This is a genomic window from Ralstonia pickettii, from assembly GCF_030582395.1.
GTDB lineage: Bacteria > Pseudomonadota > Gammaproteobacteria > Burkholderiales > Burkholderiaceae > Ralstonia > Ralstonia pickettii_D.
This window is the reverse complement of record NZ_CP104381.1, coordinates 57,672-171,057: the sequence shown is the minus strand read 5'-3', so window position 1 is coordinate 171,057 and position 113,386 is coordinate 57,672. Positions and strand designations below refer to the sequence as shown.

The 113,386-nt window shown below is 64.7% G+C and carries 106 protein-coding genes and 3 pseudogenes (2 of these 109 only partly in view); 51 read left to right on the top strand and 58 right to left on the bottom strand.

Annotation, left to right across the window (positions count from 1 at the left end):
- The 6 genes from N5B55_RS00735 to N5B55_RS00710 all read left to right on the top strand — a co-directional run.
- Positions 1-756: the 3' portion of a 2-hydroxyacid dehydrogenase gene (locus N5B55_RS00735; RefSeq protein ID WP_304538844.1), read on the top strand. It extends 186 nt beyond the left edge of the window; only the last 756 of its 942 coding nucleotides appear in the window; the start codon falls outside the window, past its left edge; the stop codon is at positions 754-756.
- A 1-nt stretch (position 757) separates the two neighbouring features.
- Positions 758-1,687: a hydroxymethylglutaryl-CoA lyase gene (locus N5B55_RS00730; RefSeq protein ID WP_304538843.1), complete on the top strand. Its 930-nt coding sequence runs from the start codon at positions 758-760 to the stop codon at positions 1,685-1,687.
- Between the two features lie 21 nt (positions 1,688-1,708).
- Positions 1,709-2,209, top strand: coding sequence for a YbaK/EbsC family protein (locus N5B55_RS00725; RefSeq protein WP_304538842.1), 501 nt, complete (start codon positions 1,709-1,711; stop codon positions 2,207-2,209).
- Between the two features lie 10 nt (positions 2,210-2,219).
- Positions 2,220-2,486: a DUF1289 domain-containing protein gene (locus N5B55_RS00720; RefSeq protein WP_116576744.1), complete on the top strand. Its 267-nt coding sequence runs from the start codon at positions 2,220-2,222 to the stop codon at positions 2,484-2,486.
- A 12-nt stretch (positions 2,487-2,498) separates the two neighbouring features.
- Complete coding sequence (locus tag N5B55_RS00715) at positions 2,499-3,452, top strand: MBL fold metallo-hydrolase (protein WP_304538841.1); 954 nt, start codon at positions 2,499-2,501, stop codon at positions 3,450-3,452.
- Between the two features lie 61 nt (positions 3,453-3,513).
- A complete protein-coding gene (locus N5B55_RS00710) occupies positions 3,514-4,203 on the top strand; it encodes a TetR/AcrR family transcriptional regulator (protein WP_154206211.1) in 690 nt (229 codons plus the stop codon).
- Between the two features lie 6 nt (positions 4,204-4,209).
- Here N5B55_RS00710 and N5B55_RS00705 read toward each other — a convergent pair whose 3' ends face one another.
- The 8 genes from N5B55_RS00705 to N5B55_RS00670 all read right to left on the bottom strand — a co-directional run bounded on the left by N5B55_RS00705 (position 4,210) and on the right by N5B55_RS00670 (position 15,350).
- Positions 4,210-5,796 carry an AMP-binding protein gene (locus tag N5B55_RS00705; protein ID WP_304538840.1) on the bottom strand — a complete coding sequence of 529 codons (1,587 nt, stop codon included), beginning with the start codon at positions 5,794-5,796 and terminating at the stop codon, positions 4,210-4,212.
- Positions 5,797-5,880: 84 nt separating this feature from the next.
- The gene (locus N5B55_RS00700) at positions 5,881-7,875 is read right to left on the bottom strand and encodes an acetyl/propionyl/methylcrotonyl-CoA carboxylase subunit alpha (RefSeq protein ID WP_304538839.1); all 1,995 of its coding nucleotides are present in this window, start codon (positions 7,873-7,875) and stop codon (positions 5,881-5,883) included.
- A 3-nt stretch (positions 7,876-7,878) separates the two neighbouring features.
- Positions 7,879-9,036 carry an acyl-CoA dehydrogenase family protein gene (locus tag N5B55_RS00695; protein WP_304538838.1) on the bottom strand — a complete coding sequence of 386 codons (1,158 nt, stop codon included), beginning with the start codon at positions 9,034-9,036 and terminating at the stop codon, positions 7,879-7,881.
- Positions 9,037-9,093: 57 nt separating this feature from the next.
- Entirely contained in the window at positions 9,094-10,713 is a 1,620-nt protein-coding gene (locus N5B55_RS00690; protein ID WP_304538837.1) for an acyl-CoA carboxylase subunit beta, read from the bottom strand.
- Positions 10,700-11,587 carry an SDR family oxidoreductase gene (locus N5B55_RS00685; RefSeq protein ID WP_304538836.1) on the bottom strand — a complete coding sequence of 296 codons (888 nt, stop codon included), beginning with the start codon at positions 11,585-11,587 and terminating at the stop codon, positions 10,700-10,702. The genes N5B55_RS00690 and N5B55_RS00685 overlap by 14 nt, the downstream gene beginning before the upstream one ends.
- 40 nt (positions 11,588-11,627) lie before the next feature.
- Positions 11,628-12,782, bottom strand: coding sequence for an acyl-CoA dehydrogenase family protein (locus N5B55_RS00680; protein ID WP_304538835.1), 1,155 nt, complete (start codon positions 12,780-12,782; stop codon positions 11,628-11,630).
- 14 nt (positions 12,783-12,796) lie between these two features.
- Positions 12,797-14,569, bottom strand: coding sequence for an acyclic terpene utilization AtuA family protein (locus N5B55_RS00675; RefSeq protein ID WP_304538834.1), 1,773 nt, complete (start codon positions 14,567-14,569; stop codon positions 12,797-12,799).
- A 1-nt stretch (position 14,570) separates the two neighbouring features.
- Positions 14,571-15,350, bottom strand: coding sequence for an enoyl-CoA hydratase/isomerase family protein (locus N5B55_RS00670; RefSeq protein WP_304538833.1), 780 nt, complete (start codon positions 15,348-15,350; stop codon positions 14,571-14,573).
- Positions 15,351-15,623: 273 nt separating this feature from the next.
- On the opposite strand from N5B55_RS00670, the gene N5B55_RS00665 reads away from it, so the two are divergent.
- The 3 genes from N5B55_RS00665 to N5B55_RS00655 are packed head-to-tail and all read left to right on the top strand — an operon-like array spanning position 15,624 to position 19,338.
- On the top strand, positions 15,624-17,903 hold the full coding sequence (locus tag N5B55_RS00665; RefSeq protein ID WP_304538832.1) for a TonB-dependent receptor: 2,280 nt from the start codon (positions 15,624-15,626) through the stop codon (positions 17,901-17,903).
- Entirely contained in the window at positions 17,903-18,664 is a 762-nt protein-coding gene (locus tag N5B55_RS00660) for a tetratricopeptide repeat protein (RefSeq protein WP_154206202.1), read from the top strand. The genes N5B55_RS00665 and N5B55_RS00660 overlap by 1 nt, the downstream gene beginning before the upstream one ends.
- Entirely contained in the window at positions 18,655-19,338 is a 684-nt protein-coding gene (locus N5B55_RS00655; protein WP_304538831.1) for a Fe2+-dependent dioxygenase, read from the top strand. Before N5B55_RS00660 ends, N5B55_RS00655 begins: the two co-directional genes overlap by 10 nt.
- 624 nt (positions 19,339-19,962) lie before the next feature.
- On the opposite strand, the gene N5B55_RS00650 is transcribed toward N5B55_RS00655, so the two are convergent.
- Positions 19,963-21,117 (bottom strand): AAA family ATPase, encoded by a 1,155-nt coding sequence (locus tag N5B55_RS00650; RefSeq protein ID WP_304538830.1) that lies wholly within the window; start codon positions 21,115-21,117, stop codon positions 19,963-19,965.
- Positions 21,118-21,209: 92 nt separating this feature from the next.
- Complete coding sequence (locus tag N5B55_RS00645) at positions 21,210-22,136, bottom strand: alpha/beta fold hydrolase (RefSeq protein WP_012760934.1); 927 nt, start codon at positions 22,134-22,136, stop codon at positions 21,210-21,212.
- Positions 22,137-22,272: 136 nt separating this feature from the next.
- On the opposite strand from N5B55_RS00645, the gene N5B55_RS00640 reads away from it, so the two are divergent.
- From N5B55_RS00640 to N5B55_RS00630, 3 genes are all read left to right on the top strand, one after another.
- A complete protein-coding gene (locus N5B55_RS00640) occupies positions 22,273-22,821 on the top strand; it encodes a type 1 glutamine amidotransferase domain-containing protein (RefSeq protein WP_012760933.1) in 549 nt (182 codons plus the stop codon).
- Positions 22,822-22,921: 100 nt separating this feature from the next.
- A complete protein-coding gene (locus N5B55_RS00635) occupies positions 22,922-23,905 on the top strand; it encodes an NAD(P)H-dependent flavin oxidoreductase (protein WP_065860209.1) in 984 nt (327 codons plus the stop codon).
- A gap of 211 nt (positions 23,906-24,116) precedes the next feature.
- A complete protein-coding gene (locus tag N5B55_RS00630; RefSeq protein ID WP_304538829.1) occupies positions 24,117-25,580 on the top strand; it encodes a DUF1254 domain-containing protein in 1,464 nt (487 codons plus the stop codon).
- A gap of 69 nt (positions 25,581-25,649) precedes the next feature.
- On the opposite strand, the gene N5B55_RS00625 is transcribed toward N5B55_RS00630, so the two are convergent.
- Positions 25,650-26,129, bottom strand: a complete 480-nt coding sequence (locus N5B55_RS00625) for a hypothetical protein (protein WP_254659174.1) — start codon at positions 26,127-26,129, stop codon at positions 25,650-25,652.
- A 322-nt stretch (positions 26,130-26,451) separates the two neighbouring features.
- On the opposite strand from N5B55_RS00625, the gene N5B55_RS00620 reads away from it, so the two are divergent.
- The 3 genes from N5B55_RS00620 to N5B55_RS00610 all read left to right on the top strand — a co-directional run bounded on the left by N5B55_RS00620 (position 26,452) and on the right by N5B55_RS00610 (position 28,627).
- Entirely contained in the window at positions 26,452-27,327 is an 876-nt protein-coding gene (locus tag N5B55_RS00620) for a LysR substrate-binding domain-containing protein (RefSeq protein WP_304538828.1), read from the top strand.
- Positions 27,328-27,494: 167 nt separating this feature from the next.
- Complete coding sequence (locus N5B55_RS00615) at positions 27,495-28,079, top strand: helix-turn-helix domain-containing protein (RefSeq protein ID WP_304538827.1); 585 nt, start codon at positions 27,495-27,497, stop codon at positions 28,077-28,079.
- Complete coding sequence (locus N5B55_RS00610) at positions 28,079-28,627, top strand: GNAT family N-acetyltransferase (RefSeq protein ID WP_304538826.1); 549 nt, start codon at positions 28,079-28,081, stop codon at positions 28,625-28,627. The genes N5B55_RS00615 and N5B55_RS00610 overlap by 1 nt, the downstream gene beginning before the upstream one ends.
- 8 nt (positions 28,628-28,635) lie before the next feature.
- Here N5B55_RS00610 and N5B55_RS00605 read toward each other — a convergent pair whose 3' ends face one another.
- The 3 genes from N5B55_RS00605 to N5B55_RS00595 all read right to left on the bottom strand — a co-directional run bounded on the left by N5B55_RS00605 (position 28,636) and on the right by N5B55_RS00595 (position 30,948).
- On the bottom strand, positions 28,636-29,493 hold the full coding sequence (locus N5B55_RS00605) for a PhzF family phenazine biosynthesis protein (protein ID WP_304538825.1): 858 nt from the start codon (positions 29,491-29,493) through the stop codon (positions 28,636-28,638).
- Positions 29,494-29,626: 133 nt separating this feature from the next.
- Complete coding sequence (locus tag N5B55_RS00600) at positions 29,627-30,055, bottom strand: acyl-CoA thioesterase (protein WP_304538824.1); 429 nt, start codon at positions 30,053-30,055, stop codon at positions 29,627-29,629.
- 38 nt (positions 30,056-30,093) lie between these two features.
- Positions 30,094-30,948: a 3-hydroxybutyryl-CoA dehydrogenase gene (locus tag N5B55_RS00595; RefSeq protein ID WP_304538823.1), complete on the bottom strand. Its 855-nt coding sequence runs from the start codon at positions 30,946-30,948 to the stop codon at positions 30,094-30,096.
- A gap of 176 nt (positions 30,949-31,124) precedes the next feature.
- On the opposite strand from N5B55_RS00595, the gene N5B55_RS00590 reads away from it, so the two are divergent.
- The 7 genes from N5B55_RS00590 (at position 31,125) to N5B55_RS00560 (ending at position 37,248) form a co-directional block, all read left to right on the top strand.
- On the top strand, positions 31,125-32,057 hold the full coding sequence (locus N5B55_RS00590) for a LysR family transcriptional regulator (protein WP_065860203.1): 933 nt from the start codon (positions 31,125-31,127) through the stop codon (positions 32,055-32,057).
- Positions 32,058-32,290: 233 nt separating this feature from the next.
- Positions 32,291-32,974 carry a hydrolase gene (locus N5B55_RS00585; RefSeq protein ID WP_304538822.1) on the top strand — a complete coding sequence of 228 codons (684 nt, stop codon included), beginning with the start codon at positions 32,291-32,293 and terminating at the stop codon, positions 32,972-32,974.
- A gap of 111 nt (positions 32,975-33,085) precedes the next feature.
- Positions 33,086-33,907 carry an alpha/beta fold hydrolase gene (locus N5B55_RS00580; RefSeq protein WP_304538821.1) on the top strand — a complete coding sequence of 274 codons (822 nt, stop codon included), beginning with the start codon at positions 33,086-33,088 and terminating at the stop codon, positions 33,905-33,907.
- A 56-nt stretch (positions 33,908-33,963) separates the two neighbouring features.
- Positions 33,964-34,272, top strand: coding sequence for a XapX domain-containing protein (locus tag N5B55_RS00575; protein WP_065860200.1), 309 nt, complete (start codon positions 33,964-33,966; stop codon positions 34,270-34,272).
- Between the two features lie 4 nt (positions 34,273-34,276).
- Entirely contained in the window at positions 34,277-34,708 is a 432-nt protein-coding gene (locus N5B55_RS00570; protein WP_304538820.1) for a DoxX family protein, read from the top strand.
- A 4-nt stretch (positions 34,709-34,712) separates the two neighbouring features.
- Complete coding sequence (locus N5B55_RS00565) at positions 34,713-36,551, top strand: amidohydrolase (protein ID WP_304538819.1); 1,839 nt, start codon at positions 34,713-34,715, stop codon at positions 36,549-36,551.
- On the top strand, positions 36,541-37,248 hold the full coding sequence (locus N5B55_RS00560) for a YoaK family protein (protein WP_304538818.1): 708 nt from the start codon (positions 36,541-36,543) through the stop codon (positions 37,246-37,248). Before N5B55_RS00565 ends, N5B55_RS00560 begins: the two co-directional genes overlap by 11 nt.
- 599 nt (positions 37,249-37,847) lie before the next feature.
- Here the strand turns inward: N5B55_RS00560 and icmF are convergent.
- A complete protein-coding gene (icmF, locus tag N5B55_RS00555; protein ID WP_304538817.1) occupies positions 37,848-41,135 on the bottom strand; it encodes a fused isobutyryl-CoA mutase/GTPase IcmF in 3,288 nt (1,095 codons plus the stop codon).
- Positions 41,136-41,475: 340 nt separating this feature from the next.
- Here icmF and N5B55_RS00550 point away from each other — a divergent pair, with 340 nt between their 5' ends.
- The 9 genes from N5B55_RS00550 (at position 41,476) to N5B55_RS00510 (ending at position 50,945) form a co-directional block, all read left to right on the top strand.
- Complete coding sequence (locus tag N5B55_RS00550) at positions 41,476-42,501, top strand: hypothetical protein (RefSeq protein WP_304538816.1); 1,026 nt, start codon at positions 41,476-41,478, stop codon at positions 42,499-42,501.
- Between the two features lie 257 nt (positions 42,502-42,758).
- Positions 42,759-43,961, top strand: a complete 1,203-nt coding sequence (locus tag N5B55_RS00545) for an ammonium transporter (RefSeq protein ID WP_065860194.1) — start codon at positions 42,759-42,761, stop codon at positions 43,959-43,961.
- Between the two features lie 79 nt (positions 43,962-44,040).
- Entirely contained in the window at positions 44,041-44,397 is a 357-nt protein-coding gene (locus N5B55_RS00540; RefSeq protein ID WP_012760922.1) for a DUF427 domain-containing protein, read from the top strand.
- Positions 44,398-44,560: 163 nt separating this feature from the next.
- Positions 44,561-45,283, top strand: a complete 723-nt coding sequence (locus N5B55_RS00535) for an AraC family transcriptional regulator (RefSeq protein WP_304538815.1) — start codon at positions 44,561-44,563, stop codon at positions 45,281-45,283.
- A gap of 106 nt (positions 45,284-45,389) precedes the next feature.
- Complete coding sequence (locus N5B55_RS00530) at positions 45,390-46,370, top strand: DMT family transporter (protein WP_304538814.1); 981 nt, start codon at positions 45,390-45,392, stop codon at positions 46,368-46,370.
- A gap of 642 nt (positions 46,371-47,012) precedes the next feature.
- Positions 47,013-47,660 (top strand): LysE family translocator, encoded by a 648-nt coding sequence (locus N5B55_RS00525; protein ID WP_154206180.1) that lies wholly within the window; start codon positions 47,013-47,015, stop codon positions 47,658-47,660.
- Positions 47,661-47,691: 31 nt separating this feature from the next.
- Positions 47,692-48,885: a low temperature requirement protein A gene (locus N5B55_RS00520; RefSeq protein ID WP_154206179.1), complete on the top strand. Its 1,194-nt coding sequence runs from the start codon at positions 47,692-47,694 to the stop codon at positions 48,883-48,885.
- A gap of 94 nt (positions 48,886-48,979) precedes the next feature.
- A complete protein-coding gene (locus tag N5B55_RS00515; RefSeq protein ID WP_304538813.1) occupies positions 48,980-49,687 on the top strand; it encodes a glutathione binding-like protein in 708 nt (235 codons plus the stop codon).
- A 61-nt stretch (positions 49,688-49,748) separates the two neighbouring features.
- Positions 49,749-50,945 carry an MFS transporter gene (locus N5B55_RS00510; protein WP_304538812.1) on the top strand — a complete coding sequence of 399 codons (1,197 nt, stop codon included), beginning with the start codon at positions 49,749-49,751 and terminating at the stop codon, positions 50,943-50,945.
- Positions 50,946-51,454: 509 nt separating this feature from the next.
- Here the strand turns inward: N5B55_RS00510 and N5B55_RS00505 are convergent.
- From N5B55_RS00505 to N5B55_RS00495, 3 genes are read right to left on the bottom strand one after another with little or no spacing between them, the layout of a single operon-like run.
- Positions 51,455-51,871, bottom strand: a complete 417-nt coding sequence (locus tag N5B55_RS00505; protein WP_004633594.1) for a VOC family protein — start codon at positions 51,869-51,871, stop codon at positions 51,455-51,457.
- A complete protein-coding gene (locus N5B55_RS00500; protein WP_065860185.1) occupies positions 51,871-52,377 on the bottom strand; it encodes a helix-turn-helix domain-containing protein in 507 nt (168 codons plus the stop codon). The genes N5B55_RS00505 and N5B55_RS00500 overlap by 1 nt, the downstream gene beginning before the upstream one ends.
- 20 nt (positions 52,378-52,397) lie before the next feature.
- On the bottom strand, positions 52,398-53,618 hold the full coding sequence (locus N5B55_RS00495) for an aminotransferase-like domain-containing protein (protein ID WP_304538811.1): 1,221 nt from the start codon (positions 53,616-53,618) through the stop codon (positions 52,398-52,400).
- A gap of 126 nt (positions 53,619-53,744) precedes the next feature.
- Between N5B55_RS00495 and N5B55_RS00490 the strand changes: the two genes are divergently transcribed.
- On the top strand, positions 53,745-54,098 hold the full coding sequence (locus N5B55_RS00490) for a glyoxalase superfamily protein (protein WP_304538810.1): 354 nt from the start codon (positions 53,745-53,747) through the stop codon (positions 54,096-54,098).
- Between the two features lie 71 nt (positions 54,099-54,169).
- Here N5B55_RS00490 and N5B55_RS00485 read toward each other — a convergent pair whose 3' ends face one another.
- The gene (locus tag N5B55_RS00485) at positions 54,170-54,358 is read right to left on the bottom strand and encodes a hypothetical protein (protein ID WP_304538809.1); all 189 of its coding nucleotides are present in this window, start codon (positions 54,356-54,358) and stop codon (positions 54,170-54,172) included.
- A 61-nt stretch (positions 54,359-54,419) separates the two neighbouring features.
- On the bottom strand, positions 54,420-54,890 hold the full coding sequence (locus N5B55_RS00480) for a PRC-barrel domain-containing protein (RefSeq protein ID WP_304538808.1): 471 nt from the start codon (positions 54,888-54,890) through the stop codon (positions 54,420-54,422).
- Between the two features lie 198 nt (positions 54,891-55,088).
- On the opposite strand from N5B55_RS00480, the gene N5B55_RS00475 reads away from it, so the two are divergent.
- Both N5B55_RS00475 and N5B55_RS00470 read left to right on the top strand, forming a co-directional pair.
- Positions 55,089-55,565 (top strand): hemerythrin domain-containing protein, encoded by a 477-nt coding sequence (locus N5B55_RS00475; RefSeq protein WP_065860181.1) that lies wholly within the window; start codon positions 55,089-55,091, stop codon positions 55,563-55,565.
- Positions 55,566-55,599: 34 nt separating this feature from the next.
- Positions 55,600-57,396: a thiamine pyrophosphate-requiring protein gene (locus N5B55_RS00470; protein WP_065860180.1), complete on the top strand. Its 1,797-nt coding sequence runs from the start codon at positions 55,600-55,602 to the stop codon at positions 57,394-57,396.
- 124 nt (positions 57,397-57,520) lie between these two features.
- Here N5B55_RS00470 and N5B55_RS00465 read toward each other — a convergent pair whose 3' ends face one another.
- The 5 genes and pseudogenes from N5B55_RS00465 to N5B55_RS00445 all read right to left on the bottom strand — a co-directional run bounded on the left by N5B55_RS00465 (position 57,521) and on the right by N5B55_RS00445 (position 61,524).
- Positions 57,521-58,441 (bottom strand): patatin-like phospholipase family protein, encoded by a 921-nt coding sequence (locus N5B55_RS00465; protein WP_154206167.1) that lies wholly within the window; start codon positions 58,439-58,441, stop codon positions 57,521-57,523.
- Between the two features lie 109 nt (positions 58,442-58,550).
- Entirely contained in the window at positions 58,551-58,823 is a 273-nt protein-coding gene (locus N5B55_RS00460) for a hypothetical protein (RefSeq protein WP_304538807.1), read from the bottom strand.
- Between the two features lie 127 nt (positions 58,824-58,950).
- A complete protein-coding gene (locus N5B55_RS00455) occupies positions 58,951-60,414 on the bottom strand; it encodes an FAD-dependent monooxygenase (protein ID WP_304538806.1) in 1,464 nt (487 codons plus the stop codon).
- Positions 60,415-60,942: 528 nt separating this feature from the next.
- A pseudogene (locus N5B55_RS00450) lies at positions 60,943-61,066 on the bottom strand (amino acid ABC transporter substrate-binding protein); the annotation flags it as partial.
- A gap of 17 nt (positions 61,067-61,083) precedes the next feature.
- A complete protein-coding gene (locus N5B55_RS00445; RefSeq protein WP_304538805.1) occupies positions 61,084-61,524 on the bottom strand; it encodes a universal stress protein in 441 nt (146 codons plus the stop codon).
- 426 nt (positions 61,525-61,950) lie between these two features.
- Here N5B55_RS00445 and N5B55_RS00440 point away from each other — a divergent pair, with 426 nt between their 5' ends.
- From N5B55_RS00440 to N5B55_RS00430, 3 genes are read left to right on the top strand one after another with little or no spacing between them, the layout of a single operon-like run.
- Positions 61,951-62,655 (top strand): ABC transporter ATP-binding protein, encoded by a 705-nt coding sequence (locus tag N5B55_RS00440; protein WP_304538804.1) that lies wholly within the window; start codon positions 61,951-61,953, stop codon positions 62,653-62,655.
- Positions 62,649-65,018: an ABC transporter permease gene (locus tag N5B55_RS00435; protein ID WP_304538803.1), complete on the top strand. Its 2,370-nt coding sequence runs from the start codon at positions 62,649-62,651 to the stop codon at positions 65,016-65,018. The genes N5B55_RS00440 and N5B55_RS00435 overlap by 7 nt, the downstream gene beginning before the upstream one ends.
- Positions 65,015-66,184 (top strand): efflux RND transporter periplasmic adaptor subunit, encoded by a 1,170-nt coding sequence (locus tag N5B55_RS00430; protein ID WP_304538802.1) that lies wholly within the window; start codon positions 65,015-65,017, stop codon positions 66,182-66,184. The genes N5B55_RS00435 and N5B55_RS00430 overlap by 4 nt, the downstream gene beginning before the upstream one ends.
- Positions 66,185-66,257: 73 nt before the next feature.
- Here N5B55_RS00430 and N5B55_RS00425 read toward each other — a convergent pair whose 3' ends face one another.
- The 10 genes from N5B55_RS00425 to N5B55_RS00380 form a co-directional block, all read right to left on the bottom strand.
- A complete protein-coding gene (locus N5B55_RS00425; RefSeq protein ID WP_304538801.1) occupies positions 66,258-66,725 on the bottom strand; it encodes a universal stress protein in 468 nt (155 codons plus the stop codon).
- A gap of 57 nt (positions 66,726-66,782) precedes the next feature.
- A complete protein-coding gene (locus tag N5B55_RS00420; RefSeq protein WP_065857549.1) occupies positions 66,783-67,427 on the bottom strand; it encodes a hypothetical protein in 645 nt (214 codons plus the stop codon).
- Between the two features lie 5 nt (positions 67,428-67,432).
- Positions 67,433-69,724, bottom strand: a complete 2,292-nt coding sequence (locus N5B55_RS00415; protein WP_304538800.1) for a heavy metal translocating P-type ATPase — start codon at positions 69,722-69,724, stop codon at positions 67,433-67,435.
- A 70-nt stretch (positions 69,725-69,794) separates the two neighbouring features.
- Positions 69,795-70,319 carry a cytochrome b gene (locus N5B55_RS00410; protein WP_304538799.1) on the bottom strand — a complete coding sequence of 175 codons (525 nt, stop codon included), beginning with the start codon at positions 70,317-70,319 and terminating at the stop codon, positions 69,795-69,797.
- A 124-nt stretch (positions 70,320-70,443) separates the two neighbouring features.
- Positions 70,444-71,370 carry a cation diffusion facilitator family transporter gene (locus N5B55_RS00405; RefSeq protein ID WP_304538798.1) on the bottom strand — a complete coding sequence of 309 codons (927 nt, stop codon included), beginning with the start codon at positions 71,368-71,370 and terminating at the stop codon, positions 70,444-70,446.
- A gap of 193 nt (positions 71,371-71,563) precedes the next feature.
- Positions 71,564-72,940, bottom strand: coding sequence for an ATP-binding protein (locus tag N5B55_RS00400; RefSeq protein ID WP_304538797.1), 1,377 nt, complete (start codon positions 72,938-72,940; stop codon positions 71,564-71,566).
- A complete protein-coding gene (locus N5B55_RS00395) occupies positions 72,937-73,611 on the bottom strand; it encodes a response regulator (protein WP_304538796.1) in 675 nt (224 codons plus the stop codon). Before N5B55_RS00395 ends, N5B55_RS00400 begins: the two co-directional genes overlap by 4 nt.
- Before the next feature lie 31 nt (positions 73,612-73,642).
- Positions 73,643-74,374, bottom strand: coding sequence for a cytochrome b/b6 domain-containing protein (locus N5B55_RS00390; protein WP_304538795.1), 732 nt, complete (start codon positions 74,372-74,374; stop codon positions 73,643-73,645).
- On the bottom strand, positions 74,346-74,837 hold the full coding sequence (locus N5B55_RS00385; protein WP_304538794.1) for a diheme cytochrome c: 492 nt from the start codon (positions 74,835-74,837) through the stop codon (positions 74,346-74,348). The genes N5B55_RS00390 and N5B55_RS00385 overlap by 29 nt, the downstream gene beginning before the upstream one ends.
- Before the next feature lie 48 nt (positions 74,838-74,885).
- Entirely contained in the window at positions 74,886-75,302 is a 417-nt protein-coding gene (locus N5B55_RS00380) for a DUF1924 domain-containing protein (protein ID WP_304538793.1), read from the bottom strand.
- Positions 75,303-75,380: 78 nt separating this feature from the next.
- On the opposite strand from N5B55_RS00380, the pseudogene N5B55_RS00375 reads away from it, so the two are divergent.
- A pseudogene (locus N5B55_RS00375) lies at positions 75,381-75,587 on the top strand (cytochrome C); the annotation flags it as partial.
- A 354-nt stretch (positions 75,588-75,941) separates the two neighbouring features.
- Positions 75,942-76,124: a YgaP family membrane protein gene (locus N5B55_RS00370; RefSeq protein WP_304538792.1), complete on the top strand. Its 183-nt coding sequence runs from the start codon at positions 75,942-75,944 to the stop codon at positions 76,122-76,124.
- On the opposite strand, the gene N5B55_RS00365 is transcribed toward N5B55_RS00370, so the two are convergent.
- From N5B55_RS00365 to ttcA, 5 genes and pseudogenes are all read right to left on the bottom strand, one after another.
- Positions 76,125-76,721, bottom strand: coding sequence for a DUF4010 domain-containing protein (locus N5B55_RS00365; protein WP_304539820.1), 597 nt, complete (start codon positions 76,719-76,721; stop codon positions 76,125-76,127).
- Between the two features lie 46 nt (positions 76,722-76,767).
- A pseudogene (locus N5B55_RS25300) lies at positions 76,768-77,298 on the bottom strand (TniQ family protein); the annotation flags it as partial.
- A 148-nt stretch (positions 77,299-77,446) separates the two neighbouring features.
- Positions 77,447-79,285: a glutamine--fructose-6-phosphate transaminase (isomerizing) gene (gene glmS / locus N5B55_RS00360; RefSeq protein ID WP_304538791.1), complete on the bottom strand. Its 1,839-nt coding sequence runs from the start codon at positions 79,283-79,285 to the stop codon at positions 77,447-77,449.
- 116 nt (positions 79,286-79,401) lie between these two features.
- Positions 79,402-80,769, bottom strand: a complete 1,368-nt coding sequence (gene glmU / locus N5B55_RS00355) for a bifunctional UDP-N-acetylglucosamine diphosphorylase/glucosamine-1-phosphate N-acetyltransferase GlmU (RefSeq protein ID WP_065860170.1) — start codon at positions 80,767-80,769, stop codon at positions 79,402-79,404.
- Between the two features lie 338 nt (positions 80,770-81,107).
- Complete coding sequence (ttcA, locus tag N5B55_RS00350; RefSeq protein WP_012760902.1) at positions 81,108-82,055, bottom strand: tRNA 2-thiocytidine(32) synthetase TtcA; 948 nt, start codon at positions 82,053-82,055, stop codon at positions 81,108-81,110.
- A gap of 166 nt (positions 82,056-82,221) precedes the next feature.
- On the opposite strand from ttcA, the gene panE reads away from it, so the two are divergent.
- The gene (gene panE / locus N5B55_RS00345; RefSeq protein WP_304539819.1) at positions 82,222-83,175 is read left to right on the top strand and encodes a 2-dehydropantoate 2-reductase; all 954 of its coding nucleotides are present in this window, start codon (positions 82,222-82,224) and stop codon (positions 83,173-83,175) included.
- Positions 83,176-83,456: 281 nt separating this feature from the next.
- On the opposite strand, the gene N5B55_RS00340 is transcribed toward panE, so the two are convergent.
- The 6 genes from N5B55_RS00340 to N5B55_RS00315 all read right to left on the bottom strand — a co-directional run bounded on the left by N5B55_RS00340 (position 83,457) and on the right by N5B55_RS00315 (position 90,143).
- Positions 83,457-85,208, bottom strand: a complete 1,752-nt coding sequence (locus N5B55_RS00340) for an efflux transporter outer membrane subunit (protein WP_369812415.1) — start codon at positions 85,206-85,208, stop codon at positions 83,457-83,459.
- Positions 85,209-85,215: 7 nt separating this feature from the next.
- The gene (locus N5B55_RS00335) at positions 85,216-86,382 is read right to left on the bottom strand and encodes an ABC transporter permease (protein ID WP_304538790.1); all 1,167 of its coding nucleotides are present in this window, start codon (positions 86,380-86,382) and stop codon (positions 85,216-85,218) included.
- Positions 86,379-87,359 (bottom strand): ABC transporter ATP-binding protein, encoded by a 981-nt coding sequence (locus N5B55_RS00330; protein WP_304538789.1) that lies wholly within the window; start codon positions 87,357-87,359, stop codon positions 86,379-86,381. Before N5B55_RS00330 ends, N5B55_RS00335 begins: the two co-directional genes overlap by 4 nt.
- Complete coding sequence (locus N5B55_RS00325; protein ID WP_304538788.1) at positions 87,356-88,330, bottom strand: HlyD family secretion protein; 975 nt, start codon at positions 88,328-88,330, stop codon at positions 87,356-87,358. Before N5B55_RS00325 ends, N5B55_RS00330 begins: the two co-directional genes overlap by 4 nt.
- Positions 88,331-88,386: 56 nt before the next feature.
- A complete protein-coding gene (locus N5B55_RS00320) occupies positions 88,387-89,133 on the bottom strand; it encodes a TetR/AcrR family transcriptional regulator (RefSeq protein ID WP_304538787.1) in 747 nt (248 codons plus the stop codon).
- An 86-nt stretch (positions 89,134-89,219) separates the two neighbouring features.
- Positions 89,220-90,143, bottom strand: a complete 924-nt coding sequence (locus tag N5B55_RS00315) for a LysR family transcriptional regulator (RefSeq protein WP_304538786.1) — start codon at positions 90,141-90,143, stop codon at positions 89,220-89,222.
- 129 nt (positions 90,144-90,272) lie between these two features.
- Here N5B55_RS00315 and rocD point away from each other — a divergent pair, with 129 nt between their 5' ends.
- Both rocD and N5B55_RS00305 read left to right on the top strand, forming a co-directional pair.
- Positions 90,273-91,499, top strand: a complete 1,227-nt coding sequence (gene rocD, locus N5B55_RS00310; protein WP_304538785.1) for an ornithine--oxo-acid transaminase — start codon at positions 90,273-90,275, stop codon at positions 91,497-91,499.
- Positions 91,500-91,524: 25 nt separating this feature from the next.
- Positions 91,525-92,454, top strand: coding sequence for an arginase (locus N5B55_RS00305; RefSeq protein WP_304538784.1), 930 nt, complete (start codon positions 91,525-91,527; stop codon positions 92,452-92,454).
- 291 nt (positions 92,455-92,745) lie between these two features.
- Here the strand turns inward: N5B55_RS00305 and N5B55_RS00300 are convergent, their stop codons facing one another.
- Both N5B55_RS00300 and N5B55_RS00295 read right to left on the bottom strand, forming a co-directional pair.
- Positions 92,746-93,144 carry a dihydroneopterin aldolase gene (locus N5B55_RS00300; RefSeq protein ID WP_012760881.1) on the bottom strand — a complete coding sequence of 133 codons (399 nt, stop codon included), beginning with the start codon at positions 93,142-93,144 and terminating at the stop codon, positions 92,746-92,748.
- 18 nt (positions 93,145-93,162) lie between these two features.
- Complete coding sequence (locus N5B55_RS00295) at positions 93,163-93,981, bottom strand: SDR family oxidoreductase (protein WP_178959130.1); 819 nt, start codon at positions 93,979-93,981, stop codon at positions 93,163-93,165.
- A gap of 16 nt (positions 93,982-93,997) precedes the next feature.
- On the opposite strand from N5B55_RS00295, the gene N5B55_RS00290 reads away from it, so the two are divergent.
- Positions 93,998-95,191, top strand: coding sequence for a class I SAM-dependent methyltransferase (locus tag N5B55_RS00290; RefSeq protein ID WP_304538783.1), 1,194 nt, complete (start codon positions 93,998-94,000; stop codon positions 95,189-95,191).
- A gap of 4 nt (positions 95,192-95,195) precedes the next feature.
- Here N5B55_RS00290 and N5B55_RS00285 read toward each other — a convergent pair whose 3' ends face one another.
- Positions 95,196-96,485, bottom strand: coding sequence for a muropeptide transporter (locus N5B55_RS00285; RefSeq protein ID WP_154206154.1), 1,290 nt, complete (start codon positions 96,483-96,485; stop codon positions 95,196-95,198).
- A gap of 97 nt (positions 96,486-96,582) precedes the next feature.
- Between N5B55_RS00285 and N5B55_RS00280 the strand changes: the two genes are divergently transcribed.
- Positions 96,583-97,527, top strand: coding sequence for a M48 family metallopeptidase (locus tag N5B55_RS00280; protein ID WP_037027961.1), 945 nt, complete (start codon positions 96,583-96,585; stop codon positions 97,525-97,527).
- Positions 97,528-97,535: 8 nt separating this feature from the next.
- Here N5B55_RS00280 and N5B55_RS00275 read toward each other — a convergent pair whose 3' ends face one another.
- On the bottom strand, positions 97,536-98,444 hold the full coding sequence (locus N5B55_RS00275; RefSeq protein WP_304538782.1) for a DMT family transporter: 909 nt from the start codon (positions 98,442-98,444) through the stop codon (positions 97,536-97,538).
- Between the two features lie 216 nt (positions 98,445-98,660).
- Here N5B55_RS00275 and N5B55_RS00270 point away from each other — a divergent pair, with 216 nt between their 5' ends.
- From N5B55_RS00270 to N5B55_RS00255, 4 genes are all read left to right on the top strand, one after another.
- Positions 98,661-99,173, top strand: a complete 513-nt coding sequence (locus N5B55_RS00270) for a MarR family winged helix-turn-helix transcriptional regulator (RefSeq protein WP_012760875.1) — start codon at positions 98,661-98,663, stop codon at positions 99,171-99,173.
- A 25-nt stretch (positions 99,174-99,198) separates the two neighbouring features.
- Positions 99,199-99,804 (top strand): DUF6630 family protein, encoded by a 606-nt coding sequence (locus N5B55_RS00265; RefSeq protein ID WP_304538781.1) that lies wholly within the window; start codon positions 99,199-99,201, stop codon positions 99,802-99,804.
- 121 nt (positions 99,805-99,925) lie between these two features.
- Complete coding sequence (locus N5B55_RS00260; RefSeq protein WP_304538780.1) at positions 99,926-100,681, top strand: YdcF family protein; 756 nt, start codon at positions 99,926-99,928, stop codon at positions 100,679-100,681.
- A 308-nt stretch (positions 100,682-100,989) separates the two neighbouring features.
- Complete coding sequence (locus tag N5B55_RS00255) at positions 100,990-101,898, top strand: prohibitin family protein (protein WP_304538779.1); 909 nt, start codon at positions 100,990-100,992, stop codon at positions 101,896-101,898.
- 72 nt (positions 101,899-101,970) lie between these two features.
- On the opposite strand, the gene argC is transcribed toward N5B55_RS00255, so the two are convergent.
- Together argC and N5B55_RS00245 are read right to left on the bottom strand one after the other, a co-directional pair.
- Positions 101,971-102,984, bottom strand: coding sequence for an N-acetyl-gamma-glutamyl-phosphate reductase (argC, locus tag N5B55_RS00250; RefSeq protein WP_065860151.1), 1,014 nt, complete (start codon positions 102,982-102,984; stop codon positions 101,971-101,973).
- Positions 102,985-103,099: 115 nt separating this feature from the next.
- A complete protein-coding gene (locus N5B55_RS00245) occupies positions 103,100-103,885 on the bottom strand; it encodes an exodeoxyribonuclease III (RefSeq protein WP_065860150.1) in 786 nt (261 codons plus the stop codon).
- Positions 103,886-103,917: 32 nt separating this feature from the next.
- Between N5B55_RS00245 and pyrE the strand changes: the two genes are divergently transcribed.
- On the top strand, positions 103,918-104,595 hold the full coding sequence (gene pyrE, locus N5B55_RS00240; protein ID WP_004635818.1) for an orotate phosphoribosyltransferase: 678 nt from the start codon (positions 103,918-103,920) through the stop codon (positions 104,593-104,595).
- Positions 104,596-105,192: 597 nt separating this feature from the next.
- Here pyrE and N5B55_RS00235 read toward each other — a convergent pair.
- The 4 genes from N5B55_RS00235 to N5B55_RS00220 form a co-directional block, all read right to left on the bottom strand.
- Positions 105,193-106,020, bottom strand: a complete 828-nt coding sequence (locus N5B55_RS00235) for a polyphosphate kinase 2 family protein (RefSeq protein ID WP_304538778.1) — start codon at positions 106,018-106,020, stop codon at positions 105,193-105,195.
- A gap of 46 nt (positions 106,021-106,066) precedes the next feature.
- Complete coding sequence (dapF, locus tag N5B55_RS00230) at positions 106,067-106,948, bottom strand: diaminopimelate epimerase (protein WP_304538777.1); 882 nt, start codon at positions 106,946-106,948, stop codon at positions 106,067-106,069.
- An 89-nt stretch (positions 106,949-107,037) separates the two neighbouring features.
- Positions 107,038-107,931 carry a lipid A biosynthesis lauroyl acyltransferase gene (locus N5B55_RS00225; protein WP_065860147.1) on the bottom strand — a complete coding sequence of 298 codons (894 nt, stop codon included), beginning with the start codon at positions 107,929-107,931 and terminating at the stop codon, positions 107,038-107,040.
- Between the two features lie 13 nt (positions 107,932-107,944).
- On the bottom strand, positions 107,945-108,793 hold the full coding sequence (locus tag N5B55_RS00220; RefSeq protein ID WP_304538776.1) for a lysophospholipid acyltransferase family protein: 849 nt from the start codon (positions 108,791-108,793) through the stop codon (positions 107,945-107,947).
- A 246-nt stretch (positions 108,794-109,039) separates the two neighbouring features.
- Here N5B55_RS00220 and metK point away from each other — a divergent pair, with 246 nt between their 5' ends.
- A complete protein-coding gene (gene metK, locus N5B55_RS00215; protein WP_065860304.1) occupies positions 109,040-110,230 on the top strand; it encodes a methionine adenosyltransferase in 1,191 nt (396 codons plus the stop codon).
- Positions 110,231-110,300: 70 nt separating this feature from the next.
- On the opposite strand, the gene N5B55_RS00210 is transcribed toward metK, so the two are convergent.
- A complete protein-coding gene (locus N5B55_RS00210; protein WP_065860145.1) occupies positions 110,301-110,813 on the bottom strand; it encodes a hypothetical protein in 513 nt (170 codons plus the stop codon).
- A 241-nt stretch (positions 110,814-111,054) separates the two neighbouring features.
- Here N5B55_RS00210 and N5B55_RS00205 point away from each other — a divergent pair, with 241 nt between their 5' ends.
- The gene (locus N5B55_RS00205; RefSeq protein ID WP_304538775.1) at positions 111,055-111,936 is read left to right on the top strand and encodes an AraC family transcriptional regulator; all 882 of its coding nucleotides are present in this window, start codon (positions 111,055-111,057) and stop codon (positions 111,934-111,936) included.
- 28 nt (positions 111,937-111,964) lie between these two features.
- Here the strand turns inward: N5B55_RS00205 and N5B55_RS00200 are convergent, their stop codons facing one another.
- Positions 111,965-113,386: the 3' portion of an acid phosphatase gene (locus N5B55_RS00200; protein ID WP_304538774.1), read on the bottom strand. It continues 567 nt past the right edge of the window; only the last 1,422 of its 1,989 coding nucleotides appear in the window; its start codon lies beyond the right edge, outside the window — the gene reads right to left on this strand; its stop codon occupies positions 111,965-111,967.

Here is a 113,386-nt window from a genome sequence, read left to right as displayed (position 1 = left end):
AACCTCGGTGCGGGCGTCGATGCGATCCTGGGCCTGCGTGCGCAAGCGCCCGATGCCATCCCCGAAGGCCTGCCGATCGTGCGGCTGGACGACGCCGGCATGGCCGCGCAGATGGGGGAATACGTCACACACGCCGTCCTGCGATTCTTCCGCCGGCTCGATGAATACGAGCGCCAGCAGCAAGCGAAGATGTGGCGCTTCCTCAAGCCGTTCAACCGCGATGAGTTTGTCGTCGGCGTGCTGGGCCTGGGCGTGCTGGGTACGCACATCGCCAGGACGCTGGCAGGCTTCGGCTTTCCGGTGCGCGGCTGGAGCCGCTCCGCCAAGCACGTCGACGGCGTCGATTGCCGGGCCGGCATCGATGCGCTGTCAGGCTTTCTCGCCGGCACGCGCGTGCTTGTCAACGTGCTGCCGCTGACGGCCGACACTGAAAACGTGATCGACGCAAAGCTGCTCGCTCAACTCGCGCCGGGCGCGTTCGTCGTCAACGTGGCGCGCGGTAAGCATGTCGTGGAAGACGACCTGCTGGCCGCCGTGCGCAGCGGTCACATTGCCGGCGCCGCGCTCGACGTATTCCGCACCGAGCCGCTGCCCGCCGACCACCCGTTCTGGACCGAACCGCGCATCCACATCACGCCGCACATTTCGGCGCTGACGCTGCGCGAGGTCAGCATTGCCCAGATCGCGCGCAAGATCCGTGCGCTGGAAGCAGGCGAGCCGATTGCCGGCATCGTCGATCTGCAACGAGGTTATTGAGATGAGCTACCCGCAATATGTGAAGGTGGTCGAGGTCGGCCCGCGCGACGGTCTTCAGAACGAGAAGGCACCGGTCTCCACCGACACCAAGGTCGAGCTGGTGAACCGTTTGTCGGACGCAGGTTTCGTCAACGTGGAAGCCGCGTCGTTCGTGTCGCCCAAGTGGGTACCGGCGATGGCCGACGGCGCTGACGTCATGGCGCGCATCCAGCGCCGGCCGGGCACGCTGTACTCCGTGCTCACGCCCAACATGAAAGGTTTCGAAGGCGCTGCTGCAGCGGGTGCGGACGAGATCGTGATCTTCAGCGCCGCCAGCGAGGCCTTTGCGCAGAAGAACATCAACTGCACGATCGCCGAATCGATCGAACGCTTTGTGCCGGTGGCCAAGGCCGCCAAGGATGCGGGCATTCGCGTGCGCGGGTCGATCTCGTGTTCGCTGGGCTGCCCGTATCAGGGCGAGGTGCCGGTGTCGTCGGTGGTGGACGTCATCAAGCGCATGGCCGACCTCGGCTGCGACGAGATCGACATTGCCGACACCATCGGCGTGGGCACCGCCGGGCAGGTGAAAACCGTGATGGAAGCTGCCGCGGCGACGTTCCCGATCGACCGCCTCTCAGGCCATTTCCATGACACGTACGGCCAGGCACTGGCCAACATCCACGCCAGCCTGGAAGTCGGCATCGCCATCTTCCACGCGTCGGTGGCAGGGCTGGGCGGCTGCCCGTATGCCAAGGGCGCGACCGGCAACGTCGCCACCGAAGACGTGCTGTACCTGCTGCACGGCCTGGGTATCCGCACCGGCATCGACCTGGACAAAGTGGTGCTGGCGGGTGACTTCATCTCGCAAGCCATCGGCCGCCCGACTGCCTCGCGTGCGGGCCGCGCGCTGCTGCTCAAGCTGCAGGACCAGATAGCCCAGGCCTGCATCTGAACCCCATCAAGAACAACGACGATGACCGCGACCGATACGAACACCCCGCTGCCTGAATCCGCCCAACGCGTGGCCGACCACCTCCGTACGCTCGGCTACGAAAAAGCCATCGTGATGCTGCCGGCCACCGGCAAGACCTCCGCTGAAGCGGCTGCTGGGCTCGGCTGTTCGGTGGCGGAGATCGCCAAGTCGATCATCTTCCGCCGTGCGGAAGACGACGTGCCGGTGCTGGTGATCGCCAGCGGCACTAATCGTGTCGACGAGGCAAAGGTTTCAGCGCACGTGGGCGCGCTGGCCAAGGCCGATGCGAAGTTCGTACGCGAGAAGACCGGTTACGCCATCGGCGGCGTGTGTCCGGTCGGCCATGCGGTCAAGCCTGTGATGCTGCTCGATCAAGACCTGTTCCAATACGACAGCGTGTGGGCCGCGGCCGGCCACCCGCATGCCGTGTTCAACCTGACGCCTGCCGAGCTGGAAGCGATGACCGGCGCGCCCGTGGCCGACATCGCCCAGCGCGACTGATCGCCCAAGCATGGACGCCTGCACCCGCGCGCAATTGAAGCGCTCGCTCGGCAAGCTGCGCAATAGCCGCGCGCAGGCCGAGCGCGCCCAGCCAGTGGCATCGCCGTGCATCAGCGTGTGCAAGATGGACGACGCGCGCGGCTTGTGTATCGGCTGCATGCGCACCATCGACGAAATTGCCGCGTGGTCGACCATGGACGACACCGCCCGCCTGACCGTGTGGAAAACCTTGCCAGAGCGCGCCTGCGCCTGGCTCAACGACGCGTCCTGCGCGTGAGCACCCATCACCATGGCCGAACACGACATCGTCACCTTGCCTGATTCGATGCGCGTGTTCGAGCGCGGCTGGCTGTCGTCCAGCAACATCCTGTTCTTCGATGAGGAAGCGCATGGCGGCTGCGCGCTGGTGGACACCGGCTACCTCACGCACGCCCCGCAAACCGTCGCGCTGGTGCAGCACGCGCTGCAAGACAAGCCGCTGCGCCGTCTGCTGAACACGCATCTGCATTCCGACCACTGCGGCGGCAATGCAGCGCTGCAGGCCCTCTACGGCAGTCACACGCGCGTACCCGCCGCGCAGATCGACGACGTGCGCCGCTGGGATACCGATGCCCTCAGCTACGGCCCCACTGGCCAGCAATGCGCACGCTTCGCGTTGCCTGACAGCGATGCCGACGCGGGCCTGGCCGACGGCATGACCGCGCGACTGGGCGGCTTCGACTGGCAGGTCATCAGCGCACCCGGGCACGACCCGCACGCGGTCATCCTGTTCAGCGCGGACACGCGCGTGCTGATCTCTGCCGATGCGTTGTGGGAACGCGGCTTTGGCGTGATCTTTCCCGAGCTGGAAGGCGAGAGCGGCTTTGCCGAACAGCAGGCCATTCTTGAGCGCATCGCGCAGCTTGATGCGCGCGTGGTCATTCCCGGACACGGCCGGCCGTTCACCAACGTCAACGCCGCGATTGACGCTTCGTTGGGGCGGCTGGCCTATCTGCGTGCAGACCCCGAGCGCAACGCGCTGCACGCCATCCGCGTGCTGGTGAAGTTCAAGCTGCTGGAGCAGCAGGCGCTGTCGCGCGACGCGCTGTTCGCGTGGTTCACGCAGACGACGTTGATGCCGCGCTTGCAAGCCCGCTTCTTCGCGAGCCAATCGATGGAGGCATTGCTGGATGCTGCGATTGCGGCGCTGGTCAAGGCCGGTGCCGCCACCGTCGAACACGGCCGCATCCTGAACCGCGATTGACGTGCCGCGCGGTGGCGATGCCCCGCTACAATGCAGCGACGTTTCTTCTCTCCGCCTGGGCATGCCGAAAGCCGCCACATCCGCTCCGCCGGAATCCGCCACCGAAGCCGCCACTGAAGCCGCCACTGAAGCCAAAGCACCGCGCCGCAAGCGCGGCCGCCCCGCGCAGGATGCCAACGAGGGCTTGCGCCGCGCGCTGATCGAGCAATCGGCCCGACTGTTCCGCGAGAAGGGCTACGGCAACACCACGGTGCGCGACATTGCGGCGGCCACGGGCGTGCATGCGGGCAGCTGGTTCTACTACTTCAAGACCAAGCAGGACATCCTGCAAGCCGTGATCGAGCATGGCCTGACCGTCGCGCTGGCGGATATCGAAGCCATCGATATCGAAGACCTGCCGCCGCGCGAGGCGATGCGCCAGCTCGTGCGCGCACACCTCCATACGCTGCTCGCACCGAACCAGGATTTCATTCCGGTGATGCTGTACGAGTGGCGCTCGCTCGACGCACAAGCGCAGGAACGCATCATCGCGCTCAAGGACCGGTATGAAGGCATCTGGACGCGCGTGATCGACCGTCTGCACGCCTCCGGCGAGTGGGCACAACCAACACCTGTTGACCGCCTGCTGATGTTCGGCGCACTCAACTGGACGGCGCAGTGGTATCAGGCGGGCGCTGGCATCAGCATCGACGCACTGGCCGATCAGGCGGTGCTGTTCATCCTGCGTACGCCGCCCCAGCCGGTGGCTTAGTCCACGTTAGCGCGCATCGCCCTCGAACAGCGTCTGGTTGGCGCTGCGCAGCACGTGCTTCTGGATCTTGCCGGTCGCAGTCATGGGCAGCTTGTCGACCACGGCGATGTGCTTGGGCACCTCAAAGCTGCCGAGATGCGCCCGACAATGCGCCTGCAGCGCGGCGGCATCGGCCTGTGCATCGGGCTTGAGGCAGACAAACGCCGCCACCGCTTCCACCCAGTGCGCGTGCGGCAAGCCGACCACTGCCGCATTCGCCACGGCCGGGTGCCGTAGCAACACTTCTTCCACTTTGACCGACGGGACGTTCTCGCCGCCGGTCTTGATCATGTCCTTGATGCGGTCTTTGAACTGAAGCTGGCCGTCGGCATCCCACATGCCGAGGTCACCTGTGTGGTGCCAGCCGAAGCGGCGCGCGTTGGCCGTGGCCTGCGGGTCCTTGTAGTAGCCGAGCATGACGTTGGGGCCACGGTGCACGATCTCGCCCAACTGGTTCGGGCCGAGCAGATTTCCTTGATCGTCCATCACCGCTGCTTCGTTCACCATGCACGGCTGTCCCCAATAGTTGCCGGTGCGCTGCAGTTGCTGGTCAGGCGCGAAGTACATCGTCATCGGAAAAATTTCGGTCTGCCCGGAGCCGAGGGCAAAGTTGGGGCACACCTCGGCAATCAGGCGTTCGAGCAGCGGCCTGGCCATCGGCGCCATCGCATAGAGGCACAGGCGCAGGCTTGAGAGATCGCGCTGCGCACGCAGCGGATGCTGCAGCAGCGCGGCGTACATGAGCGGCAAGCCGAACAGTTGCGTGATGCGTTCGTTGGCAATCGCGTCGAGCAGCGCCGCCGGGTCAAAGCCGCGCTGTATGACAAGCGTTGCACCCACCATGATCGCGGATGCAGCCGTCGCAAACTGCGCGCAGTGGAACATCGGCAGCAGGCACGAGAACACGTCGGTCTCATTCAGATTCAGGCCGGCGACGTTGGACATCAGCGCGGCATGCACCGAGCGGTGCGAGTGCATTGCGCCCTTTGGCCGCCCGGTCGTGCCGCTGGTGTACATGATGAGCGCGAGATCGCGATCGTCGATCACCACGGCGGGCAGCGTATCGGCGTGGCCTTGCAGCGCTTGCTCCACGGTTTGCGGGCCATCGGCAACCGGTGCGCCGAAGCATTGATGCGCTGGGAGCCCGAGCGCCGCCAGCGTGTCGCGCAGCGCCGGGTACAGCGCCGCGTCGATCACCACGTGTCGCGCCTCGGCATGTTCAAGGATGTAGCGCACGTCTTCCGGCCCGAGCATCGCATTGATCGGCACCCAAACCAGCCCCGCCTTGAGAATGCCGTACGCAGCCACCAGGAACTGCGCGGAATTCCCACACACCATCGCGACCTTGTCGCCGGGCCTGAGGCCGCTTGCAAGCAACGCGTGCGCATAGCGGTTGCTGTCTGCATTGAGTTCGCCATGCGTCATGCGGTGCGGGCCGTCCACCAGCGCGACCTTCGCGCCGAACTTGCGCGCACTGCGATGCAACGTATCGCCCAGCGTCACCCGGTTCAGCAGGTTGGCTTCAAGCGTGGTGTCTGGCGTGGCTTCGGACATGGGACGTCTCCTATGGACTGCATTGACTGCATTGACCGCATGAACTGCACGACAAAACGATGGATCAGACCGGCAATGCAGCCGTCAGGCCGCGGCAATCTCCATCAACAACCCACCAGGCGCAACCTGGGCCCCGACCTGGGTGAACAGCCCCTTCACCTCGCCAGCGAGCGGCGCGGCAATGCTGTGCTCCATCTTCATCGCCTCGACCACCAGCAGCACCTGACCGGCGCTGACTGCCTCGCCTTCGGCCACGTGTACGGCAACCACGCGACCGTTCATCGGTGCACTGATGCGGCCGCTGCCGGTTTGCGCGCCGCTGCGCTCGGCCTTGGCGTAGGTGGTGTCGATGGCGGTGTGTTCGATGCCATTCAGCACGAAGTGGCAAGCGCCGGCCGTGACGGCGTAATCCACCGCGTCAAACGTGTCGCCGAGCGCCAGCGTGATGCGACCGTCGCCCTCTGACACAAGCGCCCCCTGCGTGGCACCGCCGTCCCAGGTCACCTCCCATTGCTGCGCACCGAGCGCACGCACGCGCATGTCGATGACTTCACCGTCGAGCGTGAAGCGGCACAGCGTGGGATACGTGCGGCTGCTGGCCCAGCCATGCAGCTCTGCGGGATAGCGGCGTGCGGCGTCCTGGCGCAGGTACGTGAGCAGCACGGCAGCGGCCTGGCAGACCGCGGCGTCGGGTACGGGCGCCTGCCGCGTCGCCGCCGGGAAATGGCGGTCGATGAACGCCGTCGACACATCGCCGGCAAGAAACGCCGGATGCGCCAAGCAGTCGCGCAGAAACGCCCGGTTGGTCGGCAAGCCAAGCAGCAGGCAATCGTCCAAGGCGTGCGCAAGACGCCGGCAGGCATCGGCGCGGTCGGTGCCGTGCGCGACGATCTTGGCGAGCATCGAGTCGTAATAGGGCGAAACGACGAGCCCGTCGGCCAACGCGTGGTCCGTGCGCACGTTTCCGGGCGCACGCCAGCGGGCGACGGTGCCGCTTTGCGGCAGGAAATTCTGCTGCGGGTCTTCTGCGCAGAGCCGCACTTCGATGGCGTGCCCACCTTGCGCGCGGCGTGCATCGATGGAGTCTTGCGCAAGCGGCAGCGGCTCGCCCAGCGCTACGCGCAACTGCCACTCGACCAGATCGACGCCGACGATCGCTTCGGTCACCGCATGCTCGACCTGCAGGCGCGTGTTCATCTCCATGAAGTAGAACGCGCCGTCTGGGGCGAGCAGAAACTCCAGCGTGCCCGCTCCCACGTAGCCGATGGCGCGTGCCGCCGCCACCGACACCGCGCCCATGCGCGCGCGTAGTTCGTGCGATATGGCCGGTGACGGCGATTCTTCAATCACCTTCTGATGCCGGCGCTGCACCGAGCAATCGCGCTCCCCGAGGTGGACCACATTGCCGTGCGTATCGGCAAAGACTTGAATCTCGATGTGGCGCGGCTCGACGATGGCTTTTTCGAGGATCAACTCGCCCGAGCCGAACGCGTTCTCCGCTTCGGAGCGGGCAGACTGCAGCGCCGCCGCAAAGTCCTCCGCCCGGTCTACGCGCCGCATGCCGCGCCCACCGCCACCAGCGGCCGCCTTGATCATCACCGGGTAGCCAATCCGAGCGGCTTCCTCCGTCATGCGCTCGGCGGATTGATCTGCGCCTTGATAGCCCGGCACGCACGGTACGCCGGCGGCTTCCATGAGGCGCTTGGCGCCGGCCTTGTTGCCCATTGCGCGGATCGCATCTGCGGGTGGGCCGATGAAGACGAGGCCGGCATCCGCGCATGCGCCGGCAAAGGCATCGCTCTCGGCCAGAAAGCCATAGCCTGGATGGACCGCCTGTGCGCCCGATTTGCGCGCGGCCTCCAGCAACGCCGCAATGTTCAGGTACGAAGCCTGCGGTTGCGATGCGCCAATCGGCAATGCCAGATCAGCCGCGCGGCAATGCGGCGCATCGCGGTCAGCGTCGGAATACACGGCAACGGTGCGCATGCCAAGGCGACGCGCCGTGCGCATGATGCGCAAGGCGATCTCGCCCCGGTTGGCGATGAGGACCGAGCGGAAGGCGGCATGCGGGGCGGCCATCGTTCAGCCCTTCTTGCCCGGCAGCGTGTTCATGTATTTGCAGATGATGCCGAGCATCACCTCGTCCGCGCCGCCGCCAATGGAGCCCAGGCGCCCGTCGCGGTAATAGCGCGAGACCGGGTTGTCCCACGTGAAGCCCATGCCGCCCCAGAACTGCAGGCAGGCATCGGGCACGATGCGCGCGAGGCGCCCGGCCTTGAGCTTGGCCATCGATGCCAGCTCCGTCACGTCCTGCCCGTTGATGTACAGGTCGCAGGCGCGATACGTGAGCGCGCGCAGCGCTTCCACCTCCGTCTTCAGCTCGGCCAGCTTGAAGTGCACCCACTGGTTGTCGAGCAGGCTGGCGCCGAAGAGCTTGCGCTCGCGCGCGTACTCGGCGGTGGTCTCGATGCACATCGTCATCGTCGCCAGGCTGCTGGCCGCGGCCCACAGGCGCTCTTCCTGGAACTGCAGCATCTGGTACGTGAAGCCCTTGCCTTCCTCGCCGATGCGGTAGCGCTGCGGCACGCGTACGTCGTCAAGGTAGATGAGGCCCGTGTCCGACGAGTTCATGCCGATCTTGCGGATCTTCTTGCCGACCGACACGCCCTTCGTGTTCATCGGCACGATGATGAGCGACTTGTTGCGGTGGGCAGGGTCGTCCGACGTGTTGGCCAGCAGGCACATCCAGTCAGCTTGCAGGCTGTTGGTAATCCACATCTTGCTGCCGTTGATGATGTAGTCGTCGCCGTCCTTGCGCGCGGTGGTCTTGATGCTCGCCACGTCGGAGCCGGCGCTCGGCTCCGATACGCCAACGCAGGCCACCGCATCGCCGCTGATGGCGGGGGCGAGAAACTGTGCGCGCAGTTCGTCCGAACCGAAGCGCGCGAGCGCGGGCGTCGCCATGTCGGTCTGCACGCCAATCGCCATCGGCACGCCGCCGCAGTGGATGTGGCCAAGCGTTTCGGCCATTGCCATCGCATACGAATAGTCGAGGCCCAGGCCGCCGAATTCGGTCGGCTTGGCAATGCCGAGAAAACCCAGCTCGCCCATCTTCTTGAAGAGCTGCTTGGCGGGAAACATCTCGGCCGCTTCCCATTCATCCACGTATGGGTTGATGTCGCTGTCGATGAAGCGTTTCAGGTTGCGCTGCAGTTCCTGGTGCTCGTGGGTGAAGTGCATGGTGTCTCGCTCCGTTGTCCTGGTGTGCTGGGCTGTTCGTGTATGGGTTCGGGGTAGCTACGGGCGCGCAACGCCAAACTGGATCGGATGCAGCGTTCGCCTGCGCGCTTCGTCGCACACGCCAAGCACGCAGGCGAGCACCTTGCGCGTATCGCGCGGGTCGATCACGCCGTCGTCCAGCAGCCGCCCCGAAATGGTGAACGCGTCGGACTGCCGCTCGAACGTGTCGATCACCTTGGCGCGCATCGCTTCAATGGCGTCATGGTCGACGGTCTGCGTCTTGCGTTGCATGCTCGCGGCCATCACCGTCGCCATCGTGCCGGCGGCCTGCTCGGCGCCCATCACGGCCGTCTTGGCGTTGGGCCAGCTGAAGCAGAAATCCGGAAAGAAGCCGCGCCCCGACATGCCGTAGTTGCCCGCCCCGAACGACGCACCGCAATGCACGGTGATGCGCGGCACGGTGGCGTTGGCCATGGCCTGGATCATCTTCGAGCCATGCTTGATCATGCCGGCCTGCTCCGACGCCTTGCCGACGATGAAACCGGTGGTGTTTTGCAGATACAGCAGCGGCGTATCGGACTGGCAGCAGGCCTGGATAAAGTGCACCACCTTGGTGGCGCCCGCCGGGTCCAGCGGCCCGTTGTTCGTGATGACGCCGACGCGCATACCGCAGATGGCCGCGTGCCCGGTGACGGTGCCGGGGCCGTAGTCGGGCTTGAACTCCAGGAAATCCGACCCGTCGGCAATGCGCGCAATCACCTCGCGCATGTCGAGCGGTTTGCGATGATCGGTGAGCGCAATCCCAAGCAGTTCTTCCGCATCAAAGCGCGGCGGCGCGTATGGCCTGTCCGGTGTCGGCACATCGCGGTTCCAGTCGAGCGCGGCAACAACTTCGCGCGCGATGCGCAGCGCATCGGCGTCGTCTTCGGCCAGGTATTCGGCCAGGCCCGAGGTGGTGGCGTGCATCTCGGCCCCGCCCAGCTCTTCTTCGGTGGCGATCTCGCCCGTGGCGGCTTTCAGCAACGGTGGGCCGGCGAGGAAGGCGCGCGCCCGGTCGCGCACCATCACCACGTAGTCCGACAGGCCCGGCATGTAGGCGCCGCCCGCCGTGCTCGAACCATGCACCACGCTGATCACCGGAATGCCCGCCGCCGACAGCCGCGCGAGCCAATAGAAGCCGCTGCCGCCGTGGATGAACGTCTCCACGCGATAGGTCAGCAGGTTGGCGCCGGCCGATTCGACAAGGTGGATGAACGGCAGCTTCTGCTCCAGCGCAATGGCCTGCGCGCGCTGGAACTTCTCGATGCCCATCGGCTGCACGGCCCCTGCGTCGATGCCCGCGTCGTCGACGATGATCATCGCGCGCACACCGCTCACCCAGCCGATGCCCGCGATGAAGCCTCCACCGGGAATCGAGCGCGTCGGGTCTGCGTGGTCGAGGCAAAAGCCCGCCAGCGTCGACAGCTCAAGAAACGGCGCGCCGGCATCGAGCAGGCGGCCCAGCCGGTCGCGCGGCAGCAGTTGCCCGCGCTGCGCGAAGCGCGCGCGCGAGGCTTCGGACTTGTCGCGCGTGCGGTCTTCCAGCGCGCGCAACCGGCCGACGAGTTCCGTGAGCGCAGCATGGTTCTGCCGATACGCGTCGCTCTGCGGCACGATGCGCGATTCAAGTGCCGGCATGGCGGTCCTCCTCGCCTTGCAGCACCTTGGGCGTCACGGCCAGGTGGAAGCCGTTGAACGGCTCGGCACCATGGCGCGGAGCCGGCATCGGCGAACCGGGCCGCACGTTCGGGCGGCCGCCGTCCACGCGCAACGTCGTGCCGGTAATGAACGCAGCGGCTTCCGAGAGCAGATACACGATGGCCGAAGACACTTCCGCCTCGGTGGCAAAGCGACCAAGCGGCACGGTCGAAGGCATGCTGCGGATGGTCTCGGCCATCCACGGCGGATACGCATCCATGCCCGACGACGCCACGTAGCCCGGCGCCACCGCGTTCACGCGCACGCCGTACTGCGCCCACTCGAACGCGGCCGTCTCCGTGAAGTTGACCATGCCCGCACGCGCCGCACCGGAGTGGCCCATGTTCGGCATGCCGCCCCACATGTCGGCCACGATGTTGACGATGGCGCCGCCGCGCTGCTGCATCGCCTGGTTCAGGCACTCGCGCGCCATCAGGAAGCCGCCCGTCAGGTTCGTCTGCACGACGGCTTCCCAGCCCTTGGCGGAAATGTCCTTGAGCGGGGCCGGAAACTGCCCGCCCGCGTTGTTGACCAGCGCGTCGATGCGGCCGTGTTCGCCGTAGATGTGCGCGACGGTCGCTTGCACAGCGGCCTCGTCGCGGATGTTGCAGACGTAGGCGTGCGCGGTGCCGCCGGCTTCGACGATCTCCGTGCGCACGGCGGCGAGCTTCTCTGCATTGCGCCCCACCAACGCGACCGCCGCGCCCAGCGACGCCAGCTCATGCGCGGTGCACCGGCCGATGCCGCTGCCGCCACCCGTCACCACGGCCACTTGGCCCTGGAACAGCCCCGGTCGAAAGACTGAGCGATACATGGTGTTCTCCCCTGAATGCGCGCGTTACGTCCTTAGGCCCTTAGACCCAGCCGAGTTGGCGCGCGGCAAGGTCGCTGAGGACTTCCTCCGCCCCGCCGCCGATCATGTAGACCTTCACTTCACGATAGATGCGCTCCGACTTCGTGCCGCGCATGAAGCCCATGCCGCCGAGCAGTTGCACGGCAGTGTCGGCGCAGAATTGCAGGCCTTGCGTGGCGAAGTTCTTCAACATGCATAGTTGCGCGACCGGCGCATCGCCGGCCTGCATGCGCCGCATCAGGTCTTCAAGCAAGGCGCGCGTGGCTTCGATGCGCGTGGCCATCGCCACCAGCTTCTGGCGCGCCACCTGGTGCTGCACGAGACGCTTGCCGAAGGTTTCGCGCTCGGTGGCCCATTCCACGGCTTCGGTCAGACACGTGCGCGCCAGGCCGTAGGCCTGCATCGCCAGCGCCAGGCGTTCGTGGTTGAAGTTGCGCATGACCAGCTCGAAGCCGCGGTTTTCTGCGCCGAGCAGGTTGCCGACCGGCACGCGGCAATCATCGAAATGCAGTTGAGCGGTGTCGGAGCACCACCAGCCCATCTTCTTGAGCGGCGTGCGCGTCAGGCCCGGCGTATTGCCCTCCACCAGCAGCACGGAGATGCCACCTGCCCCCGCCCCGCCGGTACGCACCGCCACGGTGATGTAATCGGCGCGCATGCCGGAGGTGATGAAGATCTTGCTGCCGTTGACGACGTAGTGATCGCCGTCGCGCACCGCGCGCGTGGCGAGGTTGGCGACGTCCGAGCCGCCCGAGGGCTCGGTGATGGCGAGCGCGCTGATCTTCTCGCCCGCCAGGATTTGCGGCAGCACACGCGCCTTCAGTTCTGCCGATCCGCCCGCCACGATGGGCGGTGCACCGATCGTGTGGCTGAACAGCGATGCGAGCAAGCCGCCGCTGGCCGCCCGCGTCAGCTCTTCGATCATTGCCAGTTCAAGAAACAGGTCGCCCGGCGTGCCGCCGTATTCCTCGGGGAAACCGATGCCAAGCAAGCCCAGGTCGGCCGCCTCCCGATACAGCGCACGCGGAAACGTCTCGGCCTCTTCCCACGCCTCGATGTGCGGCAGCACGGCGTTGTCGACGAAGCGGCGCACGGTCTCGCGAAACGTTTCGTGCTCGGCATCGAAGCAGTCGGACGGGAGCAAGCCTGGGTACATGATCGCCTCGTCAATCAAGGGTGGTCGACCGGGACGCGCACCGGCATCGTCAGCAGCACCTGCGCCATGCCCTTGCCGAGCGGGTCGTTTCGCAGCGATGCCATGCCGCCACCGCCCAACGCCTGTTCGCACACGAAGTTGAGGGCGTGGATGCCGGGCAAGTCGTACCGCGTCACACGCCCCTTCACGACGTGCGCGAGATACGCGGCGACGGCCTCTGCGGTCAGTTGCGCGCGCAGCAGCGGCAGGTCTTCGGGCCGACGCGCGATGACGCCGATATTGGAGGTGTCGCCCTTGTCGCCGCTGCGCGCATAGGCGAGTTCGATGAGAGCCACCCCGCGCGTCGGGCCGGGAGGCAATGCAACGGAGGCCTGCACCGCAGTTGATGGTTCAAGCGCGGCGCCACCCGTTGGCACGGCGATGTCGAAGCTTTCCTCGCCCAGCAACGTCACGCGCGGCTGCACGCGCGCCTTGTCGATCAGGAAGGCGTATTGCTTGATGGCAGGCACCACGCTCGGCCGCCCACCTGCGCCCGTCGTGCCGGGCGCCCACGACGTGCCGGCCGGGGCGATTTCGCGCGCGAACAGTTCCAGCGCCTGCTTGTTCGGATGCATCACCGCCAGCCACATCACCGATTCGAAACGGGGCACGCAGGGCTGATGCGGCCCGAACAGATATGCCGAACCCAGCGTCTCGATGTGCGTTGCGCTGTAGCCCGGCAGGCCGAGCTGGCGGAACAGGCCACGGGTGCGCTCCAGAATCGCCTCGGCGGTGCGGCGCGCCTTCCGATCGGCGTCGATACCGACGATGGTAAGTTGGCCCGTCGCGCGATAGCCATCGGCATACGTTGCGCTCACCTTGTAATCGGGCGTGGGCGCGAGGCCGTGTGCACCGCGCACTTCGACGCGATGCTCGCCGGCCTGCGTCATCGTCACCTGCGTGAAGTCGCACACCACATCCGGCAGCACGTAGCGCGCTGGGTCTCCGATTTCGTAGAGCAGCTGTTCGCCCACGGTCGCGGGCGTCACCAGCCCGCCCGTGCCGTGGGGCTTGGTGACGATGAAGCTGCCGTCGGCCCGGCATTCGACGATCGGATAGCCGCTGTGCGCCCAGTCGGGCACGGCTTCCCAATCGGTGTGCAGGCCGCCCGCGCCTTGGCAGCCGCATTCAAGGATGTGCCCGGCGAGGCTGCCGGCGGCGAGTCGATCGTAGTCGTCGATCGCCCATCCGAAGTGGTGCATCAACGCGCCGAGCGTGACGGCGCTGTCGACGCATCGCCCCGTGATGACAACCTGCGCGCCCGCATCCAGCGCTGCCTTGATCGGCAATGCGCCGAGATACGCATTCGCGCTGACCACCTTATCGGGCAAGGGGCGGCCGCTTTGCAATTCGCGCACGCCTTCATCGCGCAAGGTGGGCAGCAGCGGCATGACGTCGTCGCCTTCAACCACCGCAATGCGCACGCTCACGCCCAGCTCATCGGCCAACGCCTGCAGCGCCGCAGCGCATCCGCGCGGATTCACGCCGCCCGCGTTGGCGATGATGCGGATGTTCTGCGCCAGCGCATCCTTGAGCACCGCGCGCATCGCCACGCTTACGAAGTCGGTGGCATAGCCCGACTCGGGGTTTTTCATGCGCGCGCTGGCCAGCAGCGACATGGTCAGCTCGGCCAGGTAATCGAAGACGAGGAAGTCGATGCGGCCGGAGGCCACCAGCTGCAGCGGCCCGGTCACGCTGTCGCCCCAGAAGCCGCTGGCCCCGCCGACGGAAATGGTGTCTTTGCGCATGTCAGCGGCCCGTCCAGTTGGGCGCGCGCTTTTCCCGAAAGGCGGCTTGGCCCTCCTGCGCGTCTTCGGTCAGGGCGAACAGGCCGATCTGGCTTTCGGTAAATGCAATGGCCTGCTCGAAGCTGAGCGATTCAACCTGCTTGAGCGTGTACAGCCCGCGCCGGATGGCCGACGGCGATTTGTCGACCAGCCGCGCGAGCAATGCGTCGACTGCTGCATCCAGCGCTTCAGGCTCCGCGACTTCGTTGACGAGGCCGACTGCGAGCGCGCGGTCTGCGTTCATCGGTTCGCCCGTCAGGCACAACTCGTTCAGCACGCTGCGCGGCAAGTGGTGCTGCAGCACGGCCAGCACCTGCGCCGGAAACACGCCGACCTTCACTTCCGGGAGCCCGAACGTGGCGCGGCGGCTGGCCACCGCCAGATCGCACATCGCCAGCAAGCCCATGCCGCCCGCCATGCACGCGCCGTTCACGCGGGCGATGAGCGGCACGGTGCAGCGGCGCGCCTGGCGAAACAGATCCGCCAGGGCCTGATGCGGCTGGGAATAGTCGAAGCGAAAGGACTGTCCGGTCTGCAGATCCGCGCCGGCACAGAAGGCACGCATGCCGGTGCCGGTCAGCACCACGGCGCGCACAGAAGTGTTGCGGCTGGCGTCAGCCAATGCAGCTGTGAGCGCTTCAAGCACGGCGGCGCTGATCGCATTGCGGCGATCTTCGCGCTGAATGGTCAACCACAGCGCCTGGCCGCGCCGCTCGATGAGGAGTTCCGGGTCCGTGCTCACGCGATGCTCGCCTGGAAAAGGGATTCGGTTGGAGAACCTGCCCGGCAATACTAAATCATTTGATTGAAAAAATGAAAGCGTTCGCGTGCCATTGCCCTCAACAATTTTCTACAGCGGCACGGGGGCCTTCTAACCCCATGATTTATATGACGATCCTGCTGCAGCCGTAAGCAATTTGCCAGCCGGCGCATTGACTCGTTCACATGTAAACGATAACAATTCTCATTTACAACAAACATGTGACGAAAACTTTCAGGGGAGTGGCACCACGTCATGTCTGCAGCACAGATCGAACGCAAGCGCACCGAACTTTCGGTGGTGGGTTATCTGACCGGCGCGATGAGCTTCGCCGTGGTTTCAGCGCCGGCACTGGCCGACACGAAGAAAGACGCCGTGTCCGCCACCCTGCCCGAGCAGACCGTGACCGGCACCAACGGCTTCAAGGCGGATGCGGCCTCGGGCGGCAAATTCACCGCGCCGCTGCTCGATACGCCCAAGTCCGTCACGGTGATCCCCGCTGAGGTATTGCAGGGCACCGGCTCGGTCACGCTCACCGAGGCGCTGCGCACGGTGCCGGGCATCGCGTTTGGCGCCGGCGAAGGCGGCAACCCCGTCGGCGATCGTCCGTTTATCCGCGGCTACGACGCGCAGGCCAGCACCTTCCTCGACGGGCTGCGCGACATCGGTGCGCAATCGCGCGAGATGTTCAACGTGGAATCGGTGGAAGTCATCAAGGGCCCGTCGGGTGCGTATGAAGGCCGCGGCGCGGCAGGCGGGGCGGTCAACATCGTCACCAAGACGCCGAAGCTGGAGCACTTCACCGAGGGCACGCTGTCGGTCGGCAACGCGGCGTACAAGCGGGCCACGGCCGACGGCAACTACCAGATCGGCGAGCACGCCGCGTTCCGCCTGAACGCGATGGCGCACGACGCCGCCGTTGCGGGCCGTGACGTGACGAGCTTCAGCCGCTGGGGCATTGCGCCGTCCATCGCCTTTGGGCTGGGCACGCCCACGCGGGCGACGCTGTCGTACTACCACCTCCAATCGAACGACACGCCCGACACCGGCATTCCGTACAACAACGGCACGTTCAACCGGCGCACCGACGGCCGCCCGCAGCTGTTCGGCCCCGGCGACGGCGCGCCCGTGAATGTCGACCGCAATGTCTACTACGGCCTGTCGCGTGATTTCCGCCGCGACCGCGTCGACATGGGCACCTTCACGCTGGAGCACGATGTGTCGAGCGCGCTGAAGCTGCGCAACACCATGCGCATTGCCCGCACGAGCCAAGACACGATCTGGACGCAGCCCGACGACAGCCAGGGCAACATCTACTACGGCATGGTCTGGCGCCGCGCCAATTCACGCTATTCGGTGGCCAACACTGTCGCCAACCAGACGGAAGCGACCGGCAAGTTCATCACCGGCGGCCTCAAGCACAGCTATGCGGCCGGCCTGGAGTTCTCGCGCGAGCGCAGCCGCAACGACACCTACAACGTGGCCACCGGCAGCAACCGCTGCCCCAACGGCATCGGCGCGGCGGGCGGCTACAACTGCGCGGATCTGTTCAACCCAAACCCGAACGACCCATGGGCCGGCAGCATCAAGCTCAGCAACAATCCGGCAGAGACGACGGTGCGCACGCAATCGGCGTATGTGTTCGACACGATCGAGCTGTCGCCACGGTGGCAAGTCAACGGCGGGCTGCGCTTTGATCGCTATTCGGCATCGGCCACCACGTCGGCGAATGCGCAAGGCGTGCGTTCGAGCTTCTCGCGCGATGACAACCTGCTGAACTACCAGCTGGGCCTCGTGTTCAAGCCTGCGCAGAACGGCAGCATTTATCTGGCGTACGGCACATCGTCGACACCATCGGGGTCGGTGGCGGGCCAGGGTGCCGATACCAGCGCGCTCACGCCTGACCGCTCCGGCAATCGCGGGGACGTGCTCGCCCCGGAAAAGAACCGCGCCTACGAACTCGGCACCAAGTGGAACGTGCTTGACAGCAAGCTTGCGCTGACTGCCGCCATCTTCCGCGTTGAAACGACGAATGCACGCATCGTGCTGCAGGACGGCACCGCTGCCATGGCTGGCAACAAGCGCGTCGACGGCTTCGAGCTAGGTTGGTCGGGCGCGCTGACCAACCGCTGGCAGGTGTTCGGGGGCTACACGTATCTGAAGAGCGAACTGCGCAACAACGGCGGCGCCGGCGCAGCCTTCGGCGGCACCAACGGAACGGCCTTCCCCAACACGCCAAAGAACAGCTTCAGCCTGTGGACGACCTATCAGCCGATGCCGAAGCTCACACTCGGCGGCGGCGCGTATTACGTCTCGAAGGTGTGGGGCAGCGCCAACCCCGCCAACCCGAAGTGGGTGCCGGCCTACTGGCGCTTTGACGCCATGGCAGCCTACCGCATCGACAAGCACACCACGCTGCAGCTGAATGTGCAGAACGTGTTCGACAAGGTGTACTTCAATCAGGCGTATGCATCGCATTACGCATCGCTGGCGCCGGGCCGCACGGCCATCCTGACGCTGGGCATTCGCTACTGATGCCGGCCGACGCTGCAACCGCCGCAGCCGCCGGAGCCGATCCTGCGGTGGTCGATGCCATCCACGCCGTGCTGACCGGCCCCGCTGACCGCGCCGCGCGCTGGCTGGCGGCAGCCGCCCGGCGCGGGCACGCGGAAGCGCAGGCCATCTTCGGCCAATGGCTGCTCGATGGCCGCGGCGTTGAACGCAACCCGGCCGAAGCGTTGTTCTGGTTCAAGACGGCCGCGCTGGCGGGCCATGCCATGGCCGCCAACATGCTCGGTCGCTGCTATGAGCACGGCTGGGGCGCGCCCGCCTGCGACAAGACCGCCACGCACTGGTACGCCCGCGCTGCGGACGCCGGCCTCGACTGGGGCCAGTACAACTACGCGACGCAGTTGCTACTCGGGCGCGGCATCGCGGCAGACCGCGCTCGCGCGTTCGCACGCTTCCAGGCTGCGGCCGCGCAAGGGCACGCCAAGTCGATCAACGTGCTGGGCGGCTTCTATGAAGACGGCTGGGAGGTCGATGCCGACACCGCGATGGCCCTGCGCTGCTATCTGCTTGCTGCAGAGGGCGGCGACTTCCGCGGCCAGTTCAACGCTGCGCGCCTGCTCGCACTCACCAACCGCGCAGACGACGCCCTCGCCTGGATGCAAGCCGTACCGCGCACCGCCACACCGGCCTTCCTCGCGAAGGCCCATGACTTTCTCGCCGGCCATCCCGATGCGCGTCTGCGTGCGCTGGCCTGCGTGCTGAACACCCCTTCTCCATGTTGCTGAAGATTCCCAACGTCCTGACCAAGGAACAGGTCGCGCAGTGCCGCGCCACGATCGACGCTGCCGAGTGGGTGGACGGCAAGGTCACGGCTGGCGCCCAGTCGGGCCAGGTGAAGCACAACATGCAACTACCCGAAGGCTCGCCGGCTGCGCGCGAGGCCGGCACCTTGATCCAGGATGCGCTTTCCGCCAATACGCTGTTCTTCTCCGCCGCGTTGCCGCTCAAGGTGTTTCCGCCGCTGTTCAACCGGTATGCGGGCGGCCAGACCTTCGGCAACCACGTCGACAACGCCGTGCGCCATCTGCGCGGCACCGCTTTCCGCATCCGCAGCGACCTCTCCTGCACGCTGTTCCTGACCGAGCCCGAAGACTACGACGGCGGCGAACTCGTCATCGACGATACCTTTGGCGAACACCGCGCCAAACTTGCGGCGGGCGACATGGTGCTCTACCCGAGCAGCAGCCTGCACCGCGTGACGCCGGTGACGCGCGGTGCGCGCGTTTGCTCGTTCTTCTGGTTGCAGAGCATGGTGCGCAGCGATGCGCATCGCACGCTGCTGTTCCAGATGGACACGGAACTGCAGCGGCTGATGGGGCTGCTGGGGCAGGACGACCCGTCCGTCATTGCGTTGACGGGGACGTATCACAACCTGCTGCGGGAGTGGGCTGAGTTGTAAGAACATGGTCCCTGATCCTGCGCCCGACCTCAGTTATTCAATCCAGCAGTTCTCGAAGCCGGACTCTCGCCCTCTGCAGACTAGGTGAGCGTTCCGCCGCCCGACTCGCATTCCAACTTTCGCGTACCCATGCGCAAAGTCGAGCGTTATAACCCAGACCCTGCGACGCTACAGTCCCTGCCTGTATGACAAGATCGTCTCGAACATCTCGAGGCGCTCTTCGAGCAATACGCAAGAGCTCCTGTTTGGGGTCTGCCAAGGTATCCGGGGCATCAGGCAGCTTGGGGGTTTTAGGGCCAAGCAGTCCTCGCATTGCGTGGTGATCAGCTAGAAGCCACGACTCGATTTCACGAACTGCCACCCGAAACAGAAATGCAGGTGGTTTCTCCCGCTGCCCCAGCCATTCTCGCATCAAAACTGAGGGGCACTCCATTCGGTCCAAGTCAGTGATTAAGAGAACAGGTTGGGTATGAGCCATCTGGCAAAAATTTGGAATACGGCTCCTCAGATATCCGTTGCCCCCTCGCCTTAGTTTGGAACCAACTTCCAAACCAATTTCATCGGCAAGGCACATCCCGACCTGCTCACTCAATTCGTCCTCTGTCGCGAGCACTATCCAAACCATCACCAGAGCCCCAATTGAGCTGCTGACGATGGATGCGTTTTTGGCAGAACAACCTCTGCAACGGACAATCCATGCTCAAGAGAGAATCTCTCTTTTTCATTTATCGGCCGCACCATGGTTCCATTCCCCGTCGGATCAAGTAGCAGTACTCCGCGACCATCGATCCCGGGGTTACTAAGTAACGCCTCGCTATGTGTGCTAATTAAAACTTGGCGTGATCGCTTCTTTCGGTCGCGCTGTACTCGTTGAAGTAGATTGGGAATCTCTCGTACTATCGCGTCATTCAGCGACAGCTCCGGTTCTTCGAGAAGAAGCAGAGAGTCTCCTTCGAGCAATACCCAAAGCAGTCCTAGCAGGCGCAACGTACCGTCTGAGAATTGTTCTTCTCGTTGCCACCCTGCGTTGGGTCGGTGATGGGTGTACATTGCCTCTAGGTGGGGGCGCCCGTTGACTTTATCGGGGACGAAGTGCAGCTCCTTGAATTGGGGCACAGCCAAAGCAAGTGCAGTCTGAATTTTCTTCAAACGCGAATCGCGGACCTTTGGGGCGGTTTTCGCGATGCGCTCAAGGAACCCCTGCCCAAACGGGTCTTCCTCCAGCCGCTGGCCGCCGATCTGATCACCGTATTTGAGCAACTGGGGTACCAAGTGCAGATAGGTAGCCTCACCAAAAAAAATAGCCAGGTCACGAAACTCCGTATTGACTTGAATCTGCTCCAGTGCAGTTTGTGTCAAACGCATAGCGTCCCGCTTGTCCCCCGGATCGGGGCGATTCAGTAGGCGCACTCCTTTGTGCCACACCTGCTCATCTGAGATCAATGTACGTTGCGCGCCCTTTCCCTCTGATTTAAAGCCCAATATGTACTTCCACATCGGCTCATCGTCAGAAGTTTCGGCTAGCGTTACCTCGATCCGCACCTCAGGATCCCGGCGGGCATGCAAGCAACGGAGCTTTTGGATTCCCCCGCGGTCATGAATAGCTTTCTGAAGTCCGCCGCCTTGAGGCTTGCTGATATCACGGAGAAACCGGAAAACATCCAAGAAGTTCGATTTGCCCGATGCATTCGCCCCCAGGAGATAAGTTCTCTCACGAAGGGGGACATCAACATCACGGAAATTCCGCCAGTTCTTGAGTCGGAGGTGTGTCACTACCATGTCTTTTACCTTGGGTTTCTATACAACCATATCTGGTACAGGGACAAGCGCTGCTCAAATGTCGAAGGATACCTTGGAGCACATAGCTCGGATCAGGCGAAGTACGCGCGCATCTCCTCGAGCAAGGCCTCCGGCGCTTCCTCCGGCACGTAGTGCCCGCACGGCACCGTTCCGCCGCTCACGTCGTCCGCCACCGCTTTCCACAACTCCAACGGCTTGAAGCAGCGTTGGATCACGCCATGCTCGCCCCACAGCACACGCAGCGGCACGCTCACGCGCTTGCCTGCGTCGCGGTCGGCGCGATCATGTTCGAGGTCGATGGTGGCGGCGGCGCGGTAGTCCTCGCACATGGCGTGCACGCAGGCGGGCTCGCGCATGGCAGCGGCGTAGGTCGCCATCGCCTCCGGGGCGAACGGTTCGAGCCCTGCGTGGCGCAGGCCCATCAGCTTGCCGATGTAGAAATCGGGCGTGGCGTTGATGAGCGTTTCAGGAAACGGCGACGGCTGGATCAGGAAAAACCAGTGCCAGTAGGCAGACGCAAACGCCATGTCGGTGTTTTCGTACATCGCCAGCGTGGGGGCGATGTCGAGCAGCATGGCGCGCTCGACGTGGACGGGGTGATCGACACACAGCCGATGCGCCACACGCGCCCCGCGGTCATGCGCGCACAGCCGGAAGCGGCCGAAGCCGAGCGCGCGCATCACCTCCACCTGGTCCTGCGCCATGGTGCGCTTGCTGTATTCCGCGTGCCGGGCGCTGCCGGCCGGTTTGGACGAGGCGCCATAGCCGCGCAGATCGGTCGCGACGACGGTGTAATCGTGCGCCAGTTCCTGCGCGACCTTGTGCCAGATCACATGGCTTTGCGGATGGCCGTGCAGCAATAGCAGCGGCGGACCGCTGCCGCCGATCACCCCCGCAATTTCCACCCCGTTGGCCACCTGGCGAAACGGACGGAAGCCGGGAAACAGCGCAGCATCTGCGGCAGCGGTGGCGGCATCGATGGAAAGCGGCGTGGTCATGCAAGTCTCCGGGGATCGATCGTGGTTGAAGTGATGCGTGGCGAATGCTCCGCATGCTAGCGCAGAGCGGGCACGTGCGTTGCGAAACCATCCACTGCCGCTCTCTTCTTTCGATGTCCCTGATTAGGAGTTCACCATGACCCAATTGCATGACTTGCGCATCGCCATCCTCGTCGACGACCTGTTCGAGCAGGCCGAACTGGCCAGCCCCCGGCAGGCGCTGGAAGGCGCCGGTGCCACGGTCAGCATCATTGCGCCGAAAGGCCCCAGCGTGACGGGCCTGCACCACGCCGACAAGGGCGATACGTTCAAAGTGGACCTGACGCTGGACCAGGCCAAGGCAGAAGACTTCGATGGCCTGGTACTTCCGGGCGGGGTCTTCAATGCCGATGCGCTGCGCGTCGTGCCCGCCGCACAGGCATTCGTGAAAGCGTTCGAGGATGCGCAGAAGCCCATCGCCGTGATCTGCCACGGGCCGTGGCTGATGGTGTCTGCCGGACTGGTGCGGGGCCGCACGCTGACAAGCTGGCCGACGCTGCAGGACGACATCCGCAATGCCGGCGGCACGTGGGTAGACCGTGAAGTGGTGACCGACCGCAACTGGGTCAGCAGCCGCAAACCCGACGACCTGCCTGCCTTCAACCGTACCTTCATCGAACTGCTGGCGCAGCACGCTCACGTCTGAGCCCTGCGGCGTGACCGCGCACGGCGGCGTGCGGGATCGTTCCTATAATCGGACGACAGGCTCTGCCCTGTCGTGCCGGTTCGCCAAACCAGGAGACGTCATGCCCGCCGCCAAGCATCTTCCGCCCGCGCTGCAGCACCTGACGCTGCCCGTCATCGGTTCACCGATGTTCATCGTCAGCTATCCGGAACTGGTGTTGGCGCAATGCAAGGCCGGCATCGTGGGGGCATTTCCGGCGCTCAATGCGCGCCCGGCCGAGGTGCTGGACGACTGGCTCACGCGGATGAACGAGGAACTGGCGACGTACCGCACCGCGCATCCGCACGAAGTGGTAGGGCCGATCGCCGTCAACCAAATCGTTCACCACTCGAATGCGCGGCTGGAGCAGGACGTGGCCACCTGCGTCAAGCACAAGGTGCCGATCTTCATCACCTCGCTGCGCGCGCCCGTCAAGGAGATCCTCGATGCCGTGCACAGCTACGGCGGCATCGTGCTGCACGATGTGATCAACCTGCGCCATGCCGAAAAGGCCCTGGAAGCGGGCGTCGACGGCCTCATCCTGGTGGCTGCTGGGGCGGGCGGGCATGCCGGCACGCTGTCGCCGTTTGCGCTGGTGGGCGAGGTACGGCGCATCTTTGACGGGCCGATCGCGCTGTCGGGCGCCATTGCCACGGGCGATGCCATCCTGGCCGCGCAGGCCATGGGCGCCGACCTTGCCTACATCGGCACACGTTTCATCGCCAGTCAGGAGGCCCACGCCGCCGAAAGCTACAAGCAGGCCATCTTGCGCGCGGCCGCGTCGGACATCATCTACACCAATCTCTTTACTGGCGTGCACGGCAACTACATCCGCGAAAGCATCGAACTCGCAGGCTTGGACCCAGCCGCCCTGCCCGAGGCCGACAAATCGAAGATGAACTTTGGCGACAGCAGCTCGCGCGCCAAGGCATGGAAAGACATCTGGGGTGCCGGCCAGGGCGTGGGTCAGATTGCCGATCTGCCGCCCGCCGCCGAAATCGTGGCGCGCATGAAGGCCGAGTACGACGCGGCAAAGTTGCGTCTTGCGCTGCACCTGCGCCTCTGAAACGCAGCTGCGCAAACCCACGCATGCGTGCCCCGCTGCACTTGAATTGACTTGCGCTGCCAGCGCTTCTACATTCCAAAGATTCAAGATACGACATGCGCGGCGCCGCGGGATCGGCAGTCGCGCAACCGTATGCGCAGGCATCCGTGGGGGGATGACCGACAGGCGTCTGCTTTCCTGTTGCGCGCACCGACGACAAAAGGAGAACAAGATGACGCACTGCCCTGCGCCCGCGCGCCCGCTTACCCAGCTGGCCGCCGTGGCGCTGAGCGTGGTGGCCTGGGCGATCACCCTGGGCCTGGCCGGTTGCTCTGCCCAGAACACCGCAACCACGGCTCCCATCGAACAACGTCTGCCGCAGCCGAACGAAGCGCTCGTGCGCTCGGCTTACGTCTACGCGTTTCCGTTGATGATGACCGACGCGCTGCTGCAAACCACGTCCGCGCTGGCGCCCGCCGGCACGTTCATGCATCAGCGCACGCTGGAAGACGAAACCCTGCCGACCGGCGTGCGCGCCCGGGTAGACGTGCTCGCCAGCAGCGCCTTCGTCGATTTGCGCAACGGCCCGGTCGTCCTGAGCCTGCCCGAGGCCGGGCGCCGCCACATCTGGGTGGCGCTGCACGACGGATGGAGCGACGTGTTCGAGTCACTCGGCAACCGCACCACGGGGCCGCGGGCCGCGCACTACGCCCTCACGCCGCCTGGCTGGGAAGGCACGCTGCCGGCCGGCGTCAAGCAGATTGCCGCGCCGACCAATCTCGTGTGGGTGGTCGCTCGCACGCAAGTCGCCGGCCCGCGCGACCTTGCCGCCGCGCGCCGCGTGCAGGACCGCTACCGCATCACCGCGCTGGACGCCTTCGGCAAAACGTCCCTGCGTGAGGCCGAAGCCGAGGCCAAGGTGAACACCGACAAGGCCACCGACCTCGACGTCAGCGTGGAGGCGGCCCGTCGCCGCGTCACCGCGCTCGATGCCAATAGTTACTTCACGCGCTTTGCCGAGCTGCTGAAGGACAATCCACCGCACGCGGCCGATTCGACGATGCTGCAATCGCTGCGTGATCTGGGCATCGTGCCCGGTGCGCCATTCGACGCCAAGGCAGTAAGCGCCGCCAACCTGAAGGTGATGGATGGCGGCGTGGCGGCAGCGCGGGAGACCCTCTCGCTGGCCGTGAAGCAGCCGTCCATCACGCAGAACGGCTGGTTCATCCCGCGCATGGTCGGCGCCTATGGGCTGGACTACGCGCAGCGCGCCATCGTCGCGTGGAACGGCGGCGGCACCGACCTGCCGCAGGACATGCTCGTCGCCACCGCAAAGACCGACACCAATGGCATGGCGCTGGACAGCACGCACCGCTATGTCCTGCATTTCGAGCGCAACCAGCTGCCCCCGGAGAACGCCGGCTGGGCCATCGCCGCGTTATCCGCCGGCGTGCAACCGCGCAGCGCTGCGGAGCGACCGAGCCTGCGCAACATGCTGAGCGAAGCCGACCACCCGCGCCTGAACCGCGACGGCTCGCTCGACATCCTGATCCAGCGTGCGCCGCCCAAAGGCATGCGCAACAACTGGCTGCCGCCGCCCACCGGACCGTTCCTGCTGCGCATGCAGCTTACGTGGCCGAAGGAGGCGGCGCTTGACGGCTCGTGGCTGCCGCCGACCGTGCAGCTGCGGTATTAGCAGATACCACTCGCCGACCGGGCGGGCGGGGTGCGGGTGATGCATGTGTCTGCGCACGCAGCGGGTTGCTTACGGCTGCCCCTTGCAGGCACTCGCACATAGCGCCGCATCCACAACTGTAAAAAAGCCTTCATAGACGTCCCGCTGCAGCACGGTCTTCGTACGTGCATCGCCGTTGCTGTCCCACACCGTCCTGTCAAACCTCGCGCGCACAAGCGTTGTCTGCCCGTCCGCACCAGCCTTGACAGCCACGACCGCTGATATACGTTCGTGATCGGGCTTGGCCGGAAACATGCCGCTGTAGTTTTTGAGCAGGCCGCGCATCAGTTGGCGCCACTTCGGTACCAGCGTTTCGCTATGCCCTGCCTCTACCAGCCCGGTTTCGTTGTCGACCGACACGGGCGCGTACCCCATGTCCGACAAGGCTTTGCCCACCGCGTGCAGCACATCGGAAGGGTGATTCGCGTACGTCCGATCTCGCATCGTGCGCAGGCTCTGTTGCTCCGTATTGGTCAGGTCCACACTGACCTGGCGGGAGCTGTATCGCACCAGCGTGCCACCCCTCCCGGTCACACGTTCGTTCGCAGGCGGCCCTGAGCAGGCGATCAACATGAGGTGGGCAGCGGCCACTGCAAGCCATCGGGTGGCTGAACGCGGACATGGCGGCGCCCAGTCACGAGACGGAACGGGCCACCGCGCTAGGGGCTGCTCCGGTGCTTTACGTAGGCTGGGTAATGCAATCATCATCTTCCGGTCCTGTGTGGCGCCTATGATAGAAAGCCTGTTTCTTCACCACAAACGAGTTTTTTTACCAGACGCTTTAGCTGTTCTTTGACATCGCGCCATGCGCCGACTCCCTCCTCTCAATGCTTTGCGCAGCTTTGAAGCTGCTGGACGCCTGAAAAGCCTGACCCTTGCCGCCCGAGAGTTGAACGTGACGCAAAGCGCGATCGCACAGCAGATTCGCGTGCTTGAAACGTTCTTTGGGCAGAAGCTCTTCGAGCGTGATGGACGATCGCTGCGCCTCACGCTGCGGGCGCGGCACTACTTGGTCGACGTCGCCAGTTGCATTGGCCGCCTGACCGAGGCCACGGAACACATGTTCGAAGCGCCAGACCGGCGCCAGATCCGGGTCAACACTTCATCGTCGTTCGCTCATGGCTGGTTGCTTGGACATTTGGCTCATTTTCATGCGCAGCACCCAGGCATCGACATTGAGCTGATATCCACGCCTGACGCCGAGGTCGATCGCATCGACGAATCGAGCGACGCGGTGATTCGACGCTACACGCCGGAGTTGCGGCGTCGCGGATTCGTGTCGAAGCCGCTGGTGCCAAACGTAGCGGTACCGGTCTGCGCACCGCATCATCCTGCGCTGGCGGCCGTGCATGCGCCGTCTGACTTGCGTCATGCCCCGCTGCTGCACTACGCCGGCTTGCCGCAGGCGTGGCAGTACTGGTTTCACCAGGCAGGGATCCCGATCGGCGAGACGTTGCGCGGGCCGTTCTATGACGAATTCGCCCTGCTGGTAAAGGCTGCGATCAGTGGATTGGGGATCTGCCTGGCCCCGCGGGTCGTCATTCAGGATGACGTCAATCGCGGACGTCTCGTCATGCTGTTTCCCGAGGTCAGGCTGGAAGGGCCGCCCTTTCATTGCCTGTATCGCCAAGCCGCTGACGACCAGCCGCTTAACCTATTCATCGCCTGGCTCTTCGAGCGTGCCGGCAGCACTCACGGGTCTGCGTAGCGCGTGCGGGGCGCGCCCGGTTACAGCGGAATCCCGTGGCACCGATCGAGCGCATCGCCATTTTTTGACCACCATCCACCGCGGCACCCCAGCACGGGCCAGGCAAGATCAGTCGCTGGTCTCAAATTCCAGTTTACTAGAAAAGCATTTCCACTAAACTGGATGACATGGACATCCATCAACGTATCGCCCAGCGCCTGCGCGAACTGCGCGACGCCCAGAGCCTCTCGCTCGACGCGCTGGCCGAACGCAGCCAGGTCAGCCGATCGGCCATCTCCCTGATCGAGCGCGGTCAGAGCAGCCCGACCGCTGCGGTGCTCGATCGGCTCAGCTCCGCGCTGGGCGTGACGCTGGCCTCGCTGTTCGAAGACGGTGCGGCGCCGGCCGTGGAGCCCTCGCCCGTATCGCGCGCGGCGGAGCAGCCGGAGTGGACCGACCCCGCCTCCGGCTACGTGCGGCGCAACCTGTCGCCGGCAGCGCGTTCGCCGCTGCAGCTCGTCGAGGTCCACTTTCCGCCCGGCGAGCGCGTCGCCTATGACACCGGCGCGCGCGATGCCGAAATCCACCAGCAGGTTTGGATCATCGAAGGCACGATGGAAATGACCGTGGGCGACGCGCACTGGCGCCTCAATGCAGGCGATTGCCTGACCATGCGGCTGGACCGCCCGATCGTCTATTACAACCCCACGCGGCGGCCAGCCCGCTATCTCGTCGCGCTGACAACCGTGTCCGCTGGCCACTGGAGACCTTGATGAGCGACACCCTGACCATTCGGCGCGTGGGCGCCAACGAGGCAAGCGCGTGCGTGGATGCGTTGGCCGATCTGCTGATCGATTGCGTAGAGGGTGGCGCTTCCGTCAGCTTCATGTCGCCGTTGTCTCGCGACAAGGCGCAGGCGTTCTGGCGCAATGTGGCCGAAGGCGTGACGCGCGGCGAGCGCGCCCTGCTGATTGCCGAAGACGCGGCGGGCGACATCCTGGGCACGGTGCAGTTGGTGCTGGCGCAGCCGGAAAACCAGCCGCACCGTGCGGACGTCGCGAAGATGCTCGTGCATCGCCGCGCGCGCCGTCAGGGTGTCGCGCAGCGGTTGATGGCCGCCATCGAAGATGAGGCACGCGCCGAGCGCAAGACGGTACTCGTGCCCGACACGGTGACAGGCGGCGATGCCGAGCGGCTATATGCGCGCGCCGGCTGGCAACGCGTCGGCGTGGTGCCCAACTACGCGCTGATGCCCGACGGCGCGTTCTGCGGGACGACGTTCTTCTGCAAGCAGCTCACACCGTCTGCCAGCGCCGCCTAGTCAACCGATCAAATCGTCAACGTGCCGCGGCCGATTTCGATCACGCGGCCGCCGACGTGGATCGTGCCGTCGGCATCCACCCGCAGCGTGAGGTGGCATGGGCGCCCGACTGCTGCGCCCTGCTCGATGCGGTAGGTTGCCGGCAAGGCATGGCCCGTTGCGCGCAGCCAGCCGCCCAGGTTGGCGCACGCCGAGCCGGTGCCGGGGTCTTCCCAGAGGCCGGCACCGTATTCGAAGAAGAAGCGCGAGACCACCGGGCCGTCGCTGCCGGGCGCGGGCATGGTGAAGACGTAGGCATTGCGCCCATCATTGCGGCTGCGCGGCCACGCGTCGAAGGCTGAGGGGTCGGGCCGGGCACGCTCCACATCGGCGCGCGTCTTGACCGGCACCATCAGTTGCTCGATGCCCGCGTCAATCCACAGCGGCGCGCCCGCCAGCGCATCGGCGTCCAGCCCCAGCATCTTGGCAATGCCCGGATCGGCTTCGAGCGTATTCAACGCGCCCGAACGCGGCGGCACGAGCGACCACCCCTCGTCCTGCGCCGTCAGCGACACGATGCCCGACTGGCAACGCAGCGTCAGTTCGTTACCGGGGCCATACAGCTCGCGCACCACCTGCGCGGTCCCCAGCGACGGGTGGCCGGCAAACGGCATCTCGTAATCGGGCGTGAAGATGCGGAAGCGCGCCGTGGCGCCATCGGCCTCGTCGGGAAAGATGAAGGTGATTTCGGACAGGTTGAACTGGCGTCCGATGGCCTGCATGGTGGCGTCGTCCAGGCCGCGGCCGTCTTCAAACACGGCGAGCTGGTTGCCGCCAAAAGTGGATTCGGCAAAGACGTTGAGCAGGCGGAAGGCGTAGCGCGACATGGTGGCGTCCGAAGTGTTGGGGAAGAAAAAAAACGGTCTGGCGATGCGTCATCTTCAACGCACCGCCACACCGTCTCCATGCACACTTGCAGACAGTTTGCGCGAATCCGGCCTGACAGTTGGCGGACAGCCGTTACAGCAGCCGATAGTCGTCCGTACGGGGCGTGCGTTCCATCACGTCGAACAGCGCCGGAGGTGGCGCGGCAACTTTGCGCTCGGCAAGGTCAAACCACGCGCACATGCTGGTGATTTCGGCACACAGGTCGCCCGCTTCATCGCGGATGCGGTTGACCATGATGAAACGCGAACCGCGCTCGTTGCGGCCAGCGGTCTCCACGCTGACGGTAAAGGTGTCCATGAGGCGCAGTTCCTTGCGGTAGCTGACGCGATCTTCGAACACCACCGGCCCGAGCTTGTGCTGCGCAAAGGCCTTCGGCCCGAAGCCCTGCTCGGTCAGAAAACGAAAGCGGCTGTGCGACGCGTAGTCGATGTAGCGCGTGTTCTTGAGGTGCTGGTTGCCGTCCAGGTCGGCCCACAGCACCTGATACGGATAGATGGACATGGACGGCTCCGATGCGGTGTGAGACGGAGGGGGAGGGTTCACTTGCGATAGTCGTACACGCCACGGCCGGTCTTGCGGCCCAGGTAGCCGGCGGCCACCATTTCGCGCATCAGCATGGCGGGGCGGTATTTCGGATCACCGAATTCGGTGTACAGGACTTCCATCACGGCCAGCATGGTGTCCAGGCCGATCATGTCGGCCAGCGCCAGCGGGCCGATCGGGTGATTGCAGCCGAGCTTCATGCCCTCGTCGATCTCCTCCGGCGAAGCCAGACCCTCGCCCAGCACGCAGAACGCCTCGTTGATCATCGGACACAGGATCCGGTTGACGACAAAGCCCGGGCTGTTCTTGACCGTGATGGGCGTCTTGCCGAGCTGCTTGGCCAGCGCTTCGACCGCCGCGTGCGTCGCATCGCTCGTCTGCAGGCCGCGGATCACTTCCACCAGCGCCATCATCGGTACGGGGTTGAAGAAGTGCATGCCGATGAAGCGGCTGGCGTCTTGCAGCACGGCGGCCAGCTTGGTGATCGAGATCGACGACGTGTTCGACGCGACGATGGCATGCGGTGCAGCGGCAGCCTCGAGCTGCTTGAGGATCTTCACCTTCAGGTCGAAGTTCTCGGTGGCGGCCTCGATGACGAGGTCGGCGCGCTTGAGCTCGTCGTACGAAGTCGAGCCCTGAATGCGGGCGAGCGCGGCGGCCTTGTCGGCTTCGGTCAGTTTTTCTTTCTTGATGAGGCGGTCCAGGCTGCCCGCCACGGTGGCAATGCCCTTCTGCACGGCGGCATCGCTGATGTCCACCATCACCACATCCAGCCCGACCACGGCGCACGCTTGCGCAATGCCGTTGCCCATTGTTCCGGCACCGACGATGCCGACGACTTGAATTGCCATGAACTGCTCCTCGCTTGGTATGGGAATGAGAGATGGGAATGAAACAGATTGCAGAGGATAAACGACGCGATGACGGGCAGAAAAGCCTTGCTGACGGTTACGTCACATTCCACCGGATCGCCGTATGATGACCGGCGTCGCGCCGCTCTCTCATCTCCGGCGCAAGGACGCTGCAAATGGACCGTTTTCTCAGTATTGAAGCCTTCGTGCGCGTGGCAGAAACGCGCAGCTTTGCCGAAGCCGCCCGGCAGTTGGGCGTGACCAACTCGGTGGTCACCAACCGCGTGCAGCAGCTGGAGCGCTTTATTGAAGCGCCGTTGTTTCACCGCAGCACGCGGCATGTGCGCCTGTCCGAAGTGGGCGAAACCTACTACAAGCAATGCGCCGAAGCCGTCTGCATGCTGACGGATCTCACCGACCAGATGCGCGGCCTGCGCGCCACGCCGGCCGGCAAGCTGCGCATCCGCATGCTGCCCGGATACGCGCTCAGCCACTTTGCCGAACCGCTGGCCCGGTTCGGTGCGCAGTACCCCGATATCCAGCTCGACGTGGTGGTCGACGACAGCGTGGTCGACCCGATTGCCGAAGGGTTCGACGTGGCGTTCCAGATCTTCCCGCCGATCAACGATTCGCTGATCGAGCGGCGCCTGTTCACGCTGCGGCGCATGTTCTGCGCCACGCCCGCGTACATCGAGGAGTACGGCCTGCCGCAGCAGCCAGCCGATCTGCTGCAGCATTCGCTGGCGCTGTATTCCGGCTACCCCACACGTAAGCGCTGGGAGTTCTCGCGCAACGGCGAAACCCTCCCCCCGATGGATCTGCCCGAGCAGGTACGCTCCAACTCCGTGCATCTGCTGCGCGACTACGCCCTGACCAGCGCCGGCATCGCCTGCCTGCCCACGCTCGTCATCAGCGATGATCTGGTCGCCGGGCGGCTGGTGCCGGTGCTGGCCGATTACGACCTGACACCGCTGCATTTCTCGGCCGTGTATCCGGCGACGCAGCGGCAGGCAGTCAAGGTCTGTGCGCTCATCGATTGCCTTGCCAGTCACCATGCTGGCGAGCTGGCCTGGGATAAGCCCTTGCTCGAGCGCGGCTGGATCCGCTGAAGGCCGCGCGCGCCGGATCCCAAGACCGGCGCGCGGGTTCAGGGTACCGGCGCAATGTTTCGGAACGTCGCGACGATTGTTCGGCAATCGCAAAAACTGCACTCGCCGATTGAGGCGTTGCGCCCAGAACGCAACTTCCTATCATGGATGGGCCGTTGATCGCGCCGCGCCGATGCGGCGACAGGTCTGCAGCATCCCCTCTCGTAGTTCCCTATCGGAAACTGGATACGGCCATGAATCCCAAGCTGGAAGTCCTTACCCCGCAGAACTGTCAATTGATCTTCATCGACCACCAGCCGCAAATGGCCTTCGGCGTGCAGTCGATCGATCGTCAGGTTCTGAAGAACAACACCGTTGGCCTTGCCAAGGCTGCGAAGATCTTCAACATCCCCACCATCATTACGACCGTCGAGTCGCAGAGCTTCTCGGGTTACACCTATCCGGAGCTGCTCGATGTGTTTCCGGATCAGGAACTGCTCGAACGTACGTCGATGAACTCCTGGGACGACCAGAAAGTCCGCGATGCGCTTGCAAAGAACGGCCGCAAGAAAGTGGTTGTGGCGGGCCTGTGGACGGAGGTGTGCAACTGCACCTTCGCGCTGTCGGCCATGCACGATGCCGACTACGAGATCTACATGGTGGCCGACGCTTCCGGCGGTACGTCGAAGGACGCGCACGACTACGCCATGCAGCGCATGATCCAGGCAGGCGTGGTGCCCGTGACGTGGCAGCAGGTGCTGCTGGAATGGCAGCGTGACTGGGCCCACCGCGACACGTATGACGCGGTCATGAAGCTGGTCAAGGAACACTCCGGCGCCTATGGCATGGGCGTGGACTATGCCTACACGATGGTGCACAAGGCCCCGCAACGCACGGCGACGCCGCACGAGGCGCTGGCTCCCGTGGCGGCCAGCTGATCGCGCTGCGCACCATCAAAGAAGACGCTGCTCCGGCCGGGCGACGCATGTGCAACCGCATGCGCCGCCCTGTCGTCCATTCAATCAGCCACAACCCTCTCTCTCATACCCATGCAAACGATTACCACCCAAGACGGTACGCGCATCTTTTATAAGGACTGGGGCAGCGGCAAGCCTGTCGTCTTCTCGCACGGCTGGCCGCTCAATGCCGACGCGTGGGACGCGCAGATGCTGTTCCTCGTGCAGAAAGGCTTTCGTGTCATCGCGCATGATCGGCGCGGCCACGGCCGATCCGACCAGCCGTCGCAGGGCAACGACATGGACACCTATGCCGACGACCTTGCAGCGTTGCTCGATGCGCTCGACATCCAGGGTGCCACCCTGGTCGGCCATTCCACTGGCGGCGGCGAAGTCGCGCACTACATCGGCCGCCACGGCACCAAGCGCGTGGCCCGCGCGGTGCTGATCGGCGCGGTGCCACCCATCATGCTGAAGACGGCGGCCAACCCGAACGGCTTGCCGATGGACGTATTCGACGGCATCCGCAAGGGCGTGTCCGACAACCGCTCGCAGTTCTACCGCGATCTCGCCACGCCGTTCTTCGGTTTCAACCGGTCGGGTGTGAAGGTCTCGCAGGGCACCATCGACGCCTTCTGGGCGCAGGGCATGACCGGCGGCATTCACGGCCAGTATCTGTGCATCAAGGAATTCTCGGAGGTCGACTACACCGAAGACCTGAAGAAGATCGACGTGCCGGTGCTGTTCCTGCATGGCGACGACGACCAGATCGTGCCGATCGACAATTCGGCCAAGCTGGGCGTGGAACTGGTGAAGAACGGGACGCTGAAGGTCTATCCGGGCGGCTCGCACGGCATGTGCGTGACCGAGGCGGACAAGGTCAACGCGGACCTGCTGGCCTTCCTCAGCACCTGATCGGCACGGGCGGCGCCGTTTGCTGGCGCCGCCCTTGGCATCCTGGAGACCTCCTCGTGAAGCCCTATCTCATCTCCATTGCCGTCGGCATGCTGGTTGGCGTCATCTATGCGTTGCTGCACGTCCGCTCGCCGGCGCCACCGGCCATCGCGTTGGTCGGGCTGCTTGGCATGCTGATCGGCGAACAGATCGTGCCGGCCGCGCAGCGCCTGCTGGCCGGCGAGCCGATCACCATGGCGTGGTTCCGGCACGAATGCGTGCCGAAGATCACCGGCGCGCCATCCCAAATGCCACCCGAGACGGCATCAACGGATCTTGCCGCCACCGGCGAATCCGGCAGCACCACGCCGCGCAATCCAAGCTGATGCCATGACACGCCTGTCGCTCGAACCCTCGCACGCTGCAGCGCCCGCCGGCACCGCGGCGAATGTTGCCATTCATGCCGGCCTGCTGTTCCTGCGCGTCACCGGCAGCGCCCTCCTGATCGCCGTGCATGGGCTGCCCAAGGTGCTGCACTACAGCCAGGAACTGACGCGCATTGAAGACCCATTCCACATGGGCGCCGCACCCACGCTGCTGCTCGCCATCCTGTCGGAAACACTGTGTCCGCTGCTGATTGCGCTTGGCGTGCTGACGCGCCTGGCGTGTCTGCCCATCGTCGCCACGTTGCTGGTGGCCATGCTGGTGGTGCATCCCGACTGGTCGCTTGCCGATGGACAGTTCGGCTGGATGCTGCTGATCATCTTCACCACCGTTCTGATTACCGGACCGGGACGCTTTTCGATGTTTCCCAAATACTGACGCAATGACCGCCGACCTCATCCTGCACAACGGCCGCATCCACACGGTCGACCGCCAACGCCCCACCGCCAGCGCCGTCGCCGTGCGTGACGGCCGCTTTGTTGCCGTGGGCGACGATGCCGCCGTGCTGGCCCTGCGCGGCGCCGCCACCCAGGTCATCGACCTGCGCGGGCGCACCGTCATTCCCGGCTTGAACGATTCACACCTGCACCTGATCCGGGGCGGGCTGAACTACAACCTCGAGCTGCGCTGGGAAGGCGTGCCCTCCCTGGCCGACGCGATGCGCATGCTCAAGGAGCAGGCCGCGCGCACGCCGTCGCCGCAATGGGTGCGCGTGGTGGGCGGCTGGTCGGAATTTCAGTTTGCCGAGCGCCGCATGCCCACGCTCGAAGAGCTGAACCAGGCCGCGCCCGATACGCCCGTGTTCGTGCTGCACCTGTACGACCGCGCGCTGCTCAACCGCGCGGCGCTGCGCCAGGTCGGCTACACCAAGGACACGCCCAACCCACCGGGCGGCGAAATCCAGCAAGACGCGTCCGGCGAGCCCACCGGCATGCTGATCGCCAAGCCCAACGCGATGATCCTGTACGCGACGCTGGCCAAGGGGCCGAAGCTGCCGCCGGAATACCAGGTCAACTCCACGCGCCAGTTCATGCGCGAGCTGAACCGCCTGGGCGTGACGAGCGCCATCGACGCCGGCGGCGGCTTCCAGAACTACCCGGAAGACTACGAGGTCATCCGCGAGCTGTCGGCGCAGAACCAACTCACCATCCGCATCGCCTACAACCTGTTCACGCAGAAACCGAAAGAAGAGCTGGCCGACTTCAAGAACTGGACCGGCAGCGTGCAATACCGCCAGGGCGATGATTTCTTCCGCCACAACGGCGCGGGGGAGATGCTGGTCTTCTCCGCCGCCGACTTCGAAGACTTCCTGCAACCGCGTCCCGACCTGCCCGAGACGATGGAGCAGGAGCTGGAAACGGTGGTGCGCCACCTCGTCGCGCAGCGCTGGCCGTTCCGGTTGCACGCCACCTACGACGAATCGATCTCGCGCATGCTCGATGTGTTCGAGCGCGTGAACCGCGACATTCCCTTCAACGGCCTGCCGTGGTTCTTCGACCATGCGGAGACGATTTCGCCGAAGAACATCGAACGCGTGCGTGCACTCGGCGGCGGCATCGCCATTCAAGACCGCATGGCCTTCCAGGGCGAATACTTTGTCGACCGCTACGGCGCCGCCGCTGCCGAACAGACCCCGCCCATCAAACGCATGCTGGCCGAAGGCGTGCCGGTAGGCGCCGGCACCGACGCCACGCGCGTGTCGAGCTACAACCCGTGGACGTCGCTGTATTGGCTGGCAAGCGGGCGCACCGTGGGCGGCATGGCGCTGTATCCGGAAGGGCTCCCGCGCGAAGTGGCGCTGGAGCTGTACACGCACGGCAGCGCCTGGTTCTCCGCAGACCAAGGCAACAAGGGGCAGATCAAGGTCGGGCAACTTGCCGACCTGGCGGCATTGTCGGCGGATTTCTTCAGCGTGCCCGAGGCCGATATCAAGACCATCGAATCGGTGCTGACGGTGGTGGGCGGTCGCATCGTCTATGGCGCCGCGGAGTTTGCCGAATTCGGCCCGCCCCCCATTCCGGTGCTGCCGGAGTGGTCGCCCGTCGCGCGCGTGCCAGGGCACTGGCGGCCGGCTGCGCCCATGCAGCAGCAGGTGCACCAGTGCGTGGGCTCGTGTTCGGTGCATGGCCACGCGCACCAGAAAGCGCGCACGGCCAATGTGCCGACCACCGACTTCCGCGGCTTCTGGGGCGCCTTCGGGTGTTCGTGCTTTGCCTTCTGAAACAGCGACGGCGGCAACGGCCACGCCGGCGTCAGCGCGTTTCCTGATCGCTCAGGGAACGCTGCTGGCGTTTGTGGCCGGCTATGTGGATGTGGTCGGCTTTGCGGCGTTGTTTGGGCTGTTCACCGCGCACGTGACTGGCAACTTCGTGATGATCGGCCTGGAGTTGGCGGGCTCCGGCCAAGGCGTGCTCGCCAAGCTGCTGGCGCTGCCGATGTTCGTGGTGGCCGTGGCGGCAACCAAGCTGGCCGTGACGGCGCTCACGCGACGCGGCGTGGCGCCGCTGCGGCCGCTGCTGCTTGTGCAGGCCGTTCTGCTGCTGGCGTTCATGGCGGCGGGGCTGATGGCGCTGCCGATTCAGTCCGCCGATGCACCGGCCACGATTGTTGTCGGGCTGATCGGCGTCGCAGCGATGGGCGTGCAGAACGCCAAGGCGCGCATCGTGCTGTCGGAACACGCCCCCACGACGATCATGACGGGCAACACCACGCAGATCGTGATCGATGTGGTGGAGCTGCTGTCGCCGGGCGGCACGCAGAAGGATGTTGCGCGCACACGGTTGCGCAAGATGGTGCCGCCGCTTGCCGGCTTTGCCATCGGGGCGGTGCTGGGGGCGCTGGCGTTTGCAACGCTGTCGTTCTGGTGCGTGTTGCCACCGGTGGGGATTCTGGTGGGCCTGGCTGTGATGCAGCGGTAGGTTTTGTTTTTGTGTCGTGGATGTTTCTTGCCTCCGCTGGCGGCGGGCGGGTGTGGTTCATCCCCCTTTCGTTCCCTGCCGGGACCGACTCACTTTTCTTTGTCTTGCCAAAGAAAAGTAAGCAAAAGAAAGGCGCGCCCGAGATGGCGACTTCCCCTTGAATTTGTGTGACCGGGCGGAGAGGGAGGCAAACTCGCTGCGCTCAGACAGGCCTCCCTCTTTTTTCCGCCCGCTCACAAAAATTCAAGGCGCCATCAAGGGCCTAACGTCAAAAGAAAAAGGCCAACCCGTCGCGAGATTGGCCTTGTCGTTTGGGCGTGCGCTTAGTTGGTGCGGCTTTTGTCCTTTGACTTTCCTGCCCTAGATGGCGCCTTGAATTTCTGTTGCAGGGAGGAAAAAGGAAGGGAAACTGTCTGAGCGAAGCGAGTTTTTCCCTTCCCCTCCCTGCGACATAAATTCAAGGAATCTGTCGCCATCTCGGGCGCGCATTTCTTTGCTTACTTTCTTTGGGCAAGACCAAAGAAAGTGAGTCAGCCCCGGCAGGGGATGAAACAAGGGGCGCACCAAAAAAAAAATCAAAAACCAAAAACCAAAAACCCCTACATATTCCGCCGATACTGCCCCCCCACCTCAAACAACGCATGCGTGATCTGCCCCAGCGAGCAAACCCGCACCGCGTCCATCAGCACCGCAAACACGTTCTGATCGTCAATCACCGCGCGCTGCAGGCGCTGCAGCATGGCCGGGGCTTCCCCGGCATGCCGAGCATGAAAATCCTGCAGCCGCGCAAGCTGGCTCTGCTTTTCTTCCTCGCTGGAACGCGCCAATTCTATGTGCGGCGGCACCACGCTCTCGGCGTCGGGGTTGCGAAACGTATTCACACCGATGATCGGCAGCGAGCCATCGTGCTTGCGCTGCTCATACAGCATCGACTCTTCCTGGATCTTGCCGCGCTGGTAGCCGGTTTCCATCGCCCCCAGCACCCCGCCGCGTTCGGCAATGCGCTCGAACTCCTGCAGCACGGCTTCTTCCACGAGGTCCGTCAGTTCATCGATGATGAAGCTGCCCTGGTTCGGGTTCTCGCACTTGGCCAGGCCCCACTCGCGGTTGATGATGAGCTGGATGGCCAGCGCGCGCCGCACGGATTCGGCCGTCGGGGTGGTGATGGCCTCGTCGTAGGCATTCGTGTGCAGGCTGTTGCAGTTGTCGTAGATGGCGATCAGCGCCTGCAGCGTCGTGCGGATATCGTTGAACGCGATCTCCTGCGCGTGTAGGGATCGGCCCGAGGTCTGCACGTGGTACTTCAGCTTCTGGCTGCGCTCATTCGCGCCGTACTTGTCGCGCAGCGTCACCGCCCAGATGCGGCGCGCGACCCGGCCGAGCACGCTGTACTCCGGGTCCATGCCGTTGGAGAAGAAGAACGACAGGTTCGGCGCGAAATCGTCGATGTGCATGCCGCGCGCGAGGTACGCCTCCACATACGTGAAACCGTTGGCCAGCGTGAAGGCGAGTTGCGAGATCGGGTTGGCGCCCGCCTCGGCAATGTGATAGCCGGAGATCGACACCGAGTAGAAATTGCGCACCTGGTGGTGCACGAAATATTCCTGGATATCGCCCATCACCTTGAGCGAAAACTCAGTGGAGAAGATGCAGGTGTTCTGCCCCTGGTCTTCCTTGAGGATGTCGGCCTGCACCGTGCCGCGTACGTTCTGCAGCACCCACGCGCGAATCTTCGCTTCCTCGTCCTGCGTCGGCTCTCGCTGGTTGTCCGAACGGAACCTGGCGAGGTTCTGGTCGATGGCGGTGTTCATGAACATCGCCAGGATCGTCGGCGCGGGGCCGTTGATCGTCATGGACACCGACGTGGCGGGGCTGGTCAGGTCAAAGCCGTCGTACAGCACTTCCATGTCGTCGAGCGTGGCGATCGACACGCCCGAGTTGCCGACCTTGCCGTAGATGTCGGGGCACAGCGCCGGGTCTTCGCCGTAGAGCGTGACGGAGTCGAATGCGGTCGACAGCCGCTTGGCGGCCATGCCTTCCGAGACAAGCTTGAAGCGGCGGTTCGTGCGAAAGGCATCGCCCTCGCCTGCGAACATGCGCGTCGGGTCTTCATTCTCGCGCTTGAAGGCGAACACGCCGGCGGTATACGGAAAGCTGCCCGGCACGTTCTCGCGCATCAGCCAGCGCAGCACTTCACCGTCGTCTTCATACGGCGGCAGCACGACCTTGCGGATGGTGGTGCCCGAGAGCGTGGTGTGCGTGAGCTGAGTGCGGATTTCCTTGTCGCGGATCTTCACGACGTATTCGTCGCCGGAATACGCGCGGCGCAGGTCAGGCCACATGGCGAGCAGCTTGCGCTCGGCCGCGCCGAGTTGCGCGTCGCGCTCGGCCGCCTGCTTGTCGAGCGCGGACAGCGTCTGCACCGTGGCGCCGGCCTGCTCCAGCATGCGGTGGCTGGCGCGCAACTGCTGGCGCTCGCGCGCGAGGCGGCTTTGCGCGTCGACGCGGCGGTGGTAGCCGCGCACGGTATCGGCCAGCTCCGCCAGGTAGCGCACGCGCGCGGGCGGCACGATGGCGTCGTGGCTGGTGGAGCATTTGCCGGCCGGGCGTGGCAGCGTGCGCTCGGCGAGCGCCATGCCGCGCTCGGTCAGTCGATCGGCCAGCGCGTGATACAGCGCCGTCACGCCGTCGTCATTGAAGTGCGAAGCCTGCGTGCCGAACACCGGCATGTCTTCTGGGCGGGCATGCCATTGCTCGCGGTTGCGCTGCACCTGCTTGGCGACGTCACGCCACGCGTCCTGCGCGCCCTTGCGGTCGAACTTGTTGATCGCCACCAGATCGGCAAAGTCGAGCATGTCGATCTTCTCCAACTGGCTGGCGGCGCCAAACTCGGGCGTCATTACGTACAGCGACAGATCGACATGCGGCACGATGGCCGCATCGCCCTGCCCGATGCCCGAGGTCTCCACGATGATGAAATCGAACCCGGCGGCACGGCATGCGGCAATCACGTCGGGCAGCGCGTCGGAAATTTCGCGGCTGGCCTCGCGCGTGGCCAGCGAACGCACGAAGATGTTCGGATGATTGATCGCGTTCATGCGAATGCGGTCGCCCAGCAGGGCGCCGCCCGATTTGCGCCGCGACGGATCGATCGAGATGACGGCGATGCGCAGCGCGTCCTGCTGATCGAGCCGGAAGCGGCGGATCAACTCATCGGTCAGCGACGACTTGCCCGCGCCGCCCGTGCCCGTGATGCCGAGCACCGGCGTCGGCGCCCCCATCGCAGCCGCACGTACGGCGTCGCGCAATGCCGGATCGATCCGGCCCGATTCCAATGCGGTGATCAATTGCGCCAGGGCGCGGCGGTCGCCGTTGGCGACGGGCTCCAGCGTGGTGGGCGCATAGACGGAAAGATCGATGTCGCAGCGCTGCACCATGTCAGCAATCATGCCGGCCAGGCCCATGCGCTGGCCGTCTTCGGGGCTGTAGATGCGCGCGACACCATAGTCCTGCAGCTCGCGGATCTCCGCCGGGACGATCACGCCGCCCCCGCCGCCGAACACCTGGATGTGCTCGCCGCCGCGTGCGCGCAGCGCGTCGATCATGTACTTGAAGTATTCGACGTGGCCACCCTGGTAGCTGGACACGGCAATGCCCTGCACGTCTTCCTGCAGCGCCGCGTTCACCACCTCGTCCACCGAGCGGTTGTGTCCGAGGTGGATCACCTCGCAGCCCATCGACTGCAGGATGCGCCGCATGATGTTGATCGACGCGTCATGTCCATCGAACAGCGAAGTGGCCGTCACGAAGCGCACCTTGTTGCGCGCGGGCCCGGGTTCACTGGCCGGCGTGGGATCGGCCGCGCGGGCAGCGGAAAGATCGGTCATGTCTCCACCTTCGATAAGTGGGCGCCGGCGTTGGATGTGTTGTACGACGCACAAGGCGAAGCGTGCCGGTCAGCGGGTCGGACAGACAGTATTTTCGGGCTTGACGCACTCGTCAACGGGCCGCGCGGAACTGACGTTTTCGCCCGTCTACCCCTGTGGCTCCATGGTGAGATGCACGCCATTCCGCTAAACAGGGGCGCAGACTGCCCGAGCCATTTGCGCAAATTGGAAGGCCTGAACGGTCCGTTCTCGGTGCAACACCCAGCTTGCACACAATCGAAACAAATCGTTACAGTCGCGTTCTGGCCGGAAACGGGTCCGGCCATAGGGGGAACTTCCAATGCCAAGCCGCGCAACGATGCGCTGGTGTCTGATTGCCTTGCTGGCGTGGTCGGGCCACGCCCTGGCGTGGGACTACACGCCCGGCGCCATCCCGGGGCTGATCAGCGTGCTTGGCTTCCTGACGGTGCAGTCGCAGGCGCTCGACCGCGCCATCCAGCGCTTCCCTGGCCAGCGTGAAGAGCTGATCCGTGCCCGGACCCAATTCGACAACACCTTCCCGCAGGCGCTGGCCCGCACGCGCCGCCTGATCGCCGGCATTCCGCTATCCGACGACGAGCGCCAACTGCTGATCGAGCGCGCACTCGACGTCCACCAGCCGAGCGTGGGCATTTCCACGCAGACTCCGCAGACCGCGCACTCCCTGGCCGAACGCGTGGTGGCGCGCGCCGAGGGCAGCCAAGACCGCGCCACGCTGCAAACGCTGCTGGCGGTGGTCTACGACGACCGTCCCGCCGATGAGTTGAGCAGCCGCTTTACGCAGGCCGTGACGTTATCCGACTGGCCGAACGCGCGCGGCGCCAGCGTCAACCTGCGGCTGCCGTTCTCGTGGGAGCGCGTGCCGCCCACGCCGCCGCGCAAACCGGACCCGGCGCGCGTAGCGATCGGCGCGTGGGCCAACCAGGGCGGCTCGGGGCTGTCGCGCATGGAACTGATCGTGCGCCCCGCGGAAGGCGACCTCGAAGCCGTTCCCGACAGCCGCGAACCGCGCTGGATGCGCGATGCTGTCAAGCAAGCGGTGGCGGGCCCCTTCCGGCTGCTCGGCTGGGGCACGCAATCGTTCGGCGGGCGCAGCGGCGTGTGGACGAGCTACATCGACGAATCGCCCGGGCCGCATGTCCCGCGCGCCACAGGCAGCACGCTGGTGGGCCGCGTCTTCATGATCCCGACCGACGGTGCGCTGCTGATGCTGCACATGCAGTCTCCGGCCACGTCGCCCGAGCAGGCCAGCGCCGTGCGGCTGCGGTACGAGCCGCTGTGGAACGCCGTGGCAGCATCGTTGAGCGTGTCGGGCCCCAAGCCGTAAATTCCGCCCACGCCGGCACGCACCACTACGGCGCATCGAGCGCCTCGCTCGCACCAATTCAAGGCAGCTTCGCACCGTTTTCGGGCCAATCCGAGCGTGTCGCCCGCAGGCACCCCCGATCGCACGGCCGTGGTGCGCCCCGACACCTTTTTGCACACCGTTGGAACAACTTTTGCATCTGTCGGCGCTTTTTGCGTCATTTGTGGGCAAACCCTGCACCCGGATGGCGCTGACCCTCAACCCGCACGACAACCGCAATGAACTCCATCAAAACCGGGGGCGACGCGCTCTTTATCCTGCTGGGCGCGATCATGGTGCTGGCCATGCATGCCGGCTTCGCGTTCCTTGAGCTGGGCACCGTCCGCAAGAAGAACCAGGTCAATGCGCTGGTCAAGATCCTGGTCGACTTTGCCGTGTCGACCATCGCGTACTTCTTCATCGGCTATTCGATCGCGTACGGGGTCAATTTCTTTACCGGCGCCGACGTGCTCGCCCAGCAGAACGGCTACGAGCTGGTGAAGTTCTTCTTCCTGCTGACGTTTGCGGCGGCCATCCCGGCCATCATCTCGGGCGGCATTGCAGAGCGTTCGCGCTTCGAGCCGCAACTGGCGGCGACTTTCGTGCTGGTCGGTTTCGTCTACCCGTTTTTTGAAGGCATCGCCTGGAACGAGCGCTTCGGCATCCAACACTGGCTGCAAAGCGTGACGGGCGCGGAGTTCCATGACTTCGCCGGCTCGGTGGTCGTGCACGCTGTGGGCGGCTGGATCGCGCTGCCGGCGGTGTTGCTGCTGGGCGCCCGCCACGGCCGCTACAAGGACGACGGCCGCATCGCTGCGCATCCGCCGTCGAACATCCCGTTCCTGGCCGCCGGCGCCTGGGTGCTGGCGGTGGGCTGGTTCGGCTTCAACGTGATGAGCGCGCAGACGCTCGACAAGATGAGCGGCCTGGTCGCCATCAATTCGCTGATGGCCATGGTGGGCGGCACGCTCACCGCGTGGTGGATGGGCAAGAACGACCCGGGCTTCTCGTACAACGGGCCGCTGGCCGGCCTGGTGGCCGTGTGCGCCGGCTCCGACGTGATGCACCCGCTGGGCGCGCTGGCCGTGGGCGGCATCGCGGGCGTGCTGTTTGTCTGGATGTTCACGCGCGTGCAGAACGTCTGGCGCATCGACGACGTGCTCGGCGTGTGGCCGCTGCATGGGCTGTGCGGCGCGTGGGGCGGCATCGCGGCCGGCATCTTCGGCCTGAAGGCGCTGGGCGGCCTGGGCGGCGTGTCGTTCTGGGCGCAGCTGGCGGGCACGGCAGGCGGCATTGCCATTGCGCTGATCGGCGGCACGGTGGTGTACGGCACGCTACGCAAGCTCGTGGGGCTGCGCCTGGATCGCGAGGCCGAATTCATGGGGGCCGACCTGGCGATCCACCGCGTCTCGTCCACGCCGGAATCGGAAACGCACTGGTAAGCAGGGACGGCGACAGAAGGCGCGCGCGGCGCTTGCTACAGTGACAGCGTCTTCCCTCGCTCAACTGCAGGAGTGCCGCATGCCCGATATCGATCCGAATCACCCCATCACCGTCGAGTCCAACCCGCGCCGCGTGACCGTAACGCTCAATGGTTTCACCATTGCCAGCACGCACCTGGCGCGCACGCTGCGCGAGGCATCGTACCCGCCGGTGCAGTACATCCCGCGCGACGATGTGCAGATGAACCTGCTGGAGCGCACGCAGCATCACACCCATTGCCCGTACAAGGGCGATGCGTCGTACTACACCATCGTGGCCGGCGATGTACGCGCCGACAACGCCGTCTGGACGTACGAACAGCCCAAGCCCGTCGCGCGTGAAGTGGCCGGCTATCTGGCGTTCTATCCGAACAAGGTGACGATCCAGGAGGAATGAGGACGCAGGCGCCGCTGACATGCCGCTGTCATGCGGGCGGCGCACGATGCGCCTGTTCCTCTTCTCACGGATCCTCTTTCCGTGAAAGTTCCGAGACCCGGCGCAGACGATCTGTGGCCGGGTATTTTTTTGGACGGGTGCCGGTGCTATTCTCGGCGGCACCATGCTGGACTTCCGCACTTACGGCCTCGCCGCGCCCCCACACTCGCACGACTTCATGCAGGTCGTGATGCCCGCACGCGGCATCCTCGAGATGGACGTCGACGGCCGCGGCGGCCGTGTCGACACGCACCACGCCGCGCTCATTCCGGCCGGCGCTACACATGCGTTTGAAGCCACGGGCGCCAACCGCTTCATCGTGTTCGACATTCCCGGGCAAACCGCGGACGCCCCCAGCCTGGGCGGCCTGGCCGATCGCGTGTTCTTTCCGCTCACGCCAGGCCTGCGCGCACTGACGACATGGCTGCAGGACGCGCCCATCGTCGACACGGTGCTGGCCACTGCGTGGTCGTCACTCGCGCTGGCAACGCTGGCGGCGCATCCGGCCAACCAGTCGACGCAGATCCGCGCACGCCCCGATGCACGTGCCGAGCGCGCATGGCATGCCATCGAACACCGCTACGCGGAGCCGCTCACGGTCGATGCGCTTGCCACAGAAGCGGGCGTCAGCGCGCGCCACCTCGCCACGCTGTTTCGCGCCGCCTACGGCACCACGCTGCATGCGCATCTGGCCCAGGTACGGCTGTGGCATGCATTGACGCTGCTGGAAACCACCGCCCTGCCCATCGCCGAGATCGCCGCGCGCACCGGCTATTACGACCAAAGCGCGCTCACGCGCCACCTCAAGGCCGCGCACGGCATCACGCCGGCGGCGGTGCGCCGCTAGCCCGGGCGGTTTCCGTTTTTGCCAAAGCGCAGCCGTCTTCGCCAAGACGCGCGGCACGCGCGCGCGCAGAGTGCCGGTTCGATTGATCTTTTCGGACAGGCGCTCCATGGCTGTTGGCGACACCTCCACTGCAACACAGCTGCATCACAATCAGCACGATGCGCGGCGCGACCACCTCACGGGCATCGGCTACGGCGTCGCGGCCGGCGCGCTGTGGGGCGTCATCTTCGTCGCGCCGAAAATGCTGCCGCAGTTCTCGCCGCTGGCGCTTTCAGCGGCGCGCTATGTGCTGTACGGGGTGCTCTCGCTCGTACTGGCGCTGCCGGTGTGGCGCACGCTGTGGCGCAAGACGACGCGGCGGGATTGGGTGGCGCTGCTGTTGCTATCGCTGCCGGGCAACATCCTTTACTACCTGTGCGTGGCCGGTGGTGTGCAGCGCGCAGGCGTGGCGCCGGTGTCGCTCATCGTCGGGCTGTTGCCCGTGACGGTCACGCTGGCCGGCGCCGCTGAACGCGGCAGCCTGCCCCTGCGCCAGCTGGCCCTGCCTTTGCTGATGGCCGTCGCGGGCGTGGTGTGCATTTATCTGGATGCGCCCGACGTACATTCGAATGCCGGCGGCAGAACCTATTTCATCGGGCTGTTGATGGCAGCGGGTGCGCTGGCGTGCTGGACGGTGTATGCGGTGTGCAATGCGCGGTACCTGCGCGCGCGGCCGCAGTTCACGAGCCGGGAGTGGTCGCTGTTGACGGGCGTTGCGACTGGGGTGCTGTCACTGGCACTGGCCGTGCCGGCGTTCTTGCTGCCCGGCATGGCGACGGCTTCTGCGCAGCCCGCATCGGCATGGGGGATGTTCTGGCTGGTGAATATGGGCGTGGCGCTGGGGGCGTCTGTGCTCGGGAACAGCCTGTGGAATGCAGCCAGCCGCAAGTTGCCGTTGACGCTGTCGGGGCAGTTGATTGTGTTCGAGACGGTGTTCGCGCTCTTGTATGGGTTTATCTATGAGGCACGATGGCCACATGGGCTTGAAGTGGCGGCTGCGGTGTTGTTGGTGAGTGGGGTGGGGTTGGCGGCGCGGAGGCATGGGTAGGTTTTTTGGGTTGTTTTTTGCCTTGGTGGTGCGCCCCTTGTTTCATCCCCTGCCGGGGCTGACTCACTTTCTTTGGTCTTGCCCAAAGAAAGTAAGCAAAGAAATGCGCGCCCGAGATGGCGAAAGATTCCTTCAATTTCCGTAACCGTGCGGAGGCGGGGAAAACTCGCTGCGCTCAGACAGTTCCCCGCCTTTTTTCCGCCCGCTTACAAAAATTGAAGGCGCCATCTAGGGCAGGAAAGTCAAAGGACAACAGCCGAACCATCTGGGTGCCGACCCAAACGACAAGGCCAACCTCGCGACGGGTTGGCCTTTCTCTTTTGACGTTGAGCCCTTGATGGCGCCTTGAATTTTTGTGAGCGGGCGGAAAAAGGAAGGAGGCCTGTCTGAGCGAAGCGAGTTTGCCTCCTTCCCCGCCCGGTCACACAAATTCAAGGGGAAGTCGCCATCTCGGGCGCGCCTTTCTTTTGCTTACTTTTCTTTGGCAAGACAAAGAAAAGTGAGTCGGTCCCGGCAGGGAACGAAAGGGGGGCGGACCACCAACCCAAAAACCAAAGACAAAAAACACCCACCCCATTTGACGCCCCATTTTTTTCATGGATAACTGTCTCCCCACCCCCCAACAACACAGCGAGCCACCCCATGACCCTCCAAACCTGGCTGGCCTTCATCGGCGCCAGCATCATCATCCTGCTCATCCCCGGCCCGACCATCCTTTTGGTGATTGGTGATTCGCTGGCCAACCGTGGCCGCTCGGCGTGGAGCACCGTTGCCGGCGTGGCGGCAGGCGACACGACCGCCATGGCGGTTTCCCTTGCCGGTGCGGGGGCGCTGCTGGCTGCTTCGGCCACGGCCTTCACGGCGCTCAAGCTCATCGGCGGTTCGTACCTCGTCTATCTGGGCATCAAGTCCATTCTCAGCGCACGCCGTCTGCAGGACGACGTACAGGCGGACGCGCCCGAGGCCACCCTCCCCGTGCAGCGGAAGTCCGCGGGCCGCCGCTTCCTGTCGGCCTGGACGGTCACCGCACTGAACCCCAAGAGCATCGTCTTCTTCGTCGCCTTCGTGCCGCAGTTCATGTCGGCCGAGCAGACCTTCCTCTCGCAGAGTGCGATCCTGCTGCCGACCTTCGTCATCCTGGCCGCCGCCAATGCGTCGATGTACGCGCTGGCCGCCAAGCTGCTCGCCAAGCGCCTGACGAGCGTGGCCGCACAGCGCCGCTTCGGCTACGCGGGCGGCGCGGTGATGGTGGGCGCAGGCACGCTCACGCTCGGCATGCATTCGGCCTGATCGCCCCCCAAGGCCGCACCGAGGACACCCAATGCCCCGCAGTTACCTCCGCCCCGCGCCCGAAGGGGCCCATAGCCACCACCGCGTCACCAACATCGAGCTGTTCTTCGATCTGGTGTTCGTGTTTGCGGTGACGCAGCTCTCGCACCTGCTGATCGGCAACTTCACGCTGCAAGGCGGCGCACAGGCGCTGCTGCTGATGCTGGCGGTGTGGTGGGTGTGGATCTTCACGTCGTGGGTGACCAACTGGCTCGATCCGGACAAGCTCGCCATCCGCATGCTGATGCTCGTGCTGATGACGGGCGGGCTGCTGCTCTCGGCCTCGCTGCCGCAGGCGTTCGGCTCGCGCGGATTGGCGTTTGCGCTTGCCTATGTGTTCATGCAGCTCGGCCGCACGCTGTTCTTCCTGTGGGCCGTGCGCGGCGAGTCGCTGCTCATGCGGCGCAACTTCCAGCGCATCGGCACGTGGCTCGGCATCTCTGCAGTGCTGTGGCTGGCAGGCGGCCTGTCCGACGGTTACTTGCGCTGGGCGTGCTGGATCATCGCGCTGGCCATCGAATGGCTTGGGCCATCGATAGGCTTCTACACGCCGGGCCTCGGCCGCTCCACCACCAACGATTGGAACGTGGAAGGCGGCCACATGGCCGAGCGCTGCTCGCTGTTCATCATCATCGCGCTGGGCGAATCGGTGCTGGTCACGGGGTCCACGTTTGCAGGGCTTGACTGGACCGCACAAAACATCGCGGCGATGGCGATGTCGTTCATCGGCAGCCTGGCGATGTGGTGGCTGTATTTCGACAGGATTGCCGAGCGCGGCGCGCGCACCATGGCGGATTCGGCGGATCCGGGCCGGCTCGCACGGCTGGCCTACACCTACATCCACGTGGTGCTGGTGGCCGGCATCATCGTCGGGGCAGTGGCCGATGAGTTTGTGCTGGCGCATCCGGTGGGCCAAGCGCATGAAGGGACGACGCTGGCGGTGCTGGGTAGCGCGGCGTTGTATATGCTGGGCAACCTGTTGTTCAAGTGGGCGATCTTCGGGCGGTTGCGTCCGGCACACGTGGTCGGTCTGGTGGTACTCGGCGGCGCATGGCTGCCGGCGAGTGAACTGCCCGCGCTCGCAGTATCCGCGCTGGCAACGGGCGTGCTGTGCGGCACCGCAGCGTGGGAATGGTACGCACGCTCCTGCGAAACAGTGCACCCCGAAGAGGCGCACAACCCCTGAGTGGTCACCTGAAAATTCCATTTTCTGGACATTACAAAAGGCCACTCGCGCGCGTACTCTGTCAATCAACAGGACAGAACACGAGGCTCCCGCCATGATCGACCTCTACTATTGCGCCACGCCCAATGGCCTGAAGATGGCGCTGTTCTTTGCCGAAACCGGCTTGCCGCATCGCGTCATCCCCGTCGATATCAGCCGGGGTGAACAGTTCAAGCCCGAGTTCCTGGCCATCTCGCCCAACAACAAGATCCCAGCCATGGTCGATCACGACCCAGGCCAGGGGACCGAGCCCGTGGTGCTGTTCGAATCGGGCGCCATGCTGCTGTATCTGGCTGAGAAGACCGGGCAGCTGATCCCCACCGACCTGCACGGCCGCATGGAAGTGCTCAAGTGGCTGTTCTGGCAGGTGGGTGGTCTGGGCCCCATGGCCGGGCAGATCGGCCACTTCAACGTGTATGCACCGGAGCGCGTGCCCTACGCCATCGAGCGCTACACCAAGGAAACAAACCGCCTGTACGGCGTGCTCAACCGCCGGCTGGCCGATCGCCCCTACATTGCCGGCAACGACTACACGATCGCCGACATCGCGGCCTACCCGTGGATCGTGCCGCACGCTGGGCACGGCCAGGACTTGAACGACTTTCCGCACCTGCAGCGCTGGTTCGAAGCCGTTGGTGCACGCCCGGCCACGCAGCGCGCCTATGCCGGAGTGGAACGCGCCTACTCACGCCGGCGCGAAGACATCTCCGACGACGAGCGCAGCGTGCTGTTCGGCCAGACGGCCCGCTCCACCGCGCGCTGATCCTCGCGGAGCCTCCGCGCTCCGGTCCCCTTCCGATTTCTTCTTCCGACAGGAGCCGACCATGCCGGCATCGCTGTGGTGGTTGTGCCTGGGCGCGTTCGCCATCGGCACTGAAGGTTTCATGATCGCCGGGCTGCTACCGGTGCTGGCCGCAGACCTGGGCGTGAGCGTGCCGGCGGCAGGGCAGCTCGTCACCGTGTTTGCCGTCACATATGCCGTGGGCTCGCCCGCGATGGCGACGCTGCTCGGCAACTTCGACCGGCGCCGCGTGTTGATCGGCGCGCTGACCATCTTTGCGGCGGGCAATCTGCTGGCGGCTACCGCGCACGGCTTCGGACAGTTGATGGCGGCGCGCGTGTTGCTGGCGCTGGCAGCCGGCGTGTTCCTGCCGACGGCCAATGCGGTGGCGACCTCGCTGGTGCCGGCCTCGCGCAGCGGCTCGGCGCTGGCCGTCATCACGGGTGGCGGCACGGTGGCGGTGGCGCTCGGTGTGCCGCTGGGCGCGTGGATTGCCGCGCAAGGCGACTGGCGCTCGACGTTCATCGCATGCGGTGTGCTCTCGGCGCTGGCCACGGCTGGCCTCGCCTTCGGTCTGCCGCGCGACCTGCCGCACAGCGTAACCACGCTGGCGCAACGTCTGAGCGTGGCGCGCCGGCCCGGCATGCTGGGCGCGTTGGCGGTGTCCACGCTGTGGGCCGCAGGCGGCTTTACGTTCTACACCTACGTCGCACCGTTCTTTGTGCAGGGGCTCGGGTTCGTGCCGCAGCACGTGGGCATCGTGCTGTTCCTGGTCGGCAGCTTTGCGGCACTGGGCACGGGCCTGGGCGGCCACATGACCGACCGGGCTGGCGTGGCGCGCGTGCTGGCGGTGAGCAGCGCGGGCATCGTGCTGGCGTTCTCGGTGCTCTCGCTGTCGGCCCAGGTGCTGCATGGCACGGCGGCCAGCGCGGTCGCCATCGGCGCGGTCGTGCTGTGGGGCATGGCCGGCTGGGGCTTCGGCCCGGCGCAAGCGACGCGCTTGATCCGCCTGGCGCCCGATGTGTCACCGATCACGCTGTCGCTGCATGCGTCGGCCGTGTATGTGGGGATTGCGCTGGGGTCCGGCGTTGGCGCGCTCGCCGTGGCGCACGGCGGGCCGGGCATGCTGGGGTGGGCAGCAGCCGCTTGCCATGTGGTGGCGGTGGTGCTGTGGCGGATGGGCGGCCGGCATGGGGCAGCGCCGGCTGATGAACCTGCAGCCACGTCGGTCGCCCATTGAAAGCCCGAGCGCGCAACGCCACGCGCGGGGTTCTGAACCCGGCGATCGGACGTCAGAGCCTCGGGTTCCGAGCTTGGACCTCGGCGCTCGACCCTCAGACCCTCGCGCTCCGAGCTTGGACCTCGGCGCTCGACCCTCAAACCCTCGCGTTCCGCCCCTGGACCCTGGCACTCGAGCCTCAAACCCTCGTGTTCCACGCTTCAAGGTCGACATTTTCGACCTCAAACACGTACGCTCCGGGCTTTGAGGTCGGCGCTTGAGCCTCAGAGGCTCGGCGTCCGGCCGCCGACCCCTCGCGCTCGGCCCTCTGAGCCCGATTTTTCGACCTCGAACGGTCATGTTCCGGGCGTTGAGCCCGGTGGACGAGCCTCGGACACTCACGCTCGACTGTCTGAGCCCCGCAATCGGGCCTCAGAGCCTCACGTACGACACTCACACTGCCGCGGTGGGCGTGAGCGTGAACGCCATCGACACCCAGCGGTGAAACTGGCGGATTGCGTGGCGGGGGCTCACTGTGCACCTCCGGCGGCCTGGATCATCTTCCAGCCGTTGCCGGCCGGGTCACGAAAGCCGGCGTCGACGCTGCCGAAGCGGTCGATCGGCTCCTGCGTGAATTCCACGCCGCGCTCGCGCAATTGGGCATAGGCGGCGCGGCAATCGGCGACGGTCAGCACCAGCGGCGGCATCGCGCCCTTGGCCACCATGGCGCGCAGCGTCTGCGCGGTGGCTTCGTCGTGGATGGGGGGCCCGGGCTGGAACAGGCCGAGCTGAAACGACGGCTGCTCCGGATGCTGCACCGTCAGCCACCGGTACGGGCCGTTACGCACATCGGTGTGCACGCGAAACCCCAGCTTGTCGACATAAAACGCCAGCGCCGCGTCCTGATCGTCCACATACAGCCCGACGACATTGATCCCTTGGCTCATCACCGCTCCTTGTTGTTGGTAGGTGACGGATTTGTACCCTTCGCCAGTTGGCGGCGCTTCTCCGAAACTGCTGTGACAAGGTCGGGCCGCTGCGCCGCCTTCAGCACACAGGCGGGCACGCGGTCGAGTTGTTGCTGCGGCGCGGTGGCCTGGGCATCCCGGCGCAAGGCGCTCGGGCTCTGCCCGGTGATGTCGCGGAAGATACGGCCGAAGGTGCCGAGGCTTTCCCAGCCCGTGGCGTAGGCGATTTCAATGATGGGCAGGTCGGTGTCGCGCAGCAGCGTGGTGGCCTGCTCGATACGGCGCGTGAGCAAGTAGCGGTGCGGCGGAATGCCGAAGGCCTGCTTGAACGAGCGCGCAAAATGCGCCGCTGACACGCCGCTCACTTCGGCCAGCCGCTTCACAGGCCACGCCTCGTGCGAGGCGGCGTCCATGCGGTCTTTGGCGCGAAGCAGGCGGCGCAGCAGCGCGGGCGTTTGCTGCGCGTCGGTGTGTGCCGGTGCCACCGCGGCCTGCGCCGGAGCGGTCAGCCCAGCTTGAACTCGCCGATGGCGTGTGCGAGCTTGCGCACACCCTCTTCCACCTGCGCCAGCGACGAGGTGGCGTACGACAGACGCAGCGTCGACCGATCCGGGTCGACCGGGTAGAACGCCGCACCCGGCACGAACGCCACGCCGCGCTCGATGGCCACCTTGGCGACATCGCTCGCATTGCGGCCCGGCAAGACGCACCACAGGAACATGCCGCCGCGCGGGCGGTTGAAGGTCAGTTCGGTGTCGGGCAGCAGCGCATGCAGGCCGTTGGCCATGGCGTGGGCGCGTTCGGCATAGGCAGCGCGCGTGCGCGGCAGCACGGTGTCCAGGCGATTGCTGCGCAGGTAGGCGGCGGCTGTGGCCTGCGCAAACGTGGAGGTGTGCGCGTCGGCAAACTGCTTGACCATCACCGCGTTGCCCAGCACCGGCTGCGAAGCGATCATCCAGCCCACGCGCAGGCCCGGGGCCACCACCTTCGACAAGCTGCCCAGGTAGATCACACGCCCCTGCGCGCCGTCGGTCTGCTGCGACAGCGCATATAGCGACGGGGGCGGGGGCGCGTCGAAATACAGATCGCCGTAAGGGTCGTCTTCCACGATCAGCAGGTTATGCTGCACCGCCACGTCCAGCAGGCGCTTGCGGCGCTCCAGGCTCATCAGCGCGCCGCTCGGGTTGCCGAAGTTGGGAATCACGTAGAGGAATTTGGGGCGCGCGGTGGCACCACCACCGGCGAGCACCTTTTCCAGCGCGTCGACATCCAGGCCGTCGCCGTCGGTCGGCACGCCGGCCACCTTGGCGCCGTACAACTTGAACGCCTGGATGGCGGCGAGGAAAGTGGGAGCTTCGGTCAGCACCGTATCGCCTTCACCGATCAGCACCTTGCCCAGCAAATCCAGGCCTTGCTGGGACCCGGTAGTGACGAGGATGTCGGTGTTGGCGACGTTGGCGCCGCGACTCTTCATCAGCGTGACGATGGCCTCGCGCAGCGGCTCGAAGCCTTCGGTGGCGCCGTATTGCAGCGCGCGGGCGGCGTCGGTGGTGAGCGCGCTGTCGGCCGCGGCCTTCAGGCCTTCCACGTCAAACAGGGCCGAGTCAGGAAAGCCGCCCGCAAACGAGATCAGGCCCGGCTTGCCGAGCACCTTGAACAACTCGCGGATGGCGGACGTTTCAACGTTTTGCAGGCGGGGTGCCAGCAGCGATTGCAGGAATTCCATGGCGTGCGTGTCTCTGTAGTTCGAGTGCCCGCCACTTTACGTGATGTGCGCCGCGTGCGCATGCCAACACGGCGTCACAGCGGTGAATAGAATGCCGCCACCGAACCGGTAAAAAGGAGCCCCCGTATGGCTGTCCGACGCATCGTCCCGAATCTGCATGCTGCCGATCCGGCACGTGCCCGCGCGTTCTATGCAGACCTGCTCGATCTGGAAGTGGTGATGGACCACGGCTGGATCATCACCTTTGCCGATACGGCCGCCACCATGACGCCGCAAGTCAGCATTGCCAGCGAAGGTGGAAACGACACGCCGGTCCCAGCGCTGTCGGTAGAGGTGGACGATGTGGATGCCGTGCATGCGCGCGCCGTGTCGCTGGGCCTGGAGATTGTCTACCCGCTGGTGGACGAGCCGTGGGGCGTGCGCCGCTTTTATGTGCGCGATCCGTTCGGCAACGTGATCAACATTCTCGCGCACCGGTAACACCGCAACTTCGCACGCGAAAAAATGCCCGCATGCCAGGGGCGATGCGGGCGTGGCATAGCGGCCGGCGACTACCGTTGCTTGCCGTCTTGGGTGCGCTTGTCTTGGTGTGCGTTCGCGTCCTTGTCCTTGTCGACAATGCGGGTGATGCCACCCGTGGCGGGCGGATCACTGGCCGGGAAGGTATCCTCCACAGCCTTTTCCACCAGCTCTTCACGCTTATGTGCGTGCGGATGCTTCTCTTGCTTGCCCTTCTCCATGGCGTCCTCCTGTTTCAAGCGTGGTTGACGACACGCAAGCGAACGGCGTGCCTGAGCGTGCTCAATATTCTTCCCAATACGGACGCGAGCCGTAGTACTCGTGCACCGACTGCGCCCAGGTCGGGTCGGCCATCGTGGGCCAGCTGTCCTTGTCGAAACCCGGAGCCGCTTCAAGGCGATCCTTGTTCGCGTCGAGGACGAAACACTTGCGGTCGACGTCGAGCGACAAGGCGCTCCACGGCACGGCAAACAGCTTGTCGCCAATGCCCAGGAAGCCGCCCACCGACATCACCGCATACGCGATGCGGCCGCGCTGCACGTCGAGCATGATGTCGGTGATCTTGCCGAGGTCCTCTCCGGTGAGGTTGACGACGCGATCGCCCTCCAGCGTATCTGCGGCCATCAGTTCCGGGCCCGGGCCCGTCGAGTCGGAGTCGGCACGCCCGATGATGCGCATGCGTATGCCCGCGGTGGTTCCCACACCGGTGGTCGTGCCGGTGCCCAGCGTCGTGCCCGTTGTCGTGGTTTGCATAGCAGTTACCTCCCATCAATGAGTTGACGTTCAGGATGATGTGCGACAGCCACGCACTGCGCGGCGTCTGTCGCACGTAACCTCCTCTGCCAGCAGGAAGCTTGCCTGCGGCACATCGCAAGCAAAGGGGCGCGCGCGGCATGCCGCTTGCTCAACGGGTCATCGGACTCAAACAACAACCCCCCACCGGAGAGCCCCATGAACAAAGCTGAAATCCCTGTGGCGCAACGCGCCGTGCTGTCGATGCTGTTGGACGATCACCGCGAGGTGAAAAAGCTGTTCAAGACGTTTCAACAGGAGAAAGACAAAACCGCCGGCGAGCAAATCGTGCGCGAAGCGTGTGAAAAGTTGACCGTCCATACGCAGCTTGAAGAGGAGGTGTTCTACCCGTTCGTGCGCGACAACGGCGGCGAAGCGTTCAAGGACCTCGTCGACGAAGCCGTGGTGGAGCACGCCACTGCGAAGGACCTGATCAAGCAATTGAGCGGCATGCAGGCGGGCGACGATCTGTTTGCGGCCAAGTTCACCGTGCTGGCCGAGTACGTCTCCCACCACGTCGAAGAGGAAGAGACTGAACTCTTTCCCAAGCTCATCCGCCAGCACGTCGACCTGACACCGCTGCAGGAGGCCATGACCACGCGCAAGGAAGCCCTGCTCGCCGAGACCACCAGCTGACGACCCACCCGCCCGCCGATACCGGACCGACACCATGCGCGCCACCGTCTGCGATTTCCTCGTCGCCCGCCTGTATGACTGGGGGGTGCGGCGCATCTTTGGCTACCCCGGCGACGGCATCAACGGCATGTTCGGGGCCCTGGAGCGCGCGGGCGGCAAGATCGAATTCGTGCAGGTGCGGCATGAAGAGATGGCCGCCTTCATGGCCTCGGCGCACGCCAAGTTCACAGGTGAGCTTGGCGTGTGCATGGCTACGTCCGGGCCGGGAGCCACCCATCTCATCACGGGGCTGTACGACGCGCGACTCGATCACATGCCTGTGCTGGCCATTACCGGGCAGCAGGCGCGCACAGCGGTGGGTGGGCATTACCAGCAGGAGGTGGATCTGACGGCGATGTTCCGCGACGTAGCGGGTGCGTTTGTCCACCAGGCCAGCATGCCGGCGCAGGTGCGGCATCTGCTGGACCGCGCGGTGCGCATCGCCATTGGGCAACGGCGGGTGACGGCCCTCGTGCTGCCAAACGATCTGCAAGAAATGCCCTACACCGAACCGCCGCGTGCGCATGGCACGGTGCACTCGGGCGTAGGCTACAGCGCGCCGAGCGTGATCCCACAAGCTACCGACCTGGAACGCGCAGCGGACATTCTCAACAGCGGCCGCCGGGTGGCGATGCTTGTCGGCGCAGGCGCACTCGGGGCCAGCGCGGAAGTGGCCGCCGTGGCGGAAACGCTGGGCGCGGGCGTGGCCAAGGCGTTGCTCGGCAAGGCCGTCCTGCCCGACGATCTCCCGTACGTGACCGGCGCCATCGGCCTGCTCGGCACCGAGCCGAGCTGGGAACTGATGACCCATTGCGACACGCTGCTGATGGTCGGCTCGGGTTTTCCGTACGCGGAGTTCCTGCCCAAAGAAGGCCAGGCGCGCGGTGTACAGATCGACCTGGACCCCGGCATGCTGGGGCTGCGCTACCCGATGGAGGTCAACCTGGTCGGCGACAGCGCACAAACGCTGCGTGCACTGCTGCCGCTGCTGCAGCGCAAGACCGATCGTTACTGGCCCGATCGCATTGCCCGCTGGAACGAGCGTTGGTGGAAGACGCTGGAAGACCGCGCGCTGCAACCTGCCTACCCCGTCAACCCGCAGCGCGTGTTCTGGGAGCTGTCACCCAAGCTGCCGGACAACGTGATCGTGACCAGCGATTCCGGTACCTGCGCAAACTGGTATGCGCGCGATCTCAAGTTCAAGCCCGGCATGATGGGCTCGCTCTCGGGCGGGCTGGCATCGATGGGGGCAGCCGTGCCCTACGCGATTGCGGCCAAATTTGCGCATCCCGATCGCCCTGTCATTGCGCTCGTGGGCGACGGCGCCATGCAGATGAACAACATGGCCGAACTCATCACCGTGTCGAAATACTGGAAGCGGTGGAAGTCCCCCAAGTGGATCTGCATGGTGTTGAACAATCAGGATCTGAACGAAGTCACCTGGGAGCAGCGCGTCATGGAAGGCGACCCGAAGTTCCCAGCGTCCCAGGACATTCCGGACGTGCCGTATCACCGGTTTGCAGAGCTGATCGGCCTGAAGGGCATCTACGTGGACAACCCCGACCAACTGGCCGGCGCGTGGGACGAAGCGCTCAACGCCGACCGGCCCGTGGTGCTGGAGGTGAAGACCGACCCCGATGTGCCGCCGCTGCCGCCGCACGTCACGCTGCAGCAGGCGCGCAACTTTGCGACGGCCCTGGCGTACGGCGACCCCGACGCGAGCGGGGTGTTGCGCGGGACAGCGCGGCAAGTGTTGTCGGCGCTGTTTCCGGTGCACAAGGACAAGGAGTGAGCCAGTGGCCTGGGCGGGTACGCTCAGCCCACCTCCACGTGGACTGCGCCTGATTCCAGCGGCCCCAACCGCGGGCTGCGCAAATTCGGTGAATCGCCAAGCAAACGAACCCACTCGGCTCACATCAAGCCGCGCGCACGCCGTGGAGGTCTGCGTTGCAGTTCGGGTGATCTTCGTTGTGGTCGTGCTCACGCAGCGCGCCCGGGATGCCGGTGGCCGCCAGACCCTCAGCTGCGAGCCATGCCGCCGTGGCGGCAGCAGCGCGGTCGATCAGTTCGCCGCAGCGGGCGTAGTCGTAGGGCGACACGTCGAGCGGACACAGCGGCGGCACGACGGTAATGGGCACCTGACCGGCCCAGCGCTCCAGGTCTTGCACCAGCTGACGCGCGACCAGCAAGGACAAGGCGTTCAACGCGTGCTCGATGGCGCTGCGCGGGGCACGGCGGTCCGCACACGCAAATCCAGCTGGCAATACGACGACACGCGTGGCGCCTAGCCGGATGGCCGCGGAGATTGGCGTGTTGTTGGCGACGCCGCCGTCGATCAACAGGCGATCGTCGATTCGCACCGGTGGAAACACGCCCGGAATGGCGGCGCTGGCCAGCACGGCCGGCACGATGGCGCCAGACGACAACACCACCTCGGCGCCCGTGCGCATGTCGGTGGCCACAACGTGCAATGGCAGCGTTGCCGCCTCCAGCAGGGTCTGCGCAAAATGCCGCGTCAGCAGGCGCTGCAGCCCGGATGCATCGACAAGGTGCTCCCGTCGCCCGCCAAGGATGCCGAGCATGCTGAACATCGCCCGCCAGGACCACGGCATCACGTCAGCGCGCCGCACACCGCGCCACAGCGCCTCGAGCTGCGCGGTGCCGGCCGCGTGCGGATTGCACGCAAAAAAGGCAGCGTTGATAGCGCCCGCCGAGGCACCCACCACCATGTCGGGTACCACGCCCGAGGCCACCAGCTCGCGCAGCATGCCGGCCTCGATGGCGCCGAGGCTGCCGCCACCGGCAAAGACAAACGCTGTTCGTTCCACTCGGTCCATAATCGATGCCGCGTTGCAGCAATGGAGTCCCAACTGGTCAATCAAGGGACGACTGGAAGTAGAGTAGGTCTACGCTGCCGTTGCGGCTAGTCGGGCCGATGGGCAGCGATCAACGGGCGCGCCGCTCGGCGTCCGCCAGGGGCTTCCAGTGCAGAAACCCGAACAGCAACGTCAGCAGCACGCTGTCGAACAACGGCCCGTGGTGCAGCGCCACCTTGCGAAAGCACAGCACCACTTCCAGCAGGTGCCCGGCCAGCAGCACCAGCGCCACGATGCGCAGCCAGCCGATGGCGTCGGCCGACAGCGGCAGGGGCGTGGCATAGCTGGCCAGCGCGAGGCCATACACGGCGAGCAGGACGATCTTGCTGAGGACATTGAACATGCCAAGACTCCGGAGGACGGTGATTTCGATGCAATTGAGCATACCGGCCATCGCCGTCCCTCCGGCTGCTTCAAACGCCTGGATAGACGCCGCACTCCACCCGGCTGTCCCCGCTGGGGTCGCGCGATCAGGCCACCGCCACGCCAAACCAGCGCTCCAAGCTCTCCCGAAGCCTGTCCGTCGTTCCGTCACCGACCCATGCCACGTGACCATCAGGCCGGATCAACACCGCGGTCGGCGCAGACACTGTGCCCACCACCGGAAGCGCCCAGGTGCCGGCATAGCGGGCGTCCACCCGCCGCACGCGGTCGGCCCATGGTGCGATGTCGACGGCATCCGCCGGGCCGAAGTTGAGCAGCACTGCGCGCGCCTCGTGCAACAACTCGAAAACCCGCACCGGGCCCTGCGTGGTGTCCAGGTCGAGATCGGGCATGCGGCGGCCGAGCAGCGGATGGCCCTCGCCCAAGTCGTAGTGAACATCGAGCGCGGAGACCATCCCAACAAGGTGCCTGCGTGGTTCGTCCATGCGAAACAGCTCGGACGTGATCTCGCTTAGCGCCTTGGAGCGCTCGTCCTGGCGCAGCAACACCACCTGGGCCAGCGTATTGCGCAACGTGCGGGCGGCAACCGGGTGGCGCTCGGCGTGATAGCTGTCGAGCAGATTTTCAGGCGCCGTCCGTTTGATGACCGCGGCCAGCTTCCACCCGAGGTTCACGGCATCCTGCATGCCCATGTTCAGGCCCTGGCCGCCCATGGGCGGATGCACGTGCGCGGCGTCGCCTGCCAGCAGCACACGTCTGTCGCGGTAGGCCACGGCCTGGCGAGCCATATCGGAAAACCGCGAGATCCAGTTCGGACGATGCGCGCCAAAGTCGGTGCCATAGACGGCGATCAGCGCCTCGCTCAGGTCCGCGAGCGTGGGCGCATTATTGGTACCGAGTTGTCGCTCGGTCAGCACCACGCGGACGTATTTGCCGTCTTCCATTGGCGCGACAGCGTGCCGGCCGATGGCATCGTATTTGAAGCCAAAGGGCGGCGGCTGCGTGGTGTGTACCTCGGCGATGAGCCAACTGGTCGTTGCGTCCCAGCCGGCAAACTCAATGCCGGCGGCCTTGCGGACAGTGCTGCGCCCGCCATCGCAGCCGACGAGGTATTGCGCGTGCAGCACCTCGCCGTCGGACAGCGTGACGTCGACGCCGCGGTCGTCTTGCGAGAAGCCGGTCACTTCACGCGCACGATAGAACGGCACGCCAAGCTCGCCGACCCACTGCGCGAGGAGGCGCTCGGTGTGGTGCTGCCACAGGCCGAGCACATAGTTGTGCCGTGTGGGAAAGTCGCTGATGTCGAGCGAGTTCTCGCCGAAGTGCACGACCGGATAGGTCTTGCCCTGGGAGACAAACCGCTCGGCCACACCGCGCTGGTCGAGCACTTCGATCGAGCGCGCATGCAGACCCAGTGCCCGCACGCCCTCCACGTCCTGATTGGCGCGGCGCTCGACAATGGCGACGTCGATGCCGGCCAACGCCAACTCGGCCGCCAGCATGAGCCCCGTCGGCCCACCGCCGGCGATTACCACGGCATGCCCGCTCATTTCACACCTCCGGGCGGCATCGCCACGCCACGGCCCCGCGCTCCAAACGTCGACGGCATCACGCGCATGTCTGCCCTCCTTTCGGTCGGTTTCAAAGATGGGGGGCGATGCTACTGCGGCCACCGGGGCTTCCCGCAAGCCCCAGGGCGCGCGGTATACTTGAAACAACGGTGGAGCGAATGCTTGTCTGGCGCAACGCACACCACGAAAAAAGGCCGTCCCGAAGGACGGCCTTTTCTGTTGATTAGTTGCAATTATGTCTGACCTACGTAACGCAGAAGAATCAATGCGTTACGTAGGACACCGTGAGCATGCAAGTTTGTCCCAGACCAGCAACTTCGATCCTCCCCGCAGGCTTCTCGCTACAAATATGTTTGCCCTTTGGTCGCTGCAAAGTCGCACCGCTGGAAGCCATCATATTGGGCTCAACGAGAGTCCACCAACGGCAACCGAAGAAGTGTGCACCGGCTCTCATCAGCCAGACGATGGTGCCGTCCAACAGTTTCTTGAACTCAGGGTCAACATCCCGCCCTCGCGCGAGGTTATTGGGTGTGGAACCGCATTCGAAATCGTAAGTGCCGTTGACCAGGAGTGGGATTCTGTTCTGCCCGGTCACGGGGATGTACTCAACCTGCAGATTCGGGCGTTTCACTGCGCAGCCTATCCCTACTAGGCGCCCTTTGCCGCTTTGACCAGAAGAACCGGGCATTCCGCCCGGGCCACAACGCGGTTGGCCACCGAACCCAGGACCGCATCGAAAAAGGCACCACGACCGTGCGCCCCCATCACGATCGCCTCGGCGTGCACCGAGCGGCTGTACTGGACGATGCGCTCCGGGGCAAATCCCACCAACCCGTGAGCCTCAAAAGGAACGTCCGCAGCGCGTAGGATCGCGATGGCGGAAGCCATTGCCTTGGCACTTTGCTCTTTATGCCAGGCAGCAACGTCCGCGTGTCCGACAAATACCTCTACCTCTCCGCTGACATCAGGTGTGCAGTGTAGAACATGGACCGTGATGTCCGGTGTGAGCAGCCTGCGGTCTGCGATGCAGTGGGCCGCAGCGTCCGAGTAAGCGGAACCGTCAGTGGCCAGCACAATGTTCTTTGACATGATCGCTTCTCCTTCGATAAGGCTTCTCCAGTGCCGCTTCCTTACTCAGCTCTGGCGTGGGAGCCCACGGGTGATGCTTCAAACTTATGGCACGCCACGTTCGGCAGGCTGATCTTGATCAACCGAAGACCATGCCGATGAATCTCAACCGCCAGGGTCGACGCGGTGCATTGATCAAATCACATAGCGGCAGTGCTTGGAGGTTCTTCACCCAACGGCTGATTAATGCCGAGCATGTTCGCGGTTATACCCGAGTGGCGTTGAGCCAGATCAACGGACATCTGAAGCATCCGACTAGGGTGATTCCAGGCGCAGAGCTGCTGCCCGCCCATCGACGGATGCTGGGCCACCGCAACACGGCAAGGGAGCGGCTCAGGCAGCGAGCGTCGTTCCGAAATGTGTCACCAGATGCCGATCGGGTGCGTAGTGGAAACGGTCTTTACCATTCATGCGGTCAGCAAGGTCTACCCGATGGGGAGCGTGAGCGTTCGCGCGCTGGATCAGGTTGACCTCGAACTTGGCTCCGGTGAGATCGTCGTGCTGCTCGGCGCGTCCGGCAGCGGCAAATCGACACTGCTCAATTTGATGGGTGGGCTCGACACACCAACGAGCGGCACGATCGTCTACCGAGACCACGACCTCTCATCTGCAGCGCAGCGAGACCTCACCCGGTTCCGACGCGAGCACGTCGGATTTGTCTTTCAGTTCTACAACCTAATTCCGAGCCTGACCGCGCGCGAGAACGTCGCCCTGGTGACTGATATTGCCGATCGGCCGCTGGCTCCGGACGATGCCTTGTCCATGGTCGGCATCGGGGCGCTCGGCGACCACTTTCCCTCGCAGATGTCGGGCGGGGAACAGCAACGCGTGGCCATTGCGCGCGCGGTCGCCAAACGGCCAGACGTGCTGCTGTGTGACGAACCAACTGGTGCGCTGGACTTCCGTACGGGGCGCCTAGTGCTTGAGGTGCTCGAGCGTGTGAACCGAGAGTTTGGCACCCTGATTGTCATCGTCACACATAACGCCGTCATCGCGGACATGGCGGACCGTGTCCTACGTATGAGCAGCGGAGCCATTGTCGAACACCGTCACAACGCGCAACGCGCGAGCGCACAGGATCTGTCATGGTAAGCGCGCTCACGCGCCTGCTCTGGCGCGACCTTTGGCACCTGCGAGCCCAGGCCGTTGCCGCCGTGCTGGTCGTCGGCTGCGGTGTAACCACGTTCGTTGCGATGCGCAGCACCTACCTTGCTCTGCTGGACGCGCAGCAAGACTATTACGCGTCGTACCGGTTCGCGGATCTCTTTGTTCATCTCAAGAGGGCCCCGTTGGAGGTGGCAACGCGCATCGCCACGTTACCGGGGGTCGCACGCACGGATGCGCGCGTGGTGTCGGACGTGACAGTCGATATACCAGGCCTGACGGAACCCGCGACTGGGCACGTCATTTCGGTTCCTGAGCAGAGCTGGCCGGCGCTCAATCTTCTGCACCTGCAAAGCGGCCGATACGTGGCGCCCGGCCGCGACGATGAGGTTCTGGTCAGCGCGGCGTTTGCGGATGCCAACCATCTGCGGGCAGGAGGACGCCTGGCCGCCGTTCTCAATGGGCGGCGGAAGCAGTTGCACATTGTCGGCATCGCGATGTCGCCCGAGTATGTCTATGAAGCGGGAGCTGGCTCCATCTTTCCGGACAATCGTCACTACGGCGTGCTCTGGATGGGTACCAACGCGCTGTCGGCGGCGTTCCGCATGAGCGGTGCGTTCAATGACCTGGCGCTGTCTCTCGATGGCAGCGTTCCGTCTGCGCGCGTGATTGCTCAAGTCGATCACGAATTGGGGCCTTATGGCGGACTCGGCACCATCACACGCGAGGATCAGGTATCGAATCGATTCATCTCGGATGAGATCGCGCAGAACCGGGTAACGGCTACATACGTGCCCGCCATCTTCTTCTGCGTCGCCATGTTTCTATTGCAGAACGTCCTGAGCCGGCTGATCGATATGCAGCGTACACAGATCGGCTTGATGAAAGCGTTTGGCTACGGAAATGTCACCGTTGGTCTGCACTACCTGCAGTTCGCCTGTCTGATGGCGGCAGCGGGGGCCGCCGTCGGGATCGCAGGGGGACTTGAACTGGGGTCATATTTGACGGGCCTGTACGCGAAGTACTATCGCCTGGCACGCCTCGAATTCCGAATCGATATCCCGATCATCGCCTGGGCGGTGTTCCTGAGCTTCGCAACGGCGGCTGTCGGTGTAGCTGCCAGTGTCGCGAAAGCCGCGGGCTTGATGCCCGTCGATGCCCTGCGTGCCGCTGTGCCGCCAGCCTTTGCCGCAAGCTGGGCGGAGCGAATTGGCCTTTACCGGCAGTTGGGCATCGTATCGCGAATGATCGTGCGGAACATTGCCCGCCAGCCCGTCAAATCGCTGCTCGCCTCCCTGGCTCTGGCATGCGCGAGCGCCATTCTTGTTATTGGTGGTTTTTTCTTCGATGCGGTCGATCATCTGTTCGACGTCCAATTCCAACAGGTCGAGCGTCAAGATGTCACGGTAGCCTTCTCGCAACCGTTATCCCATCGCGCTGTCTATGCGCTCGAACGCTTGCCGGGCGTGCTGAAGGTCGAGCCGTTTCGCGACGTGCCGGTCAGGTTGTCGGTGGGGTACCGATCTCGGCAAGTCTCGTTGAGCGGAATCGCACGGCAAGGAGATCTGCACCGGCTTGTCGATGATCGCGGCCAACCTTTACGCGTGCCGCCGGATGGCATGCTGGTCTCCGCCAGGCTCGCCGATGTTCTTGGGGTACAACCTGGTGACCGGATCACCGTTGAGGAACTGGAAGGCAAACGTCGCATCCGGCAGGTCACTCTGGTGGGACGGTCCGGGGATCTGGTCGGTATTGGCGCCTATATGGACCAGCAAGCACTGGCGAACTTTCTGGAAGAGAGCGGCAACTGGTCGGGTGCCCGACTGTCTGTTGATACAAGCGAGCTTGGGCGTCTTTATGCAACGCTCAAGCGCATGCCTGCTGTGAACGCGGTCGCAGCCCGCCAGTCAGTCATCGACAGCTTCCGCAAGATCATGGATGAGAGCATCCGCCTCACGACTTCAATCAACTTTGCCTTTGCATGCGTGATCGCATTTGGTGTCGCGTTCAACGCCATGCGCATCGCCTACTCGGAACGGGTTCAGCAACTGGCATCGCTACGCGTCCTTGGCTTCACGCAGACCGAAGTTGCCTGGATTCTTCTGGGCGAGCAGTTTGCACTTGCCGCGATCGCGTCGCCGGTTGGACTATTGCTGGGATATGGCACGTGCGCATTCCTGGTCATGCGACTCTCCACTGACCTGTATCGACTCCCTCTCGTGATTCAAGCCGCGACGTTCGCATACGCTTTCGTCGTGACAGCAGGCGCGGTTGCGTGTTCGGGGCTGCTGGTCTCGTTGAAGATCCGGCGGCTCGATATCGTCGCGGTCCTCAAGGCGAGGGAATCGTGAAACGCGCAGCCGTGAGAAAGGCGTTCGTCCTTTCGGCCGTCGTTCTCGCGGTGACGCTGGCGCTGACGTACGCATTCTGGCCGAAGCCGACAATTGTTGATACCGCGCTTGTGACACGAGGGCCCCTCCGCGTGACGGTGGACGAAGATGGTGAAATCCGTGCGCATGATCGCTACGTGATCACCGCGCCGATCACCGGGCGTCTTCTGCGTGTGGATCTGCATGAAGGCGATCACCTCAAGGCAGGACAGGTCATTGCCGTCCTGGTGCCGGTACCGATGACGCCAGGCGAGAGGTCCGGGCAGCGGGCACGTGTTGACGCCGCTGAAGCGGTCTACCGTGAGGCGCAGGCGCGCGCTGCGCATGCTCGCGCCGATCTTGATCAGGTACGGCGTGACTTGGACCGGAGTGAGAAGCTGCTAAGCAGCGGCGCCATATCGAGACAGGAAGTCGAGCAGACGCGCACTAGCTTGGCGTCGAGCGCCAGCGATCTGGCTGCCGCCCGCGCGCGGGAAGCATCCGCGGCAGCGGATGTGCGCGTTGCCACCGCCAATCTTCAGGCTTTGGAGGCTGGACAACCGGTGGAAATTCGCGCTCCGGTCGATAGCCTATTGTTGCGAATCGAACAGCAGAGCGAGCGAGTCGTGCTCTCCGGTACGCCGGTCATGCTGCTGGCAGATCCATCGCGCTACGAGGTGGTGGTCGACGTACTGTCCACAGACGCGGTAAAGGTCAGCCCAGGCATGCAGGTGTTGATCGAGGATTGGGGTGGATCGGTGCCGATCAATGCGGCCGTACGCGTGGTTGGGCCGGGAGCATTTACCAAGGTTTCGGCGCTTGGGGTCGAGGAACAGCGTGTCAATATCGTGGCCGACCTGGTTGACCAACCTGGAAGGTTGAACGACGGGTATCGCGTGCTGGGCCGCATCGTTATCTGGGATCGGCCTGATGTGCTGCGGTTACCTATCGGCGCCCTGTTCAGGTGCGGCGAGCATTGGTGCGCGTTTACCGTCGAGAACGGACGGGCTGCTCAGCGGATCATTCAAATCGGACAACGCAATGCTGAACAGGCACAAGTTGTGGATGGGCTACGCGATCACGAAACCGTGGTCGTCTATCCGCCGGGCACGCTGTCCGACTCTGCGAAGGTGCTGCCTCGCCGATGAGCAAGGTGCCGCTTGCCAGCGGCTTCCCGAAGTGCCGCACATGCCGTCCCGAGGAGACTCGGGACAACGGCGGCTAGCCGTGGGCCTCTCTGTCCGGATTGTTTCTCACCAGTAGTACCGGGAGGGAAGACGTACGGACAACGCTCTCCGCGACACTTCCCAGCAACGCCCGCAGTACTCCCCGCCTCCCGTGTGTACCAAGCACCAAGACTTGCGCGCCCGCCTCCGACGCAAGTCTCTCCAGCTCCGTAGCGATGTCGATATACGTCAGCGGGTCTCTAGTGATGGCGACTGCAGCGTGAACTCCAGCTAGTTGGGCCTTGCGAATTGCTGCCGAGACCAGCGTGTCTCCGCGCCGAGCCAGTGCATCCGAAACTTCCCGCACGAACGGCGAACTCAAGTCGTATTTGATGTGGGCGTTATCCACGACATGGGCGATAACTAGCTTTGACCCAAGCGACCTGGCCAAGCTTATGGCCTCGTCAAGCGCATGTTCCGCAGTTGGGCTTGCATCGATTGCTACCATGATGGTGTCGTACATGGTGATCTCCTTTCGGAACCTGCGTGGACCGGAAAGCTGCCGCGTCACTGCATCGGATCAGTGTTCCCCGGTTTGATCGGAGGCCTTTAGAGACGATGGAATTCTTTGCCGGTGCCGCCAGCGCAGCCGCTTCTCGGTCATGAGGCAGCCCCAATCCACTTTCGTGAACCCGTAGACCGCAGCGAGAAACACCAGTTGCGACACGACAAAGTAGACACCGAGATAGGTACCATCGATCTCGGATTCTTCGTCCAGATATCGCGCCCCGATCTGGGCAATGTGAGTCCAGGTTAGATAGCTCACCCAGCGCCCTACCAAGAATGGCAGCCCGATCAACCACAGCCGCATGCCGGTCAGGCCGTAGGCGATGAAAATGTAGTTGGATGGAAACGGGCTGAACGCGTAGGCAAGCACCAGTCCCACAGTCATACCTTTGCGCTGCTCGAGCCAGGCGCTCACGACGTCGATGTTCTGCCGGTCCGATTCACGCATCCAATGTTTGCGGACCAATATGCAGGCCAGTCGCGCCAGCACCAGACGCCCCGCCGTCGCGGCACAGGCGGCCACCGCTGCAAGCACAACGGGGTTAGCTTCGGGGCGGGAAAAGCCGATCCACGACATCACCATCCATGTGGGTGGCGCAAAGGCCGGGACCACGTTCAGGGCAAAGACCGTGGCGAACAAGGCGAGCAAACTTGTCATGGCGTTCACGCCTCCTTGCCGAGTACGTGGAACAGCTCGTCCTCCTGGGCGCAGTGCAACCGCAGGACGGCGTCCAGCCCGTACAGCAAACGCTGCAGCTCCTGTAACGCGGCGGAGTCCGGTCCTTGCTCGGGGAGGTCCGTGACGATCCTGTCCAGCAGGTTCGTCACTCGAAAGATTTCGCGATGCATGCCGCTCATCGCAGCCAGTGGGTCTTCCCCCTCAAGCAGGCGCGCCACGTCAGGATAGATCTCGGTATCGTCACGGCGCTCATGCGGCACCAGCACCAGATTCAACAACCGCGTCAGGTCGGAGAGCGTCGTCTTTGCCTGATTGCGCCCTATCCGCGGCAGTTGGTCCGCCACGGTGCGAATGCGGTTCATGATGGGCTCCAGCTCGGCGTGTTCGGCTTTGAAGCGTTCCACGTCCTGTGGCGGCAACGTGCGAGTGGCTTTATGTGGGCCTGCCTGCAGAACGCGCAGGGCATTGAGGATGACGAGAACGTCGATGATCTCCTGCAGCAGAGCACCGGCCAACGGAGGCAGATAACCCAGCGCCGCCGCAATCATGGCCGCGATCGATAGTGACATCCCCACAACGACACTCTGGACCGCGATGTAACGCGTGCGCTGGGCGATCCGTACGGCATCCACCAGACGATCCAGCCGGTCGACCAGCAACACAACGTCCGCAGCTTCTGAAGATGCTGCGGCGCCGCGCGCGCCCATCGCCACGCCGATGTCCGCCGCCGCCAGCGCAGGCGCGTCGTTCACGCCGTCACCGACCATAATCACCATGCCCGCTGCGCGGGCCTCCCTGATCGCTGTGAGCTTGTCAGCGGGCGATTGGTCTGCATAGACGTCCGTCACGCCCAGCATCGCGCCAACCGATTCGGCCACATCGGGCCGATCCCCCGTGAGCATGCCTTGGCGGCGCACTCCGATCTGGCGAAGCAAACGCAGCGCACGCGGTGTTTCAAGGCGGATGCGGTCCGCAAGCTGCAATGCACCGACCAGCTCCCCATCCACCCCCACGAAGACAGCCGACGCGCCCGCGTAGCGCACACGCTTGATGAACCCTTCGCTCCAGGGCGGAGCGACCGCCGAGCCGAGCACGTGAGGCAAGGTGCCAATCGAAACAGCATGGCCGCCCACATGACCTTGGACGCCCGCGCCTGGACTCTCGATCACGGCGCTGGGCAGCAGCAGCGCCGCACCTCGCTCGCGGGCCGCTTTGGTCACCGCTTCGGCCATGACGTGATTCGAAGCTTGTGCGAGAGAGGCAGCGAGACGCAGCACCTCCTGGGGTTCGTAGCGGCTGCTGCACTCGATGTCGACCAGCCGCGCGTACCCTCCCGTGAGGGTCCCGGTCTTGTCGAAGAACAAGGTATCGGCCTGCGCGAGCCGTTCCAGGGCGCCGCCGCCCTTGATCAGAACGCCGCGCCTGGCACAGCGCGACATGCCCGATACCATTGCCACCGGCACTGCCAGGATCAGCGGGCAAGGCGTGGCAACCACGAGCACGGCGAGGCAACGGGCTGGATCGCCTGTCAGTAGCCAGCTCGCTCCGGCCAGCACGACGGCGACGCCTGCAAATGCGAATGCATAGCGGTCGGCCAGCCGCACGGACGGACTGCGCTCGGCCTGCGCAGCACTGACCATCCGGACAATGCCCGCAAAGGTACTGTGCTCGGCCGATGCCGCCGCCACCATCTCGAAGGCGGCCCCAGCGTTCAGCACACCGCTGCTCACGGCTTCTGCGGGCGCGCGATGTCGCGTGACGGATTCACCGGTCAGCGTTGACTCATCCAGATCGGCCGGCTCCGACAAGGTGCCGTCCACGGGTACGACTTCGCCATGCCTCACCAACAACCGGTCGCCCGACCGGACTGTCGCCAGATCAACCTGGCACCACTGGCCGCCCTCGAAGCGATTGGCCTGTTTGGGCGCGTGGCTCAGCAGCGCCGTCATCTCCTTTTGCGCCCGCGCTTGCGCGAAGTCTTCCAGTGCCCGCCCGCTCGCCAGCATGAGGGCAATGACGGCGGCCACCAGTACCTCGCCAGACAACAGCGCAAAGCTGATCGACAGGAGTGCCAGGACGTCAATGCCCGCTTGCCGCCGTATCAAGGAGCGAACGATCGTGACCGCCAGCGCCACCCAATTGGGAGCAATGCCGATCAACCATAGATCTTGCGCCAGCGCACCTGCGTTCAGATAGCGAGCGAGCAATCCTGCCGACAGCGTCAACGCAGAGGCGGCAAGCAGGACGGCATTGAGGTGTCGGAAACCGGAGGGCATGGGCCAGAGGCAGGTGGGAGGAAGCCGAGACGGCAGAGGCATCGCCTCCGTTCCTGCGCGCTCAACGATGCTAGATCATGCGGCGCAACAACCTATCCTTCAGCACAACTTCGTGCCAGAGCGCGGCAACAGCATGCAGTCCGACGAAGATGTACACCAGCGTTGCTCCCGACTCGTGGATGTCCTTGGCCAGGTCAGCCAGTGTCTTGTTCGGCGCAAGTGGGGCGGCCCAGGCCAGGCCGAACGGCTCGATAGCCTTGCCTTCCCAGGCGAGTGCCAGTGCACCGAGGATCGGCATCCCCAGCATCAACACGTAGAGCACTAGGTGCATGGCTCGTGCAGCACGCTCAAGAAGCTTAGGCCCTGGAATTGCCGCTGGCACTTCCGTGCCTAGGCGGGCAAACAGCCGCAGCACCATCAAGACCAGCACGGAAAGGCCAGCCGTCTGATGGATGGTGAACAGGGTGTCCCGCATGGCGCTGCCCTTGGGGAAGAGATCGTGGATATCGATGATCACCACCGCGATCAGCGCAGCCAGGAACACCAGCCAATGCAGCGACCGTATGGCCGGGGAGTATTTCTGCTCGGAGTTCATAGAGGTAACCCAGGAAGAAGGTGGAAAGCCGGCAGGTCGCGATCCGCAACCGCCACGATTCACGGATACTCGCTCCAGTTCGGGAGGGCTTGTCGCAAGTCAACAAAACGGGAATCGGCTGCGACTAGATCGGCACATCGACCGGATCCACGTGCGTCATCAAGTTGAGCACGTCGCGGCGCTCCATCACGCGGCGGCGAGCCTCCAATGCGATGTTGTGGCCCTCGCGCACGCTGGCGCGCGCATCGACTTCGAGGTGCGCGTCTACCAGGATCAAGTCGCCCATGCGGCGTGTCTTGACGTCGTGTACGCCAAGCACGCCTGGCGTTGCGAGCATGACCTGGTGGATCGCCTCCACGGTCTCCTCATCGACTGCGCGATCCATCAGGTCGTGCAGGGCTTCCCAGCCGAACTGCCAGCCCATGCGGGTCACCATCAGGCCCACGACAAGCGCCGCCACTGGGTCGAGCAGGCGATACCCAAGCACGTTGCCCACGATGCCAAGCGCCACCACCAGTGACGATGCGGCATCCGAACGCGCATGCCAGGCGTTGGCGACCAGCATGCTCGAACGCACCCTTTCGGCCACCGCCAGCATGTAGCGGAACAATAGTTCTTTGGCGGCCAGCGCGCCCAGCGCGACCCATAGACCAATCAGCCGCACCGGTTGGATCGCCTCGGCGTGCTCCAGCTTGAGTACCGCGTTCCAGAGCATGCCCACGCCCACAGCCAGCAGAAGCAAACCGAGCGCGAGCGAAGCGGCATTCTCGAAGCGTTGGTGACCGTAGTGATGGGTCTGATCCGGCCCCTTCTGGCTATGGTGGCCGGCAAACAGCACCACGAAGTCCGCGATCAGGTCGGACAAGGAGTGGATGGCGTCGGCGATCAGCGCCTGCGAGCCAGCCAGCATGCCAGCCGCCACCTGCGCTACCGTCAGCCCCAGATTGACGGCCACGCTCACAAGGGTGCTGCGCCGGGCGGCCGCCTGCCTGGCCACGCTGTCGTCGGAATCAGCAGCGATCTCCAGATCGATTTCTTTTGTCTGTTGCATGGATTGTCTGAGCAGTGAGCGTGGGGATGGGGTTCAGGTTGAGCGGTAGCACTCGGTCAATTGCGCAGCCCCAGGGCCAATCCATTGAGCATGAGATAGACCGGCGCCACCTTCCACTTAGAGAGGCTCTTCGAGCCGCACTGGGGGCTCGTATTCTTCATGGCTTCAATGAAGGGATGAAGTTGCGCATGACCTATTGGTGGGTCCCAGACACGCTGGGCTCCAGATTCGACCAGATAACGTCTACGCGCAATCCGCCGAGACCCGGCGAGCGGTCAACCGTTACGCTTGCACCGTGAACCGCCGCTATCCGCCGCACGATCGACCACCCGAGGCCACTGCCACTCTGTTCCGTTCCGGCGACACGAAAAAAACGCTCGCCAAGTCGGTCCTGTTCGGAAGGTGGAAGCCCGGGGCCGCTGTCTTCCACGCAGAGCACGGCACGTCCGTTCCGGTTCGCTACCGTCACGACGATGTGTGCCTCGGCGGGGCTGTAGCGTATGGCGTTGTCGATCAGGTTGCGAGCAAGTGAGGCCAGCAAGGCCCGGTTACCCGTGACCATGCAACACTCCGGGCTCTCCAGTTCGATGTGCTGTCGCTTGCCGAAGGCCATTGGCGCAATGTCTGCCATGACTTGTCTTGCCAGTGCGCCAAGGTCAATCGGTTCTATCGATACGCCGGCGTTGGCTTCCAGGCGCGAGAGCAGCAGTAATTGGTCAACCAGATGGGCAGCACGGTCGCACCCTTCCAGCGTTCCGAGCAAGGCATGGCGACGTGTGGCGTCGTCTTCGGCGGCCATAGCCACCTGGGCCTGTGCTTTGATCGCGGCAATCGGTGTGCGCAGCTCGTGGGCAGCGTCTGCAGTAAAGCGGCGCTCGGCGTCGATCATGACCTGAATGCGGACAAAGAGCGTGTTGAGCGCGTCGAGCATGGGTGTCATCTCAACCGGCGCATGGGGCATCCGGACCGGATCGAGCGCTCGCGGATCGCGCTTGGCAAGCGTGTTGCCCAATCTGCGCAGCGGCAACATACCACGCTTGACTGCCCACCAGACAGCCAAGGCGAGTGACGGCAATGCCAGCGCCATTGGCCACAGCATGTTGCGCAGGATTGCCGTCAGGATTGCGGTGCGCGAGTCGATGCGCTCGCCAACGTAGACCTGGATGTTCTTGTGTACACCCTGCATTGCAAAGACCCGCCAGGTATAGCCCTCGATTTGCACCGTCGAGAATCCGGACGCGATGTGCTCGCCCGACGTAACCATCGGCTGGTTCGGCGCGTTGGCCGAGTGGACGCCCAACTTCCCGTCATGAAAGACCTGAAAGGCGACCTTGGGCGCGTAGCGATGCTGGACTGGCAGGTCGTGGCTCGACTCGTCGTCCTCATCTAAGGTCTGCGCGTGTTGCATGACCAGTAACGCGCCGGCTTGTGCCAGATGACTGTCCAGCAGTTGATCGATCTCGTCCTGGGTGTCGTACCACGTGATCAATGCGGTGACGAGCCACAGGCCGGCGACGGCGCCAAGCACCAGTAGCAGCAGCCGACCTTGAAGCGAGCGCGGCCGCGTCATGGCGCCTCTGCGTTGTCACGCGGCAGCATGTAGCCGACGCCGCGTACGGTCCGAATGAGGTCGCTGCCAAGTTTCGCGCGCAGATGGTGGATGTGGACTTCCACGGCGTTGCTGCCGACCTCCTGCCCCCAGGTGTACAGGCACTGCTCGAGCTGCTCGCGTGACAGTACGCGCCCCACGTTCAGCATCAAGGCATGCAGAAGGTCGAATTCCCGCGTCGACAGTACGACGGGGGCGCCGTTGCAAAAAACCGTGCGCGATGCGGGCTCAAGGACAATGCCGCGCGCCCGCAACCGTTCCGTGGGATGGCCATGCGCACGGCGCACCAGCGCGCGCAGCCTCGCGCTGAGTTCGTGCAGATCAATGGGCTTGACGATGTAATCATCGGCGCCAAGATCGAGCCCGCGCACGCGGTCTGGTATTGCGTCGCGCGCGGTCAGCACCAGGATGGGGACCGTGATGCCTGCGTCACGCACCTTTCGCAGCACGTCCACGCCGTCCATGCGGGGCAACCCAAGATCGAGTATCGCGGCGACGTAGGCGTCCGTGCGCAACTCCCGCCACGCCGCCTCACCGTCGCGCACCCAATCGACTTGGAAGCCATACTGATGCAGGCCGGCCCGGATGCCGTCGCCGAGCAGGGGGTCGTCTTCGACAAGCAGGATGCGCACGGATGAGGTCTCCGCTCGGTACCGGTTTGGATCAATAGTCGTCGCGCTCGGCGCCGTGATGCTTCGCAGATGCTGCGGGGCGGTCAGCGGCCCCGGCCGACGGCGCGGACTGCCATTGCATCCACCAGAAGCCCAGCACCGCCACCAGCATCAGGGCCGCGAGGCTCCACCACGCACGGCGGATGCCCTCATTTGGCAGGCCCGTCTTGCGTCCGCTGAACATCGCACCAACGAGATTCTCACGGTGCAGCCAACTGCTGGCGAAGACGGCGAGAACATGAATACCCACCAGTGCGAGCATTGCGTTGGCAATGCCTTCGTGCAACTCGCCGAGCCAGTCACCGCCGACATCGTTGTAGGTTGCCCAGCCCGTGCCCGCCAAGGCGCATGCCATCAGCAGCAAGGCGATGATAGCAAGCGCTCCGGCGGGGTTGTGGCCGACGTGGTGCTCCGGCCGCCCGCGCATGATGTTGGTCAAATAGCGGAGTGCGGCGGCGGGCGACCGTACGAAGTTGGAAAACCTGGCGTATCGCGTGCCCACCACGCCCCACAGCAGCCGAAAGCTGACCAGCGCCGCCATCGTGTAGCCGAGCGTGATGTGAATAAGGCGCCACTGCTCACTTTCCGCGGTCAAGTAGGCCCCCAGGAAACTCACCGCCAGCAGCCAGTGGAACAGGCGGGTCGGCGCATCCCAAACCAGGATGCGGCGGGTGATGGAATCGGTTTTCATGGTTTCAGCGCGGGATGCGGACATCGTGTTCATTGAAATTGCCTTGATCCGCCTTGGTATGGCAGGCGGCGCAGTTCGAGGCGCTCTTGATGGCAGGCCGGCGCCACACCGCAGCGGGCACTTCGTCGTGAGTGCGGGCAAACCACGCCGATCGGGTGATCCGGTCCTCGGGCGGTGGGGGCATAGCATTTGAGCGACCTGCCGCGTTGGCCGTAAGCCACTGATCGAGCTGCTTGACGGTGGCAGGGTCCAACGAGGCATCTGTCCCGTAGTGGTGCTGCAGGTTGCCCAGAATGCGTTGCCAGGAGCTGGCGGGCAGCGCGCCGGGCGGATAGGCAATATGGCAAGACGCACATTCCTGCCGATATTTGGGCAGCAGCGGCGCGGCGCGCATGCCGGGCCCCTCTTCGGCGACGGCGAGAAACGACAGCGCCAGGCCCGCGATTGCCAGGCAAGCGCCCGCAGTTCTGCTTGTAACGATGGCACGGTCAGACATTGGGATACTCCGAATCAGGTAAGGAATTGAGTGGCTTGCTGGACGACCCTACTTGCCGAGGGTCATCAGCCAACTCAGGACGTCCGCTTTTTCTGTCGCCGTGCACTCGCGCCCGACTACGTCGTTGCAGTTGCGCCGGAACCATTTCTCGGTCTTTGCAGCATCGGTAAAGCGCTCAGGGTTGAACGCCGGAGCCAGCGGCGCAATCGACTTGCTGGTTGCGGCATGCCGGCCGGTTTGCGTTGGTGGGTTGCCGTGGCAAGATGCACAGCTCCATTCACGGCCGTGCTTGGATGTAAAAAACTGCTGCCCGCGGGACGGTTCGGAGGGGGTTCCGGCCTTCGCGCGATATTGATCGAGCATTTGCGTGGGCACTTCCGCACTTGCCAGGGGAGCGGCAGCGGCTAGCGCCAACGCCAAGACCGAATGCAGGCAGGCAACAGGAAGAAACTTTGAGGTCGGCATCGTGGCCTCTCACACTGAGGAATGCCTTGATGCTCTCGGATTCTTCTTAACGGATTCTTAAGCGATACCAGTGGAATTCACCTGACGCGGGAGGACGTCGATTTCATCTACGGAATCACGGTCAACAACAACCCGACGGTGTCCGATGTTTGGAATACCAGCCCGGCATTCGGCTATCCATACGTCGCGCCCAACATCGACATGCCGCCGGCGGCGAGTACGCTGATCGACGGCAGACTCGCGCAGCAGGTAGTCGGCGCCAGTGCCTATGCGTTCTGGCAACGCCACGCCTGACCGCGACATGGTGGTCCACGGTATCGCCAGCCACGCCGACTGCGCTCTGACCACCATATCCGAGGAGATGACCCTCGGCGTGCTGATTATTTATGGTCATGCCATCATCAGCAAGGCGCTTCGCAGTGTGCTCTGTCACGGCTTGCACCGCTTGACGGTAATCGCCGATCAGCAGCAACTCATCGGTATGCTGACTTTGAATGACACGCGCAATGGGCAGCGAATGGACCTTGCTGGCCAGAATTCTTGGAGGCGACCGATACATGGATCACGGCTCGGAGACACCGTCGCATTTGACGATTTAGGGCGTCCAACCCATTTCATTTCGCCAGTAGGAGTAGCGCCATGTTTCCCAATGTTGGAACCACCGATCGCGTCGTCCGCGTCATCATCGGCCTCGCCATGATTCTGTTGGCGCTGTTCGGCACAGTACCGGCCTGGGTTGAGTGGCTTGGTCTAGTGCCTTTAGTGACCGGTCTGATCCGCATGTGTCCGGTGTATTGGATGCCGGGAATCGGTCGGGATTAACTAGGCCGCGATCCAGAATGCGGCCCAACTCGCAGCGAGTGCGGTCAGCAAACCACCGGCAACCTGACCCGCAAACGCTTTCCCGCCGCTAGTTGCCACAACCATTTTGGTCAAGGTATTGACGGACAACGCCAACATGACGAGCGCACCCGCCACTGAGCGCGTAAGCGCCCCACTGGCGGCCTGGGTAGCAATGGCCGCAGTGGCAGCATGCGCATCGGCCAAAGCACCAAACAGCGTCACGGCGGTGACGGCCGCGGTCCCGAACCATTCCCGCGACACCGCTGCTATCAGCAGCAGTGCAGCCGTCCATAACCCAAAACCGATTGCGGCGCGCCAATCGATCGACGAAGACGCGTTTCCCCCGTCCGCTTGAACCGGTGTCCTATCACGCAGCATCAAAAACACGGCGCACCCCACCGTCATCACTGCACCGATGACAAGCGGCACCGCCAAGGACCGGAGCAGCACGATATCGATGACAGCAACCAGCAACGCCATCAGTACCAATGTTGCAACATTGGACAGCAGCGCGGCGGCTGCAGCCCCGCTCACGGGCGAATGTTTCGCGCGCACCCGTGCCGCCATGGTTGCGATGGTCGCAACACCGACATGTAGGGCATTGCTCTAAGAGCGGGATGCCATGGCGAAAGCATGCGGAAACGCCCGGTATCTGATGTGCATTGAAAATAGCTGGCGTCCCGTACCTGTCTTCATCTTCCGTCAGACATTGAGGGCAAAGACGGGTCCGATTAAATGCGCCGGCTGTGTGTTTTGGGAGCCCCTGAAGCACCGCGTCGATATGGCTCTGCTCGTCCCGCGCAGCGAACTCGGCGCCAGTAAACATTTCCAGTAGCGGAAACAATGTGCTCTCTCGCAAGAGGCACTGAATCGTCTGACTTGGTCGTGTGGGAAAACGATCACCCAAAGCTCCGACATGTGACGGAACCCAGGCTGTAAGTGGGAACGGCAAACGCCGAAAGAGCTCTGCGTACGTATCCCGCGTAGTTGGGTTTCCGCTGGTAACGTGATACCGCCCAACCAGGGAAATCAAGCTTTCCCCTGGGATAGTCGGAGCACACAAAGTCAGCGGTTCGCGACAGGCTTGTGCGAGCAACGCAGAAGTGTCGCGCTGCTCGCCCCGCCCATCCAAGCAATCGGACGCTGCCTTCACTACCTCGGCTGGTGTCAAACGTCGACCACCTAATGTGGAACTCTGGGGCGAAACGCCCCAGGACAAACATATTTTTCAGAACCCAAACATATTTGCACTGGGGCCAACATATTTGTAAATGATCATCTGTTTCTGCGCCTGCCGAAACTTATTCGACAGTCACCGATTTCGCCAGGTTGCGTGGCTTGTCGACGTCCGTGCCGCGTGCCAGCGCCGTGTGATACGCCAGCAACTGCAGCGGCACCACGTGCAGGATCGGCGAGAGCTGCCCGTAGTGCTCCGGCATGCGGATCACCTGGATGCCGTCGCTCGACTGGATATGCGTATCGGCGTCGGCAAACACGTACAGCTTGCCGCCACGCGCACGCACTTCCTGGATGTTCGACTTGAGCTTTTCGAGCAGCGCGTCATTCGGGGCCACGGTCACGACCGGCATCTGCTCGGTCACCAGGGCCAGCGGGCCGTGCTTGAGTTCGCCGGCCGGGTAGGCCTCGGCGTGGATGTACGAGATTTCCTTGAGCTTGAGCGCGCCTTCCAGGGCGATCGGGTAATGCAGACCGCGACCGAGGAACAGCGCGTTTTCGCGACGGGCAAACTCGTCCGACCACGCGATGATCTGCGGCTCGAGCGCCAACACCGCGTTCAACGCCGACGGCAGGTGGCGCAGATGGCGCAGCGCATCTTCTTCCTGCTCGGTGTTCAGATGGCCGCGCAGCTTGGCGAACGTCAGCGCCAGCATGTACAGCGCGGCCAGCTGCGTGGTGAACGCCTTGGTGGACGCCACGCCGATCTCGGTGCCCGCGCGCGTGAGGAACTTGAGCTGCGTCTCGCGCACCATGGCGCTCGTCGCCACGTTGCAGATGGCGAGGGTGTGCGTGTGGCCGAGTTCGCGTGCGTGGCGCAGTGCGGCCAGCGTGTCGGCGGTTTCGCCCGATTGCGAGATCACGATGACCAGCGCGTTCGGGTTGGGCACCGTCTCGCGGTAGCGGTATTCGCTGGCGACTTCCACCTGCGTCGGGATCTTGGCGATCGATTCGAGCCAGTACTTGGCCGTGCAGCCCGAGTAGTAGCTCGTGCCGCAAGCCAGGATCAGCACGCTGTCGACCTTGGGCAGCACCTGGGCTGCTTCGGGGCCGAACAGGTTCGGCGCAAAGCCTTGCACGCCCTCGAGCGTGTCGCCCAGGGCGCGCGGCTGCTCGAAGATTTCCTTCTGCATGAAGTGGCGGAAGGGCCCAAGTTCCACGGCGGCGGCGTAGGTGCCGACTTCCTTCACTTCGCGCTCGACGATCTTGTCGCTTGCATCGGCCACGGTGAAGCCGTCGCGGGTGAGTTCCACCACGTCGCCTTCTTCCAGGTAGGCCATGCGGCTGGCGGTACCGGCCACGGCCAGCGCGTCGGAGGCGAGGAACGATTCGTTCTCGCCAATCGCCACCACCAGCGGCGAGCCGGCGCGCGCGCCTACCACCACGTCGGGGTTGTCACGGGCAAACACGGCAATCGCATAGGCGCCGTGCAAGCGCTTGACCGAAGCACGTACCGAGGCGAACAGGTCGCCGCGCGTCTTGCTGCTGGGGTACGTGTAGGCCTGGTGGATCAGGTGCGCGACGACTTCGGTGTCCGTCTGCGATTCAAAGCCGTAGCCGACGGCTTTCAGCTCTTCGCGCAGCGACTCGTAGTTTTCGATGATGCCGTTGTGCACCAGGGCGATGGTGTCGCCCGAGAAGTGCGGGTGCGCGTTGACGGTATCCGGCCGGCCATGCGTGGCCCAGCGCGTGTGCGCGATGCCGATGGCGCCGTCCAGGTGGCTGGTCTGTGCCTGGGCATCGAGATCGGCCACGCGCGACACGGTACGTGCGCGCTCGAGCTGGCCGTCACGCTGTACGGCGACACCGCATGAGTCATAGCCGCGGTATTCCAGACGGCGCAGGCCCTCGATCAGGACGGGAACGATATTGCGCGTGGAAACCGCGCCAACGATACCGCACATGTTGATTTCTCCAGTTGGGGTGGGGCCGCACGTTGAATGTGCGCCGCACTCGGTAATTCAGTATCGATGCTCGTGTGCCGAAGCGGCATCCGCTGTTCGGCGCAGGAGAAAACCTGTCAGCCTTCCTTCTTCTGCTTGACCGGGCGCTGCCAGCTGTCGATCGTCACCTGCCGCGCCCTCGAGACCGTCAGCTTGCCCTCGGGCGCATCCTTGGTCAGCGTGGTGCCGGCACCCAGCGTCGCGCCCTTGCCAACGCGCACCGGCGCCACGAGTTGCGTGTCGGAACCGATGAAGGCGTCGTCTTCGATGACGGTGCGGAATTTGTTCGCCCCGTCGTAGTTGCACGTGATGGTGCCCGCGCCGATATTGACGCGCGAGCCGACCGTGGCGTCGCCCACGTAGGCCAGGTGGTTGGCCTTGCTGTGTGCCGCGATCTGGCTGTTCTTGACCTCGACAAAGTTGCCGATGTGCACGTCTTGGGCCAACTCGGTGCCCGGGCGCAGACGCGCGTACGGGCCGATGCGCGAGTCGGCGCCAACCTTGGCGCGCTCGATATGGCAGAACGGCAAAATTTCGGCACCGGCCTCGATCACCGCATCGCGGATCACCGAATGGGCGCCGATGCGCACGCCGTCAGCCAGCGTGACGTCGCCCTCGAAGATGCAGTTGACGTCGATCACGACGTCGCGGCCGCAGGTGAGCTTGCCGCGCACGTCGATGCGCGCAGGGTCGATCAACGTCACGCCGTCTTCCAGCAGTTGCTGCGCGAGGTTGCGCTGGTGAATGCGCTCCAGCTCCGCAAGTTGCACCTTGCTGTTCACGCCCAGCGTTTCCCACTCGGCCAGCGGATGCGCGGACGTAATAGGCACGCCTTCGCTGGCAGCACGCTCGATCACGTCGGTCAGGTAATACTCGCCCTGCGCGTTGTCATTCGACAGCGTCGCGAGCCAGTTCTTGAGCTTGGCCGTCGGACACACCAGGATGCCGGTGTTCACTTCGTGAATGGCCAGCTGCGTTTCGTTGGCGTCTTTCTGCTCGACGATGCGCGTGATGCGGCCGGCGGCGTCGCGCACGATGCGGCCGTAGCCGGTCGGGTCGCCCAGGTGCACGGTCAGCACGCCCAGGTGGTCGTTGCCGGCCGCGCTTACCAGCGCGCTCAGCGTTTCGGCGCGGGTGAGCGGCACATCGCCGTAGAGCACGAGGGTGGGCACGCTCTCGTCGAGCTGGTCTACGGCCTGCATGACGGCGTGGCCCGTGCCGAGCTGCTTGTCTTGCGTGGCGAAGGCGATGTCGGGTGCGCCGACCATCTCGCGCACCCGGTCGCCACCGTGGCCCACCACGACCACTAGCCGCGTCGGCGACATGGTGCGGGCGGTTTCAATGACGTGCGCCAGCAGCGGTTTGCCGGCCAGAGGGTGCAGCACTTTCGGCAGGGCGGAGCGCATGCGTTTGCCCATGCCTGCAGCCAGGATGACGATATTCACAAGGAGGTTCCTAGAGTGACTCGAAGCGATAGCCTGCGACGGGTTGCCGGCACCGGGAATGGCTGCCTGTAACCCACCGCCCGCCACCTCCCCTCAGGATGGCCGGACCGCCTGCAAACCCTTCTGCGGGGCGCTTTTGCGGCGTATAAGACACAGATGGAAAAATTCTAGCATGGGGCCCGCCCTCCCCCTGAACCGGTCAAACGGTGGAATTGTTGCAATCGCGCCATGACCGAGACGGGTAGACCGCCGGCCGGTCGGACGGATGGTGGACGTGCGGCCTGGCGCGCTGCGCGCATGAGTGCGCCATACGCCACCTCGCATGGAGGGAGTTGCGCTCAGTTTGCCGCCGCCTCTCCGGGCACGGCCTGCTCGGCGGACTTGTCGCCGGGCTTGCGCTCAAACCGCACGAACTCGATCCGGTCATCGTGCGAGCCAGCAAACACAAGCGGGGCCTGATCGTAGGCGGTCTGGCCGAACAGCGCGTCTTCGCCGATCTTCGCCAGGCCTGTGGTCAGGCCGTTGAAGTCGAACAGATCGGTATCGGCCAGGTGCGACGGCACCACGTTTTGCAGCGAAGCGAAGATGTTGTCGATACGGCCCGGCGTCTGGCGCTCCCACTCCAGCAGCATCTCCTTGACCTTCTTGCGCTGCAGGTTTTCCTGCGAGCCGCACAGGTTGCACGGGATGATCGGGAATTCCATCGCGCGGGCGTACGAAGCGATGTCCTTTTCCGCGCAATAGGCGAGCGGCCGGATGACGATGTGGTCGCCGTTGTCCGTGGCCAGCTTGGGCGGCATCGACTTCATCTTGCCGCCGAAGAACATGTTGAGGAAGAACGTGTTGACGATGTCGTCGCGGTGGTGACCCAGCGCGATCTTGTTGGCACCCAGCTCCTTGGCCGTGCGATAGATCACACCGCGACGCAGGCGCGAACACAGCGAGCACGTGGTCTTGCCCTCGGGCACCTTCTCCTTGACGATCGAATACGTATCCGCCTCGACGATCACGTACTCCACGCCCACCTTCTTCAGGTAGTTGGGCAGGACCTCTTCCGGAAAGCCGGGCTGCTTCTGGTCGAGGTTCATCGCAATCAGCTTGAAGTCGACCGGCGCGCGCTTCTGCAGGGCCATCAGCACCGACAGCATCGTGTACGAATCCTTGCCGCCGGACAGGCACACGAGGATGGTGTCGCCGTCTTCAATCATGTTGAAGTCGCCAATGGCGCGGCCAACCTGCGACTGCAGTCGGGTTTCGAGGCGGTGGAAATTATTGGAAAACGTCATGGCATCTCGACCCCGCCAGCGCTGAATAATGGCCGAACAGGCGTCAAATTGTGAGGAAAATCAGCATTTTAGCGCGCACGGGGCGCCGTCTGCAGGGTCACGCGAACAGGCCTAGAATCGTTTGCCTATCTTCTGCTCGATGGAAACGAACCCCATGACGACAGCAATGCGGATTCTGGTGCTTGGCGCCGGTGGCACCGGCGGTTATTTTGGCGGGCGGCTCGCCCAGGCCGGCGCGGACGTGACGTTTCTCGTGCGGCCCGCGCGCGCGGCGCGGTTGCGCCAACACGGTCTCGTGATTCGCAGCCCGCACGGCGATGCGCAATTGCCCGTGCAGACCATCACCGCGGACCAAGCCACGGCTTGGGGCCGCGCCGACCTGGTGCTACTGAGCTGCAAGGCATACGACCTGGAAGACGCCATTACCGCGATCCGCCCCGTGGTGGGCGAGCGCACGGTGGTGCTGCCGGTGCTCAATGGTCTGGCGCATCTGGAACGGCTGGATGCCGCGTTCGGGGAATCGCGCGTGCTGGGTGGGCTGTGCCACATCAGTGCGACGAGTGCGCCGGATGGTGCCGTGCTGCACCTGAGCAATGGCCAAGGCGCCGCCGTGCACTCCATCACCTTTGGCGAGCGCACGCCGCATGCGCCGCGCGAGCGCACCGAAGCGATCCGCGACGTGTTTGCCACGGCCAACTTTGATTCGGTGCTCGCCGAGAACGTCATGCAGGACATGTGGGAAAAGTTCACGTTCCTCACTTCTCTGGCCGCGATGACTTGCCTGATGCGGGCGACGGTGGGCGAAATCGTCGCCACGGACGAGGGCGCAGCGTTGAATGAAGCGATGTTCTTGGCGTGCGAGCGCGTGGCTGCGGCGTCGGGGTATCCGAATCGGCAGGCGGCGCGCGAACGCGGGCTCAATGTGCTGACGCAAGCCGGTTCGCCGCTGACGGCATCGATGTTGCGGGATCTTGAGAGTGGCGGGCGTGTGGAGGCAGATCACATCGTGGGAGACATGCTGCGCCGCGGGCGGGCGTTGGGCGTTGATGTGTCGCTGCTGCGGGTGGCGTTTGCGCATTTGCAGGCTTATCAGCAGCGGTTGTTGCGGGCGGCTGTTTGATTGTTTTGCGTTTGTGGTTCATCCCCGGTTTCATCCCCTGCCGGGGCTGACTCACTTTCTTTGTCTTGCCAAAGAAAGTAAGCAAAGAAAGGCGCGCCCGAGATGGCGACTTCCCCTTGAATTTTCATAACCGGGCGGAGACGGGAAAAACTCGCTGCGCTCAAACAGTTTCCCGTCTTTTTTCCGCCCGCTTACGAAAATTCAAGGCGCCATCTAGGGCAGGGTACGGCCACACCGACTGAAGGCCTGCGTTGTCGATTTGGTTTCCCTTTGTCGTGGGTCTATTGCCAACCGCCACCCAACGCCTGCATGAGCGCGGCGGAGTCTAGCAACCTGTCGGCTTGGCTCTGCACCTGTTGCAGCGTGGCCTGATCGACCTGGCGCTGGGCGTCCAGCAACGTTAGCGTGCTGATCCCGCCAGCGGCGTGGCGAGCTTCGGCGGCGCGCAGGGTCTGTTGTGCTTGGTCGGTTGCCAGCGCTCGGGCCTGTAGCGTTTGGGCATCGTTGTTGACGGCGTGCAGAGCGTCGGCCACTTCTTGCAGCCCTTGCAATACGGCTTGTTTGTAGGCGGCGCCGGCTGCATCGTAGGCGGCTTCGGCTTCGCGCTTTCTGGCGCGCAGGGTGCCGCCGTGGAAGAGTGGTTGCGTGAGCCCGGCGCCCAGGTTCCAGATGCTCGACCCGGCGCCCAACAGGTTACGGAAGCTGGTGGTTTCCGAACCCAGGCCTGCGGACAACGTAATGCGCGGGAACAGATTGGCCGTGGCCACGCCCACGTTGGCGCTGGCTTCGTGCCACATCGCTTCGGCGGCGCGAATGTCGGGGCGTCGCTGCGCGAGCGTGGATGGCAGCGACACCGGCAGCGGATCGGGCAAATGCAGTGCGTCGAGCGGAGGCAACTCCGGCAACCCTGCGCCGGGCTCGCGGCCCAGCAATACCGATAGACGGTGCCGCTGCTGCGCGGCCTGTTGCATGAGCGGCGGCAACGTGGCGTCGGTCTGCGCGACGAGCGTGCGCTGCGAGAACGCATCGACCTGCGCGACGCCGCCCACGCTCAGCCTCCGCTCAGTGATTTCCAGCTGCTTGCGCTGCTCGGCCGCCAATCGCTGCGTGGTCGCGATCTGCGCATCCAGCGCGGCAATCCGCACCACGGTCGTCACCACATTGCCTGCCAGAGACAAGCGCGCCGCTTCGAGTTCATAACGCTGCGTATCGACCTGCGCTTGCGATGCTTCCAGCGCCCGGCGCACGCCGCCAAAAATATCCAGCGCATACGACACCGACAGCGACGCCGAATACAACGTGAACGGCCCCGGCTTGGGCGTGTTGAAACCGAACGCCTCCGGGTTGATCTGCTGACGCACCGCCGACACGGTGCCATCCACCGACGGCAACGCATAGCCGAACTGCGCCTGCGCTTCGGCCTGCGCCTGACGCAAGCGCGCCTCCGCCTGCGCGACGGTCGGGCTCGCGCGCAACGCCTCGTCCACCAACGCATCCAGCGCGGGGGACCGGAACAGGTGCCACCAATCCGCCGGCACATTGGCATCGACAAGATGCTGCGCTTCGCCGCCAACAACGGGCGCGGATGCGGTTTCGCGCGACACGGGCTGCGCGGAATACCCGTTAGCCGCAGGCCCCGCCGGCGCTTTGAAATCGGGACCGACGGCACAGCCGCTCACAGATAACGCGGCAACAATCACAACGCCAAGCAAACACTCACGATCGGCCAACGCTCGCCGCAGCGTCAACACGTACCGCCGGAAGGTTTGGCCGTACCCTGCCCTAGATGGCGCCTTGAATTTTTGTAAGCGGGCGGAAACAAGACGGGAAACTGTTTGAGCGCAGCGAGTTTTCCCCGTCTCCGCCCGGTTACATAAATTCAAGGGGAAGTCGCCATCTCGGGCGCGCCTTTCTTTGCTTACCTTTTTTTGGCAAGACAAAGAAAGTAAGTCGGCCCCGACAGGGGACGAAACAGGGGATGGACCACAAACACCATCACCACCGTCAGCGCGTCGAATCCACAGCGTCCACATAGCCACCTCAATCCAACGTCTTGCGATAAAACCGCAACGCCACCCCCAGCACCACCACCGTAAACACCATCAACGGCCAGATGCTCGGCCACAGCTCAAACCAGCCATTGCCCTTGAGCAGGATGCCGCGCGTGAGCCGATTGAAGTACGTCATCGGCAGCAGGTTCCCGATCACCTGCGCCCACTTGGGCATCCCCACGAACGGAAACATGAAGCCCGACAGCAGGATGTTCGGCAGGAAGTAGAAGAAAGTGAGCTGCGTCGCCTGCAGCTGGTTCTGTGCGAGCGACGACAGCGTGATCCCCACCGTCAGGCTCGCCACGATAAACAGCAGCGCCGACACGTAGACCATCCACACGCTGCCGACAAATGGAACCTGAAAAACGAAAAACGCCATCAGCAAGATGATGGTCACCTGCACCAGCCCGATGAAGATGTACGGCACGATCTTGCCCGTCATCACCTCCAGGGGATGCACTGGCGTGGCGAGCAGGTTTTCCATCGTGCCCCGCTCGCGCTCGCGCGTCATGGCCAGGCCCGTCATCATCACCATGGTCATCGTCAGGATGGTGCCCATCAGACCGGGGATGATGTTGTATTGCGTGATGCCTTCCGGGTTGTAGAGCTTGTGGATGCGCGCATCGAATGGCGGTGCTGTGCTCGCAGATCCGCCCGCACCGCCGGCCAGCGGTGACAATGCGCCCTTCATATCCTTGCTGACGACGCCCTGCACCAGTTGCGAGAGGGACGCCACGGCCAGGCCGGTCGCGGCCGGGTCGGTGGCATCGGCCTCCACGAGCAGCGAGGGCTTTTCGCCGCGCACCAGCTTGCGTGTGAAGTCCGGTGGAATCGTTACGACAAACTGAAGCTGGCCCTTGGCAAGCGCCTCGCGCCCGGCGGTTTCATCCGGCAGCGTGGTGGCCAAGTCGAAGTAGTCGGAGTTGCGCATGCTGGCCAGGAAGCTGCGCGTGAACTCGCTCTGGTCTGCGGCAATCACGCCCGTCAGCAGGTGCTTCGGGTCGGCGTTGATGGCAAAGCCAAACAGGAACAACTGCATGATCGGAATGCCGATCATCATGGCGAACGTCACGCGGTCGCGGCGCAGTTGCAGGAACTCCTTGAGCACCACGCTCCACCAACGCACCAACGAAAAGCGATTGGCGTCCGGCTTCATGGTTGCGCCCCGTAGTTGTCGGAGGAGCGCTTCATCATGTGGATGAACACGTCTTCGAGGCCGGTGTCGATTGGAGCGGTGCGGGCGCCGGATTCTGCGGCGAGCTTGCGCAGCGTGCCCTCCAGCGCTTGCGCATCCGCGCCGGTCACGTGCAGCACCGAACCAAACGCGACGGTCTGATCCACGCCGGGCCGCCCTTCCAGCTTGCGGCCCAGTTCCACGAGATTGCCGCCCGAGACCGACCACGTCGACAGGCGCTGCGCGGCGATCACTTCATCGGCCGTGCCTTGTGCGAGCAGCTCGCCATACGCGATGTAGGCCAGCTTGTGGCAGCGCTCGGCTTCGTCCATGTAGTGCGTGCTGACGAGCACCGAGATGCCTTCCGCCGCCAGCCGATGCAGCTCTTCCCAGAAGTCGCGGCGGGCTTTCGGATCGACGCCGGCGGTGGGTTCGTCAAGCAGCAGCAACTCCGGCTTGTGGAGCATGCAGGCGGCCAGCGCCAGGCGTTGCTTCCAGCCGCCCGACAGCGCGCCCGCCAGTTGCTTGGCGCGCGAGGCCAGCCCGAGATGCTCCAGCGCATGATCAACCACCTCGCGCCGATTGGGCATCTCGTACAGGCGCGCGACGAAATCCAGGTTCTCACGAATGGAAAGATCATCCCAATACGAGAACCGCTGCGTCATGTAGCCGACGCGCCGTTTGATCTGCGCAGACTCTTTAAGGATGTCGTAACCGAGGCACGAGCCACTGCCGCTGTCGGGCGTCAGCAATCCGCACATCATGCGGATCGACGTGGTCTTACCGCTGCCGTTGGGGCCGAGAAAGCCGAAGATCTCACCGCGCGCGACCTGCATGGAGAGGTCTTTCACAACGTGCTTGTCACCAAAGTGCTTGTTCAGGCCATGCACGTCGATGGCGTAGTCGCCATTGCCTGTGTGCGGGCGGCTTTCGTGGCTGTCTGGGCTATTGGCGCTCATGGCAGCGTCACCTCCACGGGCTGGCCCGGGCGCAGCTTCGGACCATCCGCCGCAGCCGGCCGCGCCTCCACCATGAAGACAAGCTTCTCGCGCGTTGCGTTGCTGTAGATGACGGGCGGCGTGTATTCGGCTTCGGTGGCGATGTAGGTAAGGGTGGCGTTGATATCGGCAGCGCAGCCATCGCAGTGCAGGCGCGCGGCTTGCCCCGGCTTGAGCGCGCCGAGCACGCCTTGTGGCACGAAGAATCGCACCTTGACGTTGGCCGCCGGCAGCATGCGCACCACGGGGCTGCCGGCGCCGACCCACTCGCCTTCGCGATACAGCGTGTCGAAAACGAGCCCGCCCTGCGTAGCCTTCTGTGCCTTCTGATCGAGCCGCCATTGGGCTTGCGCCACAGCCGCACGCGCCGCTTCCACCTGCGCGGATTGCGCGCGGATCTGGTCATTGCGGGCCGGCAACTGGGCAATGCGTAATTGGTTGGTCAGTTCACGCACACGCTGCGCGTTCGACTGGGCTGTCGAGCGGCTTGCATCGAGCTGCGATTGCGCGATGCCACCTGCGCGGAACTGCGCTTCGTCACGGGCGAGTTGCGTCGACGAGAGCTTGTCCGCCGCCACCGCCTGGGCCAGTTGCGCGCGCGCCGCATCCACTTCCGGCACACGCTTGCCGATATTCAGATCGGCGAGTTGCGCTTCGGCGCTTTGCAGTTGCGCGGCAGCCTGCTGGCGGGCCGCCGTCTCATCCACCGATTCCAGCACGAAGAGCGGCGCGCCAGCGTTGACGGTCTGCCCCCGCTGCACGCCGAGATGTTCGAGCCGTCCACCGACCGGCGACGCCACGTAGACGAACTCGCCTTCCACATACCCCTGGTAGGTGCGATCGTCGTGTTTGGCGCAGCCCACCAACACCATTGCCGCGGCCGATACCGCCGCCAAACACCCAGCCCTGCCGATGCACAACGCTTGCCGCATACCGCCCTCCGCGGGATCCGATTGATGCGATTGATTCGATTGCGTGCCGTGTTCGCCTACTTGCGCCCCTTTCTGTCAGGCGTTGACTTGGGCTTCGTCTTCTTCCTGCTGGCGTTCTCGGCTGGTCCGACCGGGCCGATACCGTGCAGCAGCAGCGCGGCCACGTGCCGCCCGATGTCCTCGTCGCTGACGCGATCCGCGAGCGGCAGGCGGCCCCATAGCGCGCGCGTTGCCAGCGGCAGCATCGCCAGGCCGATCAACGACACCATCACCAGCGGCGGCTGCAGCGCCGCGTTCACCGCCCCGGCCGCTTGTGCGCGGGCAATGCGGTCGACCAGCAACGTGGCGCGCTCCAGCGCAATGCGCGCGAACACACGCTCGCGCAACTGGCCGCCCTCGCTGGCGATCTCGCGAATCCACAGCGTCGGAAACCACGGCGTGGCCGCGGCCACCGCCACCATGCGCTGCGCCACGCCGGCCACGGTCTGCGCAAGGTCGGGCAGATGCGCGTCGTCGGCGATGATCGCCAGCGCCGGACCCGTCACTTGATCGATCAACGGGCGGATGCGCCCCTCAACCACGGCATCGAGCAATTGATCGCGCGTCTTGAAGTGGTAATGCACCATCGGCGCCGTCACCCCGGCCTCGCGCGCGATGGCGGCAAGGGTGGTCGGACCCACGCCGTCGCGTGCAAATAACGTGACGGCAATGTCGAGCAGACGGTCGCGGAGGTCGTCCTGCGCCGCGCCGTGCTGGCGACGGGGACGCCCGGGGCCGCGCGTGGAAGATTTGCGGGTTGCCATGCCGCAGATATTAATTGTCGAATTAATTAATTTCAAGGCTGCATTTGGCGGATCGCAAATTCGCCTGGAGGGTCGCGACCGGGTGCCTACACGCGCGCTGCGGCGTCAAGCTGTGCCAACCGCACCAGCAGACGGTCTTGGGCTTCGCTCGGAAAGCTCGATGTACGGCGCACGGCAAACACGGTGTTCAGGCAGCGCCGCGCCACGATCGGGCGCACGACCTCCAGGCGCCCGCGCTCCACGGCATCCTGGATGGCATGCAGCGGCAACACCGACCAGCCCATGCCGGCCTCCACCAACGTACTCACCTCTTCGAGGTCGGACACGTGATGTGCGCTGACAGTCGTCTCGGGCATGCGCCGGAACAGCGCCTTGAACCACAGCCCATAAACCGCATCGGATTCGTCATAGGTCACGAAGGGCAATGCAGCGCAGTCGGCCAGCGTGCGCGGCGCAGTGCGCTCACGCAATGCGCGGGCGCTGCAGGCCAGCACGAATTCCTCTGTGTAGACGGCGTGGTGTTCAAACAGGCGCGATGTACGCGGCGTGTAGACGAAGCCGAGATCGGCGCGGCCCGATTCGATATGGCTGAACACCTCTTCATCGCTGCCGAAGGCGAGTTCGAGGCGCACGTCGTCGACAAGCGGCGCATCTGATTCGGGCGAAGGCGTCAGGAGCGCCGGCATCAGCACATAGCGCCCGAAGCTGGAACCGCTCGCCAGCTTGAGCGATACGCGCTCCATCTCGCCGCTGTGCAATGCGGCGCGGAGTTCATCCAACCCGGCAAACGCATCACGGCACCACGCCCGCACCGACGTGCCGGCGCGCGTGAGCACGAGCTTGCGCCCCGAGCGCTCAAACAAGGGCACGCCGAGCCACTGTTCGAGCTGCCGCATCTGGTACGACAACGCCGGTTGCGACACGGCCAAGCGGTCTGCCGCGCGCACGAAGCTGCCCTCGTTGGCAACGGTCAAGAAGCTATGCAGATAGCGCAGCGGAGAGTGCGACATGGCAGAAGACGGATGCCTTTATCCATCAAATTTTTGGATCGAAAAACGAAAAACATTCGATTTGATTTCAAGTCTGTCAGATCGCACAATGCGCCGCAAGTGAACGACCGATCCAGGCAGGAGGCCATCATGACGACCGCAATGCAACATCCGAGCTATGCATTGGAAGACCGCTACGGCGCACACAACTACGCGCCGTTGCCGGTCATGCTGGAACGCGGCGAAGGCGTGTGGCTGTTCGATACGGACGGCCGGCGCTACCTCGACATGATGTCGGCGTATTCGGCGGTCAGCTTCGGACATTCGCATCCGAAACTCGTTGCCGCGCTGACGGAGCAGGCCGGCCGGCTGACGCTCACGTCGCGCGCCTTCCACAATACCGAGCTGGGACCCTTCCTGGCCGACGTCTGCCGCATCACGCGCATGGACCGCGCGCTGCCCATGAACACCGGCGCGGAAGCCGTCGAAACCGCGATCAAAGCAGCCCGAAAATGGGCGCGCGACGTGAAGGGCCTGCCGCCCGAGGCCGCCGAAATCGTCGTCTTCGACAACAATTTCCACGGCCGCACGACAACGATCGTCGGGTTCTCCTCGCACGATCAATACCGCTATGGATTCGGCCCGTTCGCGGCGGGCTTCCGGCGCATTCCGTTCGGCGACGCTGATGCGCTACGTGCGGCGATCGGGCCCAACACGGGTGCCATCCTGATGGAGCCGGTGCAAGGCGAAGGCGGCATCGTCGAACCGCCTGCCGGCTACCTCAAACTCGCGCGTGAACTTGCCACCCGGCACAACGTGCTCCTCGTCTGCGACGAGGTGCAAACGGGCCTGGGCCGAACCGGCGATGTGCTGGCGAGCTGGCATGAAGGCGTGGACGCCGATCTAGTGGTGCTGGGCAAGGCGCTCGGCGGCGGCATGGTGCCGGTGTCGGCTATCGCGGGGCGCGAGGCTGTCATCAGCGTATTCCACCCGGGAGACCACGGCTCCACGTTTGGCGGCAACCCGCTCGCAGCGCACATCGGACGCGCGGCACTCGGCTTGCTGATGGAAGAACAACTGCCACAGCGTGCCGCCCGTGTGGGCGCGACGTTCATCGACGAACTGGAGACGCTCATTGGCCACGGCGTGCGGCAGGTGCGCGGGCGCGGCTTGATGATCGGCCTGCAACTCGATGCCGACATCGACGCACACGACTTCGCCTTCGCGCTGGCCGAACGCGGCGTGCTGACCAAGGACACTTACGGCAACGTAGTGCGCCTGACTCCGCCACTAGTGATTGGCGAAGCTGAACTGGCACTGGCACTGGAGGCCATCCGCCAGACGCTGGCCGGCTGGCCACGGCGCAAGGTGGCATGACCGAAGAACTTGCAAGGGGAGTGACATGACCATCATCGATCTGATCGGCGCGGCCATCGGCTGCGGAGCGCAAGACGACGGCTGCAAGGACGGCCCGCGTGCGCTGCTCGAGGCCGGCGCGCTGGCGCGATTGCAGACGCGGGACACGCAGGCCACGCTCGTACACGATATCGAACTGGCCACCTCGGCCGGGCACAGCCGCTCAGCGCGTCTGGCCGCGCTCCCGGGCGTCGCCGGTTTTTCGCGCGCGCTCGGTGACGCAACCGGGCACAGCGTGCACCAGGGGCATGTGCCCGTGGTCATCGGCGGCGATCACTCGTGCGCCATCGGCACGTGGTCCGGCGTGGCGAACGCCTTGCGGCCGAAGGGCCCGCTCGGCCTGATCTGGATCGATGCCCATCTCGACAGCCACACACCGCAGACCAGCGATTCCGGCGCCATCCACGGCATGCCGCTGGCGGCGCTGCTCGGCCACGGTGCGGCGGCCCTCACGCAGATCGGCGATGCCGCGCCGAAGCTGCTGCCGGAACACGTCGTGGTGATCGGCGCGCGCAGCTACGAGCCCGCCGAACGCGCGTTGCTGGATCTGCTTGGCGTGCGCGTCATCGACGCTGCCGAAGTGGCACGCAACGGCCTGCGCGCCGTCATGGCCGACGCCATTCGCCAGGTCAAATCGGGCACTGCGGCCTTTGGCGTGACACTCGATCTGGATGCTTTCGACCCCGCCGTCGCACCCGGCGTCGGCACGCCTGAAACAGACGGGCTCACCGCGCAGGGCATGGCGCAAGCACTTGCCGCGTGCGCACGCGACGCACGTTTCGCCGCTTTCGAACTCGTGGAATACAACCCGCGCCACGACAAAGACGGGATCACAGCGCATCTGGCCCTGGACCTGCTGGCCAGCGTCGCAGGCGCGTTGCACGCCCAGCGCCGCGAATACGCGACGGCGGCTTGAACCACCATCAAAAAAAAAAAGCGCACCGCCAACGCCCGCGCACAGACGGTGTGGCCGTCCCCTGCCCTAGATGGCGCCTTGAATTTCTGTTGCAGGGAGGAAAAGAAGGGAGGCCTGTCTGAGCGCAGCGAGTTTGCCTCCCTTCCCTCCCTGCGACATAAATTCAAGGAGTGGGTTGCCATCTCGGGCGCGCCTTTCTTTGCTTACTTTCTTTGGCAAGACAAAGAAAGTGAGTCGCCCCCGGTAGGGGGTGAAACAAGGGACGCTCCACGAGCATCAAAAAAAGAGCCCTCAGCCCGACTCTTTAATTCGAAACACCTCCACCCCCACCGACTCACAATCCGGATACACATCCGGTTTCTCCGTCGACACCCGCGCAGCCAGCACATGCGGATGCTTGAGCATCGCCGTCAGCACGTCATCGCACAGCGTTTCCTGCAGGTGGATATGGCCCTGCGCCATGCGGCGCGCCACGGTCTCGCGCATGAAGTCGTAATCCACCACTTCATGCAGCTTGTCTTCGGTGGGCGACGAATGCTCCAGCGGCACGTACAGCTCGATATTGATCAGGACGCGCTGCTCGCCCTTCTTCTCGAATTCATGCACGCCGATGTTGATCTGCACTTCGTAATTGCGCAGAAACATGCGGCGGCAGTGCGACAGGCGCGGGTGGGATAGCAGGGAAAGCATGGGGCGTCCGGGGAAAGATTATTCAGTCAGGAACATCACGTCGCGAGCCAGCGGCATCAGGTGCTGGCCTCCGTCGACGAACAGCGTGGTGCCGGTCACGGCGCGCGCGGTAGCTAGATAGCACACGGCATCGGCGATGTCTTCCGGCGTGGACGACTGGCCCAGCGGCGTCATCTGGTGCGCGCGTGCAAACCCGCTTTGCGACTGGTCGCCCGACACCATCGTGATGCCCGGCGCCACGCCCACCACGCGCAGCGCGGGCGCCAGGGCCTGCGCAAGCTGCATGGTGGCCGTCGACAGTGCCGCCTTCGACAACGTGTAAGAAAGGAAATCCGGGTTCAGGTTGTCGAGCTTCTGGTCGAGCAGATTGATGACGACCCCGCGGCGCTCGGCACCCTCGGCGGTCAACGCTCGGTGCAGCTCGCGCGACAGCAGCAGCGGTGCGGCCACGTTGGTGCGCATGTGCGTATCGAGCGACGCATAGCTGAAGCTGGTCGCCACGTCGTACTGGAACAGCGACGCATTGTTGACCAGGCAGGTGGGCGTACCCAGTGCAGCGCTGCAATCGGCAATCAGGCGACCGGCGGCGGCTTCGTCCGAGAGGTCGGCCTGCAGCACGACGGCGCGGCGGCCCATGGCGGTGATCTCCGCGGCGACGGCGTCGGCCTCGGTGCGCGAGCGGTGGCAATGCACGGCCACATCCCAGCCGTGCCGGGCCAGGGCCAGGGCAATGACGCGGCCCACGCGGCGGCCTGCGCCCGTGACGAGGGCGATGCGCCGCTGGGTGGCGGATTCTGCGGTCGATTCCGCAGTTGACTGGTTGGGCGTCTGCGCCATTGTTTACAATCCGGCGATGAGCAAAACCGTGAGTTTACCGCTTCCCAACGAGGCGGCGCAGGCGCAGTCCGCGCACCTGTTCGCCGTGATCGCCGACGCCATTGCGGGCGCCGGCGGCTGGCTTCCGTTCGACCGCTACATGGAACTGGCGCTCTACGCGCCCGGCCTGGGCTATTACAGCGGCGGCGCAGCCAAGTTCGGCCGCCGCGTGGAAGACGGCGGCGACTTCGTCACCGCGCCTGAATTGACGCCGTTCTTCGGGCGCACCGTGGCACACCAGATCGCGCAAGTGCTGCAGGCATTGCCCGAAGGGCAGCGTCACGTGCTGGAGTTTGGCGCCGGCACCGGCAAGCTGGCCGCCGACATCCTCACCGAATTGGATGCGCTGGGCGCGCGGCCCGACAGCTACGGCATCGTCGAACTCTCCGGCGAGCTGCGCCAGCGCCAGCAGGAGCGTCTGACTGCGCTCGGCCCCGGGCTGGGCGCCCTCGCGCGGTGGCACGACACGTTGCCCGCGCCGTTCACCGGCGTGATGGTCGGCAACGAAGTGCTCGATGCGATGCCCGTTTCGCTGTGGGCCCGGCGCGGCGGCGTGTGGCACCAGCGCGGCGTGATGCTCGATGCCGACAACGGCCTGCAATGGGAAGACCGGCTCGTGAGTCCGTCGGAGGTGCCCGCCAAGCTGGCCGCCCTGCCCGGCACGGACGATTTCGTCACCGAATCGCACGAAGCCGGCGAGGGCTTCATCCGCAGTGCCGGCGCGGCACTTGAGCGTGGCTTGCTGCTGCTGATCGACTACGGTTTCCCGGCTGCGGAGTACTACCACGCGCACCGCGCCAACGGCACGCTCATGTGCCACTACCGTCAGCACGCGCACGACGATCCGTTCTGGCTGCCCGGCCTGCAGGACATCACCGCGCACGTCGATTTTTCGGGGATTGCACAGGCGGGCCAGGAAGCCGGGCTGGAACTGCTAGGCTATACGAGCCAGGCGCGCTTTCTGTTGAGCGCCGGTGTGGGCGAATTGCTGATGAGGCTCGACCCGTCCGACCCGATGCAGTTTCTGCCGGCAGCCAATGCCGTGCAGAAGCTGCTGTCCGAGGCAGAAATGGGAGAGCTATTCAAGGCCATCGCGCTGGGCAAAGGCATCGATGCGGCGCTGCCGCTGGCCGGCTTTACCGATGCCGACCGCTCGAACCGCTTGGGTTAGTCGGTCAGGCTGACGCGGCCTTGGCCGCGTTGGCTTCCAGGGCGCGTTCGTTCTGCTCGGCTTCGTAGCGCCCGATCGTGCCGCGCATCCACCACAGCAGCGCAAGGCCCGGGAAGGCAAACACCACGGTCATCAGATAGAACGCGGGCCAGCCGTAGGCTTCAACGAGGTAGCCCGAAGTGGGCCCGACGTACACGCGGCCGATGGAGGCCAGCGCCGACAGCAACGCATACTGCGTCGCCGAGAACGACCGGTTGCACAGCGCCATCAGCAGCGCCACAAAGGCCGCCGTGCCCATGCCGCCGCAGATGTTCTCGATGCCGATGGCCACCGCCATCGTCCACAGATGCTGCGGCGTCACGGCCAGCACCCAGTAGCCCAGGTTCGACACCGCCTGCAGCACGCCGAAGATCAGCAGCGCGCGCACCAGCCCCAGCCGGACCATCAGCGTGCCGCCATACAGCGCGCCGACGATGGTGGCGGCCAAGCCGAGCGTCTTGTTGACGATGCCGACCTCACCCGCAGAAAAGCCGACACCGCGGATCAGGAACGTGGTCGACAGGCTGCCCGCAAACGCATCGCCCAGCTTGTAGAGCACGATCAGCGCCAGCAGCGCCCAGGCGCCACGGCGGGAGAAAAAGTCCCGCAGCGGGCCGACCACCGCTTCCTGCAGGCTGCGCGGTGGGCGCGCCGATACCTCCGGCTCGGGCGACCACAGTGTGGTGAAGATACCCAGCGCCATCAGGCCGGCCATCAGCAGATACATGTTGCTCCAGCCCATCACGCGATCGGCCAGATACAGCGCCAGGCCGCCCGACACCAGCATGGCCAGCCGGTAGCCGAGCACCTTCACGGCTGCGCCGACGCCGCGCTCGCTCGAATGCAGCACATCGGTGCTGTAGGCGTCGAAGACGATGTCCTGCGACGCCGACAGAAACGCCACCAGCACCGCCAGCCCGGCCAGTGCCCAGAGCGCGGCGTGCGGCGGCGTGAAGGCCATGGCGGCAATCGACGCCACCAGCCCGGCCTGCGTGAGCACCAGCCAGCCGCGCCGACGGCCCATCAGCGGCGGCGTGAAGCGGTCCATCAACGGCGCCCACAGGAATTTGAAGATATAGGCCTGCCCCACCAGCGAGAACAGCCCGATGGTGCGGATATCCAGCCCTTCCACCGTCATCCAAGCCTGCAGCGTGCCCGAGGTGAGCGCCAGCGGCAGGCCGGAGGCAAAGCCCAGCAACAACATCGCGCCGATGCGGCGGTTGCGGAAAATATCGAGGTAATCGTGGAAGGTCATGCGGCAGGCCGGTGGCGAAGGCGAATGCGGGTTGCCACGTAGCGTGGCGCGCGGCGTTGGCCGATATTATGTCGCACGGATCCGTCCCCTCACCCATATGCCCCGCGTCACACGCTCCCTGCTGACCACTTTCGGCCTCGCGCTATCTGCGTGGGCAACCGCCATGGACGGCCCGCTGCCCGTCCCCGCCGACGGCGTGAAGCTGGAAGCGCCCACCACCACATCGCCCAACATCCGGCTCGTCATTCCGGCCGAGGAAATCGATAAGCGCGCGCTGGCCGAATATCAGGGGATCATCGACAACGCGGCCCACGAAGGCGCGCTGGCGCCGGACAACGTGCCGGATCTGATCCGCATCCGCGGCATCGTCAAACGGCTCACACCTCAGGCACCGCGCTGGAACCCCGACGCCACGCACTGGCAGTGGGACGTCAACTTGATCGGCTCGTCGCAGGTGAACGCGTTCTGCATGCCCGGCGGCAAAATCGCCGTGTTCTCGGGCCTGCTCGAACAGTTCAAGCTGACGGACGACGAACTCGCCATGGCGCTCGGCCACGAGATCGCCCACGCGTTGCGCGAACACGCCCGCGCCCGCGCCGGCCAGCGTGAAATCACCAACCTGGGCGCCAACGTCATCTCGCAATTGTTCGGCTTCGGCAACCGGGGCGATACGGACCTCGGCGAAGGCGCCAAGATGCACCTGCTGGCGTTCTCGCGTGCGGAGGAAACCGAGGCCGACCTGGTCGGCATGGACATCGCCTCCCGCGCCGGCTATGACCCGCGCGCCGCCCTCACGCTGTGGCAGAAAATGGGTTCGATCGGCGGGACGGAGCAAAAGCAGTTTCTGTCGACACACCCATCGGGGCGCACCCGGATGGCGGTGCTGTCACGCCATTTGCCAGAAACGCTCACGCTGTTTGCCGATGCCCGCCATATGACGATGGCGAAACTGCCCGAATATCGGTCGAACATGCAATATCTGGGCGCCGCGCCTGTTGATAATGGCGACGAAGCACCGATGCGGCCCATGGTGCGGCGGTAGTGTGCAAATCAATGCGGCTGCAGTTGCTCGCTTGAGCCAGAACGCTGCACTGCGGGCTCTCGCCGTGCCCGCCGCGACAACGCCATCCCCGCCACCGTTGCGCCCAGGATCAGCACCGCTCCGCCCGTCTGCATCGGGCTGAACCACTCGCCCAGGACCAGCGCGCCGAGCACGGTCGCCGTCAGCGGGCTGAGCAACGACAGAAACGTCACGTCTGCGCCGAGCACGCCGATACCGCGCACCCATAGCCAGTAGCCCAACGCCGTGCCGATGACGATGAGGTACGCAAAGCCCACCGCGTTACGCGCCGTGAGCGCGGGCGGCAAGCCTTCCACGAACAACGCCACTGGCAGCAGCACCAGCCCGCCCAGCGCGAGCTGCCAGGCAGCCACCGCCAGCGGCGTGCCGATTCGGCCCCAGCGTTCAATGAGCACGGTGCCGATCGCCATCGAAAACGCAGCGGCCAGGGCTGCCGCCACACCAATCGCATCGAGCCTGGCCGCTGGGCCGAGAATCAGCAGCCCCACCCCCATCGACCCTGCCAGCGCTGCCGCCAGTTGCGCCGGACGCGGCTTGCGCGCCAGCAGGGGCCACGCCAGCAGCGCCACCACCAGCGGTTGCGCCGACATGATCGTCGCTGCCACGCCGCCTGGCAGGCGCTGCGCCGCCAAGAACAAGAGCGCGAAGAACACGCCGATATTCGCCAGCCCGAGAAACAGCAAGGGAAGCAACTTGCTACGCGGCGGCAGGCCCGGGCCGAGAAGCAGGAGCAGCACCCCTGCCGGGAGCGCACGCAGCGCGCCGACCAGCAACGGGTGACCAACGGGCAGCGTTTGCGTGAACACCAGATATGTCGTGCCCCACAGAACGGGTGCCGCAGCGGTAGCCAACATGAGCGTCAAGCGGTTGAACTGCATGAGAACTCTCCATGTCACGTTATTTGATATCGAAATAATGAGTCGCTTGGATAGGTTTCATGCGTGTTCCGCTACAAAGCCCCACTCGCGTCGACGCCCCGTGGCTTCTGCGGGAACCATCACGGCTCGCGTTGTCTCGCCCGGCCAAACCCGATACGATTCCTAGAGCCTCGACATCAAGTAATTCGATGTCGAAATACTAGGATGAGGAGTTTTATGGGTCAAGGCGATTCCACATCCCCGCAAGGGGCACCGATGGACAACATCCTCGCGCAATGGCGGCGCGAGCGCCCCGACATCGACCCGAGCCCGATGGCAGTCTGCGGCGATGTCTGGCGCGCCGGCGAGCGGCTGCGCAGCGGCGTGGTCGCCAACGTGGCGGGAGCCGATCTCGACATGGCGGGCTTTGACGTGCTGCTGACGCTGCGTCGCAACGGCCGCGACCAGGCGCTGTCGCCTTCGGCGTTGGCCAAGGACATGATGCTGTCGACCTCCGCCATGACAAACCGGCTCGACCGGCTGGAAAAACGCGGCCTGATCGCCCGCAAGACCGATCCAGACGACCGGCGCGGACTGCAGATCGTGCTGACCGACGAAGGCTTCGCACTGGTCGACAGCTTGGTCGCCTCGCATGTGCAGACAGAAGAGCGGATGCTTGCGGCGCTGAGTCCGGCAGAGCGGGCGATGTTGCGCGAACTGCTGGGTAAGATCGGTGGCGTTGGCGGCTGAACCCCGCAGAAAGGAGAGCACCTTCATGCTGAAGCGATTCAAACACCTGTTCAGCCGGCCTGCGTCGACACCGGTATCGGAAGATCCGCTGCGCGACGACGACATCCTGCGGGACGACTTCTCTCCCAGCGCGGAAACGCTCGATGCCCTCGCCGAATTCGTGCGCCTTGTAGGAAGCCCGTGCGGGCAGGCTGAGGCCGATCAGATAGCCGATTCCGTGCGAACCGGTGACCTCCCCGGCGACGACATCGCCGGCCTGCTGACATGGTCACTCGCCCGAAACCTGGGAGATGGCGCCCCGTGGACGCTGGCCATCTCGGTCGATTGGAAAGCCTGGGATGAAATCGAATGGCAGACAGAGAAGCTGCTCGACACGCTCGGCATCGGGGCGCGTTGGGAATGGGCCCGCGCTGAAGCCGAGCGCACCGTTGCCGACGGCCTGCTCGATTTTGGCGCGTGGCTGCGTCCGCATGGCTACGAATTGCTGCACGTCGATACTGGCGGCGACGACTACTTTGCGTTTCCCATCCGGGCGGATTTGCTGCAAGAGGCCCGCCTGTACGCCGAGCGTGCAGGGTTGAAAATCGAACAGGCAGACGACTTCCGCGCGTCGCAAGGGCTGTCGCTCTAGCGTGTCGCAATATCCGCAATCGGCCGCAACAACCCCGTAAGCAAACGGGTCGCGCGCCGGGCCGATCCTCTTTACGATGGCGGCTCACGTGCGCCCATGAGGCGCCAACCTGGAGGAGTGTGTGAGCCTGACAATCCTGTGTGTGCTGGTGATCGTGGCAACGGTGTGCGCAGCACGCGGCCGACGTCGCGCTGCGCGCGGGCTGGCGGTGCTCTGCGGCGTGTTGGTGATCGCCATCGGCTGCGGACCGATGCCGGCATGGCTGCTCGATTCGCTCGAAAAACCGTTCGAGAACGAGCCTCATATCCAATGGGGCACACGCAACGCCATCGTGCTGCTGGGCGCGGGCACTTTCCGCGTGGGCGACTCGGTCGAGCCGGGGCTGTTCTCGTATCCGCGGCTGGTGGAAACCACACAGCTGTACCAGGCGTGCCGCAAGTCCGATGCCGATTGCAAGATCCTCGTCAGCGGCGGCGATGCACGTCACCATGGCTCGCCGGAAGCCACCGTGTATCAGCGCGAGCTTGTCAGGCTGGGCGTCGCCAAGGACGACGTGCTCATAGAGCCCCAGAGCATGAACACGTGGCAGAACGCGCAATTCTCGCGCACGGTGTTGGCGCAATACGCGCCGGACCGCACGGTGCTCGTGTCGTCCGCCATCCACCTGCGGCGCAGCCTGCTGTATTTCACGCACTTCGGCATGGCGCCGATTCCCGTGCGCGCCGACGATCTGCAGGCCGCAGCCTCGCCCTTGCCGATGGCATACAACTTTGCGCTGACCGATTTCGCATTGCACGAGTGGATCGGCATCGCGCGCTATCACATGTACAACGCGCTGGGCTGGAACCCCGCGCGCATCAACCCCGGTGACGCCTGATTCGGCGGCCCAGCGCCGGGCATTCGAAGTGGTGCTCTAGTGCTTCCGGGGGGGAGCAAAATTCCGGCGCCGACCTATACTTTGTGCATCGCAACATCCGGGCATCGCAATGCGCCATCTCGGCCGTATTGAAGCTCACCGCCTCATCACCATTGGCAAGCTCGCTTGCCAGCACCCGCCCACCGGGCGCGGCCATCCCTGACGGGAATCGCTGACGATTCCTGCGCCAGCAAGTGGGCCGCTGCGTAAGCAGCGCCCACCCCGCCAGCCACACCTCAGAAGCAAACCAACAAGCAAGGGGAACCCTCATGCCTCAAGTCACGGCAAGCAAGCTGCCGGTCAAACTGCTCGCGCTCGTCTTCGGCGCCGTTGCGGCGCTGGTGATCGGGCGGACTTTCCTGCTGAACTGGCAGATCATTCCGCCCGGCTACACGGGCATCAAGATCAACCGGCTCGTTGATCGCGGCATCACGCATGAAAACGTCGTCACCGGGTTCGTGTTCTACAACCCCGTGCAGACAGCGATCATCCAGTACCCGACTTACGTGCAGCGCGTGATCTGGACGCAAGACGTGAACGAAGGCCGCGCGCTCAACGAAGAGCTGACGTTCAACACGAAGGACGCCGTGCCCGTCAACGTGGACGTGGCTGTCTCGTACCAGCTCGACCGCGAGAAGGTGCCAGCCTTCTACACCAACTTCCGCGCCGATCGCATCGAGACCTTCACGCACGGCTACCTGCGCGACACGGCGCGCAACGTGATCGTCGCCATCGGCTCGGAATACAACTTCGACGACGTGAACGGCGGCAAGAAGGAAGAGTTCGTCGCGCGGCTCACCAAGGAGCTGGACACGCGGCTCGCACCGCTGGGCGTGTCGATCAAGCAGTTCGGCATCGTCGGCTCGCTGCGTCCGCCGCGCGCGTTGCTTGATGCAGTGAGCGCCAAGACCAAGGCCATCCAGGACGCCATCCGCACCGAGAACGAAGTGCGCTCCGCCCAGGCCGAGGCCAAGAAGAAAGTGGCGATTGCCGAAGGGGAAGCCGCGGCCAACCATGCGCTCGCCTCGTCGCTGGATGACCGGCTGCTCGCCTGGGAACGCCTGAAGCTCGAACGTGCCGCCATCGAGAAATGGAACGGCGTGACGCCGAGCGTGATGGCGGGCGGCAACGGCGGCGGCATGTTGTTCAACATCCCGGCGGGGGCGCAGAGCAAGTAAGCCCCGGGTCGTCAAAACGGCCAAAGAAAAACGCGCCCGAAGGCGCGTTTTTCGTTTCCGCTCAGGCGGCGATCAGCTCGCGAAACCCGGCGCGGCTTCGCGCACGGCGTGCTCGGCGCCAGCCGCAGGAATCGGTGCTTCCACGTGCAGGCTGGTCGCCTCATCCACACCCAGATGCACGTTCATGCATTGCACCGCCGCACCGGCCGCGCCCTTGCCCAGGTTGTCCAGACGCGCCGTGACGACCATGCGCTCGTCCGAACCGAACACGAACAGGTCGGCACGATTGGTGTCGTTGGCGCCCTGCACGTCGAAGAAGCCGTTGTCGAGCGTCGCAACGTTGTCAGCCGGCGCCACGCGGATGAACTGCTCGCCCTGGTAGTAATCGGCCAGCACACGGGCGATGTCCGTCGGGCTCACCTTGCGCGCCAGGTGCTGCGGGTGCAGGCCGATCGTCACGGCAAGGCCCTTGAGGAAGTTGCCCACGACCGGCGTGAAGATCGGCGCGAGCGACAGCTTGCTCTGCACGCGCATCTCCGGCAGGTGCTTGTGAGCCAGGGCCAGCGCGTACGGGCGCGGGCTGTCGAGCTTCGGATTATTGGCGGCGAGGTAGTCGGCAATCATCGCTTTGCCGCCACCGCTGTAACCGGTGAGCGAGAACGCCGTGACCGGGTAGTCGGCCGGGACGATGCCCGCATCCACCAGCGGGCGCATCAGCAGCACGAAGGCGCTGGCGTGGCAGCCCGGCACGGCGATGCGCTTGGTGTTGCGCAGGCGCTCGCGCTGGCCTTGGGCCAGTTCGGGCAGGCCGTAGACCCAGTCGTCCGACGTGCGGAACGCGGTGCTGGCGTCGATGATGCAGGTGTTGGGGTTGTTGACCAGCGAGACGGCCTCGCGCGAGGCGACGTCTGGCAGGCACAAGAATGCGACATCGGCGGCATTCAGAAATTTGGCGCGCTCGGCTGAATCCTTGCGCTTGTCTTCGGCGATGCGCAGCAGTTCGATATCGTCGCGCTGCGACAGATAGTCGAGCAGGCGAAGGCCGGTGGTGCCTTCCTGACCGTCGACGAAAACCTTGAATGCCATGGTGATCTCGCTAAAAAACTGGGGGCCAAAGACAACGCCGGCAAGCGGTGCCGGCGCGTGAGGTTTGCATTGTAGCGGCTGACGAAGGCATTTCCGCGGCAGCGCAATAATGTGCTTACCAGTGCACCTTGGTGTCGTAGTCGATCGTCAGCGGCGCGTGGTCGCTGAACTTGATGTCCTTGAAGATCGACACGCGGCGCGCCGTGGCGGCAATGCCCGGCGTGGCGATCTGGTAATCGATCCGCCACCCGACGTTCTTCGCGTATGCCTGGCCGCGGTTGCTCCACCACGTGTATTGCTCGGGGCGGTCGTCCAGCGTGCGGAACACATCCACATAGCCGACTTCGTCAAACAATTTGGTCAGCCATGCGCGCTCTTCGGGCAGGCAGCCGGAGTTCTTCTGGTTGCCCTTCCAGTTCTTGATGTCGATTTCCTTGTGGACGATGTTGACGTCGCCGCACAGCACGACCTCGCGACCCTTTTCGTGGCGCAAGTCCTTCAGGTGCTCCATGAACAAATCCATGAAGCGGAACTTGGCCTGCTGGCGCTCCTCGCCGCTGGAGCCCGATGGCACGTAGACCGAAATGATCGACAGCTTGCCGTAGCGCGCCTCGACGTAGCGACCTTCGGCGTCGAACTCGCCGTTATCGAAGCCGATGATGACCTCGTCGGGCTTGTGGCGCGTGTAGATGCCCGCGCCGCTGTAGCCCTTCTTCACCGCGTGCTGGAACACACCGTGGTAGCCGTGCGGCGCCAGGAATTCGGGCGTCATGTCGTCTTGCGCGCATTTCAGTTCCTGCACGCAGACGAAATCGGCGTCCTGCTTGCCCATCCATTCAAAAAAGCCTTTGCTGGCAGCGGAGCGAACGCCGTTGAGGTTGGCGGAAATGATGCGTAACATGGCGGGACTTTTTTGCGGACCAGAGAAAAAAGATGAGCCAAAACAGCGAGTTGCGCCAATCCTTCATCCGCTTTGCGGTGGAAGCCGGCGTGCTGTCATTCGGGGAATTCGTGACCAAGGCGGGGCGGACGTCGCCCTATTTCTTCAACGCCGGCAAGTTCGCAGACGGCGCCCTGCTGGGCCAAGTCGCGCAATTCTATGCGAAAACCCTGCTGGACTCCGGTGTCGAGTTCGACATGCTGTTCGGGCCGGCCTACAAGGGCATCACCCTGGCATCGGCCACCGCTGTGGCGCTCGCGGGCCTGGGCCGCAATGTGGGCTTTGCGTACAACCGCAAGGAAGCCAAGGACCACGGCGAAGGCGGCAGCCTGGTCGGCGCGAAGCTGCAGGGCCGGGTGGTGATCGTCGACGACGTGATCTCTGCCGGCACCTCGGTGCGCGAGTCCGTCGAGCTGATTCGCGCCGCCGGCGCGACCCCGGCTGCCGTGCTGATCCTGATGGATCGGATGGAGCGCAGCGGCAATGCGGTGGATATTGGCGAGCGCTCTGCGGTGCAGGATGTGCAGGCTCAATACGGGATGCCGGTTGTGTCGATTGCCAATCTGGATGATTTGCTGGGGTATCTGGATAACGCTGGGGACCCTGCGCTGGCGGGGTATCGTGAAAAGGCTGCGGCGTATCGGGATAAGTACGGCGTTAGCGCGATTTGAGTTTTTGCTGCGTTTAAAAACCCCGGTGGATGTGGTTCGCCGGGGTTTTTGTTTTTTGGTTTGGCCTTTGTTTCATCCCCTGCCGGGGCTGACTCACTTTCTTTGGTCTTGCCCAAAGAAAGTAAGCAAAGAAATGCGCGCCCGAGATGGCGAAAGATTCCTTGAATTTATGTCGCAGGGCGGGGAAGGGAAAAACTCGCTGCGCTCAGACAGTTTCCCTTCCTTTTTCCTCCCCGCAACAGAAATTCAAGGCGCCATCTAGGGCAGGAAAGTCAAAGGACAAAAGCCACACCAACTAAGCGCACGCCCAAACGACAAGGCCAACCTCACGATGGGGTTGGCCTTTATCTTTTGACGTTGAGCCCTTGATGGCGCCTTGAATTTTTGTGAGCGGGCGGATCAAGGAAGGAGGCTGTCTGAGCGCAGCGAGTTTGCCTCCTTCCCCGCACGGTCACACAAATTCAAGGGGAAGTCGCCATCTCGGGCGCGCCTTTCTTTGCTTACTTTCTTTGGCAAGACAAAGAAAGTGAGTCGGTCCCGGCAGGGAACGAAAGGGGGATGGACCACCAGGGCAAAAATCCGACACCGCCAACCCAGTCACTCAATCCTCAACGCCTCAAACGCCGGATTCCCCTCCGGATATTCCGGCTTCATCCCCTCCAACACCCGCAACAAAATCTCCGCGACCATCACATTCCGGTGTGTCTTGGAATCCGCGGGGACGACATACCAAGGGGCTTCAGGCGTTGCCGTGGCGTTGATGGCGGCCTCGTAGGCTTCCATGTAGCCCGCCCAGAACTCCCGCTCGGCAATATCGGAAGGATCGAACTTCCAGTGCTTGTGCGGATCGTCGACCCGCTCCTGCAGCCGCCGCCGCTGCTCGTCTTTCGAGATGTGCAGGAAGCATTTGACGATGGTCGTACCGGTGTCGCACAGCATCTGCTCGAACGCGTTGATATGCCCGTAGCGGCGTTTGCACTCGGCCGCGTCGATGTCACCATGCACGCGCGTGATCAGCACGTCTTCGTAATGGCTGCGGTTGAAGATGACGATCTCGCCGCGAGCGGGCGTCTGGGCGTGCACGCGCCAGAGATAGTCGTGCGCGAGTTCCTGCGGCGTCGGCGCCTTGAAGCCGACCACGCGCAGCCCCAGCGGGTCCATCGCGCGGAAGACGCCGCGCACGGTGCCGTCCTTGCCGGAGGTGTCCATGCCCTGCAGGATCACCAGCACCTTGCGCCGGTGCTCGGCGTAGAGCACGTCCTGCAGCGCGTCCAGCTTGGCCGACACTTCCGCCAGCCGCGCGTTGTCGTCCGCCTTGTTGCCGGTGGAGAACGGCTTGCTGGAGGCATCCACCTTCGCGATCTTGAACTTGTTGGTGCCGTCGAAACGGTAGTCGTCAATCAGGTTCTTGCCGTTCGTGCCCACGGTATTTCCTTGTTGTTCTGACGTTGCGGCACGCGGCCGCGCGGTGTCAATGCGCTGCGGCAGTCAGCTTGAGCGCATCCAGGTCCAGCGTGCCTTCAAACACGGTTGTGGCGGGGCCCGTCATCATTACGGGCTGGCCGACGCCGGCCCAGGCGATCGTCAGGTCGCCGCCATGCGTGGCCACCTTGACGGGCGAATCGAGCACGCCACGGCGGATGCCGGCCACCACCGCTGCGCAGGCGCCGGTGCCGCAGGCAAGCGTCTCGCCCGCGCCGCGCTCGTACACGCGCAGACGCACGGAGTGGCGATCGATGATCTGCATGAAGCCCGCATTCACGCGGCGCGGAAACACGGCATGCGATTCGATCAGGGGGCCGTCTTCCAGCACGGGGAAGGCCTCGGTGTCGTCGACGATCTGCACGGCGTGCGGATTGCCCATCGACACGGTCGACAGCCATTCAGTGCGGCCGTTGATCTGCAGCGCGTGCTGCGTGTCTTCGCCTTCGACGCGGCTGGGCAGGCCCTCGGGCAAGAACGGCAGGCGCGCTGCCTCGAACACCGGCGCCCCCATGTCGACGGTGACCTGGCCGTCGTCCTGCATCGTCAGCGTGGCGATACCGTTCATGACTTCAACACGCACGGTGCGCTTGTCCGTCAGGCCGCGGTCGGTGACGAACTTGACGAAGCAGCGCGCGCCGTTGCCGCAGTGCTCCACCTCGCCACCGTCGTGGTTGAAGATGCGGTAGCGGAAATCGACGTCGGGCCGCGTTGAACGCTCGACCAGCAGGAGCTGGTCCGCCCCCACGCCGAAATGGCGGTCGGCAATGGCAGCCCATTGCTCGGGCGTGAAGTCGATCGGGGTCTGGATGCCGTCGAGCACGACAAAGTCGTTGCCCGCGCCGTGCATCTTGGTGAAGTGCAGTTTCATGGCGGACCGCACAGCTGCGGCGATGAGCGTTCGGAAAACGCCCATTCTAAAGCGAGCCGGCCGCGGTTGCCCCGGGCCGGCTGCGGGCATCAATAAATGCCCGGCATGCCCTCGGGGCGGTGCTTGAAGCGCTTGTGCACCCAGTAGTACTCGGTAATGCGCGGGCGGATCGCGTCTTCAAAGAAGGCGTTCATGCGGCGCGTGTCGGCGGTCAGGTCCCCGGTGGGGTAGTTCTCCCACGCGGGCAGGATGCGCAGCGCATAGCCCTCGTAGTTGGGCAGGATTTCGGTGTACATCGGCACGACCTTGGCGCCCGTCATCGACGCCATGCGCGGAATGGCGTTGAGCGTCAGCGCCGGCACACCGAAGAACGGCACGAACTCGGAATCGCGCTCGCCGAAATCCATGTCGGAGATGAGCTGCAGTGCCTCGCCGCGCTTGATGGTGCGCATGATCTGGCGGATGTTTTCGCTGCGCTCCAACATGGTCGCGCCAAAGCGGCTGCGCAATGCCTTCACGGCTGCATCGAGCGCCGGGTTGGCCATGTGCGTGTACAGCGAACAGCCCGCGTTGCCGACGTTCTTGCGCAGGTAGTCTGTCAGCGCCAGCGCGCCGATCTCCACGCCCGACAGATGCAGCGTGACGAGAATGTGCGGCTGGCCGTGCAGCGCCGGCAGGTTGGCCTGGTCGTCGATCTTCACCACGCGCATCAGGCGCTTTTCCGATGCGAACCACGCAAACGAGCGCTCGGCAAAGCTGCGGAAGACCTTGCGGAAAACCTCGTGCGCCATGGCTTCGCGCTCGGCTTCAGATTTCTCGGGAAAGCATGCGCGCAAGTTGGCCAGCACCACGCGGCGGCGGCCATTGGGAATGCGGTACAGCAGCCCGCCCAGGCCTTCGCCAAAACGCGCGACAAAGCCGTATGGCAGGAGGGACAGCAGCCACAAGAAGCCGAGTCCGAGTTTGGCAGAGAAACGTTCCATAAAGGCAGCAGTGTCAGGCAGCGGGCGGAGCGTCCGCGCCCTTGGGATGCTTGTAGCGGTTATAGCCCCAGAGATATTGCGTCGGCGCCACGGCAATCAGCCGTTCAATGGCGGCGTTGATGCGGGTGGCGGCCTGCGTGGCGTCTTCGGGCAGATCGCCGATCTCCTCCACGTGCAGCCGGTAGCCCGTTCCGCGTGGCAGCCGCTCGGCAAACAATGCCACGACGGGCGCACCTGTGAGCCGATGCAGGCGGTGCACCAGCGTCATCGTATAGGCGGGCTTGCCGAAGAACGGCGCCCATACGCCTTCACCGCCGGTGGGCGTCTGGTCGGGCAGGATGCCGATGGACTCGCCGCGCTTGAGCGCGCGCACCAGCATGCGCACGCCGCGCGGGTCTGCGGGGGCCATGTGCATGTTCGGCCCCGTGCGCATGTGCTCGATCCAGGCGCGCAGACTTTCCTTGCGCGGCGGCTTGAACAGCGATGTGACGGGATGCTCGTTTGCGTAGGCCTGGGGTAACACCTCGAAGCACCCCAGATGCGGCGTGAGGAAGATCAGGCCGCGCCCGTCTGCCAGCGCGCGCTCGATGACGGTTCGGCAGACGTCGAACAGGTGCGGAGCGACCTGTGCCCCATTCTTGCGCACCCAGAAGTACGGCATCTCGAACACCATCCGGCCTGCGGAGCGCCCGGCCTCTTTGAGCATGGCGGGCGTGACGTCGGGATAGGCGTGGCGGAAGTTGGCGATGAGCCGGTCGTGGTAGCGGCCGGGTACCTTGGCGGCCAGGGCTCCCAGCCAGCCGCCCAGCGCCTGCAGCGCTGACAAAGGCAAGCGTGAAAACAGCCAGAACAGGAAGGTCATGCGTGCGGTCGCAGCAATGTGTTGGTCGCAGTCGACAGAGGAGCAGGGTCTTGGCAGGCCGTGCTGCAGCCCGAAAAAGTGCCGCGTATAATAGCGCGATTCGCCGAGTTAACTGACAACTTGCGGGGCGAATCCTTGTCGGGTCACAAACCTGGGCAAGGTTACTAAATACCGCTAAAGCGTCGCCGGCCGTGGCTCAAACGGATGGCGCGTAATAGCAAGTTCGCCATTCTGGAGCTTACAACCGTGTCAAACGACTTCCTCTTCACTTCGGAATCCGTTTCCGAGGGCCATCCCGACAAGGTCGCCGACCAGATTTCCGACGCCATCCTGGACGCCATCCTCGCCCAGGACAAATATGCGCGCGTCGCTGCAGAAACGCTGTGCAACACCGGCCTGGTGGTGCTGGCGGGTGAAATCACCACGTCGGCCAACGTCGATTACATCCAGGTCGCGCGCGAGACCATCAAGCGGATCGGCTACGACAACACCGACTACGGCATCGACTACAAGGGCTGTGCCGTCCTCGTCGCTTACGACAAGCAATCGCCGGACATCGCGCAGGGTGTCGACCGCGCGTCGGACGACTACCTGAACCAGGGCGCCGGCGACCAGGGCCTGATGTTCGGCTACGCGTGCGATGAAACGCCCGAGCTGATGCCCTTCCCGATCTACTACGCACACCGCCTGGTCGAGCGCCAGTCGCAACTGCGCCGCGACGGCCGCCTGCCCTGGCTGCGCCCGGATGCCAAGTCGCAGGTGACGGTGCGTTATGTGGATGGCAAGCCGCACAGCGTCGATACCGTGGTGCTGTCCACCCAGCATGCGCCGGAAATGTCGCAAGAGGCCATCCGCGAAGCCGTGATCGAAGAGATCATCAAGCCGGTGCTGCCGTCGCACATGCTGGCCGACACCAAGTACCTGGTGAACCCGACCGGCCGCTTCGTCATCGGCGGCCCGCAAGGCGACTGCGGCCTGACCGGCCGCAAGATCATCGTCGACACGTACGGCGGTGCCGCCCCGCACGGCGGCGGCGCATTCTCGGGCAAGGACCCGTCGAAGGTCGACCGCTCGGCCGCTTACGCTGCGCGCTACGTGGCCAAGAACGTGGTGGCGGCCGGTCTGGCGCGCCAATGCCAGGTGCAGGTCAGCTACGCGATTGGCGTGGCACGCCCGATCAACATCACGGTGTACACGGAAGGCACGGGCGTGATTCCGGACGACCAGATCGCCAAGCTCGTGCACGAGCATTTCGACCTGCGTCCGAAGGGCATCGTGCAGATGCTCGATCTGCTGCGCCCGGTCTACGAAAAGACCGCCGCGTACGGCCACTTCGGCCGCGAAGAACCGGAGTTCAGCTGGGAAGCCACCGACAAGGCCCTGCTGCTGCGCGAAGCGGCTGGCCTGACCGGCGAGCCGGCCAAGGCGTTTGCCTGAGCCAGCGCTGATGCCAACGAGAAACCGCCCTTCGGGGCGGTTTTTTCTTGGGCCTTCGCAGCAACAGCAATCAAGCTGCCGTCACGCGAAAAGCCCGCCAGTGCGGCGAGTTGCCGTAGCGGGCACGAATGCCCTGGCGCAGTTCAGCGGCGTTGGCATATTGGAAGAGGCCGTTCTCGATGTCGTAGAAGAGTTCGCGACCGGGGCGCGTGTCCACGGCTGTCGCGTGGCCGTAATCGGACAGCCAGTACACGCCCGGCGTACCCGTCACGATATCGAGCAGCGCATCGAAGTTCACCGCGTTGGCAACCTGCACGCCATGCAGGTCCACGTTGCTCAGCAAGGTCAGCACGTCCTGCCCGTTGCCATTTGGATCCCACCGATATTTAACCTGCAAGATGCCGGCGCGCAGCTTGCTCGGGTCGGAGTCCTTGGGCGCGATCGACGCGTCCAGCGTGCTCTTGCACCAGAGCGCGCTGGCGGCGGCGCACCAGCCCAGGCGGCGTTCGGTGTCAGTGCCGCCGCCTTGCGTCTGCAGGCTCGAATAGTTGTTGTGCGATGTGTACAGCGTCTGTTCTGCCATGATGTGGCCTCGTCATCCATGAGCGTGAAGTACCGGCCGGATTGCCGGCGTGCCGCAAGGAACCGCCCTACGGCAAGACCCACTCTAGAGACGCCGAGGCAGCGCCGATATGCGCCGCATGTGCCCAACCGCGCCCCATGGCAAGCGGCACGGGGCAAAGATCACGGCAGGCGATTGCGCAATTTCGATCAGGCGCAGCCAGCCTGCCGGCGATACCTTAGCGCCACCCAGGAGCCACGCATTGACCACCGCCACCGACCGCTACCTCGCCCGCTTCCGCGCCGTGCTCGCACACATCGACGCGCATCTGGAAGACACGCTCGACGTGGACAGGCTGGCCGAAGTGGCAACGTTTTCCAGCTACCACTTCCACCGCCAGTTCTCGTTGCTGTTCGGCATGAACGTCGGGCGCTATGTGCAGTTGCTGCGCCTGAAGCGCGCTGCGCATCAACTCGCCTATCGCGACGAAGCGCGCATCACCGACATCGCACTGGCGTGCGGGTACGAAGGGCCGGAAGCATTTGCGCGGGCGTTCCGCAGGCAGGCGGGACAATCGCCGTCGGCATTTCGGGCGGCGCCGCAGTGGGCGTCCTGGGCGACCGATCTACAGGCGCTGCGCGCCCTCAGGAGCAAACACATGCCCGCACAACCGCAAATCCAATCCGTTGAGATCGTCGAGCGCGAGGCCGTTGCCGTCGCCGCCATCGAGCACCGCGGTGACCCAGCACGCCTTGGCGAGACCCTTCGCAGGTTCATCGCCTGGCGCCGCGAGCATCGGCTGCACCCGAGCGTTTCGGCCACGTACAACGTCGTCTACGACAATCCCGACGATGTGCCGCCCGAGGCGTTCCGCATGGACATCTGCGCGGCGACGCGCTCGCCGGTTGCGCCCAATGAAGCGGGCGTAGCGAGCAAAACGCTGGCCGGCGGCCGCTACGCCGTGCTGCGCCACACGGGCTCCGACGACACGCTCGCCCAAAGCGTGGCGTACCTGTATGCCGATTGGCTGCCCGCCAGCGGCGAGGAACTGCGCGACGCGCCGTTGCTGTTCCAGCGCGTGCGCTTCTACCCCGACGTGCCCGAGCACGAAGCTGTGACTGACGTGCTCCTGCCGCTCAGGTGAGCGTCCAGACGTTCAGGCGATCAGACGATCAGGCGTCCAGGTGGATCTGGATGCCGGTCGCCGTGTAGATGGCCGTGGCCTGGAAGCCGTCCACCACTACCGACGTGAACTGCCGGTTGCTGCCGGCGCCATCCAACACGGCAATGGTGTCGCCCACCTTGGGCGTGTAGCCATTCACGAACTTCACGTGCAGCGTGCCGCCGGCGATCGTGGTGAGGCCCGCCACGCTTAACTTGCCCTGGCCGTTCGGGCCGATGGCCAGATCAAGCGTGGTGCCCTGCAGTTGCGTGAACTTGCCGGCAATGGCCACCGCCGCCGGCGCGTTGACCGCCAGCGTGCCGGCGCCCACATACACGTCGCCCGCACCGAATGCATTGGCCGAATCGGCTTCCAGCACGCCGCCTGCGACCTGCGTGCCGCCGGTGTACGTGTTGGCGCCTGCCAGACGCAGCCGGCCGGTGCCTTGCAGCGTGAGCTTGCCCGGGCCCGAGATGGCGTTGCGCCACGTATCGGCGGCATTGAAGCCGCCCTGCGTAGCATCCATCGACACGATCACGTTGCCGTTGAACGCGCCGTAACCGTCGGCCGCAGCGAACAGGTTGAGGCGGCCCCAGCCTTCGGCGTCGTCGAGCACGGGGTAGCCGGACGCCAGCTCGGTGGTCTTGAGCACCACGCGGCGCTGGTCAGCACTCAGGTACGGGAAGCGCGTTTCCAGCAGCACCTCGGCACCCTTGGGCACCACCGGCGCCAGCGTCGTCGCGCCGATCTGCGTAAAGCCAAACGTCATGCGGCGCGTGAAGTTGGCCTGGTTGGTGGCGTAGTCGGCAAAGCGATCAGTGGCCAGCGTACCGGACTGGGCCAGCGCCTGGAAGGTCGTGGCATCCGTGCCGGTCTGCGCCATCAGCGCGGTGTGCGCCTGCGTGAAGGCCGCCGCCTTGAGCGCGGCGTTGGCCGGGTCGACGAGGTTGGCCGCCGCGGCGGCAATGCCGATCATGCGGCCGGACATCACATCCAGCGGCGAATGCATGCCCGCCAGAATGCGGTTCTCGCCCAGTTCCATGCCGCGGGCAAGCATCTGCTGGAACCGCTCAGGCACCAGGTATGCCATGGCCACCGCATCGCGCGTTGCTTCCGCCGAGTGGCCGCTGATGAAGCCACCGTCGGTCGTGGGCGTCGGGCTCTCGGCCGGCACCAGCGTCGGCACGACGACTACGCTGCTGCTCCAGCGGTACGGTCGCGCGTATTTGTAGAAGCGCTTCGAAGGCTCAGTGGAGGCGTTGTTGCCCACCGTGTTGATCAGGTCGACCACCTTGCCGAAGGCAGTATTGCCGGCCGAGGTGCCCACGCCCGTGTTGTTGCCGCTGTCGTTGTAGAGCACGGTCGTGGCGTCGGACGGCACGGTGGTGATGGACGTGGTCTGCTGCGCCAGCGTGCGCCACGCGGTGGTCAG

What these genes read in the sequence shown, in the direction of transcription:
- N5B55_RS00730 (WP_304538843.1), top strand. Translation starts at nt 758, where the DNA reads ATGAGCTACCCGCAATATGTGAAGGTGGTCGAGGTCGGCCCGCGCGAC.
- N5B55_RS00725 (WP_304538842.1), top strand. Translation starts at nt 1,709, where the DNA reads ATGACCGCGACCGATACGAACACCCCGCTGCCTGAATCCGCCCAACGC.
- N5B55_RS00720 (WP_116576744.1), top strand. Translation starts at nt 2,220, where the DNA reads ATGGACGCCTGCACCCGCGCGCAATTGAAGCGCTCGCTCGGCAAGCTG.
- N5B55_RS00715 (WP_304538841.1), top strand. Translation starts at nt 2,499, where the DNA reads ATGGCCGAACACGACATCGTCACCTTGCCTGATTCGATGCGCGTGTTC.
- N5B55_RS00710 (WP_154206211.1), top strand. Translation starts at nt 3,514, where the DNA reads ATGCCGAAAGCCGCCACATCCGCTCCGCCGGAATCCGCCACCGAAGCC.
- N5B55_RS00705 (WP_304538840.1), bottom strand. Translation starts at nt 5,796, where the DNA reads ATGTCCGAAGCCACGCCAGACACCACGCTTGAAGCCAACCTGCTGAAC.
- N5B55_RS00700 (WP_304538839.1), bottom strand. Translation starts at nt 7,875, where the DNA reads ATGGCCGCCCCGCATGCCGCCTTCCGCTCGGTCCTCATCGCCAACCGG.
- N5B55_RS00695 (WP_304538838.1), bottom strand. Translation starts at nt 9,036, where the DNA reads ATGCACTTCACCCACGAGCACCAGGAACTGCAGCGCAACCTGAAACGC.
- N5B55_RS00690 (WP_304538837.1), bottom strand. Translation starts at nt 10,713, where the DNA reads ATGCCGGCACTTGAATCGCGCATCGTGCCGCAGAGCGACGCGTATCGG.
- N5B55_RS00685 (WP_304538836.1), bottom strand. Translation starts at nt 11,587, where the DNA reads ATGTATCGCTCAGTCTTTCGACCGGGGCTGTTCCAGGGCCAAGTGGCC.
- N5B55_RS00680 (WP_304538835.1), bottom strand. Translation starts at nt 12,782, where the DNA reads ATGTACCCAGGCTTGCTCCCGTCCGACTGCTTCGATGCCGAGCACGAA.
- N5B55_RS00675 (WP_304538834.1), bottom strand. Translation starts at nt 14,569, where the DNA reads ATGCGCAAAGACACCATTTCCGTCGGCGGGGCCAGCGGCTTCTGGGGC.
- N5B55_RS00665 (WP_304538832.1), top strand. Translation starts at nt 15,624, where the DNA reads ATGTCTGCAGCACAGATCGAACGCAAGCGCACCGAACTTTCGGTGGTG.
- N5B55_RS00660 (WP_154206202.1), top strand. Translation starts at nt 17,903, where the DNA reads ATGCCGGCCGACGCTGCAACCGCCGCAGCCGCCGGAGCCGATCCTGCG.
- N5B55_RS00655 (WP_304538831.1), top strand. Translation starts at nt 18,655, where the DNA reads ATGTTGCTGAAGATTCCCAACGTCCTGACCAAGGAACAGGTCGCGCAG.
- N5B55_RS00650 (WP_304538830.1), bottom strand. Translation starts at nt 21,117, where the DNA reads ATGGTAGTGACACACCTCCGACTCAAGAACTGGCGGAATTTCCGTGAT.
- N5B55_RS00645 (WP_012760934.1), bottom strand. Translation starts at nt 22,136, where the DNA reads ATGACCACGCCGCTTTCCATCGATGCCGCCACCGCTGCCGCAGATGCT.
- N5B55_RS00640 (WP_012760933.1), top strand. Translation starts at nt 22,273, where the DNA reads ATGACCCAATTGCATGACTTGCGCATCGCCATCCTCGTCGACGACCTG.
- N5B55_RS00635 (WP_065860209.1), top strand. Translation starts at nt 22,922, where the DNA reads ATGCCCGCCGCCAAGCATCTTCCGCCCGCGCTGCAGCACCTGACGCTG.
- N5B55_RS00630 (WP_304538829.1), top strand. Translation starts at nt 24,117, where the DNA reads ATGACGCACTGCCCTGCGCCCGCGCGCCCGCTTACCCAGCTGGCCGCC.
- N5B55_RS00615 (WP_304538827.1), top strand. Translation starts at nt 27,495, where the DNA reads ATGGACATCCATCAACGTATCGCCCAGCGCCTGCGCGAACTGCGCGAC.
- N5B55_RS00610 (WP_304538826.1), top strand. Translation starts at nt 28,079, where the DNA reads ATGAGCGACACCCTGACCATTCGGCGCGTGGGCGCCAACGAGGCAAGC.
- N5B55_RS00605 (WP_304538825.1), bottom strand. Translation starts at nt 29,493, where the DNA reads ATGTCGCGCTACGCCTTCCGCCTGCTCAACGTCTTTGCCGAATCCACT.
- N5B55_RS00600 (WP_304538824.1), bottom strand. Translation starts at nt 30,055, where the DNA reads ATGTCCATCTATCCGTATCAGGTGCTGTGGGCCGACCTGGACGGCAAC.
- N5B55_RS00595 (WP_304538823.1), bottom strand. Translation starts at nt 30,948, where the DNA reads ATGGCAATTCAAGTCGTCGGCATCGTCGGTGCCGGAACAATGGGCAAC.
- N5B55_RS00590 (WP_065860203.1), top strand. Translation starts at nt 31,125, where the DNA reads ATGGACCGTTTTCTCAGTATTGAAGCCTTCGTGCGCGTGGCAGAAACG.
- N5B55_RS00585 (WP_304538822.1), top strand. Translation starts at nt 32,291, where the DNA reads ATGAATCCCAAGCTGGAAGTCCTTACCCCGCAGAACTGTCAATTGATC.
- N5B55_RS00580 (WP_304538821.1), top strand. Translation starts at nt 33,086, where the DNA reads ATGCAAACGATTACCACCCAAGACGGTACGCGCATCTTTTATAAGGAC.
- N5B55_RS00570 (WP_304538820.1), top strand. Translation starts at nt 34,277, where the DNA reads ATGACACGCCTGTCGCTCGAACCCTCGCACGCTGCAGCGCCCGCCGGC.
- N5B55_RS00565 (WP_304538819.1), top strand. Translation starts at nt 34,713, where the DNA reads ATGACCGCCGACCTCATCCTGCACAACGGCCGCATCCACACGGTCGAC.
- icmF (WP_304538817.1), bottom strand. Translation starts at nt 41,135, where the DNA reads ATGACCGATCTTTCCGCTGCCCGCGCGGCCGATCCCACGCCGGCCAGT.
- N5B55_RS00550 (WP_304538816.1), top strand. Translation starts at nt 41,476, where the DNA reads ATGCCAAGCCGCGCAACGATGCGCTGGTGTCTGATTGCCTTGCTGGCG.
- N5B55_RS00545 (WP_065860194.1), top strand. Translation starts at nt 42,759, where the DNA reads ATGAACTCCATCAAAACCGGGGGCGACGCGCTCTTTATCCTGCTGGGC.
- N5B55_RS00540 (WP_012760922.1), top strand. Translation starts at nt 44,041, where the DNA reads ATGCCCGATATCGATCCGAATCACCCCATCACCGTCGAGTCCAACCCG.
- N5B55_RS00535 (WP_304538815.1), top strand. Translation starts at nt 44,561, where the DNA reads ATGCTGGACTTCCGCACTTACGGCCTCGCCGCGCCCCCACACTCGCAC.
- N5B55_RS00530 (WP_304538814.1), top strand. Translation starts at nt 45,390, where the DNA reads ATGGCTGTTGGCGACACCTCCACTGCAACACAGCTGCATCACAATCAG.
- N5B55_RS00525 (WP_154206180.1), top strand. Translation starts at nt 47,013, where the DNA reads ATGACCCTCCAAACCTGGCTGGCCTTCATCGGCGCCAGCATCATCATC.
- N5B55_RS00520 (WP_154206179.1), top strand. Translation starts at nt 47,692, where the DNA reads ATGCCCCGCAGTTACCTCCGCCCCGCGCCCGAAGGGGCCCATAGCCAC.
- N5B55_RS00515 (WP_304538813.1), top strand. Translation starts at nt 48,980, where the DNA reads ATGATCGACCTCTACTATTGCGCCACGCCCAATGGCCTGAAGATGGCG.
- N5B55_RS00510 (WP_304538812.1), top strand. Translation starts at nt 49,749, where the DNA reads ATGCCGGCATCGCTGTGGTGGTTGTGCCTGGGCGCGTTCGCCATCGGC.
- N5B55_RS00505 (WP_004633594.1), bottom strand. Translation starts at nt 51,871, where the DNA reads ATGAGCCAAGGGATCAATGTCGTCGGGCTGTATGTGGACGATCAGGAC.
- N5B55_RS00495 (WP_304538811.1), bottom strand. Translation starts at nt 53,618, where the DNA reads ATGGAATTCCTGCAATCGCTGCTGGCACCCCGCCTGCAAAACGTTGAA.
- N5B55_RS00490 (WP_304538810.1), top strand. Translation starts at nt 53,745, where the DNA reads ATGGCTGTCCGACGCATCGTCCCGAATCTGCATGCTGCCGATCCGGCA.
- N5B55_RS00485 (WP_304538809.1), bottom strand. Translation starts at nt 54,358, where the DNA reads ATGGAGAAGGGCAAGCAAGAGAAGCATCCGCACGCACATAAGCGTGAA.
- N5B55_RS00480 (WP_304538808.1), bottom strand. Translation starts at nt 54,890, where the DNA reads ATGCAAACCACGACAACGGGCACGACGCTGGGCACCGGCACGACCACC.
- N5B55_RS00475 (WP_065860181.1), top strand. Translation starts at nt 55,089, where the DNA reads ATGAACAAAGCTGAAATCCCTGTGGCGCAACGCGCCGTGCTGTCGATG.
- N5B55_RS00470 (WP_065860180.1), top strand. Translation starts at nt 55,600, where the DNA reads ATGCGCGCCACCGTCTGCGATTTCCTCGTCGCCCGCCTGTATGACTGG.
- N5B55_RS00465 (WP_154206167.1), bottom strand. Translation starts at nt 58,441, where the DNA reads ATGGACCGAGTGGAACGAACAGCGTTTGTCTTTGCCGGTGGCGGCAGC.
- N5B55_RS00460 (WP_304538807.1), bottom strand. Translation starts at nt 58,823, where the DNA reads ATGTTCAATGTCCTCAGCAAGATCGTCCTGCTCGCCGTGTATGGCCTC.
- N5B55_RS00455 (WP_304538806.1), bottom strand. Translation starts at nt 60,414, where the DNA reads ATGAGCGGGCATGCCGTGGTAATCGCCGGCGGTGGGCCGACGGGGCTC.
- N5B55_RS00445 (WP_304538805.1), bottom strand. Translation starts at nt 61,524, where the DNA reads ATGTCAAAGAACATTGTGCTGGCCACTGACGGTTCCGCTTACTCGGAC.
- N5B55_RS00435 (WP_304538803.1), top strand. Translation starts at nt 62,649, where the DNA reads ATGGTAAGCGCGCTCACGCGCCTGCTCTGGCGCGACCTTTGGCACCTG.
- N5B55_RS00425 (WP_304538801.1), bottom strand. Translation starts at nt 66,725, where the DNA reads ATGTACGACACCATCATGGTAGCAATCGATGCAAGCCCAACTGCGGAA.
- N5B55_RS00420 (WP_065857549.1), bottom strand. Translation starts at nt 67,427, where the DNA reads ATGACAAGTTTGCTCGCCTTGTTCGCCACGGTCTTTGCCCTGAACGTG.
- N5B55_RS00415 (WP_304538800.1), bottom strand. Translation starts at nt 69,724, where the DNA reads ATGCCCTCCGGTTTCCGACACCTCAATGCCGTCCTGCTTGCCGCCTCT.
- N5B55_RS00410 (WP_304538799.1), bottom strand. Translation starts at nt 70,319, where the DNA reads ATGAACTCCGAGCAGAAATACTCCCCGGCCATACGGTCGCTGCATTGG.
- N5B55_RS00405 (WP_304538798.1), bottom strand. Translation starts at nt 71,370, where the DNA reads ATGCAACAGACAAAAGAAATCGATCTGGAGATCGCTGCTGATTCCGAC.
- N5B55_RS00400 (WP_304538797.1), bottom strand. Translation starts at nt 72,940, where the DNA reads ATGACGCGGCCGCGCTCGCTTCAAGGTCGGCTGCTGCTACTGGTGCTT.
- N5B55_RS00390 (WP_304538795.1), bottom strand. Translation starts at nt 74,374, where the DNA reads ATGAACACGATGTCCGCATCCCGCGCTGAAACCATGAAAACCGATTCC.
- N5B55_RS00385 (WP_304538794.1), bottom strand. Translation starts at nt 74,837, where the DNA reads ATGTCTGACCGTGCCATCGTTACAAGCAGAACTGCGGGCGCTTGCCTG.
- N5B55_RS00380 (WP_304538793.1), bottom strand. Translation starts at nt 75,302, where the DNA reads ATGCCGACCTCAAAGTTTCTTCCTGTTGCCTGCCTGCATTCGGTCTTG.
- N5B55_RS00370 (WP_304538792.1), top strand. Translation starts at nt 75,942, where the DNA reads ATGTTTCCCAATGTTGGAACCACCGATCGCGTCGTCCGCGTCATCATC.
- glmS (WP_304538791.1), bottom strand. Translation starts at nt 79,285, where the DNA reads ATGTGCGGTATCGTTGGCGCGGTTTCCACGCGCAATATCGTTCCCGTC.
- ttcA (WP_012760902.1), bottom strand. Translation starts at nt 82,055, where the DNA reads ATGACGTTTTCCAATAATTTCCACCGCCTCGAAACCCGACTGCAGTCG.
- panE (WP_304539819.1), top strand. Translation starts at nt 82,222, where the DNA reads ATGCGGATTCTGGTGCTTGGCGCCGGTGGCACCGGCGGTTATTTTGGC.
- N5B55_RS00340 (WP_369812415.1), bottom strand. Translation starts at nt 85,208, where the DNA reads ATGTGGACGCTGTGGATTCGACGCGCTGACGGTGGTGATGGTGTTTGT.
- N5B55_RS00335 (WP_304538790.1), bottom strand. Translation starts at nt 86,382, where the DNA reads ATGAAGCCGGACGCCAATCGCTTTTCGTTGGTGCGTTGGTGGAGCGTG.
- N5B55_RS00330 (WP_304538789.1), bottom strand. Translation starts at nt 87,359, where the DNA reads ATGAGCGCCAATAGCCCAGACAGCCACGAAAGCCGCCCGCACACAGGC.
- N5B55_RS00325 (WP_304538788.1), bottom strand. Translation starts at nt 88,330, where the DNA reads ATGCGGCAAGCGTTGTGCATCGGCAGGGCTGGGTGTTTGGCGGCGGTA.
- N5B55_RS00320 (WP_304538787.1), bottom strand. Translation starts at nt 89,133, where the DNA reads ATGGCAACCCGCAAATCTTCCACGCGCGGCCCCGGGCGTCCCCGTCGC.
- N5B55_RS00315 (WP_304538786.1), bottom strand. Translation starts at nt 90,143, where the DNA reads ATGTCGCACTCTCCGCTGCGCTATCTGCATAGCTTCTTGACCGTTGCC.
- rocD (WP_304538785.1), top strand. Translation starts at nt 90,273, where the DNA reads ATGACGACCGCAATGCAACATCCGAGCTATGCATTGGAAGACCGCTAC.
- N5B55_RS00305 (WP_304538784.1), top strand. Translation starts at nt 91,525, where the DNA reads ATGACCATCATCGATCTGATCGGCGCGGCCATCGGCTGCGGAGCGCAA.
- N5B55_RS00300 (WP_012760881.1), bottom strand. Translation starts at nt 93,144, where the DNA reads ATGCTTTCCCTGCTATCCCACCCGCGCCTGTCGCACTGCCGCCGCATG.
- N5B55_RS00295 (WP_178959130.1), bottom strand. Translation starts at nt 93,981, where the DNA reads ATGGCGCAGACGCCCAACCAGTCAACTGCGGAATCGACCGCAGAATCC.
- N5B55_RS00290 (WP_304538783.1), top strand. Translation starts at nt 93,998, where the DNA reads ATGAGCAAAACCGTGAGTTTACCGCTTCCCAACGAGGCGGCGCAGGCG.
- N5B55_RS00285 (WP_154206154.1), bottom strand. Translation starts at nt 96,485, where the DNA reads ATGACCTTCCACGATTACCTCGATATTTTCCGCAACCGCCGCATCGGC.
- N5B55_RS00280 (WP_037027961.1), top strand. Translation starts at nt 96,583, where the DNA reads ATGCCCCGCGTCACACGCTCCCTGCTGACCACTTTCGGCCTCGCGCTA.
- N5B55_RS00275 (WP_304538782.1), bottom strand. Translation starts at nt 98,444, where the DNA reads ATGCAGTTCAACCGCTTGACGCTCATGTTGGCTACCGCTGCGGCACCC.
- N5B55_RS00270 (WP_012760875.1), top strand. Translation starts at nt 98,661, where the DNA reads ATGGGTCAAGGCGATTCCACATCCCCGCAAGGGGCACCGATGGACAAC.
- N5B55_RS00265 (WP_304538781.1), top strand. Translation starts at nt 99,199, where the DNA reads ATGCTGAAGCGATTCAAACACCTGTTCAGCCGGCCTGCGTCGACACCG.
- N5B55_RS00255 (WP_304538779.1), top strand. Translation starts at nt 100,990, where the DNA reads ATGCCTCAAGTCACGGCAAGCAAGCTGCCGGTCAAACTGCTCGCGCTC.
- argC (WP_065860151.1), bottom strand. Translation starts at nt 102,984, where the DNA reads ATGGCATTCAAGGTTTTCGTCGACGGTCAGGAAGGCACCACCGGCCTT.
- N5B55_RS00245 (WP_065860150.1), bottom strand. Translation starts at nt 103,885, where the DNA reads ATGTTACGCATCATTTCCGCCAACCTCAACGGCGTTCGCTCCGCTGCC.
- pyrE (WP_004635818.1), top strand. Translation starts at nt 103,918, where the DNA reads ATGAGCCAAAACAGCGAGTTGCGCCAATCCTTCATCCGCTTTGCGGTG.
- dapF (WP_304538777.1), bottom strand. Translation starts at nt 106,948, where the DNA reads ATGAAACTGCACTTCACCAAGATGCACGGCGCGGGCAACGACTTTGTC.
- N5B55_RS00225 (WP_065860147.1), bottom strand. Translation starts at nt 107,931, where the DNA reads ATGGAACGTTTCTCTGCCAAACTCGGACTCGGCTTCTTGTGGCTGCTG.
- N5B55_RS00220 (WP_304538776.1), bottom strand. Translation starts at nt 108,793, where the DNA reads ATGACCTTCCTGTTCTGGCTGTTTTCACGCTTGCCTTTGTCAGCGCTG.
- N5B55_RS00210 (WP_065860145.1), bottom strand. Translation starts at nt 110,813, where the DNA reads ATGGCAGAACAGACGCTGTACACATCGCACAACAACTATTCGAGCCTG.